This is a genomic window from Agrobacterium sp. InxBP2 (genome assembly GCF_026191755.1).
GTDB lineage: Bacteria > Pseudomonadota > Alphaproteobacteria > Rhizobiales > Rhizobiaceae > Agrobacterium > Agrobacterium pusense.
This window is the reverse complement of sequence record NZ_JAINDY010000033.1, coordinates 55970-169499: the sequence shown is the minus strand read 5'-3', so window position 1 is coordinate 169499 and position 113530 is coordinate 55970. Positions and strand designations below refer to the sequence as shown.

General features: G+C 59.9%; 111 protein-coding genes and 1 tRNA gene (2 of these 112 cut by a window edge). 65 read left to right on the top strand and 47 right to left on the bottom strand.

Features of this window, described 5'->3' with window-relative positions:
- From K7A42_RS18725 to rplI, 5 genes are all read left to right on the top strand, one after another.
- A protein-coding gene (locus K7A42_RS18725) for an aldo/keto reductase (RefSeq protein ID WP_282455694.1) crosses the window boundary here: on the top strand, positions 1–327 show its 3' portion. It extends 717 nt beyond the left edge of the window; only the last 327 of its 1044 coding nucleotides appear in the window; its start codon lies beyond the left edge, outside the window; the stop codon is at positions 325–327.
- Between the two features lie 288 nt (positions 328–615).
- The gene (rpsF, locus tag K7A42_RS18720; protein ID WP_004441041.1) at positions 616–1047 is read left to right on the top strand and encodes a 30S ribosomal protein S6; all 432 of its coding nucleotides are present in this window, start codon (positions 616–618) and stop codon (positions 1045–1047) included.
- 13 nt (positions 1048–1060) lie between these two features.
- Complete coding sequence (gene rpsR, locus K7A42_RS18715) at positions 1061–1309, top strand: 30S ribosomal protein S18 (RefSeq protein WP_003502063.1); 249 nt, start codon at positions 1061–1063, stop codon at positions 1307–1309.
- Positions 1310–1454: 145 nt separating this feature from the next.
- Positions 1455–2429 (top strand): membrane protein, encoded by a 975-nt coding sequence (locus tag K7A42_RS18710; protein ID WP_037088951.1) that lies wholly within the window; start codon positions 1455–1457, stop codon positions 2427–2429.
- Between the two features lie 14 nt (positions 2430–2443).
- Complete coding sequence (gene rplI, locus K7A42_RS18705) at positions 2444–3019, top strand: 50S ribosomal protein L9 (protein ID WP_004441037.1); 576 nt, start codon at positions 2444–2446, stop codon at positions 3017–3019.
- Positions 3020–3129: 110 nt separating this feature from the next.
- Here rplI and K7A42_RS18700 read toward each other — a convergent pair whose 3' ends face one another.
- From K7A42_RS18700 to K7A42_RS18690, 3 genes are read right to left on the bottom strand one after another with little or no spacing between them, the layout of a single operon-like run.
- Positions 3130–4197, bottom strand: coding sequence for an HlyD family secretion protein (locus K7A42_RS18700; RefSeq protein WP_034496251.1), 1068 nt, complete (start codon positions 4195–4197; stop codon positions 3130–3132).
- A 19-nt stretch (positions 4198–4216) separates the two neighbouring features.
- Positions 4217–5959 carry an MFS transporter gene (locus K7A42_RS18695; protein ID WP_282455693.1) on the bottom strand — a complete coding sequence of 581 codons (1743 nt, stop codon included), beginning with the start codon at positions 5957–5959 and terminating at the stop codon, positions 4217–4219.
- Positions 5956–6411 (bottom strand): MarR family winged helix-turn-helix transcriptional regulator, encoded by a 456-nt coding sequence (locus K7A42_RS18690; RefSeq protein WP_004441032.1) that lies wholly within the window; start codon positions 6409–6411, stop codon positions 5956–5958. The genes K7A42_RS18695 and K7A42_RS18690 overlap by 4 nt, the downstream gene beginning before the upstream one ends.
- Before the next feature lie 309 nt (positions 6412–6720).
- Here K7A42_RS18690 and K7A42_RS18685 point away from each other — a divergent pair, with 309 nt between their 5' ends.
- Entirely contained in the window at positions 6721–8217 is a 1497-nt protein-coding gene (locus tag K7A42_RS18685) for a replicative DNA helicase (protein WP_004441029.1), read from the top strand.
- 99 nt (positions 8218–8316) lie between these two features.
- On the opposite strand, the gene K7A42_RS18680 is transcribed toward K7A42_RS18685, so the two are convergent.
- The 3 genes from K7A42_RS18680 to K7A42_RS18670 form a co-directional block, all read right to left on the bottom strand.
- Positions 8317–8619: an AzlD family protein gene (locus K7A42_RS18680; RefSeq protein ID WP_077987773.1), complete on the bottom strand. Its 303-nt coding sequence runs from the start codon at positions 8617–8619 to the stop codon at positions 8317–8319.
- Positions 8616–9320 (bottom strand): AzlC family ABC transporter permease, encoded by a 705-nt coding sequence (locus tag K7A42_RS18675; protein WP_282455692.1) that lies wholly within the window; start codon positions 9318–9320, stop codon positions 8616–8618. Before K7A42_RS18675 ends, K7A42_RS18680 begins: the two co-directional genes overlap by 4 nt.
- 90 nt (positions 9321–9410) lie before the next feature.
- The gene (locus K7A42_RS18670) at positions 9411–10268 is read right to left on the bottom strand and encodes an AraC family transcriptional regulator (RefSeq protein ID WP_162699464.1); all 858 of its coding nucleotides are present in this window, start codon (positions 10266–10268) and stop codon (positions 9411–9413) included.
- 86 nt (positions 10269–10354) lie between these two features.
- Between K7A42_RS18670 and alr the strand changes: the two genes are divergently transcribed.
- The 13 genes from alr (at position 10355) to rarD (ending at position 22025) form a co-directional block, all read left to right on the top strand.
- Entirely contained in the window at positions 10355–11530 is a 1176-nt protein-coding gene (alr, locus tag K7A42_RS18665) for an alanine racemase (RefSeq protein ID WP_112766977.1), read from the top strand.
- A 65-nt stretch (positions 11531–11595) separates the two neighbouring features.
- Entirely contained in the window at positions 11596–11865 is a 270-nt protein-coding gene (locus K7A42_RS18660; RefSeq protein ID WP_006700150.1) for a type II toxin-antitoxin system ParD family antitoxin, read from the top strand.
- Positions 11858–12172 (top strand): type II toxin-antitoxin system RelE/ParE family toxin, encoded by a 315-nt coding sequence (locus K7A42_RS18655; RefSeq protein WP_309761534.1) that lies wholly within the window; start codon positions 11858–11860, stop codon positions 12170–12172. Before K7A42_RS18660 ends, K7A42_RS18655 begins: the two co-directional genes overlap by 8 nt.
- Before the next feature lie 5 nt (positions 12173–12177).
- A complete protein-coding gene (gene radA / locus K7A42_RS18650) occupies positions 12178–13584 on the top strand; it encodes a DNA repair protein RadA (RefSeq protein ID WP_004441018.1) in 1407 nt (468 codons plus the stop codon).
- 89 nt (positions 13585–13673) lie between these two features.
- Complete coding sequence (locus K7A42_RS18645) at positions 13674–14261, top strand: CvpA family protein (protein ID WP_004441017.1); 588 nt, start codon at positions 13674–13676, stop codon at positions 14259–14261.
- A 138-nt stretch (positions 14262–14399) separates the two neighbouring features.
- Positions 14400–15908: an amidophosphoribosyltransferase gene (gene purF, locus K7A42_RS18640; RefSeq protein ID WP_282455691.1), complete on the top strand. Its 1509-nt coding sequence runs from the start codon at positions 14400–14402 to the stop codon at positions 15906–15908.
- Positions 15909–16053: 145 nt separating this feature from the next.
- Positions 16054–16794, top strand: coding sequence for an SDR family NAD(P)-dependent oxidoreductase (locus tag K7A42_RS18635; protein ID WP_006700145.1), 741 nt, complete (start codon positions 16054–16056; stop codon positions 16792–16794).
- A 211-nt stretch (positions 16795–17005) separates the two neighbouring features.
- Entirely contained in the window at positions 17006–18391 is a 1386-nt protein-coding gene (cysS, locus tag K7A42_RS18630; RefSeq protein WP_282455690.1) for a cysteine--tRNA ligase, read from the top strand.
- A gap of 317 nt (positions 18392–18708) precedes the next feature.
- Entirely contained in the window at positions 18709–19017 is a 309-nt protein-coding gene (locus tag K7A42_RS18625) for an endonuclease domain-containing protein (RefSeq protein ID WP_282455857.1), read from the top strand.
- A complete protein-coding gene (locus K7A42_RS18620) occupies positions 19014–19490 on the top strand; it encodes a GFA family protein (protein WP_282455689.1) in 477 nt (158 codons plus the stop codon). Before K7A42_RS18625 ends, K7A42_RS18620 begins: the two co-directional genes overlap by 4 nt.
- Positions 19487–19945 carry a GFA family protein gene (locus tag K7A42_RS18615; protein ID WP_004441005.1) on the top strand — a complete coding sequence of 153 codons (459 nt, stop codon included), beginning with the start codon at positions 19487–19489 and terminating at the stop codon, positions 19943–19945. The genes K7A42_RS18620 and K7A42_RS18615 overlap by 4 nt, the downstream gene beginning before the upstream one ends.
- A gap of 3 nt (positions 19946–19948) precedes the next feature.
- Positions 19949–20905 carry a prolyl aminopeptidase gene (gene pip, locus K7A42_RS18610; RefSeq protein ID WP_034495822.1) on the top strand — a complete coding sequence of 319 codons (957 nt, stop codon included), beginning with the start codon at positions 19949–19951 and terminating at the stop codon, positions 20903–20905.
- A gap of 211 nt (positions 20906–21116) precedes the next feature.
- Positions 21117–22025: an EamA family transporter RarD gene (gene rarD / locus K7A42_RS18605; protein WP_034495824.1), complete on the top strand. Its 909-nt coding sequence runs from the start codon at positions 21117–21119 to the stop codon at positions 22023–22025.
- Positions 22026–22077: 52 nt separating this feature from the next.
- Here rarD and K7A42_RS18600 read toward each other — a convergent pair whose 3' ends face one another.
- Positions 22078–23838 carry a peptidoglycan D,D-transpeptidase FtsI family protein gene (locus K7A42_RS18600; RefSeq protein WP_282455688.1) on the bottom strand — a complete coding sequence of 587 codons (1761 nt, stop codon included), beginning with the start codon at positions 23836–23838 and terminating at the stop codon, positions 22078–22080.
- Between the two features lie 187 nt (positions 23839–24025).
- A complete protein-coding gene (locus K7A42_RS18595; RefSeq protein WP_282455687.1) occupies positions 24026–24646 on the bottom strand; it encodes a TIGR00730 family Rossman fold protein in 621 nt (206 codons plus the stop codon).
- 156 nt (positions 24647–24802) lie between these two features.
- On the opposite strand from K7A42_RS18595, the gene K7A42_RS18590 reads away from it, so the two are divergent.
- The 6 genes from K7A42_RS18590 (at position 24803) to K7A42_RS18565 (ending at position 32534) form a co-directional block, all read left to right on the top strand.
- Positions 24803–26800: a LysM peptidoglycan-binding domain-containing protein gene (locus tag K7A42_RS18590; protein WP_282455686.1), complete on the top strand. Its 1998-nt coding sequence runs from the start codon at positions 24803–24805 to the stop codon at positions 26798–26800.
- Positions 26801–26910: 110 nt separating this feature from the next.
- The gene (locus K7A42_RS18585; RefSeq protein ID WP_037088933.1) at positions 26911–28797 is read left to right on the top strand and encodes an ABCB family ABC transporter ATP-binding protein/permease; all 1887 of its coding nucleotides are present in this window, start codon (positions 26911–26913) and stop codon (positions 28795–28797) included.
- Positions 28798–28898: 101 nt separating this feature from the next.
- Complete coding sequence (locus K7A42_RS18580; protein ID WP_153775372.1) at positions 28899–29660, top strand: phosphatidylserine decarboxylase; 762 nt, start codon at positions 28899–28901, stop codon at positions 29658–29660.
- Between the two features lie 24 nt (positions 29661–29684).
- The gene (gene pssA, locus K7A42_RS18575) at positions 29685–30554 is read left to right on the top strand and encodes a CDP-diacylglycerol--serine O-phosphatidyltransferase (RefSeq protein ID WP_004440987.1); all 870 of its coding nucleotides are present in this window, start codon (positions 29685–29687) and stop codon (positions 30552–30554) included.
- A 169-nt stretch (positions 30555–30723) separates the two neighbouring features.
- Positions 30724–30855 carry a hypothetical protein gene (locus K7A42_RS18570; RefSeq protein WP_004440985.1) on the top strand — a complete coding sequence of 44 codons (132 nt, stop codon included), beginning with the start codon at positions 30724–30726 and terminating at the stop codon, positions 30853–30855.
- A 386-nt stretch (positions 30856–31241) separates the two neighbouring features.
- The gene (locus K7A42_RS18565; protein WP_034496256.1) at positions 31242–32534 is read left to right on the top strand and encodes a response regulator; all 1293 of its coding nucleotides are present in this window, start codon (positions 31242–31244) and stop codon (positions 32532–32534) included.
- 218 nt (positions 32535–32752) lie between these two features.
- Here K7A42_RS18565 and K7A42_RS18560 read toward each other — a convergent pair whose 3' ends face one another.
- Positions 32753–33514 (bottom strand): SOS response-associated peptidase, encoded by a 762-nt coding sequence (locus K7A42_RS18560; RefSeq protein ID WP_045534179.1) that lies wholly within the window; start codon positions 33512–33514, stop codon positions 32753–32755.
- A gap of 10 nt (positions 33515–33524) precedes the next feature.
- Entirely contained in the window at positions 33525–33848 is a 324-nt protein-coding gene (locus K7A42_RS18555) for a YnfA family protein (RefSeq protein ID WP_006699408.1), read from the bottom strand.
- A gap of 108 nt (positions 33849–33956) precedes the next feature.
- On the opposite strand from K7A42_RS18555, the gene K7A42_RS18550 reads away from it, so the two are divergent.
- The 9 genes from K7A42_RS18550 (at position 33957) to K7A42_RS18510 (ending at position 39886) form a co-directional block, all read left to right on the top strand.
- Positions 33957–34373, top strand: coding sequence for an NUDIX hydrolase (locus K7A42_RS18550; protein ID WP_282455685.1), 417 nt, complete (start codon positions 33957–33959; stop codon positions 34371–34373).
- An 82-nt stretch (positions 34374–34455) separates the two neighbouring features.
- Positions 34456–34890 carry a TIGR02301 family protein gene (locus K7A42_RS18545; RefSeq protein ID WP_037088929.1) on the top strand — a complete coding sequence of 145 codons (435 nt, stop codon included), beginning with the start codon at positions 34456–34458 and terminating at the stop codon, positions 34888–34890.
- A gap of 105 nt (positions 34891–34995) precedes the next feature.
- Positions 34996–35253, top strand: a complete 258-nt coding sequence (locus tag K7A42_RS18540) for a hypothetical protein (RefSeq protein ID WP_003501987.1) — start codon at positions 34996–34998, stop codon at positions 35251–35253.
- A 14-nt stretch (positions 35254–35267) separates the two neighbouring features.
- Entirely contained in the window at positions 35268–36035 is a 768-nt protein-coding gene (locus K7A42_RS18535; RefSeq protein ID WP_004440964.1) for a hypothetical protein, read from the top strand.
- 119 nt (positions 36036–36154) lie between these two features.
- A complete protein-coding gene (locus tag K7A42_RS18530) occupies positions 36155–37003 on the top strand; it encodes a YgfZ/GcvT domain-containing protein (protein ID WP_282455684.1) in 849 nt (282 codons plus the stop codon).
- Between the two features lie 2 nt (positions 37004–37005).
- Positions 37006–37629, top strand: a complete 624-nt coding sequence (locus K7A42_RS18525; protein ID WP_006699404.1) for a YfbR-like 5'-deoxynucleotidase — start codon at positions 37006–37008, stop codon at positions 37627–37629.
- Positions 37626–38144: a tyrosine phosphatase family protein gene (locus tag K7A42_RS18520; protein WP_004440958.1), complete on the top strand. Its 519-nt coding sequence runs from the start codon at positions 37626–37628 to the stop codon at positions 38142–38144. The genes K7A42_RS18525 and K7A42_RS18520 overlap by 4 nt, the downstream gene beginning before the upstream one ends.
- Before the next feature lie 76 nt (positions 38145–38220).
- Positions 38221–39042, top strand: coding sequence for a mechanosensitive ion channel family protein (locus tag K7A42_RS18515; RefSeq protein ID WP_004440955.1), 822 nt, complete (start codon positions 38221–38223; stop codon positions 39040–39042).
- Positions 39043–39199: 157 nt separating this feature from the next.
- Positions 39200–39886, top strand: coding sequence for a ZinT family metal-binding protein (locus tag K7A42_RS18510; protein ID WP_004440952.1), 687 nt, complete (start codon positions 39200–39202; stop codon positions 39884–39886).
- Positions 39887–40070: 184 nt separating this feature from the next.
- Here the strand turns inward: K7A42_RS18510 and K7A42_RS18505 are convergent, their stop codons facing one another.
- The 3 genes from K7A42_RS18505 to K7A42_RS18495 all read right to left on the bottom strand — a co-directional run bounded on the left by K7A42_RS18505 (position 40071) and on the right by K7A42_RS18495 (position 42966).
- Positions 40071–40889, bottom strand: a complete 819-nt coding sequence (locus tag K7A42_RS18505; protein ID WP_004440949.1) for an ABC transporter permease — start codon at positions 40887–40889, stop codon at positions 40071–40073.
- Positions 40886–41674 (bottom strand): ABC transporter ATP-binding protein, encoded by a 789-nt coding sequence (locus K7A42_RS18500; RefSeq protein ID WP_244405087.1) that lies wholly within the window; start codon positions 41672–41674, stop codon positions 40886–40888. The genes K7A42_RS18505 and K7A42_RS18500 overlap by 4 nt, the downstream gene beginning before the upstream one ends.
- A gap of 248 nt (positions 41675–41922) precedes the next feature.
- On the bottom strand, positions 41923–42966 hold the full coding sequence (locus K7A42_RS18495) for an ABC transporter substrate-binding protein (protein WP_035210154.1): 1044 nt from the start codon (positions 42964–42966) through the stop codon (positions 41923–41925).
- Between the two features lie 288 nt (positions 42967–43254).
- Here K7A42_RS18495 and K7A42_RS18490 point away from each other — a divergent pair, with 288 nt between their 5' ends.
- The 4 genes from K7A42_RS18490 to K7A42_RS18475 all read left to right on the top strand — a co-directional run bounded on the left by K7A42_RS18490 (position 43255) and on the right by K7A42_RS18475 (position 49371).
- Positions 43255–44814 carry a VOC family protein gene (locus tag K7A42_RS18490; protein ID WP_282455683.1) on the top strand — a complete coding sequence of 520 codons (1560 nt, stop codon included), beginning with the start codon at positions 43255–43257 and terminating at the stop codon, positions 44812–44814.
- Between the two features lie 268 nt (positions 44815–45082).
- The gene (locus K7A42_RS18485) at positions 45083–47878 is read left to right on the top strand and encodes a DUF2339 domain-containing protein (protein ID WP_282455682.1); all 2796 of its coding nucleotides are present in this window, start codon (positions 45083–45085) and stop codon (positions 47876–47878) included.
- Entirely contained in the window at positions 47875–48519 is a 645-nt protein-coding gene (locus K7A42_RS18480; RefSeq protein ID WP_006699400.1) for an HD domain-containing protein, read from the top strand. Before K7A42_RS18485 ends, K7A42_RS18480 begins: the two co-directional genes overlap by 4 nt.
- A gap of 9 nt (positions 48520–48528) precedes the next feature.
- The gene (locus K7A42_RS18475) at positions 48529–49371 is read left to right on the top strand and encodes an MOSC domain-containing protein (RefSeq protein WP_004440933.1); all 843 of its coding nucleotides are present in this window, start codon (positions 48529–48531) and stop codon (positions 49369–49371) included.
- A gap of 275 nt (positions 49372–49646) precedes the next feature.
- Here K7A42_RS18475 and K7A42_RS18470 read toward each other — a convergent pair whose 3' ends face one another.
- Positions 49647–50381, bottom strand: coding sequence for a class I SAM-dependent methyltransferase (locus K7A42_RS18470; protein ID WP_282455681.1), 735 nt, complete (start codon positions 50379–50381; stop codon positions 49647–49649).
- A 166-nt stretch (positions 50382–50547) separates the two neighbouring features.
- On the opposite strand from K7A42_RS18470, the gene K7A42_RS18465 reads away from it, so the two are divergent.
- Positions 50548–51765 carry an MFS transporter gene (locus tag K7A42_RS18465; RefSeq protein ID WP_004440927.1) on the top strand — a complete coding sequence of 406 codons (1218 nt, stop codon included), beginning with the start codon at positions 50548–50550 and terminating at the stop codon, positions 51763–51765.
- Positions 51766–51778: 13 nt separating this feature from the next.
- On the opposite strand, the gene recO is transcribed toward K7A42_RS18465, so the two are convergent.
- From recO to rpoZ, 11 genes are all read right to left on the bottom strand, one after another.
- On the bottom strand, positions 51779–52543 hold the full coding sequence (recO, locus tag K7A42_RS18460) for a DNA repair protein RecO (RefSeq protein WP_004440925.1): 765 nt from the start codon (positions 52541–52543) through the stop codon (positions 51779–51781).
- 56 nt (positions 52544–52599) lie between these two features.
- Positions 52600–52977, bottom strand: coding sequence for a response regulator (locus K7A42_RS18455; protein ID WP_004440922.1), 378 nt, complete (start codon positions 52975–52977; stop codon positions 52600–52602).
- Between the two features lie 130 nt (positions 52978–53107).
- Positions 53108–53860: a Crp/Fnr family transcriptional regulator gene (locus tag K7A42_RS18450; protein WP_004440919.1), complete on the bottom strand. Its 753-nt coding sequence runs from the start codon at positions 53858–53860 to the stop codon at positions 53108–53110.
- A gap of 146 nt (positions 53861–54006) precedes the next feature.
- Positions 54007–54957: a GTPase Era gene (gene era, locus K7A42_RS18445; RefSeq protein WP_022555902.1), complete on the bottom strand. Its 951-nt coding sequence runs from the start codon at positions 54955–54957 to the stop codon at positions 54007–54009.
- Positions 54958–55039: 82 nt separating this feature from the next.
- Complete coding sequence (rnc, locus tag K7A42_RS18440; RefSeq protein ID WP_045534157.1) at positions 55040–55753, bottom strand: ribonuclease III; 714 nt, start codon at positions 55751–55753, stop codon at positions 55040–55042.
- Positions 55750–56496 carry a signal peptidase I gene (gene lepB, locus K7A42_RS18435; RefSeq protein ID WP_003509951.1) on the bottom strand — a complete coding sequence of 249 codons (747 nt, stop codon included), beginning with the start codon at positions 56494–56496 and terminating at the stop codon, positions 55750–55752. Before lepB ends, rnc begins: the two co-directional genes overlap by 4 nt.
- 207 nt (positions 56497–56703) lie before the next feature.
- Positions 56704–57108 (bottom strand): holo-ACP synthase, encoded by a 405-nt coding sequence (acpS, locus tag K7A42_RS18430; RefSeq protein WP_004440912.1) that lies wholly within the window; start codon positions 57106–57108, stop codon positions 56704–56706.
- The gene (locus K7A42_RS18425; protein WP_006699396.1) at positions 57105–57683 is read right to left on the bottom strand and encodes a DUF2062 domain-containing protein; all 579 of its coding nucleotides are present in this window, start codon (positions 57681–57683) and stop codon (positions 57105–57107) included. Before K7A42_RS18425 ends, acpS begins: the two co-directional genes overlap by 4 nt.
- A 249-nt stretch (positions 57684–57932) precedes the next feature.
- A complete protein-coding gene (locus K7A42_RS18420) occupies positions 57933–58079 on the bottom strand; it encodes a DUF3563 domain-containing protein (RefSeq protein WP_282455680.1) in 147 nt (48 codons plus the stop codon).
- A gap of 197 nt (positions 58080–58276) precedes the next feature.
- Positions 58277–60511 (bottom strand): RelA/SpoT family protein, encoded by a 2235-nt coding sequence (locus K7A42_RS18415; RefSeq protein WP_004440906.1) that lies wholly within the window; start codon positions 60509–60511, stop codon positions 58277–58279.
- Between the two features lie 132 nt (positions 60512–60643).
- On the bottom strand, positions 60644–61033 hold the full coding sequence (rpoZ, locus tag K7A42_RS18410) for a DNA-directed RNA polymerase subunit omega (protein WP_003521126.1): 390 nt from the start codon (positions 61031–61033) through the stop codon (positions 60644–60646).
- Between the two features lie 392 nt (positions 61034–61425).
- Here rpoZ and K7A42_RS18405 point away from each other — a divergent pair, with 392 nt between their 5' ends.
- A complete protein-coding gene (locus tag K7A42_RS18405; protein WP_004440903.1) occupies positions 61426–61995 on the top strand; it encodes an NYN domain-containing protein in 570 nt (189 codons plus the stop codon).
- 216 nt (positions 61996–62211) lie between these two features.
- Positions 62212–63711, top strand: coding sequence for a globin-coupled sensor protein (locus K7A42_RS18400; protein ID WP_282455679.1), 1500 nt, complete (start codon positions 62212–62214; stop codon positions 63709–63711).
- Between the two features lie 168 nt (positions 63712–63879).
- Here the strand turns inward: K7A42_RS18400 and smpB are convergent, their stop codons facing one another.
- Positions 63880–64362 carry an SsrA-binding protein SmpB gene (gene smpB / locus K7A42_RS18395; RefSeq protein WP_004440898.1) on the bottom strand — a complete coding sequence of 161 codons (483 nt, stop codon included), beginning with the start codon at positions 64360–64362 and terminating at the stop codon, positions 63880–63882.
- Between the two features lie 161 nt (positions 64363–64523).
- Positions 64524–65408, bottom strand: a complete 885-nt coding sequence (gene dapA / locus K7A42_RS18390) for a 4-hydroxy-tetrahydrodipicolinate synthase (protein ID WP_004440897.1) — start codon at positions 65406–65408, stop codon at positions 64524–64526.
- A 363-nt stretch (positions 65409–65771) separates the two neighbouring features.
- Here dapA and K7A42_RS18385 point away from each other — a divergent pair, with 363 nt between their 5' ends.
- A complete protein-coding gene (locus tag K7A42_RS18385; RefSeq protein ID WP_282455678.1) occupies positions 65772–67844 on the top strand; it encodes a lytic transglycosylase domain-containing protein in 2073 nt (690 codons plus the stop codon).
- Positions 67845–68166: 322 nt separating this feature from the next.
- Here the strand turns inward: K7A42_RS18385 and K7A42_RS18380 are convergent, their stop codons facing one another.
- The 4 genes from K7A42_RS18380 to K7A42_RS18365 form a co-directional block, all read right to left on the bottom strand.
- Entirely contained in the window at positions 68167–69231 is a 1065-nt protein-coding gene (locus K7A42_RS18380; protein WP_034495848.1) for a porin, read from the bottom strand.
- A gap of 556 nt (positions 69232–69787) precedes the next feature.
- Positions 69788–70849, bottom strand: a complete 1062-nt coding sequence (locus K7A42_RS18375) for a porin (protein WP_173614541.1) — start codon at positions 70847–70849, stop codon at positions 69788–69790.
- The gene (locus K7A42_RS18370; RefSeq protein WP_034495850.1) at positions 70846–71031 is read right to left on the bottom strand and encodes a hypothetical protein; all 186 of its coding nucleotides are present in this window, start codon (positions 71029–71031) and stop codon (positions 70846–70848) included. The genes K7A42_RS18375 and K7A42_RS18370 overlap by 4 nt, the downstream gene beginning before the upstream one ends.
- A 1248-nt stretch (positions 71032–72279) precedes the next feature.
- A tRNA-Ser gene (locus K7A42_RS18365) sits at positions 72280–72370 on the bottom strand.
- A 163-nt stretch (positions 72371–72533) separates the two neighbouring features.
- Between K7A42_RS18365 and K7A42_RS18360 the strand changes: the two genes are divergently transcribed.
- Positions 72534–72875 (top strand): hypothetical protein, encoded by a 342-nt coding sequence (locus tag K7A42_RS18360; RefSeq protein WP_004440887.1) that lies wholly within the window; start codon positions 72534–72536, stop codon positions 72873–72875.
- A 90-nt stretch (positions 72876–72965) separates the two neighbouring features.
- Complete coding sequence (locus K7A42_RS18355; protein ID WP_004440886.1) at positions 72966–73142, top strand: hypothetical protein; 177 nt, start codon at positions 72966–72968, stop codon at positions 73140–73142.
- On the opposite strand, the gene K7A42_RS18350 is transcribed toward K7A42_RS18355, so the two are convergent.
- Positions 73143–73943, bottom strand: coding sequence for an aldolase/citrate lyase family protein (locus K7A42_RS18350; protein ID WP_244405094.1), 801 nt, complete (start codon positions 73941–73943; stop codon positions 73143–73145). It abuts the gene before it with no gap.
- Positions 73944–73950: 7 nt separating this feature from the next.
- The gene (locus K7A42_RS18345; RefSeq protein WP_282455677.1) at positions 73951–75168 is read right to left on the bottom strand and encodes an NAD(P)/FAD-dependent oxidoreductase; all 1218 of its coding nucleotides are present in this window, start codon (positions 75166–75168) and stop codon (positions 73951–73953) included.
- Positions 75169–75491: 323 nt separating this feature from the next.
- Here K7A42_RS18345 and K7A42_RS18340 point away from each other — a divergent pair, with 323 nt between their 5' ends.
- Together K7A42_RS18340 and K7A42_RS18335 are read left to right on the top strand one after the other, a co-directional pair.
- Entirely contained in the window at positions 75492–75839 is a 348-nt protein-coding gene (locus K7A42_RS18340; protein ID WP_004440878.1) for a hypothetical protein, read from the top strand.
- A gap of 160 nt (positions 75840–75999) precedes the next feature.
- On the top strand, positions 76000–77112 hold the full coding sequence (locus K7A42_RS18335; protein WP_107340941.1) for a pyridoxal phosphate-dependent aminotransferase: 1113 nt from the start codon (positions 76000–76002) through the stop codon (positions 77110–77112).
- A gap of 308 nt (positions 77113–77420) precedes the next feature.
- Here K7A42_RS18335 and K7A42_RS18330 read toward each other — a convergent pair whose 3' ends face one another.
- The gene (locus tag K7A42_RS18330; RefSeq protein WP_004440874.1) at positions 77421–77684 is read right to left on the bottom strand and encodes a sel1 repeat family protein; all 264 of its coding nucleotides are present in this window, start codon (positions 77682–77684) and stop codon (positions 77421–77423) included.
- Positions 77685–78285: 601 nt separating this feature from the next.
- Between K7A42_RS18330 and K7A42_RS18325 the strand changes: the two genes are divergently transcribed.
- The 7 genes from K7A42_RS18325 to K7A42_RS18295 all read left to right on the top strand — a co-directional run bounded on the left by K7A42_RS18325 (position 78286) and on the right by K7A42_RS18295 (position 82179).
- On the top strand, positions 78286–78624 hold the full coding sequence (locus K7A42_RS18325; RefSeq protein ID WP_004440872.1) for a DUF2147 domain-containing protein: 339 nt from the start codon (positions 78286–78288) through the stop codon (positions 78622–78624).
- A gap of 159 nt (positions 78625–78783) precedes the next feature.
- Positions 78784–79380, top strand: coding sequence for a hypothetical protein (locus K7A42_RS18320; RefSeq protein WP_282455856.1), 597 nt, complete (start codon positions 78784–78786; stop codon positions 79378–79380).
- 141 nt (positions 79381–79521) lie between these two features.
- Entirely contained in the window at positions 79522–79704 is a 183-nt protein-coding gene (locus K7A42_RS18315) for a hypothetical protein (RefSeq protein WP_035210174.1), read from the top strand.
- 10 nt (positions 79705–79714) lie between these two features.
- Positions 79715–79888: a hypothetical protein gene (locus K7A42_RS18310; protein ID WP_004440867.1), complete on the top strand. Its 174-nt coding sequence runs from the start codon at positions 79715–79717 to the stop codon at positions 79886–79888.
- A 103-nt stretch (positions 79889–79991) separates the two neighbouring features.
- On the top strand, positions 79992–81497 hold the full coding sequence (gene amn / locus K7A42_RS18305; protein WP_004440865.1) for an AMP nucleosidase: 1506 nt from the start codon (positions 79992–79994) through the stop codon (positions 81495–81497).
- Positions 81498–81562: 65 nt separating this feature from the next.
- The gene (locus K7A42_RS18300) at positions 81563–81793 is read left to right on the top strand and encodes a type II toxin-antitoxin system VapB family antitoxin (protein WP_004440864.1); all 231 of its coding nucleotides are present in this window, start codon (positions 81563–81565) and stop codon (positions 81791–81793) included.
- On the top strand, positions 81790–82179 hold the full coding sequence (locus tag K7A42_RS18295) for a PIN domain nuclease (RefSeq protein WP_004440862.1): 390 nt from the start codon (positions 81790–81792) through the stop codon (positions 82177–82179). Before K7A42_RS18300 ends, K7A42_RS18295 begins: the two co-directional genes overlap by 4 nt.
- A gap of 3 nt (positions 82180–82182) precedes the next feature.
- Here K7A42_RS18295 and K7A42_RS18290 read toward each other — a convergent pair whose 3' ends face one another.
- From K7A42_RS18290 to K7A42_RS18280, 3 genes are all read right to left on the bottom strand, one after another.
- Complete coding sequence (locus K7A42_RS18290; RefSeq protein WP_004440860.1) at positions 82183–82653, bottom strand: OsmC family protein; 471 nt, start codon at positions 82651–82653, stop codon at positions 82183–82185.
- Positions 82654–82714: 61 nt separating this feature from the next.
- Positions 82715–84088: an aspartate aminotransferase family protein gene (locus K7A42_RS18285; RefSeq protein ID WP_282455676.1), complete on the bottom strand. Its 1374-nt coding sequence runs from the start codon at positions 84086–84088 to the stop codon at positions 82715–82717.
- 186 nt (positions 84089–84274) lie between these two features.
- Positions 84275–85183 (bottom strand): diacylglycerol/lipid kinase family protein, encoded by a 909-nt coding sequence (locus K7A42_RS18280; protein WP_006699378.1) that lies wholly within the window; start codon positions 85181–85183, stop codon positions 84275–84277.
- Positions 85184–85421: 238 nt separating this feature from the next.
- Between K7A42_RS18280 and K7A42_RS18275 the strand changes: the two genes are divergently transcribed.
- Positions 85422–86666 carry an MFS transporter gene (locus K7A42_RS18275; protein ID WP_004440856.1) on the top strand — a complete coding sequence of 415 codons (1245 nt, stop codon included), beginning with the start codon at positions 85422–85424 and terminating at the stop codon, positions 86664–86666.
- A 247-nt stretch (positions 86667–86913) separates the two neighbouring features.
- Positions 86914–88287 (top strand): magnesium transporter, encoded by a 1374-nt coding sequence (gene mgtE, locus K7A42_RS18270; protein ID WP_004440855.1) that lies wholly within the window; start codon positions 86914–86916, stop codon positions 88285–88287.
- A gap of 227 nt (positions 88288–88514) precedes the next feature.
- On the opposite strand, the gene K7A42_RS18265 is transcribed toward mgtE, so the two are convergent.
- Together K7A42_RS18265 and K7A42_RS18260 are read right to left on the bottom strand one after the other, a co-directional pair.
- A complete protein-coding gene (locus K7A42_RS18265; RefSeq protein WP_022555883.1) occupies positions 88515–89351 on the bottom strand; it encodes an undecaprenyl-diphosphate phosphatase in 837 nt (278 codons plus the stop codon).
- 121 nt (positions 89352–89472) lie between these two features.
- Complete coding sequence (locus tag K7A42_RS18260; RefSeq protein WP_004440851.1) at positions 89473–89862, bottom strand: winged helix-turn-helix transcriptional regulator; 390 nt, start codon at positions 89860–89862, stop codon at positions 89473–89475.
- Between the two features lie 103 nt (positions 89863–89965).
- On the opposite strand from K7A42_RS18260, the gene K7A42_RS18255 reads away from it, so the two are divergent.
- Positions 89966–90982 (top strand): zinc-binding alcohol dehydrogenase family protein, encoded by a 1017-nt coding sequence (locus tag K7A42_RS18255; protein WP_282455675.1) that lies wholly within the window; start codon positions 89966–89968, stop codon positions 90980–90982.
- 83 nt (positions 90983–91065) lie between these two features.
- Here K7A42_RS18255 and K7A42_RS18250 read toward each other — a convergent pair whose 3' ends face one another.
- Positions 91066–91806 (bottom strand): pentapeptide repeat-containing protein, encoded by a 741-nt coding sequence (locus K7A42_RS18250; RefSeq protein WP_004440847.1) that lies wholly within the window; start codon positions 91804–91806, stop codon positions 91066–91068.
- A 350-nt stretch (positions 91807–92156) separates the two neighbouring features.
- Positions 92157–93821 carry an electron transfer flavoprotein-ubiquinone oxidoreductase gene (locus tag K7A42_RS18245; RefSeq protein WP_077986878.1) on the bottom strand — a complete coding sequence of 555 codons (1665 nt, stop codon included), beginning with the start codon at positions 93819–93821 and terminating at the stop codon, positions 92157–92159.
- 453 nt (positions 93822–94274) lie between these two features.
- On the opposite strand from K7A42_RS18245, the gene K7A42_RS18240 reads away from it, so the two are divergent.
- Complete coding sequence (locus K7A42_RS18240; RefSeq protein ID WP_004440843.1) at positions 94275–94400, top strand: hypothetical protein; 126 nt, start codon at positions 94275–94277, stop codon at positions 94398–94400.
- 76 nt (positions 94401–94476) lie between these two features.
- Here K7A42_RS18240 and K7A42_RS18235 read toward each other — a convergent pair whose 3' ends face one another.
- Entirely contained in the window at positions 94477–95397 is a 921-nt protein-coding gene (locus tag K7A42_RS18235) for a cation diffusion facilitator family transporter (RefSeq protein WP_004440840.1), read from the bottom strand.
- Between the two features lie 180 nt (positions 95398–95577).
- Between K7A42_RS18235 and K7A42_RS18230 the strand changes: the two genes are divergently transcribed.
- Positions 95578–96366 carry an SDR family oxidoreductase gene (locus K7A42_RS18230; protein ID WP_004440837.1) on the top strand — a complete coding sequence of 263 codons (789 nt, stop codon included), beginning with the start codon at positions 95578–95580 and terminating at the stop codon, positions 96364–96366.
- A gap of 13 nt (positions 96367–96379) precedes the next feature.
- Here the strand turns inward: K7A42_RS18230 and K7A42_RS18225 are convergent, their stop codons facing one another.
- Positions 96380–97357 (bottom strand): GGDEF domain-containing protein, encoded by a 978-nt coding sequence (locus K7A42_RS18225; protein WP_282455674.1) that lies wholly within the window; start codon positions 97355–97357, stop codon positions 96380–96382.
- A gap of 414 nt (positions 97358–97771) precedes the next feature.
- On the opposite strand from K7A42_RS18225, the gene K7A42_RS18220 reads away from it, so the two are divergent.
- The 3 genes from K7A42_RS18220 (at position 97772) to K7A42_RS18210 (ending at position 100357) form a co-directional block, all read left to right on the top strand.
- Positions 97772–99070 (top strand): Hsp70 family protein, encoded by a 1299-nt coding sequence (locus K7A42_RS18220; RefSeq protein ID WP_004440833.1) that lies wholly within the window; start codon positions 97772–97774, stop codon positions 99068–99070.
- Positions 99071–99113: 43 nt separating this feature from the next.
- Complete coding sequence (locus K7A42_RS18215) at positions 99114–100013, top strand: uracil-DNA glycosylase (RefSeq protein ID WP_006699367.1); 900 nt, start codon at positions 99114–99116, stop codon at positions 100011–100013.
- 152 nt (positions 100014–100165) lie between these two features.
- The gene (locus K7A42_RS18210) at positions 100166–100357 is read left to right on the top strand and encodes a hypothetical protein (RefSeq protein ID WP_004440829.1); all 192 of its coding nucleotides are present in this window, start codon (positions 100166–100168) and stop codon (positions 100355–100357) included.
- 253 nt (positions 100358–100610) lie between these two features.
- Here K7A42_RS18210 and K7A42_RS18205 read toward each other — a convergent pair whose 3' ends face one another.
- A complete protein-coding gene (locus tag K7A42_RS18205; protein ID WP_004440828.1) occupies positions 100611–101546 on the bottom strand; it encodes a DMT family transporter in 936 nt (311 codons plus the stop codon).
- A 438-nt stretch (positions 101547–101984) separates the two neighbouring features.
- Here K7A42_RS18205 and pepN point away from each other — a divergent pair, with 438 nt between their 5' ends.
- The 3 genes from pepN to K7A42_RS18190 all read left to right on the top strand — a co-directional run bounded on the left by pepN (position 101985) and on the right by K7A42_RS18190 (position 107660).
- Positions 101985–104633: an aminopeptidase N gene (gene pepN / locus K7A42_RS18200; RefSeq protein WP_004440825.1), complete on the top strand. Its 2649-nt coding sequence runs from the start codon at positions 101985–101987 to the stop codon at positions 104631–104633.
- A 134-nt stretch (positions 104634–104767) separates the two neighbouring features.
- Positions 104768–105088 carry a carboxymuconolactone decarboxylase family protein gene (locus tag K7A42_RS18195; protein ID WP_004440823.1) on the top strand — a complete coding sequence of 107 codons (321 nt, stop codon included), beginning with the start codon at positions 104768–104770 and terminating at the stop codon, positions 105086–105088.
- A 235-nt stretch (positions 105089–105323) separates the two neighbouring features.
- Positions 105324–107660: a PAS domain-containing sensor histidine kinase gene (locus K7A42_RS18190; RefSeq protein ID WP_282455673.1), complete on the top strand. Its 2337-nt coding sequence runs from the start codon at positions 105324–105326 to the stop codon at positions 107658–107660.
- Between the two features lie 193 nt (positions 107661–107853).
- On the opposite strand, the gene K7A42_RS18185 is transcribed toward K7A42_RS18190, so the two are convergent.
- Positions 107854–110823, bottom strand: a complete 2970-nt coding sequence (locus tag K7A42_RS18185) for a bifunctional [glutamine synthetase] adenylyltransferase/[glutamine synthetase]-adenylyl-L-tyrosine phosphorylase (RefSeq protein ID WP_282455672.1) — start codon at positions 110821–110823, stop codon at positions 107854–107856.
- 317 nt (positions 110824–111140) lie between these two features.
- Between K7A42_RS18185 and K7A42_RS18180 the strand changes: the two genes are divergently transcribed.
- Entirely contained in the window at positions 111141–112004 is an 864-nt protein-coding gene (locus K7A42_RS18180; protein WP_322784287.1) for a MipA/OmpV family protein, read from the top strand.
- Positions 112005–112064: 60 nt separating this feature from the next.
- Here K7A42_RS18180 and K7A42_RS18175 read toward each other — a convergent pair whose 3' ends face one another.
- Positions 112065–113474, bottom strand: coding sequence for a sensor histidine kinase (locus tag K7A42_RS18175; RefSeq protein ID WP_037091522.1), 1410 nt, complete (start codon positions 113472–113474; stop codon positions 112065–112067).
- A 9-nt stretch (positions 113475–113483) separates the two neighbouring features.
- Positions 113484–113530, bottom strand: partial view of a response regulator transcription factor gene (locus tag K7A42_RS18170; protein ID WP_004440811.1) — the end only. 712 nt of this gene lie beyond the right edge of the window; 47 of the gene's 759 nt are visible here — the last part of the coding sequence; its start codon lies beyond the right edge, outside the window; it ends in the stop codon at positions 113484–113486.

Here is a 113530-nt window from a genome sequence, read left to right as displayed (position 1 = left end):
GCAGGGCTGCTGACCGGCAAATACCAGAACGGCGCCCGTCCCGCCGGTTCACGCGGAACCATCAACAAGGATCTCGGTGGCCGCCTGCAGCCGCTTCAGGAAGCTCCGGTCAAGGCCTATCTGGAGCTTGCCGCCGCGCATGGTATCGACCCCGCAAAACTCGCCATTGCCTTCTGCCTGACGCGCCCCTTCATGGCCTCCGTCATCATCGGCGCCACCACGATAGAGCAGCTGAAGGTTGATATTGCGGCAGCGGATGCCACTCTTTCCGAGGACGTGCTGAAGGGCATCGCAGCCATTCACCGGCAATATCCAATGCCGATCTGATGATCGAACGGCGCGCTTTTTCGCCTCTGCCCTTGCATTCCGGGCAAAAATCCGTATAAGCGCGCTGTTCACAACACCCGGTCCAATTGGCTGGTGGCTGAACGGAGGGCTGGTTCCGGTGACGGAACAGCAGGAACCATAAGGTTTTTCCGGCCTCCCGTGTCTCCGCTCTCGACCGTCTCGAACAACGCTTTTCTTGCTTTAAGGCTCACGCCTTTTCAGGAGCAGTCGTTGAGGCTTAGCGCCGTTGCCGGGTGAAGGACGAAACGCAAGAAAGGCAAAGCTTAAATGGCTCTTTACGAACACATCTTCCTTGCCCGGCAGGATATTTCTGCCCAGCAGGTCGACGCACTTGTCGAGCAGTACAAGGGCGTTATCGAATCGTTCGGCGGCAAAGTCGGACGCATCGAGAACTGGGGTCTGAAGTCCCTCACCTACCGCATCAAGAAGAACCGCAAGGCTCACTACGCTCTCATGGACATCGACGCTCCGGCGGCCGCCATCCATGAAGTCGAGCGCCAGATGCGCATCAACGAAGACGTTCTTCGCTACATGACCATCGCCGTCGAAGCCCACGAAGAAGGCCCGTCCGCGATGATGCAGAAGCGCGACCGTGACGACCGTCCGCGCCGCGATGGCGACCGTCCGGACCGTGGCCCGCGTGAAGATCGTGGTCCCCGCGAAGACCGTCCGCGCCGTCCGCGCGAAGACCGTGCATAAGGAGAATTGACCAATGGCTGACGCATCCTCTTCCCAGGCACGCCGCCCGTTCCACCGCCGTCGCAAGACGTGCCCCTTCTCCGGCGCCAACGCTCCGAAGATCGACTACAAGGACGTACGTCTCCTGCAGCGCTACATTTCCGAGCGCGGCAAGATCGTTCCTTCCCGCATCACGGCCGTTTCCCAGAAGAAGCAGCGCGAACTCGCCCAGGCGATCAAGCGCGCCCGTTTCCTCGGCCTGCTGCCCTACGTTGTAGCGTAATGAATTGAAGCGGGGCTGCGTTTAGCGCGGCCTCGCTTTTCCAGATCCTTCCGCGTTGGGCGCGGATCGATACTCTAAATCCCATGTTGGGGATGAGGCTCTCACGAGCGATCCTCTAACTGCTTAGTTTCAGCAGGACAGCGAAGTGCAAAAGTTGAACCAGACAGTGCTGATCTCCGGCGTTCTCGCCGGCATATGCGCCGCGTTTTTAACGCTTGGCGCAACGGCACAGTCGTCCTTTTCCTTCCTGCTCTATGCCGGTTCCGCCATGCCGATCCTGATCGCAGGCATGGGCTGGGGTAATCGCGCCGCCATCGTCGCCATCATCACCACCGCCATCATCGGTGCGCTGGTCATGTCGCCGCTGTTTGCGCTGACCATCGCGATCTTCACGCTGATCCCGGCGGGCTGGCTTTCGCATCTCGCCAATCTGGCGCGCCCGGCTTCCGAAATCGGCGGCCCGGATGATCTGCTTGCCTGGTATCCGCTCTCCGGTATCGTGCTGCACCTGTGCATTCTGGTTTCGGTCGCCGTCGTCATTCTTGGCTGGATGATCGGTTACGGTCCTGATCTGGTCGCGCGCATGGTCGATATCATGATGACCTCGGTGCAGAACCGCGAACCGCTGTTCGAGCCCAATGCCGAAGCGCTCGCCCAGACGAAATCGCTGCTGGTGCTGATGCTTCCCATTGTTCAGGGTGGTCTCTGGGTCATCCTTCTGTTTGGGGCCTATTATTTCGCGACCCGGCTGGTCGGCTCTTTCGGCAAGGGCCTGCGCCCGCGTGAGGACATTCCCTCGGCACTGCGCATGCATCGCAACGCGATCTTCATTTTCCTGGCCGGCATTCTCGCCATGTTCCTTGGCGGCGTGGCGGCCATGATCGGCGCGGTCATCTGCGGCACATTTGGCGCGGGCTTCCTGATGGCGGGTTATGCCTCGCTGCACAAGCGCGCCCGCGGCAAGGACTGGCGCCTGCCGGTCCTCATTCTCGCATATCTCTCGGCGGTCTTTGTCTTTCCGCTGTTCATCATTCTCGTGTTCGGCCTCAGCGACGTGCGCAGCACGATCTCCCTGACGCCGGCGCGGAAAACCGACACTACGAACGAAACCAAACCATAGAAAGGATCAAGAAGATGGACGTTATTCTTCTCGAACGCATCAACAAGCTCGGCCAGATGGGCGAAACCGTCAAGGTTCGCGACGGCTATGCCCGTAACTTCCTGCTGCCGCAGGGCAAGGCGCTGCGCGCCAACGCCGCCAACAAGACCCGTTTCGAAACCGAGCGCGCAACGCTCGAAGCTCGTAACCTCGAGCGCAAGTCGGAAGCCCAGAAGGTTGCCGAAGCACTCGAAGGCAAGTCCTTCATCGTTGTCCGTTCGGCTGGCGAAACCGGTCAGCTGTACGGTTCTGTTGCCGCCCGCGACGTCGTTGAAATCCTGGCTGCCGAAGGCTTCAACATCGGCCGCAACCAGGTGGAGCTGAACACGCCGATCAAGACCATCGGCCTGCACAACGTTACCCTGCACCTGCATGCCGAAGTCGAGCTGCAGGTCGAGCTGAACGTTGCCCGTTCGGCTGAAGAAGCAGAGCGTCAGGCCAAGGGCGAAAGCCTCACCTCCGCTGACGCCATCTACGGCGTTGACGAAGACGCGCTGCGTCCGGAAGACTTCTTCGATCCGGAAGCTGACCGCGACGGCGACGACGAGTAAGATCTGGCCTAACGGTCAAAGGAAAACCCCGGATGGCGACATCCGGGGTTTTTTGTTTGCGTGGTCTGAGTTTGCGGAGCGATACCCCCCTCTGCAAACTCAACGCCAGACTACCTCGCCGCCGTCTCCGCCCCATCGGGCGCCTTGCTCTTGTCCACATGCACCACCACAGACATTCCCGGCGAAAGTTCTGCCGCCAGCGGCTGATCCGCGTCGATGGTGATACGCACACCGAGACGCTGGGCGATTTTCACGAAATTGCCGGTCGCATTGTCGGGCTTGATGACGGCGAATTCCGAACCCGTGGCGGGCGAAAAACGCTCCACATGGCCGGTCAGCTTCCGGCGATGCAGCGCGTCCACCGAGATCGTCACCGGTTGGCCGACCTGCATGCCCGCAAGCTGAGTTTCCTTGAAATTGGCGATAACCCAGACATCATGCGGCACAACGGCCATCAGCTGCGTGCCGGCGGTGACATATTGGCCAGTGCGCACGCCGATTTCGCCGAGCCTGCCATCCACGGGCGCACGGATTTCGGTATTGGCGAGGTCGATCCGGGCAAGCTCGACGGCCGCTTCGGCATTTGCGACCGCAGCCTGCAGCGAACTGCGGTTAACGATGATGGTCTGCAGATCCTGCCGTGAAACCTCAAGGGCGGCTTTCGCCTGCGAGAGCGATGCCCGCGCCTTTTCCAGTGCGGCATGGGCTTCTTCCTGAAGGCTGGAAGTTCCCACACCGCTTTTTATGAGATTATCCTGCCGGTCGGATGCCAGTTGGGCCTGTTTCAGCGAGGCTTCGGCGCTGTCGACCGCGGCCTGGCTGGAAAGAATATGGGCATTGGCTGCATTTTCCTGCTGGCGGGAATTATCGAGAGCCGCCTTTTGCGTATCGAGCGTTGCTTCCGCCTGCGCCTGTTTCTGGCGATAGATACGGTCATCAATCTTCGCCAGCAAAGCACCCTGCTTCACCTCCTGATAATCCTTCACCGGCACATCCACGACATATCCGCTGACCTGCGGGCTCATGGTCGTGACGTAACCGCGCACGAAGGCGTTGTCGGTCATTTCCACGGTGGAGAGAAAGGGCGGCAGCCGCCAAGCGTAAAGCACGAGCGCAACACCGGCGAAACCGCCGAGCAGCACGAGAATGGAAACGGGAGTAAAAAACTTCTTCAACATTTTGGCACTCTTGGAAGGTTCAAGACTGGGGGGCCGGTGCGGCATCGATGTCCTCCCGGAAAAGGAAGGGGCGGATGCGCAACCATGCGAGGTGGATCAAAAGCGCGGCCAGCGCCAGCGCGGAAACGACGGAGATGAGCAGGAACGTGTCATTATAGGCAAGCACATAGGCTTCCCGGCTGACTTGCTGGCCAAGCAGCGACAATCCCTCCGCCTTCAGCAATGCCGGATCGGTGATGACATGGCTGTAAGCACCGGAAAGCTGGGAGACACGCTGGGCAACGAGAGGGTTGGTGAGCAGGATGTTCTCCACCAGCACATTGGAGTGGAATTTCTCCCGCAGCGTTACGAAACTGCCGAGCAGGCCCGTCATCAGCATGGAACCGGTGATCTGCGTAAACAGGAAGATGGTGATGAAGTTCACCAGATAAGGCGCACCCCGTGCCAGTGCTGCGCCGAAACCCTTCGCCATGACAGGCGGCAGGAACATGGCCGCACCGAAGGCGATCATCATCTGGCTGAGATACATCTGTTCGGGGCGGGTGAGGTTCGTCGACTGGCTGTCCATAAATGAACCAGCCGCGATCAGTGTCAGCGCAATGACATGCGCGGTTTCGACATATTTCGTCAACATCAGCCATGCGCAGGCCGCCCCGCCAAGAATGGTGGCAAGCAGCACGAGGGCATAAAGCATGGTGGTCTGGTCGTTGAGCAAGCCAAGCTGCTGATAGAAGCTGACCGCGGTGGAGGATTGTTCCGACGAGACCGCCCGGTAGACAAGCAGGACGGCAATAGCGTGCAGGTTGGTTTTGGAGAAAATCCAGCGCAGGTCGAGCAACGGGTTCTTACGCGGCAATTCGATGAAAGCCATCAGTGTCAGAAGCGCGATGGATGTCGCCAGCAGCGCGCCAAGCCACCAGGTTTCGAACCACCAGTAGAACCGGCCGAGCGTCAGCATGACTGCAAGGCAACCGAGACCGCCCGCAAACAAGAGATAGCTGAGGATATCCATACGCTCGATCACCTTCGTACGCGGTGGCGGTGTGACCTTGAGGACGTAAATCATGGCGAAGGAAATCAGCGCAAAACCGACCTCCATCGAATAAAGGGCATTCCAGCCATCGATCGCCAGCAGCGAGGGTGACACCATGCGCGCAAGCGGCGCCGACAACAGCGTACCTGTCAGTGCGATGCTGAATCCCAGCGAGAATTTTCGCGCGGGCGGAAAGGCCTCAAGAATATAGAGAAAGCCGAGCGATGAAATCGGCGCGGCGGCCATGCCGCTGACGAAGCGGATGACGATGGCCGAATGCAGGTCCGTCACGAAGAGGTTGAGGCAGGAAGCAACCACGAACGCGATGATCGAAAGTTCGGCGAAGGGCCGCAGGCCATATTGCGCGCGCACCTTGAACAAGGCGATGGAAAAGGTGGCATAGGGTGCCATATAGGCAGCGGATAACCAGGCGACCTCGGCCACCGTCGCCGAAAACTCGCCCTGCAGCTGGTAGATATTGGCCATGACGAGGTTCATGCCGAGGCCCTGCGTAATGAAAAACGACAGGCCTGCAAAAATGAAACACAGCCGAAGCCACAATGGCCGCTCCATCGGCTGAGGTGCAGCTGCGGCAGACGGGGCCTGCGTGCCGCTGCCGGCGCCGGCGTCCGGTGATTGAGCCGGGCCCGTCGTCTCTGTGGGGACATTGGCGGGCCTGTCCTTTTCGGCGGCGTCCGACGCTGCTGTTAGCGGTAAAGAGGTGCTCACGATTGCGCCCTCCCCGCTGCAAGATTTTGCAGATTGGCCGAAAGCCGCCGCATGACATCCAGCGCCATTGCCAGCTCCTGCGAGGAGATATCGGCGGCGATTTCCGAACGCAGCGACTTTGCCATTTCCTGCACCGTCTGCGAGGTTTCTTCGCCCTCCGCCGTCATGTGAATACGTTTGGCACGCCGGTCGTTCTCATCGGATCGGCGTTCGATGAGGTTCTGCTTCTCCATGCCATCAAGCACCCGCACCAGTGTCGGTGTCTCAATTTCCATTTCCTCCGCGAGCTCCGTCTGCGTCAACGGTCCGCGCCGCGAGAGCGCGAAAAGTGCACGCGCACGCGCCAGCGTCAGCCCGCTTTCCCCTACCCGCGCATCGAAAAACGCGCGCAGTTTGCGGGTGAAAGCGGAAACTTCATCGAGAAGCTGTTCCTTGTCGGTCTCGCGGGACATGTCAGCAAGCCTTATAATTAGTACACTACTTATTTTCTGCCTATTTATTCGTAAGGCTGACGATTTTCAAGTTTCTTTCGTGCCGGGTCTGCCATGCGGTAAACTCATGGCGGCGAATCACGTTGCCGGGAAATTTCCCGCTTTGTCCCCATCCCGCCTGTGGATTGCTGGGGACAACTGAAGATGTGATCCGACTTCGCTCAGCGGACGTCGGCCTGCCATGGAGTGTTGCAACAATATCATTGACTGCAATGGCACAGAAAGCCAAACCCGAGGTGTAAGAACAGGCAAAGGGAGATCGCGCAAACCATGAACGACGCTGTGAGAAAGATCACCCCCGCGCAACCGGCGGAACCGCATTACCGCGAAGCGCCGAACAATATCGAGGCCGAACAGGCGCTGCTCGGCGCCATCCTCGTCAATAACGACGCCTATTACCGCGTATCGGACTTCTTGAAGCCCGTGCACCTCTACGAACCGCTGCACCGCAAGATTTTCGAGGTGGCAGGCGATATCATCCGCATGGGCAAGACCGCCAATCCGGTGACGATCAAGACCTTCCTGCCGGCCGACGACAAGATCGGCGACCTGACGGTGGCGCAGTATCTCGCGCGTCTGGCGGCAGAAGCCGTGTCGATTATCAACGCCGAAGATTACGGCCGGGCGATCTATGATCTGGCGCTGCGCCGAGCGCTGATCCAGATCGGCGAGGATGTCGTCAACATCGCCTATGACGCGCCGCTCGACATGCCGCCGCAGGCACAGATCGAAGACACCGAACGGCGCCTGTTCGAACTGGCGGAAACCGGCCGTTACGACGGCGGCTTCCAGTCGTTCAACGACGCGGTGGCGCTGGCGATCGACATGGCGGGCGCGGCCTTCGAGCGCGACGGTAACCTCTCCGGCATCTCCACCGGCATCCACTCGCTTGACGCCCGCATGGGTGGCTTGCAGCGTTCCGACCTTATCGTGCTTGCCGGTCGTCCGGGTATGGGCAAGACCTCGCTTGCGACCAACATCGCCTACAATATCGCCGCTTCCTATGAGCAGGAAGTGCAGCCGGACGGCTCGTTCAAGGCGAAAAATGGCGGCGTTGTCGGTTTCTACTCGCTCGAAATGTCCTCCGAACAGCTGGCAACGCGTATCATTTCAGAGCAGACCGAAGTTTCCTCGTCGAAAATCCGTCGCGGTGACATCACCGAGGCCGATTTCGAAAAACTCGTCGCCTGCTCACAGATGATGCAGAAGGTGCCGCTTTACATCGACCAGACCGGTGGTATCTCGATTGCCCAGCTTTCCGCGCGCGCCCGCCGCCTGAAGCGCCAGCGCGGTCTCGATGTTCTGGTGGTCGACTACGTTCAGCTGATGACCGGCTCCGGCAAGAGCGGCGAAAACCGCGTGCAGGAAATCACCCAGATCACCACGGGCCTGAAGGCGTTGGGCAAGGAACTCAATGTTCCGATCATCGCGCTGTCACAGCTCTCCCGTGCGGTGGAAAGCCGCGAAGACAAGCGCCCGCAGCTTTCCGACCTGCGTGAATCAGGTTCCATCGAGCAGGACGCCGACGTGGTGCTGTTCGTGTTCCGCGAGGAATATTACGTCAAGAACATGGAGCCGCGCGATCCTGCCGATCCGAAATATGCCGAGTGGGAAGCGCTGTTCGACAAGGTAAAAGGCACGGCTGACGTCATCATCGCCAAGCAGCGTCACGGACCGACCGGCACCGTGAAGCTTGCCTTCCAGTCCGAATTCACCCGCTTTACGGACCTGGCCGATCCAAGCTTCAGCCAATACGAAGAACATTGAGGCGGCAATAATTGCCGAGAGGGTATGTTTACCGTCTCGGCTATTTCCCACGTTCCGGAAACAAGGCTCGAGTCCTTTCAAGACGTTTGTGGCTTTTTCTTACAATCCGATTCCACGCAGCAGCGCCACGGCAGCAACACCGAGCGTTGCGGCCGGCAGAAGGCTGAGGCGCAGCGCTGCAACCGCAGTGATTGCGCAGGCGATGGTTTCCGCCGGCCCGCTGGCGAGCGCCGTCGGCGTCACCACGGCCATCAGGACGGCGGGCGGCACCACGCCAAGCGCCTTTTTCAGGCGCGGTGTCAGCGTAAAATGAGTGACCAGCAACAGGCCGCCGAGGCGTGTTGCGACGGTTGCCGCCATCATGGCAAGGATTGTCAGCAGCGTATTCGGGTCGAGCGTCATGCCGGCTGCTCCGCCTGTTCCTCGTGGCCGAAGGCGGCGACGGCGAGACCCGCCAGCGCGCCGGCGGCGATATACCAGGCGCCGGGAACCAGCGCGTGGGTGAGACAGGCGGCGGCGGCGCTTGCCAGAAGCACGAAACCGGTTTCCCTGCCCTTCCAGAACCCCATGAGCAGCACGATGAAGACGGCGGGAAAGGCGAAATCCAGACCGATGACCGACATATCCCCCACCACTGAGCCGAGCAGCGCGCCGGCAAGGGTTGCGAGGTTCCAGACGAGATAGATCGAGAGCGCAGCGCCGGTGAAAAAGGCCGCCGTCAGCCTGTTTGCAATGACACGAAACTCCGACAACGCCCAGGATTCATCCGTCAGCACCAGCATGGCCGCATATTTCCGCCAGCCCCGGAAATCGTCCAGCTTGCCGGCGATGGAAGCGCTCATCAGCACGTGGCGCAGATTGACGAGCAGCGCCGCAAAGCCGAGCGCGCTCCAGCTAGCCGGATGGGTCCATAAGTCCATCGCCACGAATTGCGAGCCGCCGGCGAAGACCAGCAGCGACATCAGCGAGGCTTCGAGAGGCGACAGGCCCTTGCCGATGGCGACCGCGCCAAACACGACGCCGATCGGCACCATGGCCACGAGCAATGGCGCGGCGGCCCGTAATCCCGCGACGAATTCCGTCCTTTTGTCCCATATTGACATCGCTTTCTCCCTTTCAGGAGAGCGATTACGCGTAAGACATCCACCGGTCTTGTACGAAAGTGACGTCACACAGGAATGCGTGTGCCGGCATCACCCCATGCGAAACTGGCCCGGGGTAATGCCGGTGCGCGCCTTGAAATGCCGGGTGAAATGCGCCTGGTCCGCAAAACCGCACATCGCCGCCACCTCGGCCGGCATCTCGCCGGCGCGCAGAAGCCGACGCGCCCTGCGGATGCGCACGTCGGTCAGATAGGCGTGCGGGGTGATGTGGAACTCTTTCCTGAAAGCACGGATAAGATGCGCGCGGCTGAGACCGGCAATGGAAGCCAGTTCCTCAAGGCCGATATCGGTCTCGTAATTGTCGGAAAGATAGTCGCGGGCGGTGTAAACCGCCGTTTTCTCGCGCTTTTCGACCGGCAGGATAATGGCGCTGCCATGCCTGCCGAAAAGGGCGGCGAGAACCGAGAACATGCCCTCATCCGCCTCGAGGGCACCGGATTTCTCCTCCAGACGCCGGTGCGCCATCTGAAAGGCGGCCGCCATCTGCGGATCGCGCGGCAGAAACTTCGGGAATGACGGCGTACCGTGGAAGGCCCTGCCCGTCACATCCTCGATGATATCGCGCAGCAGTGCCGTGTCAGGATAGATCATCCGGTAACGGTAACCGCCGCCGCCTGGTGCACCATCGTGAATCTCGTCGGGATTGATGAGATAGAGATGCCCCGGCCCCGTCTGTTCGGTGGTGCCCTGAATGGTGGAAATCTGCGAGCCGCTTTCGATGGCGCCTATCGAAAACGTGTCATGGGCGTGAGGCGAATATTCATGGGTGAGAAACGTAGCACTCAGGCATTCCATGCCGCCAAAACGTCCGTCCCGCCAGAAACGCGTGGTTTCCGTCGTGGCGACGGGCATGAAATCGAGGGCCTGTTCCTGCGAAACATTGTGCATGAGCGAAGTTTAGAGCATTCGATCCTTACCGTCTTGAACAAAAGTGCTAGGGTCTGGTCGGTTCCAAAATCAACCGGACGCATGGCATGACAGACGACTTCGAGGATACATTCGCTGAAACCGAAACCGACGCTTTCGAACAAGCGCCACTGCGGCTGACCGTCGATCTCGGTGCGCTGGCCGATAATTGGCGGGACATGAGGAGACGCTCCGGCAAGGCGCGGACAGCGGCCGTCGTGAAGGCCGATGCCTATGGCCTCGGCATCGAGGATTGCGGCGCAGCGCTCTACCATGCCGGCGCGCGCGACTTCTTCGTGGCAACGGTTGCCGAGGGTGAGACCCTGCGTTCCTATGCACCTGAAGCACGCATCTTCGTCCTGTCAGGCATCTGGCAGGGCCAGGAACGGCAGGTCTTCGACAATGATCTGGTGCCGGTTCTTGCCTCCGAGGAGCAACTCTCCTTCTGGATGGCGACGGTGGCCGAGCGTGGCGATCACCCCTGCGCACTGCATGTGGACACCGGCTTCAACCGTCTCGGACTGCCGCTCGACGATGCGCTGTTTCTGGCCGACGACGTGACCCGGCCGGCAAGTTTTGACCCGGTTCTGGTGCTGTCCCATCTCGCCTGTGCCGACACGCCCTCCTCGCCGATGAACAGGGCTCAGCTCGAATCATTCCGGATGGTTAGCACTGCTTTCGAAGGTATCGAATCAAGCCTCTCGGCTTCCGCCGGTATCTTTCTCGGCCCGGATTATCATTTCGACCTTACCCGTCCCGGCATAGCGCTCTATGGCGGAGAGGCGGTCAACGACGTTGCAAATCCCATGCGGCCGGTCGCCAAAGCCGAAGCGCGCATCATCCAGATCCGCGATGCGGGCGAAGGCCAGACCGTCAGTTATGGCGGCACCTTTCTGCTGAAACGCGCAAGCCGCCTCGCCATCGCGACTGTCGGTTACGCGGACGGATACCAGCGTTCGCTGTCCGGTTCCGGCATTCCGCTGCGCGAAATGGGTCATGGCGGCGCATACGGTGTCGTCAACGGCCACAAGGTGCCGGTTGCTGGCCGCGTCACAATGGACCTCACCATCTTCGACGTGACGGATGTTCCGGCCAATGCCATTCGAACCGGAGACTATGTCGAGCTTTTCGGTCCCAATGTGCCCGTAGACGAGAGTGCACGGGCGGCAGGAACGATCGGCTATGAGATGTTGACAGGACTTGGTCTGCGATATGAGCGGCAATATCTGATGGCGGATGACTGAGACGCGCCTTTAGCGCTTGGAAAGCTCACGCGACCTGTGTTAAAAGAGAACAAAAGGAGATCGAAATGCCCGAAATCCATTTGAGCGAGCAGGACGAGAAATTCATCGAGGAGCAGGTGGCGGCTGGCGTCTATAGCGATGCGGATGCAGTGATTTCTGCTGGACTTCGCTTGCTGGGCAGCGATGAGGGAAAGAAAGCGGCACTCAAGCTGCTGCTGCAGGAAGGAATTGATGATGCTGACGCCGGCCGTGTTCACAGCTATCGGTCGCGAGATGCTTTCCTGAGCGACATCAAGAACCTGTCCGCGCAACAAAAAACGGGGACCGATCATTAATATCCGGACCGTTATCTGGACCGCGCGGGCAAGGCAGGACGTCGCTGAAGATCACGCCTATATCGCAGTGGAAAATCCGGCCGCGGCCGACCGTCTCGCGCTTGAAATTTTTGACAAGGTCGAATCGCTAGCGGCGCTCGGCCTGTCCGGCGTCTCACGAAGCAGCTATGGAGCAGGGCTTCGCAGCATTGCCTATCGGGGCCGCGTGATTTTCTTCCGCATCAACGAGAATGAGCTTACGGTCCTGCGCGTCCTCCACGGCCACCAAGACATCTCCGCAGAACATTTCAAACAAGAAGAAAACTGACATAGATGGCCAAAGCCAAGACTCAATTCGTGTGCCAGAACTGCGGCACGGTTCATACCCGATGGGCGGGAAAATGCGAAGGCTGCGGCGAGTGGAATACCATCGTCGAGGAAGACCCGATGGGCGGCATCGGATCCGGTCCGGGCAAGGCTCCCAAGAAGGGCCGGCCAGTCACACTCACCTCGCTTTCCGGTGAAATCGAAGAAGCCCCCCGCATCCCGACCGGCATCAGCGAACTTGATCGGGCGACCGGCGGCGGTTTCGTGCGCGGTTCCGCCGTTCTGATCGGTGGGGATCCCGGTATCGGCAAATCGACGCTTCTCATGCAGGCGGCTGCCGCCCTTTCGCGGCGCGGCCATCGCATCATCTATGTCTCCGGCGAAGAGGCGGTGGCGCAGGTGCGTCTGCGTGCGCAACGTCTGGGGGCTGCGGAAACCGATGTGCTTCTGGCGGCGGAAACCAATGTCGAGGATATTCTGGCGACGATTTCCGAAGGCAAGCGGCCCGATCTCGTCATCATCGATTCCATCCAGACATTGTGGAGCGATACCGCCGATTCCGCCCCCGGCACGGTGACACAGGTGCGCACCGGCGTGCAGGCGATGATCCGTTTCGCCAAGCAGACGGGCGCGACCATGGTGCTTGTCGGCCATGTCACCAAGGAAGGCCAGATCGCCGGCCCGCGCGTGGTGGAGCACATGGTCGATGCCGTCCTTTATTTCGAAGGTGACCGCGGCCACCATTACCGCATTCTTCGAACCGTCAAGAACCGCTTCGGGCCGACCGATGAAATCGGCGTGTTCGAAATGTCGGATCGCGGCCTCAGGGAAGTGTCCAATCCATCCGAACTGTTTCTGGGAGAACGCAACGAAAAATCACCGGGCGCTGCGGTTTTTGCCGGCATCGAGGGGACACGCCCCGTGCTCGTTGAAGTGCAGGCGCTGGTCGCGCCAACCTCGCTCGGCACACCGCGCCGCGCGGTAGTCGGCTGGGATTCGTCGCGACTCGCCATGATCCTCGCGGTACTGGAGGCCCATTGCGGCGTGAAGCTCGGTCAGCACGATGTCTATCTCAACGTCGCCGGCGGCTACCGGATTTCCGAGCCGGCCGCCGATATGGCTATTGCTTCCGCGCTGGTTTCCTCGCTTGCCGGTCTTGCCCTGCCCGCCGATTGCGTCTATTTCGGCGAAATCAGCCTGTCGGGCGCGGTGCGCCCGGTCTCGCATACGGGCCAGCGATTGAAAGAAGCTGAAAAACTCGGCTTTTCCGCCGCACTTCTGCCTTCTGCTTCGGCTGAATTGCCGAAAGGCGGCAAGGGGCGCTGGACGGAAATCGAAAGCCTTCCGGACCTCGTGGCCCGCATCGCCGGCTCCGGCAACCGGTTCAAACAGGTTGAGGACGACGAATATTGATCCTTTCGCCAAAGGAAACAGTGGTGTAAGAGGATCGCAAAATTGGCAAGGCAGCGCCTGACAGGGCGTCGCACCTCCGGAGTTGGTATATGCCCATTACAATTTTCGACGGCATCGTCATCGCCGTTGTTCTTTTCTCCGCCATTCTCGCGATGGTCCGCGGTTTTTCCCGCGAAATCCTGTCGATTGCGAGCTGGGCCGGTTCGGTCGCCGCCGCCTATTATCTTTATCCGGTCCTGCTGCCGTATGCGCGCAACTATACGGATGACGACAAGATCGCCATTGCCGGTTCGGCGGGCGTCGTTTTCCTCGTCTCGCTGATCGTGATTTCCTTCATCACCTCGCGTATTGCCGATTTCATCATCGACAGCCGCATCGGCGCACTGGACCGTACGCTGGGCTTCCTGTTCGGCGCGGCGCGCGGCATTCTGCTTCTAGTGGTTGCGGTCGCCTTCTGGAACTGGCTGGTGGATGTGAAGACGCAGCCGGAATGGGTGACGCAGGCGAAGTCCAAGCCCTTCCTCGACGGGCTGGTGGGCAAGCTGGAGGCGGTTCTGCCTGACGATATCGAGCCGCAGATCCGCGCTCGCATCCTTGGAAAACCGCAGGAACAGACGACCACGCAGGCGCCTGCCGAAGATGTGCCGGCAACAAATCCGCCGGCAACGAATAATTGACACAGTGTCGCGTCTTGCAATGCATGCAAGGCGCGCTATTTGTGCTAAATATCAAGCACGACACAGACGGACCGACCGGGAGAGATACTCGCCGGCGAGGTCTTTCTTTTTTCTCGGTAGAGAGCAAGGGCAAGCCGGATGATTGAGCCGCTTTCGCATTCCACATTCCATGGGACCACTTTCAAGGAAGAGATCGACGGCGATACGCTGCATGAAGAATGCGGCGTTTTCGGCATTCTCGGCCATGCCGACGCCTCGGCGCTGACCGCGCTCGGCCTGCATGCCCTGCAGCATCGCGGCCAGGAAGCGGCCGGCATCGTCTCCTTCGATGGCAAGCGCTTTCATCAGGAACGCCATATGGGCCTCGTCGGCGATCACTATACCGATCCCGCAACGCTTGCCCGCCTGCCCGGCTCCATCGCCATCGGCCACACCCGTTATTCCACCACGGGCGAAGTGGCGATGCGCAACGTACAGCCGCTGTTTGCCGAACTGGAAGAAGGCGGTATTTCGATTGCCCATAACGGCAACTTCACCAACGGCCTGACGCTGCGCCGCCAGATCATTGCGACGGGCGCCATCTGTCAGTCGACCTCGGATACCGAAGTCGTGCTGCACCTCATCGCCCGCTCCCGTCATTCCTCCACCGCCGACCGTTTCATCGATGCCATCAGGCAGATGGAAGGCGGTTACTCGATGCTGGCGATGACCCGCACCAAGCTGATTGCCGCGCGTGACCCGATCGGTATCCGCCCGCTGGTTATGGGCGAGCTGGACGGCAAGCCGATCTTCTGCTCGGAGACCTGTGCTCTCGATATCATCGGCGCGAAATTCGTGCGCGACGTTGAAAACGGCGAAGTCATCATCTGCGAGATCCAGCCTGACGGTTCGATCACCATCGATGCGCGCAAGCCGTCGAAGCCGCAGCCCGAGCGTCTCTGCCTGTTCGAATATGTCTATTTCGCCCGTCCCGATTCCGTCGTTGGCGGCCGCAACGTCTACACGACGCGCAAGAACATGGGCATGAACCTTGCCAAGGAAGCACCGCTCGAAGCCGATGTGGTGGTGCCCGTTCCCGATGGCGGCACGCCCGCAGCGCTCGGTTTTGCGCAGGAAAGCGGCATTCCCTTCGAATACGGTATCATCCGTAACCATTATGTCGGCCGCACCTTCATCGAGCCGACCCAGCAGATCCGCGCCTTCGGCGTCAAGCTCAAGCATTCCGCCAACCGGGCGATGATCGAAGGCAAGCGCGTGGTGCTGGTGGATGATTCCATCGTGCGCGGCACGACCTCGGTCAAGATCGTGCAGATGATCCGCGAGGCCGGCGCCAAGGAAGTGCATATCCGCGTTGCCAGCCCGATGATCTTCCATCCGGATTTCTATGGCATCGACACGCCTGATGCCGACAAGCTGCTGGCGAACCAGTATGCGGATGTCGAGGCGATGGCGCAATATATCGGCGCCGATTCGCTGGCGTTCCTGTCGATCGACGGGCTTTATCGCGCTGTGGGCGGTGAGAACCGCAATCCGGCGCGGCCGCAGTTCACCGACCACTATTTCACCGGCGATTATCCGACCCGCCTCCTCGACAAGAACGGCGAGGCGATGGGCAGCAAGATTTCCATGCTGGCCAGCAACGGCTGATAATCCCGACAGAACAAGCGGCCACCGATCTCCGGTGGCCGCTTTTTTCTTGCCTTTTATCAGCCCGCGAGCTGCGGCAATTTAATTGCTTGCAGCAGGCGGCTGCGGCTTCGTACAAGGAAGCGCAATCATTTCGGGGGAGACCATGACTATCGATCTCAAGGGCCGCATCGCTCTCGTCACCGGCGCGTCGCGCGGCATCGGCTATTTCACCGCGCTGGAACTCGCCAGGGCCGGCGCGCATGTCATCGCCTGCGCCCGCACGGTGGGCGGCCTTGAGGAACTGGACGACGCCATCAAGGCCGTCGGCGGCACCGCGACGCTGGTTCCCTTCGATCTCTCCGACATGAAAGCCATCGATGCGCTGGGCGCCAATATCTACGAGCGCTGGGGCAAGCTGGATATTCTGGTCGCCAATGCCGGTGTCCTCGGCGTCATCTCGCCGGTCGGCCATATCGAGGCAAAGGTTTTCGAAAGGGTCATGACCATCAACGTCACCGCCACCTGGCGGCTGATCCGCTCGGTCGAGCCGCTGCTTCTCAAATCTGACGCCGGTCGGGCATTGATCCTGTCCTCGGGTGCCGCTCATAGCTGTCGTCCCTTCTGGGGCGTCTACTCCACCTCCAAGGCAGCTGTGGAAGCACTTGCCCGCACCTGGGCGGCGGAGACGCAGAAGAGCGCGCTTCGCGTCAACAGCATCAATCCCGGCGCCACGCGCACGGCAATGCGCGCGCAGGCCATGCCCGGCGAAGATCCCGCCACCGTGCCGCATCCGTCAGAGGTAGCCGCAGCCATCCTGCCGCTTGCTTCGCCCGATCTCAAAGAGACCGGCAAGCTCTTCCTGGTCCGGGAAAACCGGTTCGTGGATTACCGTCCGCCGGAGTGATGCCGGTCGGCGGGTCAGCCGACGTCACGAGAGAAACGCTTGACCGCGCATGACCGCCGCGCCATAACGCAAGTCATGAAAACGACGATCTGCACCTGCTGCTGAAATAATTTTGCTGGTTCGCCACCGGCCGGCTCGTTTTCGTCTCCCGCAAGGTCTTACAGACAAACGGCCCGGTCAGGACAACTGACTGCCTCTAGGGAATTGCCGCATGTCCTTGCGCCTGAAACTTCACAACACGCTGACCCGCGAAAAGGCGGAATTTGCGCCCATCGATCCTGAAAACGTGCGCATGTATGTCTGCGGCCCTACGGTCTATGATTTCGCCCATATCGGCAACGCGCGACCCGTCATCGTGTTCGATGTTCTCTTCCGGCTGCTGCGCCATGTCTATGGCGAAAATCACGTCACCTATGCCCGCAACATCACTGACGTTGATGACAAGATCAATGCGCGGGCGCTGCGGGACTATCCGCATCTGCCGCTCAACGATGCTATTCACGCCGTGACGGAAAAGACGGCTGACCAGTTCCATGCGGACGTCGCGGCGCTGGGCTGCCTTAAGCCAAGTGTCGAACCGCGCGCGACCGACAATATCGCACAGATGATCGACATCATCGAGAAACTGATCGCACGCGGCCACGCCTATGCGGCCGGTGGCGAGGTCTTGTTCGACACTCGCTCCATGGCGGATTACGGGCAGCTTTCGAAGCGTCCGCTGGACGAGCAGCAGGCGGGCGCGCGCGTGGCGGTGGATGCCCACAAGAAGAACCCCGGCGATTTCGTGCTGTGGAAGCTTTCCTCCCACAACGAGCCCGGCTGGGAAAGCCCTTGGGGCCGCGGCCGTCCCGGCTGGCATATCGAATGCTCCGCTATGTCCGGCCGCTACCTCGGTGACGTTTTCGACATTCACGGCGGCGGGCTCGACCTCATCTTCCCACATCACGAGAACGAAATCGCCCAGTCCCGTTGCGCGCACGGCACGCATGTCATGGCGAACGTGTGGATGCATAACGGCTTTGTGCAGGTGGAAGGCCGCAAGATGTCGAAGTCCGAGGGCAACTTCGTGACGATCTATGAATTGCTGCACACGGAGAAATTCGGCGGCCGGAAATGGCCGGGCGAGGTTCTGCGTCTTGCGATGCTGATGACGCATTATAGAGAGCCGATCGATTTTTCGGTAAAGCGTCTGGAAGAGGCCGAACGCCTGCTCGCCAAATGGCCGGCGGCGGAAGCCTCCGATGCCGCGCCGGATGAAACCGTGCTCGAGGCGCTTGCCGACGATCTCAACACCGTTGCGGCCGTGCAGGCGCTGCACGCATCGGCACACGCGGCCAATGTGGACCCATCCAAGCTGCCGGCCTTCGCGGCGAGTGCTGCCCTCTTGGGCGTGCTGCCGAAGAAAACTGAAATGGACGAGGCCATCGTTTCGGCCGTCAACGCTCTGGTGGAATTGCGTCTGGAAATGCTGAAGGCGAAGAATTTTGCAGAGGCTGATCGGTTGCGCGATGAGCTTTCGGAGAAGGGCATTCAGTTGAAGGATGGCAAGGACAAGGAGACCGGGGAGCGGACGACGACCTGGGAGTTAAAGCGGTAATTTGCTGGTGAGGCTGCGGCTTTACCCCCCTCTGCCCTGCCGGGCATCTCCCCCTCAAGGGGGGAGATCAGCAGGGGTCACTAAGCGCACCAAATACGCAAACGTTGAGATAGGCAGCGCCTAGCGGCGAGTCGATCTCCCCCCTTGAGGGGGAGATGCCCGGCAGGGCAGAGGGGGGTAAAGCCCCACGACACACCCTTGCTTTCCCACACGCCGTGCTCCAATCTCGCGGCACCCCATCAAGCTGCGAGCGCATCATGCCCCATGCTAAGGTCGCACCCCAAAACCGGCAGCATGCCCGCGAAATGCGTAAGGTCATGACCGACGCTGAACTAAAGTTCTGGAACGCCGTCCGTGCTCATCGCCTTGCCGGTCTCTCTTTCAGACGCCAACTACCAGTTGCCGGATATATCGTTGATTTCGCCTGCCCGTCGCATAAGATCATTGTCGAACTGGATGGGTTTCAGCACGCGGAAGACTCTGCGGCAGAGTACGACAAGAGAAGAACACGAACACTCGAGGAACTCGGCTGGACTATCCTCCGCTTCTGGAACCATGACGTCCTCACAGACTTAGATAATGTCTGTCTCCACATTATCAGAACGATCCGGGAGGACCGAAGATGACGACATATACCGGCGGATGCCAATGCGGCGCGGTCCGTTTTCGCGCCACTGGCGACCTGAAAGACAGTTCCATCTGCCATTGCCGCATGTGCCAGAAGGCTTTCGGGGCTTATTACGCGCCACTGGTTTCAGTTCGCAATGTGGAGTTCAAATGGACGCGCGGCGAGCCGAAACGCTTCCAGTCCTCCAGCGTCGTGAAGCGCGGCTTTTGCCCCGAATGCGGCACGCCGCTAACCTATGAGGCTCCGGATGGCATTGCGGTGGCGGCCGGCGCCTTCGACGATCCCGCCGCGCTGCCGCCAACCATCCAGTGGGGCGTGGAACGGAAGATCGGTTTTGTCGACAACCTTCACACCCTGCCCGCCGTTGCGACCGAGGACGACCTGACGCAGGTGGACTACCTTGCCAATCTCGTTTCCTATCAGCACCCCGACCACGACACCGAAAACTGGCCACCGGAGAACAGACAATGAGCGAAACGGGTTTTTCCGGCGGCTGCCAGTGCGGCGCCGTACGGTTCCATGCGGGCAAGCTCGGCAGGGCCTCCATCTGCCACTGCCGCATGTGCCAGAAACATTTCGGCAATTTCTTTGGCGCACTTGTGACTGCCGATCAGGCACATCTGACCTGGACACGCGGCCAGCCTGCCCTCTTCCGCTCGTCGCAGAAAATCCATCGCGGTTTCTGCAACAAGTGCGGCACACCGCTGACCTATCATTATCCCGGCGGCGTGGAGATCGCGATCGGCGCTTTCGACCATCCCGAGAAGATAGAGCCGCAGGTGCAGGTGAACATCCACAAGCGTATGCCGTGGATCGAGCAGCTGTTCGCCAAACCGGCAGTCGAACAGGGCGTCGATGAGGCCGAGATCACCTCCTACCAACATCCGGATCATGACACGGCCGAATGGCCGCCTGAGGAACGATAAAACATGACTGAAGAACTGCGCGGCTTTTATCCAGAGATCGAACCCTTCGAGACCGGCATGCTCGACGTGGGTGACGGCCACACGATCTATTGGGAGCGGGTGGGCACACGCGGCGCTAAGCCGGCGGTCTTCCTGCACGGGGGCCCGGGCGGCGGGGTAAACCCCACCCATCGCCGGGTATTCGATCCCGATCTTTACGATGTCATCCTGTTCGATCAGCGCGGCTGCGGTCGCTCCACGCCACACGCGGAACTCAAAGCCAACACCACATGGCATCTGGTTGCCGATATTGAACGGCTGCGTGAACTCTGCGGCTTCGAGAAATGGCTGGTGTTCGGCGGCTCCTGGGGTTCGACGCTGGCGCTCGCCTATGCCGAAACCCATCCGGACCGCGTCAGCGAACTGGTCCTGCGCGGTATCTACACTGTCACCCGGCCGGAACTCGACTGGTACTACCAGTTCGGCGTCTCTGAAATCTATCCGGATCAATGGGAAAAATTCATCGCACCCATTCCCGAATCCGAACGCGGCGAGATGATGCAGGCCTATAATCGCTATCTCACAGGCACTGACGAAACGAAGAAGCTGGAATGCGCGAAAGCATGGAGCCAATGGGAGGGCGCGACCATTGCACTCGTCACCGATCCCGACCGCGTCGAGGATTTCGGTGAAGACAAATACGCGATTGCCTTCGCCCGCATCGAAAACCACTTCTTCGTTAATGGCGGCTGGCTTGAGGAAGGACAATTGCTGCGCGATGCCGGCAAGCTCAGGAATATTCCCGGTGTCATCGTGCATGGACGTTACGACATGCCCTGCCCGCTGAAATATGCCTGGCAGCTCGCCAAGGCCTGGCCGGACGCGGATTTCCACATTATCGAGGCTGCGGGACATGCGATGAGCGAGCCCGGCATTCTCGATCAACTGATCCGCGCTAACGACCGTTTTGCCGGGAAATAGTATTTATTTCAGCACGTTGGCGGCAGGATAAGATGATGATTCACGCAGGGGTTTCCTGCGGGGATCATCTACCCGGCGCTGATCAGCACGTTTGAAAGGCAAAGCGCCTGTTATTCATGCAGTTTTTCTCATGAACCCTTCACGGAAATGAATTGGCCGCCATTGTGCCGATCCGTTATAAAACGCCATCCGAACAATTGGCGGTACTCCCATGGCACTCGACAAAACGCTTCCAGCCCAAGAGGGCGGCGACAGCGCGCGCGGTTTTGCTTTCGCGCTTTCCGCATATCTTTTGTGGGGTTTCCTGCCCTTCTACATGAAGGCGGTTGCACATATTTCACCGATCGAGGTCATCGTGCATCGCGTCGTCTGGTCGGTGCCGATCGCAGCGGTGGTGCTGATCGTGCTCGGGCGTACGGCTGAAATCCGTACGGCGCTGAGAAGTCCGAAGATGCTTGCGATGGCGAGTCTTACGGCTGCGCTCATCAGCATCAACTGGGGCGTCTACATCTGGTCGATCGGCGCGGGCCGCGCACTTGATGCCGCGCTCGGCTATTTCATCAATCCGCTGTTCAGCATCTTCCTCGGTGCCGTACTGCTGAAGGAGAAACTCTATCCGGCGCAGATCGCCGCCATCAGCCTCGTGGCGGTTGCGGTGGCCATCCTCACCTGGCATGCGGGCAGCCTGCCATGGGTTTCCATAGCGCTCACCGTTTCCTGGGGCTTTTACGCCTTTTTCCGCAAAACCCTGCCCATAGGCGCGACGCAGGGCTTCCTGCTGGAAGTCATGCTGCTGTCTATTCCCGCCGTGCTGGTCATGATCTGGCTTGCGTTCAGCGGACAGGCGCATTTCATGGGCGGCAATTCCGCCGATACCTGGCTTCTGGCGGCAAGCGGTCTCATCACCGCCGTTCCCCTCATTCTCTATGGCAATGGTGCGAAACTGCTGAAGCTCTCCACCATCGGCATCATGCAATATATCGCGCCGACGATGATCTTCCTGATAGCCATTTTCGTCTTCAAGGAGCCGTTCGACATGGTGCGTCTGGCGGCTTTCGCAATGATCTGGGTGGCGCTTGCGATCTACACCGGCTCAAGCCTGCTGCGGCTCAAGCGATGACCAAATCCTTTCTCACTCCTGCTCCCTGAAACGGGAGTGAGGTAACCAGGCGTCAGTAATCCACCAGCAATTGCGGGTTTTCCTCATAGCCGAAGCGCGGCTTGACACCGAGGAGGCCCGCCGTCTGGGCTATGATCTCGCGCGTCATGGGGGCCGCTGTCGAGGCTGCCGTGCGGCCGCCGTTCACGCCGGTCCTTGGCGCATCGATCATGGTCAGCACGACATATTTCGGCTTGTGCATGGGAAAACCGGCCACGAAGGCGTTGAAATTGATGTCCTTGACGTAACGGCCATTGATCACCTTGTCTGCCGTCCCCGTCTTGCCGCCGACATGAAACCCCTCCACCTGTGCGCCACGGCCGGAACCCTTGATGCCGTTCCAGTTGAACAGGTAACGCATGTCGGCGCTCGTCCTGTCGTTGATGACGCTGCGCGCGAGCGATGCCGCAGCCTCTTTCGAACGCGGCAGGAAGGTCGGAGAGATCAGGCTTCCGCCATTGATAAGGGCTGCAGCGGCCACCGCCGTCTGCAACGGAGTGGTGGCAACGCCATGGCCGAAGGAGATGGTGACGGAATTGATCTTCTTCCAGTTTCTCGGCTGGGTCGGCGTGGCAACGCCGGGCATTTCCGTGTCCATTCTGGTCAGCAGACCAAGCTTCGTCAGGAATTGTTGATGGCCCTCGACACCGACCCTGTCAGCCACCGCCGCCGTGCCGATATTCGATGAAAATTGAAACACTTCCGGAATGGAGAGCGGCCGGTTTCTTCCCTTGAAATCCCTGATGGTGAAGCCGCCCATGCGGATCGGCCGCGACGCATCCACCACCGAATTGAGCGTAATCGCCCCGGCATCCAGACCCATGGCGAGCGTGAAGCTCTTGAATGTGGAGCCCATCTCGAAGGTGGCGTTGCTCATCCTGTTGAACCAGCCTTTTTCATACTCCTTGTCGACGCTGCCATCGGCGAGGGTGCGGGAAGGTTCGTTCGGATCGTAATCCGGGACGGAAGCCATGGCCAGCACTTCGCCCGTCTCCACATCCAGGATCACCGAACCGGCGGCTTCGGCCTGATAGGCACTTTTCGCCTTCACGACCACGTCGCGAACGATGTTCTGTACCCTGAGATCGATGGACAGCCGCACCGGTTCCAGTGGCGTGCCGCTGGCAAGACCCACAGCGCGCAGATCGGCCAGCCCCTGCTGGTCCAGGTAACGCTCCATGCCGGCGAGACCCTGATTGTCGACATTGACGTGGCCGATAATATGCGAAGCGGTTGGGCCGCCCGGATAAAACCGCCGTTTTTCCGGACGGAAACCGATACCCGGTATGCCGAGATTGAGAATATCCGCCTGCTGCCGCGGTGTCAGCTGGCGTCGCAACCACTGGAAGCCTGTATCCGAACGCAATCTACGATGCGTCTCGCGCCAGTCCAGATTGGGAATGACGGTCGCGAGTTTTTCCACCACCTCGTCCGGATCGACGATCCTGCGCGGATCCGCATAAAGCGATACCATGTTGAGATCGGTCGCCAGAAGCGTGCCGTTGCGGTCGACGATGTCAGGCCGTGAGGCGATGGCGTTGACGCCGGAATTGATCCATGCGGTGGAAACGGGTTCGGCGAGCCCATATTGAACGAGGCGCGCAGCGGCAACGCCATAGATCGCAATGAAGACGGCGATCACGATCGCAAGCCGCGTCTTTGCCTCCGCCCGGCGGCGGGCGACCGAACCGAACACGACCTCCCTGCCCCGCAGCGGGTTTCTCTTGATAATGAAATGCGTCCGGCTCTTCAGCCGCATCACGAAAGCAATCATTGCCGATGACACCCACCCGAGGCGGCGGAGCAAAATTCCGCGATAACCAACGCCTGGGAAACGGTGACACAGGATCAGTCGCCGGGCCACGAAAAGGACGGGCGGAAGGATGCCGCCGTTAAATCTATATTAATATACATTTAAAATTGTAACGAGCCGCCCGAGCGGCCGTTAACAATCGCCGGGCCTACAGGCGCGAAATCACCGAAGGGTCGCCTTCAGGGTTCTGCTGCGCCAGCGCGCGGTCGATGATGGCGGGCACGATGTCCTTCACATCGTCAATGATGAGCGGGTTGAGAAGATGCGCACGGTGGATGAAGCCCTGGTCGCGCATATGTTGCACGAGTTCCAGCATCGGGTTCCAGAAACCGTTGATATTGGCGAAGACCATTGGCTTCGCGTGACGGCCGAGCTGCGCCCAGGTCATGATCTCCACGATCTCTTCCAGCGTGCCGACACCGCCCGGCAGGGTGACGAAAGCATCCGAGCGCTCGAACATCATGTGTTTGCGCTCGTGCATGTCCTTTGTGATGACAAGCTCGTTCAATTGTCCGAGAGAATGGCGTGTTGCCTCCATGTCGACCAGAAATTCCGGTATGATGCCCGTCACTTCGCCGCCATTGGAAAGAACGCCGCTGGCAACTGCGCCCATGATGCCCTTGGTGCCGCCACCATAAACCAGGCGAATGCCGTTTTCGGCAATGGATTTCCCAAGCGCACGGCCTGCTTCCATGTGGGCGGGATCACGTCCGGGCTGGGAGCCGCAATAAACGCAGATGGATCGAATCGCTGTATTTTTGTCCGTCATGAAGGGAAGGAACTATGTGCGATGCGACACGTCAAGAAAATTTGGGAAATCCCTTGCAAATATGGCCTTTTGGCCACTCACCGCTTGTCTGGCGCAAGGTAAGACGCTAGCAATCTCAACTCGTGTGAAAAGCTTGAATTATCCGGAGCATCCAGGATGAAAAACAATAAAGCCGGTTTGCTGGCGCTGATCGTGTTGGGGATTGCATCCCTGCTCATGATCTTTTTCGTCCTGCCGCGGATTTCAAACGACGGCAAACCGATCGGCGACGCCATCAACGAGGCGGGCAACGCCGTGAAGAACAGCGTGGAAATGGGCGCCGACAAGGCGGGCGACATCCTGTCCGATGCGGCAGAAGAAACCGCCAATATCGCCGACAAGGTCGGCCGTCTGGCGGCTTCCGCCACACAGTCGATCAAGGATCTGACCACGCTTTTTGCCGACAGCAAGGTTCCCTCCGACGCCGATTTCGCAGCGGCGCGCAAGAAGGTCGAGACCTCGCTCAAGGAACTGACGAATATCGAAATTCCCGAGTCGCTGGATGAAACGACGTCGCGGCTCATCACCACGGCCCGCACCGCCGCCGAGCGCACCACGGCCTTCCTGCGCGGCCTGCCTGACAATGCGGCGGCAGCGGCGGCGCAGGTGCGTCGTCTCGCGGGCGTCTTCGCCGGCACCGACGATGGCGCGCCCGAAGCGGCGAAGCCGGCGGCGGCGCCAGCCGATGCCACGCAGACCTCTTCCGGCGCGCCGACTTTCGACGTCCTGCGCGTCGAGCCTGATGGTTCGGCGGTTGTTGCCGGCAAGGCGCAGCCGGGTGCGAAACTTGAAATCCTGAGCAACGGCAAGGTCGTCGCCCAGACAACGATCGACGGATCCGGCGATTTCGCAGCCGTTTTCGACAATCCCCTGCCGCCCGGCGACCATGAACTGGTGCTGCGTTCGACCGATACCGCCGGCAAGGCGACGCAGTCTGAGGAAGTGGCGACGGTTTCCGTTCCGGAAGGCAAGGCCGGCGAGCTTCTGGCCATGGTTTCAAAACCCGGCAAGGCAAGCCGGGTCCTCGCCATGCCGGAGGCGGCCCCTCCGGCGCTTCAGCCGCAACCGCCATCACAACAGCCTGCGGCAACGGCTGCGACCAACGCCAATGCTGCCTCCGTACCGCTTGCCGGCGCGGCCGCTGCCGCCGCTCCGTTGACGTCGAGCGTCCAGGTCACTGCCGTCGAGTTCGAGGGATCGAAGATTTTTGTCGCGGGTTCCGCGCCCGCCGGTTCGACGGTTCGCGCGCTGGTCGATGACAGGGAAATCGGCAAGGCCACGACAGAAGCCTCCGGGCATTTTGTCATCGAAGGTGACGTCGATCTCGCCGTTGGCAGCCACATCATCACCGTCGAGGAGCTGAATGCCGACGGCACCGCGAAAGTGCGCGTGCGCGTTCCGTTCGAAAGGCCGCAGACCGACCAGGCAACCGTCGCGATGCAGACGCCGTCTGCTTCTTCGTCAGCGGCCACGAATGCAGCGCCGGTCGAAAACCAGAGCACGGCGAGCGACCGCGCCGCTTTCGAAAAGCTGCGCACCGATGTCGCCAAGGCCTTCGGCATCCTCTCCAATCTCTACAGGGACCAGCCGACACCGGCACTCGATCAGGCAATAGCCGGCCGCTCTGCCGTGGTGATTGCGCTGAAATCGCTTTCGGAGTTCCGCACCGCGGCAGCCACCGAGCCGGACTTCACAGCCTTCGCCGGCGACATCGCCGCCAAGGCGCGCCAGCTGCTGACATCGGTCGAAGCCTGGCCGAATGACGTGGCGGCAATCGGCAAGGGGCTGGCTTCGCTGGCCAGCAGGCTTGCCGAACTCCACATCACCGCGCCGCCCGCTCCCACGCCACAGGCGCCAGCCGGTCCGCAGACCTTCGAGCAGGCGCCGCTGGCCGAAAGCCAGAACAGCGTCATCATCCGCCGTGGCGACACGCTGTGGCAGATTTCGCGCCGCGTCTATGGTCAGGGCGTCCGTTATACCACGATCTATCTCGCCAATGAGGACCAGATCAAAAACCCTGACCTGATCGAGCCCGGCCAGATTTTCGGCGTGCCGAAAGAGGCCCTGCCGAATGCGGAAGAACTTCACCGCAAGCGGCTGAAAGGTGGCTCTTGAGCAACTGAACCGTTGCGGTAAATCCGCAACGATCCTATCTGTGACGCGCGCGGCGGCTTGACCAAAGCCGCCGTCATGCTGTCGGCTTCCGGCAGTGACCGGAGAGTATGATGGCCACGAAGAAAAAAACCATTTCTGCGGATTCCAGCAATCCCACCCAGACGCTGATCAATCTCTGGCCCTATATGTGGCCGGAGGGGCGGTGGGATCTGAAGATGCGGGTGGTCTGGGCCACCGTATACCTTGTTGTCGCCAAGCTGGTCCTCATCTCCGTCCCCTATTTCTTCAAATGGGCGACGGACGCGCTGAATGGCAAGCTCGATATGGCGGGGCTGGTCCCGGCCTTCCTGCTGGGCGCGGTCGCCCTTGTCATCGCCTATAATCTGACGCGGCTGATACAGGTCGGGCTTAACCAGCTGCGCGATTCGCTTTTTGCCAGCGTCGGTCAGCACGCGGTCCGCCAGCTGGCCTACAGAACATTCGTACACATGCACCGGCTTTCGCTGCGCTTCCATCTGGAGCGCAAGACCGGCGGGCTCTCGCGGGTTATCGAGCGTGGCACCAAGGGCATCGAAACCATTGTCCGCTTCACCATCCTCAACACCGCACCGACCTTCATCGAATTCCTGCTGACGGCAATCATCTTCTGGGCGTCCTACGGCTTTTCCTACGTTCTCGTCACGGTCATCACCGTCTGGGCCTATATCTGGTTCACTGTCCGGGCCAGCAACTGGCGAATCTCCATCCGCCGCGCGATGAACGACAGCGACACCGATGCCAATACCAAGGCAATCGACTCGCTGCTGAATTTCGAGACCGTCAAATATTTCGGCAATGAAGAGATGGAGGCGCAGCGCTTCGATGTCGCAATGGCGCGTTACGAAAAATCGGCGATCTCGATCTGGACCTCGCTCGGCTGGCTGAACTTCGGCCAGGGTGTGATTTTCGGCCTTGGCTCCACCGTCATGATGGTGATGTCGGCGCTTGCCGTGCAGCGCGGCGAACAGACGATCGGTGATTTCGTCTTCATCAATGCACTTTTGCTGCAGCTTTCCGTGCCGCTCAATTTCATCGGTTTCGTCTATCGCGAAATCCGCCAGGGCCTCGCCGATATCGAGCAGATGTTCGAGCTTCTGGAAGTGGAAGCCGAGGTTACCGACAGGCCGGGTGCGACGCCGCTCGCCGCCGGTCCCGGCGCGATCTCGTTCCGCGACGTGCATTTTGCCTATGATGCCGAGAGACCGATCCTGAAGGGCATTTCCTTCGACGTGCCGGCGGGCAAGACAGTCGCCATTGTCGGGCCTTCGGGTGCAGGAAAATCAACGATCTCGCGGCTGCTCTACCGTTTCTACGATATCCAGGAAGGGGCGATCACGATTGACGGACAGGATGTCCGCGACGTGACGCAAAAGAGCCTCCGTTCCGTCATCGGCATGGTTCCGCAGGATACGGTGCTGTTCAACGATACACTGGCCTACAATATCCGTTACGGCCGCCCTTCGGCGAATGACGAAGACATCACGGCGGCAGCGGATGCAGCCCAGATCAGCGCCTTCATCGGAAAGCTTCCGGATGGCTACGCCACCATGGTCGGGGAGCGCGGGCTGAAGCTCTCCGGTGGCGAAAAGCAGCGTGTGGCGATTGCCCGGACGATCCTCAAGGCACCGCCGATCCTGATCCTCGACGAGGCGACCTCGGCGCTCGATACGCATACGGAGCAGGAAATCCAGAGCGCGCTTGATATCGTTTCGAAAAACCGCACCACACTGGTCATCGCCCACCGGCTCTCGACGGTGATCGGCGCAGATGAAATCATCGTGCTGAAGGAAGGGCTGATCGCGGAGCGCGGCACGCATACATCCCTGATGGCCCAGAACGGTCTTTACGCCTCGATGTGGAGCCGCCAGCGCGAAGCTATCCGGGCCGAAGAGATGCTGCGCCATGTTCGCGAAACCGACGATCTCGGTGTCGTGGACCGCGGCGAACCAGCGCATTGAGGCGCATAAACGCCTGATAACGGCCCCCGCATGGCAAGGGGACCATTGCCGGGCGGTCCGTTTGGCTGTAACCAGCTAGGCAAAATTTGTCGCACGTCCGTATGGATCATGTCGTATCACGACCACATATAGACGCGACAGACAAAACCGGAGCAAGGAACCATATGAATCTGTTCGACACCATTCGCAACACCATCGTACCGATCCACAAGGAAGGTTATGTCTTCGTAGCCGCTTTCTTCGTGGCATCGCTGGTGCTCGGCTGGATCGCCGAACCGCTGTTCTGGGTCGGCCTGGTGCTGACGGCCTGGTGCGCCTATTTCTTCCGCGATCCCGAGCGCGTGACGCCGCAGGATGACGACCTGATCATCAGCCCCGCCGATGGCAGGGTTTCCGCCGTACAGACCGTCATCCCGCCGCTGGAACTGGAGCTGGGCAAGGAGCCGATGGTGCGTATCTCGGTGTTCATGAACGTCTTCAACTGCCACGTGAACCGTTCGCCGGTCCGCGGCCGCATCGTCAATGTTGCCTACCGTCCCGGCCTGTTTCTCAATGCCGAGGTGGACAAGGCTTCCGAGGACAATGAGCGCAACGGCCTCGTCATCGAAACGTCGCATGGCAAGGTCGGCGTGGTGCAGATCGCCGGCATGGTCGCTCGGCGCATCGTCTGCTGGGTCAAGCCAAACGAGCCCGTCGATGCCGGCGAGCGTTTCGGCCTTATCCGCTTCGGCTCGCGCCTTGACATCTTCCTCCCGGAAGGCTTCCAGCCGCGTGTATCCGTGGGTCAGACGGCAATCGCCGGCGAGACCGTGCTGGCAGAGTTCGGTTCCGCCAAGGGTCCGCTCCTCAGCCGCCGCGGCTGATGACGATCAGGAAAGACATGCGCCATGGAAACGCCGATCGCCGAACCGCCGCAGAACGGAAAACATGAGGGCAGAAAGGATAGCGGCCGCGGGCCGCGCCTGAGAGAAATTCCCTTTCGCCTGCTTGTTCCCAATCTCATCACCGTTCTGGCCATCTGCGCCGGCCTCAGCGGCGTGCGGCTGGCCATCGAAGGGCGTTTCGAACTCGCCGTTGGTATGGTGCTGCTCGCGGCCTTCCTCGACGGCATAGACGGGCGCATCGCCCGCATGATGAAAGCGACGTCCAAATTCGGCGAACAGATGGATAGTCTGGCCGATATCGTCAATTTCGGTGTCGCGCCCGCGCTGGTGGTCTATGCCTATCTTCTCGATCAGGCACGGTCGATCGGCTGGATCGCCGCCCTCATCTATGTCATCGCCGCGGGTCTGCGCCTGGCGCGCTTCAACGTGATGATCGAACGGCCGGTCAAGGCGCCATGGCAGAACGAGTTTTTTGTCGGCGTTCCTGCACCGATGGGTGCCATGCTGGTGCTGCTGCCGGTCTATCTCGGCTTCCTCGGCGTCGAGCCGGACAAGCCATTCGCTTATGTCGCTGCCGCCTATACCGTGCTGATCGGTTATCTCCTTATCAGCCGCCTCCCGGTCTGGTCGGGAAAATCAGGCACAAGCCGTATCCGCCGCGATCTCGTGCTGCCGATGATCCTCGTCGTCGTTCTCTATGTGGCCATGCTGATGAGCTTCACCTGGGAGGTGCTGGTTCTCACCGTTGCCGCCTATCTCGTCTTCATTCCCATCAGCGCGCGGCTCTGGCACCGCCGCTACGGTACGCTGACGATCGAAGAGGACGCGCATGACGACGGAAATGGCGGCAATGGCCTCGATCGCAGCATTTAAAACCGCAGGTATCATTTTTCTTGCTTCACCTATCTGCGCCGTGGCGCAAAATGTCGCACCCTGAACGGCCGGCTTTGCGTTTTCCGCCTCGAATCCGTCAAGATTAGCCGCGAAAGAAGGGGCTCACACGCATCGCAACGGCGTTTGGCGTGAATTGTGGAGAGAGAAAATGACGAACGAGACGAAGGCACAGCCGCAGGCAAAGCCGGACCTCAAAAGCCACTACCGCCCGCTCGGACTGAAGGCCGTCGCGGCCGCAGCGCTGATGTTGAAGCGCAAGCCCGCAGCCAAAACCGCTTGAAAATAAACGATTTTTCTTAAATCGGACAGGTCGGCGCCTGATAGGTCAGCTGACCGAAGACGGTCAATCCGGGATAACCGAGCACAACACGGCGCTATGAATGGCGCCGTTTTCTTTTGCTACCGTCATGCGCCATTCCGGCCAGGACCATGGAGCCGATCCGTTATAGTGTAACGTGACTGCAACAAAACCATGCTAAAGTATTCGACTTCCACGAGACGACTGTACGGACAGTCTCGCATCAATTACTGAGAAATTACAAATTTTCTACTTTAGAGATTCATTCCTCTGCGGTTACCAAGATTTTCAATACCGTGACGTGCGGTGGCGAAAGAATGAAGTTTCGTGGAGACATCATGAAGACGGCCATGGGGGGCTTGGGCGGCATGCAGGATAAAATCCTTCTGATTGAAGATTCCGTTGCTCTGTCCATGCTGCTGAAGACGCGCCTTTCGGAAGAAACGCAGGCCGAGGTGATCCATTGCGACAGCATGGCCGCGGCCGATACCCTGCTGCGCGCCCATGATTTCACGCTGGCGCTGACGGGTCTCAATCTTCCCGACGCTCCGAAGGGTGAAATTCTGGCGCTGCTCTCCGAACGCAAAGTGCCCGCCATCGTCTTCACCGCCACAGTGGATGAGGAGGCGCGCAAGCGTTATGCCGAGAAGAAGATCATCGACTATATCGTCAAGGACGGTCACCGCACCGTCGACGCGGTGGTCAAAACCGTCGACAGGATTTTGACCAACAGGCAGTTTTCCGTTCTGGTGGTCGATGATGCGCGGACCGCGCGCTCCGGCCTCGTGGAAATTCTGGAACGGCAGAACTTCAAGGTCAGCGAGGCGCATTCGGGCAATCGCGCGCTGGAAATCCTGGCGCAGGACCCGTCCATCCAGCTCGTCATCACCGATTATCACATGCCCGATATGGACGGTTACGAACTTACGCGCCGCATTCGCGACAGCCGCTCCTCGGAGGATCTGCGCGTGATCGGCATATCATCCTCCACGGACCGGCTGCTTTCTGCAAGCTTCCTGAAAGCGGGCGCGTCGGATTTCGTCTATCGCCCCTTCGTTCCGGAAGAGTTGCAGTGCCGTATCGACAACAACATCGAAACGCTGAAACAGCTCAAGCGCCTGCGCGAGCTGGCCGAGCGCGATCATCTGACAGGCTTGCCAAACCGACGCTCCTTTTTCGAGCGCACCCGTGCGCTCATGGACGTTATCAATGACAATGACGAAAATGGCGCCGTCGCCATCCTCGACATCGATCACTTCAAGAAGATCAACGACACGCTGGGGCACGATGCGGGCGACCGGGCTCTAAAAAAGCTGGCGGAGCTGCTGCATGACAAGTGCGACGCGCACCGCCATATCCCCGCCCGTCTGGGCGGCGAGGAATTCGCGGTCTTCCTGCGTGGCCTGGATGCCCACGCCGCCTATGCGTTCTGCGAAGAATTACGCGCCCATGTGGAAAAAAGCGGCCGACAATTGAGCGGCAGCAGCCTCGCACTGACGATTTCGCTCGGCGTCGTAGAGATCGAGAAGGGCGAGCCCTTCGACAACCAGTTGAATGCCGCCGATCAGCTGCTCTATCTCGCCAAGGCGAACGGCCGCAACCGCGTCTATTCCGATATCATGATCCAGGAAGGTTTGCAGAAGATCGGGCGGAACGGCTGAGTTTCTCCGGAACTGAGGCATGGGGAGCGAGCGGATGGGGCTTGTTTCTTCTCCCCGCCGGGGAAAAGCCCGCGGCAGCGGGATGAGGGGGCAAGCCCACCGTATATCTCTGCCGTAGCCCCCCCTCGACCCTTCGGGCCACCTTTTCCCCCTCGGGGAGAAGAATTGGCGGCAATGTCAGAGCTTAGATAACCAGCCTCACACGCTGCGCAAAGACGTCAAAACAGCGACATCTGCCCCTCGTCCTTCGCCGGTTTGATCTTGGCCAGCGGCACGCTTTCCGGCACTGGCTCGATGAGATCGGCGCCGACATTGGCGACCTTGTTGACCTTGTCCGAGACGGGAATCATCTCAAAGAAATCATCCTGAACCGGCCGCATCAGATCGGCGACCTCGCGTGGTTCCTGGGTCTTGCAGTCGAGCCAACGGCTGAAATCCTCAGGGGCGATGACAACGGGCATGCGGTCGTGAATGCGCCCGATGGCGGCATTGGCGGCCGTGGTGAGGATAACGCCGGTATCGACTTCCGAACCATCGGCCGAAGACCATGTCTCCATGAGACCGGCGAAGGCGACGATGCCGCCTTTCTTCGGGCGAATGAAATAGGGCTGGGGTTTGCCGCCCTCTTCCTTCGGCGGACGTCGCCATTCATAAAAGCCGGTCGCAGGCACGAGCACACGGCGATGGCGCATGGCGGCGCGGAAGGAGGCCTTGCCGATTGCCGTTTCCGAACGCGCGTTGATGAGCAGCGGAAAATCCTTCGGGTCCTTGACCCATCCGGGCAGGAAACCCCACCGAACCAGCACTGCCCGGCGATTGGGCAGGTTGCTGCCGCGCTCCTGCCGTTCACCCTCCATGACAATCAGTATCGGCTGCGTGGGCGCGATATTGAAGCGGGCGGGGAAATCCTCTAGCCCGATCAGGTCAAGATAATCGGCAATCTCTTCCGGCGTCGCTTTCAGGACGAAACGTCCGCACATATGTTTCTCCTCAACCCCGCGGCCCGAACAGGATGATGGTGGCCCCTGCGAGACAGACGGCGCCGCCGGCGATATCCCATTTGTCCGGCGCGTGGCCCTCGACGCCCCAGAGCCACAAAAGCGAAGCGGCGATATAGATGCCGCCATAAGCGGCGTACGCCCTGCCTGCGGCCTCCGCTGGCACCAGCGTCAGGAGCCAGGCAAAGGCGGCCAGCGACAACATGCCCGGCAACAATATCCAAGCCGTTCTGCCAAGTTTCAGCCAGGCCCAGAAGGAAAAACAGCCGGCAATTTCGGCAAGAGCCGCCAACGCATAGATAAGATAGATCTTCATTCCACCGTCTTCTGCCTGCACAATCGAACCGATTCTGGACTATAACATCGGCGCAGAAACCGGAATCGATTTTTCCAGACCGTCCGACCGAGACACGCGAAACCTTACATGACCGTTCGTATCAAGCCCCGCCTCGCCTCCTCCGCCATCGTCAGAAATGGCGACCGGCTTTTGCTCGTGCGCCGCATCAATCCGCCCTCGAAGGACATGTTCGCCTTTCCCGGCGGACGGGCCGAGGAAGGCGAAACGCCGGCCGAGACGGCGCTACGTGAACTGCACGAGGAAACCGGCATTGTCGCACGCCGTCCGCAACTTTTCGCGACCTACGATCTTCCCTCGCACGATGCAAATGGGACCCTGACGAGCCATTTTTTGCTCTCCGTCTTCACCGTGGAAACGGATGCCGATCCGCTTGTGACCGTCGGTGATGACGCAGCGGACGCAGGCTGGTACACGCTTGCGGAAATCCGCCGACTGCCGGCCCCAGAAAGCGTGGTGGAATGCGCCGAGCGGCTGCTAGCATGATTGCCAGCAGGGCAGAATCGCGATTATCTAGACCCATCCGCCCGCCGGATGTTCACGAGTATGTGTGGGGCAGAATAAAATTTTGATACGACCAACCATTTTCCTGTCTCTTTTCCTGACCATGCTGCCGACCGGGCAAAACGGCGCCGTTTACGCGCAGCCTTCCAAGGCAGCATCCGAGGCACGTCCTGCGGAAACGGCACCTCCCAAACCCGCGCCCTATGACGACAAGCTGGCACGGCTGTCGGAAATATTGGGTGCGGTGCAATATCTGAGAACGCTGTGCCCTTCTTCCGGACCGGAGGACTGGCGCAAATCGATGGGCGACCTTCTGGCTGCGGACACGGCCAACGAACCCGAACGACGTCAGCGCATGACGGCTGCATTCAACCGTGGATACCGCTCCTTTGCGGCCATCCACACCAGTTGCACACGCGCCGCCATCATGGCAGAAGAGAACTACCGTAACGAAGGGGCAACACTCGCTCAGGAAATCGCGTCCAGGTTCGGAAATTAGAGGATTATTAACCTCTTTTCGCCGCAGCCCGTGCCGTTTTGATAAAAGGCTGCTAGTGTTGTTAACAGGGTGGTAAGGACTTGCCCGCCCTGTCGAGGATGAAAAATGCAGACAAGCCGTAACGAAATCGACGATATGATCGTGCATGAAAAGATGCAGGTCGCTCTGGAACACCAGAACGAGGCATGGGCTGACGGCATGGCCGACGGCATCGAGCCGGAGATCATCGCCGATGCTGCAATCGCTCTGGCCATGCGCGAAACCATCCGGATCCACGGCGAGGCTGGCGCGGAAGCAATGCTGGAATCGCTGCGTCAGCGCATGCTTCAAGGCGAATTTTCTCCGCAGCGGGTGATACAGTAAAGCCGGGGTCTATCATGTCTTGCCTGAGCAAGGGGCTTTTGCGCTCTTCCGCCCTGCTATCCATCGTGCTCGCTCTGACCGCCGGGTCGATTGGCCTGCCGGGCCAAGCCTTTGCGCTTTCCGAGCTGAAGCCGGCCCAGAACAACGAAGGCGAGCCACAGGCTCAGAAGGGCGAACAGCCTGAGCAGACCGCGCCCGCCGAGCCGGACGAAATCGAGGGCGATTCGGAAGGCATTCCCCTGCCCGACCCTCTGGTCGACCGATCTGCCGCCCAGACGAACCAGCAATCGTCCAAGCCGGACAATACCCCCGAAATGTCGGTGGTCATCGAACACGATATTTCCAAGGCACCGGAAGCCGTACGCAAGCTGCGCCAACAGATCATCGACGCGGCAGCGACGGGCGATATTGAAAAGTTGCGGCCATTCATCGCTGCCGGCCAGAAAGAATTCCGCATCGACGGCAATGACGGCGAAGACCCGATCGCAGCACTGAAAAGCTATTCAGGAGATACCGACGGGCTGGAAGTGCTGGCGATCATCATCGACCTCCTGTCGACCGGTTACGCCCATATTGATGCCGGCACGCCGGACGAAGCCTATGTTTTCCCCTATTTCGCCGGAAAGCCGCTCAATACGCTGACACCGCCGGAAAAAGTGGAACTGCTGCGCATCATCACCGCCGGCGACCTAGCGGACATGCAGGAATACGGCAATTACAGCTTCTATCGCATCGGCATCTCGCCTGATGGCAAGTGGAAGTTCTTCACCGCCGGCGATTGATCCTATCCCGGCGCTTGCCGTTCTTTTGCAAAAATCCTAACTGTGCGGAATGAGCGTCCGGCACCGGTACATGTGCTGTTGCCCAGACGCATAGTCTCGACGAACCGAACGGTGACGCCATGCCTTCCGCTTTTCTTGCCGACCGCCGCCTGATCCGGGTTTCCGGCACCGGCGCCGAGGAGTTTCTGAACAATCTCATTACTACCGATGTGGAGCATCTGCCTGAAGGGGAAGCCCGCGCCTGCGCCCTTCTGACCCCTCAGGGCAAGATCCTGTTCGATTTCCTCATCGCGCGCGACGGAACGGACTATCTCATCGAGATCACCGCTTCCGAACAGGAAGCGCTGTTGCGCCGCCTGACGATGTACAAGCTGCGCGCTCCCGTCGATCTGAAAGCGGAAGCCGCCGAAGGTGTGAGCGTTTTCTGGGGGGAACAGGCACCTCAGCCGGCGTTAAGGGACGGGCGTTTCGCCAAGGCGGGTCTCGATCTATTCCGCGTTCCGGGCGCAACTGCCGCTGGCGACGCAGCCGTCTATGATGTGCTGCGTGTCGAATACGGCATTGCCGAAGCTGGCCGCGACTATGCGCTGCAGGATGCCTTTCCGCATGACGTGCTGATGGATGTGAACGACGGGGTGTCATTCAAGAAGGGCTGCTTTGTCGGCCAGGAAGTTGTATCGCGCATGAAACATCGCGGCACGGCAAGGCGGCGTGTTGTCCTTGTTTCAGCGCAGGACGCCCTCCCCGGCAGCGGCGTGGACATTACCGCACAGGGCAAATCCGTCGGTACGCTCGGCACCGTCTGCGGCAACAAGGCACTCGCCATCGCGCGCATCGACCGCATTGCCGCGGCGCTCGCGTCCGGCACGCCGCTTCTCGCGGAAACTGTTCCCGTCGCCGTTGCCCTGCCCGCCTGGAGCGGTCTTTCCTTCCCGGCGGCCGATCCGGCGGCACAGGCGGAGGAATAGAGGTGGCCTCCGTCAAAGGCCCGCGCGCCTGGCAGCGCATGCTGTCCGGACGGCGGCTCGATCTGCTCGACCCTTCGCCGCTCGACGTGGAAATCGCCGATATTGCCCATGGGCTTGCCCGCGTTGCCCGCTGGAACGGCCAGACGCGTGGCGACCACGCCTTTTCAGTCGCTCAGCACTGCCTCATCGTCGAGACGATCTTCTGCCGCATGTGCACGGCCGCGACCCCCGATGAAATGCAGATGGCGCTTCTGCACGATGCGCCGGAATATGTGATCGGCGACATGATCTCTCCGTTCAAATCCGTGGTCGGCGGCGGTTACAAGACGGTAGAAAAGCGGCTTGAGGCCGCCGTGCATCTGCGCTTCGGCCTGCCGCCGCATGCATCGCGCGAGTTGAAGGACCGCATCAAGAAGGCCGACACGGTCGCCGCCTTTTTCGAGGCGACGGAGCTTGCCGGTTTTTCCACGGCCGAGGCGCAAAAATTTTTCGGCCTGCCACGCGGTATTACCCGCGACATGTTCGACATCACGCCGCTTCCCTCCACGGAAGCGCAAAAGCTGTTCATCCAGCGTTTTGAGGCCATCGAGGCCATGCGCGGGACGAACCCCGGGGGTGCCAAATGACGGCCATCGTGGTTTCACCGCTCGGACGGATCGCGGAAATGGCCGTGAAGCACAAGGCCCGGGAAATGGTGACATTGATCGCCAGGGAGCAGACATTTCACCGCCCCGCGGTTATTGCCGCCGAACGGCATCTGACGCTTGCGATGAACGACATCTCCTTCAAGGGCACCGGCAATCTTATCGCCCCTGACGATGCGCATGTGCTGAAGCTCATCGAGTTCGCGCATGAATGGGATCAGACGGCCCCGTTGCTTATCCATTGCTGGATGGGCGTTTCGCGCTCGCCTGCGGCTGCCGTCATCGCCGCGCTCAGTCTTTACCCTGATCAGGATGAGACTGAACTTGCGCTGCGTCTGCGTGCCGCCTCGCCCTATGCCACTCCGAATGCCCGCATCATCGCCATCGGCGACCGGCTGCTCGGCCGGAAGGGTCGTCTGGAGGCGGCTATCAAGGCGATAGGCAGGGGCGCGGACACCGACGGCAATGTGCCTTTCGTGCTGCCACTTCGCAGTTGACAACCGGTTTTGGCGGAACCCCTTCGGAACGCAGTCGTTACCAACCCTGAACGCAAATAAAATCACGGGACGATTCATGGAACAACAGGCAACGGATATCATTGTCGCATCGCAAGCGGCCGTAAGACAGGCGAGCGCACTGGCGGTGCAATATTCCTTTTCGGTGATCGGTGCACTTCTGCTGTTAATCGTCGGCTGGCTGGCCGCTGCCTTTCTTCAACGCTGGGCCTTTCAGGGCCTGTCGCGCATTCGCGGCTTCGATGCGACGCTTGCCGGATTCTTCGCGGGCGCCATTCGTTATGTCGTCCTCATTCTCGTCATCGTGATGGTGCTGGGCCAGTTCGGGGTGCAGACGGCCTCAATTCTCGCGGCCCTCGGCGCCGCCGGTCTTGCCATTGGCCTCGCACTTCAGGGAACGCTGCAGAACATTGCCGCCGGCATCATGCTGCTGGTGCTGCGTCCCTTCCGGGTCGGGGAATATATCGAAACCAGCAGCGTCAGCGGGACGATCATCGAGATCGGACTGTTTGCGACCGAGCTGAAGACCAGCGACGGCCTTTACCGTCTGGCGCCCAACTCGACGCTCTGGAACGTGCCGATCACCAATTTCAGCCGCTTTCCTTCTCGCCGGCACGAATTGAGCCTGACGGTGAAAAACGATGAGAATCTCGCCGCTGCGCAGGACATGCTGATGAATGTCGTACGCTCGGAAAGCCGGGTGCTGCTTGACCCAGCCCCTGTCACCTTTGTCGATTCGGTGAGCGCCGACAGCGCCACCGTCAAGTTGCGTTACTGGGTGCGTAGCGACAGCTATTTCGCGACGACCCGCGATGTGACGAAAGCGATGAAACTCGCGTTCGACGAGCGTAAGGCGGAAGTGAGCGCACAGCCGGCCTGAGACGTCACCCCCATTTTTCTGCAAGCGCGATGGCTGCAAGAGCCGTCGCGCTTTTTCGTTGCCTCGCCCTGTAGCGCACTTGCATCCGGCTGATGCGATCTCTATAGCTTTATACGTAATGTTATTACGTAACTTGTCTTAGGAGAGAGCCGAAACAATGCAGAAGACAATCACCCGCCTCACCGGCGCTGTCGCACTTGGTTCCATGCTGTTGGCGGCGACCACGGCAATGGCTGCCGGTGGCGACAAATCCGCAGCCCACAGCCATGAGCACGGGCACGATCACGGCCATCAGATGACCGAAGCTGAAAAGCAGATCTACAAGGGTTATTTCGAGGATGCCCAGGTGAAACCACGCACACTTTCCGATTGGGAAGGCGACTGGCAATCCGTTTATCCCTACCTGCTGAACGGCTCGCTCGATCCCGTCATGGCGGAAAAGGCGGCTCATGGCGACAAGACGGCCGCCGAATACCGCGCCTATTACGAGGTCGGCTACAAGACCGACGTGAACCGTATCGTCATCAAGAGCGACAGCGTGGCGTTTTATAAAGATGGCAAACCCGCTGAAGGCACCTATGTCAGCGACGGCCACGAAATCCTGACCTACAAGAAGGGCAATCGTGGGGTCCGCTACATCTTCAAGAAAACCGGCGGCGATGAGGCCGCACCGCAATTCATCCAGTTCAGCGATCACTCCATCGCCCCGGTCAAGGCCGGCCATTACCATCTCTATTGGGGCAACGACCGCAAGGCATTGCTGGACGAAGTGACCAATTGGCCAACCTATTATCCGTTCCTGATGGACGGCGCCGATATCGTCAAAGAAATGGCGGCGCATTGAGCTATAGCAGGCTCGCGGCTTTCCGGAGCGTGAGGAATGCCGGCAAGCACGTCTTTCGCCTTCTCCCCGCCGGGGAGAAGGTCGCGGCAGCGGGTTGAGGGGGCGAGCTCTCCGCATATCTGTGCCGTCGCCCCCCTGATCTGGCCCTTCGGGCCACCGTCTCCCCGGCGGGGAAAAGAAAGACTCACTGCCCCATGGTGGAGCGATGCGCCCAGCCCGTCATGCGCTTTTCGAGCCAGGCCATGATGGCATACATGGCGATGCCTTCCACCGCGAGCATCAGCAGGCCGGCAAAGACCAGCGGCACATTGAACTGGCTCTGCGCCGAACTCATCATGTTGCCGAGGCCATAATTGGAGGCGACGGTTTCCGATACGACCGAGCCGACAAAGGCGAGCGTGATGGCGATTTTGAGCGAGCCGAAGAAATAGGGCATGGACCGCGGAATACCGACCTTCAACATGATGTCCATCTTCTTGGCACCGAGTGCCCGCAGCACGTCTTCGGTTTCCGGCTCAATGGTGGCAAGCCCGGTCGCCACATTAACGACGATCGGGAAGAAGGAGATCAAAAAGGCGGTCAGAACGGCGGGAACCGTGCCGATGCCGAACCAGATGACGAGGATGGGCACCAGCGCCACCTTGGGGATGGCGTTGAAACCGATCATCAGCGGATAAAGCCCGGCATAGATGGTTTTCGACCAGCCAATGAACAGGCCAATAGCAAGACCGGCGACCACGGCAAGGGCAAAGCCCAGTGTCGTCGTATAAAGTGTCTGCAGCGAGTTTTTCCAGATCGGCGACCAATATTGCATGATGGCCTGGCCCACCCTTACCGGGGATGGCAGGATCGTGGGCGGCATTTTCAGCGCATGGACGAGCAGTTCCCACACCACGAAGAGCGCCAGCGTATAAAGCCAGGGAGCGGCTTTCACCCAGTTGACGCGGGCAATCAGCGGCTTCGGCGGTTCGGCCGCCACGGTGCTTTCCACGATCGCGCTCATGCCGCCACCCTCGCCTGCGCGATTTCGCCATGCAGTTCCTGCACCATGTCGTTAAAACCCTTGTCATACATGATGTCGAGCTGGCGCGGGCGTGCAAATGGCACGCGGTGTTCGGCGAGCACCCGGCCCGGCCTCGCACTCATCACGAAAATCTTGTCGGCCAGAAATGCCGCCTCGCGCAGATCGTGGGTCACCAGGATGATCGTGACGCGCTGCGCGGCGTGCAGGTCGCGTATGACGCACCACAATTCCTCGCGGGTGAAGGCATCGAGCGCACCGAAAGGTTCGTCCAGCATCAGCAGTTCCGGTTCGTGAATCAGCGCACGGCAAAGATTGGCGCGCTGCTGCATGCCGCCGGAAAGCTGCCACGGATACTTCGAACCAAAACCTTTGAGGCCGACGATTTCCAGAAGGCGCTCGGCTTTCGCGACATATTCCGCCTTGTGGGCGCGCAGACGTCGGCGATGTTTTTCGACGATCTCCAGCGGCAGCAGGATATTTTCGAGCGTCGTGCGCCAGGGCAGCATTGTCGGGTTCTGAAACGCCATGCCGACTATGGAAACCGGCTCCGTGACCTGCCGTCCGGCGACGATGACATTGCCCTTCTGCGGAATATGCAGCCCCGTCACCAGTTTCATCAGGGTCGACTTACCGCAGCCAGACGGGCCGACCACGGCCGCGAATTCACCCTTGTCGACCGTCAGGTTCAAGCCGGAGACGGCCAGCGTGCCGGCCGACCCGCCGTAGCGCATGTCGACATTATCTATTTCCACGAGATGTGACATCGCGATCCCCATTTTCAGGCTGGAACGGGCGCTTATGGCCTTCGTTACTCCCGCCGCAATTCCTTAGGCTGCCGGCCATACCCGGCGTTGCCGCTTGTTTCTTCTTCCCGAGGGGGGGGAAGGTGGCCCGAAGGGTCGGATGAGGGGGAAACGTCGGCGGTGGACCGAGAGCTTGCCTCCTCATCCCGCTACCGCGGACTTCTCCCCGGCGGGGAGAAGAAACCTGCGGCACCCACTCATTTTACCCATCAGGGAAGCATGCGTTCTGCCTTGGCCGGCAGGTAGGTCGCGTCGAACACCTGCTCCGCCTTGACGTTGCCCTTCAGGCCCATGGACACCTTGAGCGTCTCCAGCGAGGCGGCAAGCCGGGTCGGCTCGACGCCGCCCATGCCGTTTTCCACCACATAGGGCGTCTTGATGTTCATGCTGTTGGCCATGTTCAGGCGTTCAAGCTCAATGGCGCTGTCGAGTGTCTCGTTGCGCTTGAGAACAGCAGCCACGCCTTCTTCGGGGTTCTTGACGGAATCAGCAAAACCCTTCGCCAGCGCTTTCAGGAAACCTTTCACCGCTTCAGGGTTTTTCTCAGCGAAATCAGTGTTTACCAGCACTGCATTGCCATAGAGATTCAAGCCGTGCTCGGCCATCAGAATGGTCGAGATATCATCGTCACCGATGCCCTGCTTCTTGAGATTGAGGATCACCGAAAAGGCAAAACCAAAAACGGCATCGACATCACCCTTGGCGAGCATCGGCTCACGCACCGGAAAACCGATCGATTCGATCTTGATCTTGCTGTCATCGAGACCGGCGACCTGCTTGAAAGCCGGCCATTGCGCAAAAGCGCCATCCGGCGGCGGCGCGCCGAGCTTCTTGCCTTCCAGCGATTTCGGATCGCCGGTGACGCCAAGCGACTTGCGGCCAACAACGGCGAAAGTGGGCCGCTCATAAACCATATAGACGGCCTTGACCTTCTGGCTTGGATCCTCATCGAGGAATTTCATCACCGAGTTGATGTCGCCGAAACCCATCTGGTAGGCGCCGGTCGCGACACGCGGAATGGCTTCGACCGAGCCGTTGCCGCTGTCGATGGTGACGTCGAGGCCCTCGGCCTTGAAGTACCCCTTGTCGAGTGCCAGCAGGAAACCGGCGGCCGGACCTTCGAACTTCCAGTCGAGCGTGAATTTCACCGGCGTTTCTGCCCGCGCCTCCCCCGCTGGCAGCGAAAAGCCGGCGGACACACCGATGGCGGTAATGGCCAGAGCTCTGGTCAACAACCTGCGCGTTAAAATCATCTGTTCCCCCTGATGGTTTTGTTGGATTGGTTGCATAAGACCCAATTCCGACCTCCAAGGCAAGACAAAATTGCATACAAAATAGCCGTTATTTTGTATGCTTATTTTATATGCACAATTACTCGCGAGCCAGGCAAAAAGCCGGCATTCTGCACATCGCGCATGCAACGAAGCGAGAGAAGCATCGTTCACGCAGAGAACACAGCGTTCTCATTTGCCGGGGTTGCGGATCAGGGGCAGCGTGAGACAAATAGGCCACGAACAGCAGGCGGCTACAGCGGGGGCAAGATGAATTCTGCACTGGGCATACACCACATCACGATGATCACCCGAAAGGTGCAGGCGAATGTGGATTTTTACGCCGGCTTTCTGGGCTTGCGGCTGGCCAAACGCACGGCGGGCTTCGAAGACGCCATGCAGCTTCATCTGCTCTATGGCGATGACATCGCCTCGCCCGGTTCCCTGCTGACTTTTCTGGTGTGGGAGGACGGTGGCCAAGGCCGCGTGGGTTACGGCCAGACGCTGGAAATTTCCGTGGCGATCGATCCTGCCGCCATCGGCTTCTGGCTGACGCGGGCGCTGAGATTCGGCATCCGGGCGGAAGGTCCCTCGGACGAATTCGGCGAGCCCGTCATTCGGCTGAAAGACCCTGACGGCCTGATCGTCAAGCTGGTCGGCACTCAGGCCTTTGACGACGCCACGCCGCACGTGACGAAAGACATTTCCGAAGAGGACGCCATTCGCCGCATCTACGGTGCAACCGTGCTGAGCGAAGTGCCGGAAGAAACCGTGGCTTTTCTCGAAAAACACTTCGGATATAGGCAGGTAAGCCAGACGGGCGCAATTCGCCGGCTCGTTTCCGATAGCGGCGACATTATCGATGTGCGCGACGCCACAGGCTTCTGGTCCAGCGCGCCGGGCACCGGCACGGTCGATCACATAGCCTTCCGCGCGAAGGACATGGATGAGTTGAACTCGGTTCTAACCGGGCTGAAATCACTGAATTCCAGCACCACCAACGCCCATGACCGTAAATATTTCCATTCGCTCTACGTCCGCGAACCGGGCGGGGTTTTGATCGAAATGGCGACCGACGGGCCGGGTATGACGGTGGACGAACCGCTGGAATCGCTCGGCGAAAAACTGTTCATCCCGCCGCTCTTCATGAAGGATGAGGCGGATGTGCGTGTCGCCCTGCCGCAATTTGCGATGCCTGGCGAAGAGCGCATCGTCTATCGCGACCTGCCCTTCGTACACCGTTTCTACACGCCCGAAGAGCCTGATGGCAGCACCATGATTCTGCTGCACGGTTCCGGCGGAAGTGAAACAAGCCTGATGCCGCTGGCGCACCGGGCAGCACCGGGCGCAACGCTTCTCGGCGTCCGCGGCCGCAGTACGGAAGAAGGGATTGCCCGGTGGTTCCGGCGTTATCCCGATTTCAGTTTCGACCAAAAGGATATCGTCTCGGAAGCGGAAGCCTTCGCCGCATTCGTGGAAGGGGCAATCCGCTCCTATGGGCTCGATCGTTCGAAACTGCGGTTTATCGGCCATTCCAATGGGGCGAACTTCTATGCGGCCTTTGCCGCGCTTTATCCGGAGCTTGCCGGGGACGCCCTGCTGTACCGCCCGATGCCTGTTCTCGAAACATGGCCGGAGAGTGATCTTTCCGGCCGCAGCTTCCTGCTTGTTGCGGGAGAACGCGACAAATACCGCGACGGGGCGAGCGTGCTGCATGACAGGCTTGCGGCAAACGGCGCAAGGGTTGAGGTGGAAACGCTGGAGGACGGGCACGAACTCGGACTCACGGATATCGAAGTGGCGCGGCGCTGGCTGGCGGATGTTCCCTGATTTTCGGGGGATGCGCATAAGCCGAGCGGATGCCGCCCATTTCTTCTCGCCCAGGGAAGAAAGTGGTCTGAAGGGTCGGTTGAGGGGGGTAAGCTCTCGGTTTATTTCTACCCTCGCCCCCTCATCCCACTGCCGCAGACTTCTCCCCTCGGGGAGAAGACGCGGATGCGAGCGCTCGCTCCCCCCGTTACCCACAACCTCATCAACCGGGCCTTGCATAAATTCACCAAAAGGGCTTTAAAAACAGCTTCATAATTGGAGAGTCCGTTTGGAAATCCCGCTGTTTATCCTCGCCCTTGTCGCGGCCTTCATCTACACGCTGGTCGCAAGCATCCGCAATTCAAGCCGCATCAAGTCGCTCGAACGGGAGGTTCACAGCCTCAAGCGGCTGATGGCGGCGGGCGTGGCCGCTCCTGCTGCGGCACTGGCGGAAAACACGGAAACCGCCGAAAAGACCGATTTCGCAGCAGAGACGGAAGGCCAGACGGCGCCGGAACCAGCGGGCATCCGGGATGAAGACGCCTTCGAGCGTTCAGAAGCCAGCACCGCTGCGGCGGATCAAGACGTGGCGCGCGAAGACGCTCCCGCTGCGCCACTAGCCGATGCCGTATCCGTGGCGGCTTCTGATACCGCGTCTGCCCCGGCAGCGAAAGAAAGCTTCGAAAGCCTGCTCGGCGCGCGCTGGGCGGTTTGGGCGGGCGGGCTGGCGCTGGCGCTCGGCGGCATTTTCCTCGTCAAATATTCGATCGAATCAGGCCTGCTCAGCCCGGCGGTCAGGCTGTCGCTCGCCGCGATTTTCGGCGTCTTTCTCGGGCTTGCCGGTGAAGCGATACGCCGCAAGGCGGTGCCAGGCATCGCCACCACCTACTCCAACGCCATGATACCGGGTGTGCTCACCGCGGCCGGCGCATTGACGCTGTTCGGTGTGGTTTATGCGGCTTATGGCATCTACGACTATATCGGCCCCGGCACCGCCTTTATCCTGCTCGGCCTCGTCGCCTTCGCCACCATCGGCCTGTCATTGTTGCACGGACAGGCGCTCGCCGGTCTCGGACTTCTCGGTTCGATGCTGACGCCGGCGCTGATTTCCACCGAAACGCCGAACATCTGGGCGCTCTTCGTCTTTCTCACCGTCTCTTGGCTCGCAACCGCGGCAGCGGCGCGTCGGCAGGGCTGGACGGTGGTCCCGTCGCTTGCCAATGCCGGACTTGGCCTATGGGCTCTCGGATATATCGGCTTTTCGGATGCAATCAGTGCCGAACCGCCGACTCTTGCCCTGCTCATTATGCTCGCTGGCACGATCTTCCTTTGGCCCGGAAAACAGTACGACACCACGCCTCCGGACGCTGCCGAAACGGCAGCTCCCGAGCGGCGCGCGATTCGCATCATGCGGCTTTTGCTGCGCCCGTCGCTCGCCCTCAACCTGACGGTATCGATGGCGGTGATCCTGCCGGCCATCGGCTTCCTCTTTGCCGAAGGCAGCGTCGATACTCACCCGGCGCTCATCGTTTCAGCGCTTATTGCAGCTCTTGCAGCACTCGGCGCTGCCCGTCACTATGCCGTCTGGCCGGCGATCATCGCCGCGCTCGGCGCGCAGTCTGCGGTGTCGCTCATGTCGCGGCGTGGCATCGATTTTATTGGTCTCGTGAATGATACCGGCGTGACGCTTCCGCCCGTGGGCACAGGCTACGCTGCGGAAATTGCCATGGCGCTCGGCCTTGGGGCTATCTTCGTGCTGTGCGCCTTTTCCTTCCTGAAACGCAAGGGCGCAGAAGATGCGGATTTCGCCCAGCTCTGGGCTGGCATTGCCGCCCTGTTCCCTGTCTGGCTCGCGACGGCGAGCTTCGTCGAATATGGCAATCTCGGCCGCGACTGGCTGCACGCGGCCTATGGTCTCGGCCTTGGCTTCGTGCTGCTTGCCGGCGCTGAATGGCTGCACCGGCGCAACAGTGAGGCCTATCGCAAGCCGCTGAACATTTTTGTGCTCGGCTCCTTCGCCGCCTTCGCGCTCTGCCTGCACACGCTGACGGAAGGGCTCGCGACGACAGTGCTGCTGTCCGTCATCGGCTTCCTTTACGTGCTGGCGAGCCGCTACCGCAACTGGGATATACTGCCCTGGGTCATGGCTGTCGCAAGTGTTGCCGTTCTTGGCCGGATCGCCTGGGAGCCGACAATCGTCGGGCCGCAAAATCTCGGCACGACGCCGGTCTTCAACGCGCTGCTGCCGGGCTATGGCATCCCTGCCTTGCTGGCCATCATCTCCGCGTGGCTGTTGCGCGACTGGCCGGGCATGCGGATCAAGAACTTCCTGCAGGCCATCGCCAGCGTCATGGGACTTCTGGCCGTGGCCATCCTCGTTCGCCACGCAATGAATGGCGGTACGCTCGACAGCAATGTGCCGACGCTCGGCGAGCAGTCGATCTACACGCTGCTGACCATCGGCTTCTCCGGTGTCCTGATGACGCTGGATTTGAAAAGCCCCAGCCCCGTCTTCCGTTACGGCTCGATGATCGCCGGCGTCATCGCCGTCATCAACGTGCTGACGATGCATTTCTTCACGCTCAACCCCTATTTCACCGGCGAGAATACCGGCCGCATCCCGGTCCTCAACCTGCTGCTGATCGGTTACCTTTTGCCGGCATTCGCTTATGGCGGCCTCGCCTATTATGCGCGCGGAAAACGTCCGCCGCCCTATGTCAGCATGCTGGCGGTGGCGGGAGCAGCGCTCGGTTTTGCCTGGGCCACGCTTTCGGTGCGCCGTTTCTGGCAGGGCGAGAACATTGCTGACTGGAAGGGCTTTATGCAGGGCGAGACCTACAGCTATTCGGTGGTCTGGCTGCTGATCGGCGTCCTGCTGCTCGTGCTTGGCTCGCGCTTTAATGCCCGCAGCCTGCGTCTGGCATCGGCCGCCTTCGTGCTGATCTCGGTTGCCAAAGCCTTCCTGATCGACATGAGCAACCTCGAAGGCGTGCTCCGGGCGCTGTCCTTCATCGGGCTCGGCGCGGTGCTCATCGGCATCGGCCTGTTCTACCAGAAAATCCTCACCCGGAAGCCGCAGGCATGATCGCGGCGGAGGCTTTCGCGCCCCATGCGGCGCTTGCGCAGGATTTGATCCCGCACGCCGCCGATGCGGGCGACGGCTCGCATGATCTGGCCCATATTCACCGCGTCTTCCGCAATGCCATGCGCATCCATGCGGGTGAAGGCGGCGATGGCACCGTGCTGGCGGCCAGCGTGCTGCTGCATGATTGTGTGGCCGTGGAGAAAAACTCGCCCTTGCGGGCACAGGCATCACGGCTGGCGGCAGAAAAGGCTTCAGGCATTCTGGCCGGCCTCGGCTGGAAGAAGCAGGATATCGACGCCGTCACGCATGCGATCATCACCCACAGCTTTTCCGCCAATATCGAGCCGCAGACACTGGAAGCGAAAATCCTTCAGGATGCCGACAGGCTGGACGCCATCGGCATGGTGGGCGCGGCGCGCTGCTTTTATATTGCCGGACGCATGGGATCGGCACTTTACGATCCGGTCGACCCCTTGGCGAAGGAACGGCCGCTTGATGACCGCGCTTTTGCCATCGACCATTTCGAGACCAAGCTGTTCAAGCTGGCAGATGGTTTTCGCACAGAAACCGGCAGGCAGATGGCCAGAGCCCGCCATGAGCGGCTGAAACAGGTGCTGGACCTGTTTCTCGATGAAATATGAGGAAGCATGATGCGTGTGACAGAGCTTAATATCTACCCGCTGAAAAGCGCGCGCGGCATTTCCCTCCCGGACAGCGCCGTGTCGGCCGAGGGTCTGCCGGGTGACCGTCGCGCCATGCTTGTGGACCCGTCGGGCCACTTCATCACCCAGCGTGAATTGCCTGCCATTGCCACGGTTCTGGCGCGGCACGAGGACGGGGGCATGTTGCTTTCGCGCGACCAGCATGGCGAGATCGTCGCAAGGCCATCCGGCGAGCGCATGGATGTGGCGGTATGGAAATCGATCGTCAGCGCCAATATGGCCGACGCTGTGACCAATGACACGCTCTCGGCATGGCTCGGACGCGAAGTGAAGCTCGCCTTTTTCGATAACGCTTCCAAACGCATCGCGAGCCTCGAGTGGACAGGCAATGAAACGCCCGTCACCTTTGCGGATGGCTACCAGATCCTTGTCACCACCACCGCCTCGCTTGCCGCGCTGAACGACAACATGCGCGAAAATGGCGAAGACGACGTTGGCATGGAGCGGTTCCGGCCCAATATCGTGCTTGAGACGGACGAACCATGGGCGGAAGACGGGTGGGCGGCCATCGAGATCGGCGGCATTCGCTTCGATCTCGTCAAACCCTGCGCCCGCTGTATCATGACCACGCAGGACCAGACGACCGGCTCCCGCGATGTGCCCTCTCCCATGAAGGCCATGGGCCGCATCCGCATGTCCGCAGACCGGCGCGTGCCCGGCCCGCTGTTCGGCTGGAACGTGACGCCGCGCGGTGAAGGCAGGCTGTCTGTCGGCGACGTCGCAAAGGTGATCGAGGAAAGGCCCGAAGGCTGGGCGATCAAGAGGCGCTAAGTCAGTCCGGTTCAAACGGAATCCTCTGGGCATCAGGCAGCGCTTTAACCTGTCGTCAAACCCTCGCTCCCCTCATCCTGTGCTTGTCACAGGAATCCAGCCGATGCGCGTCTGCGCGGCGAAACAATCCCTCAGCCCAAAGAGTTGGGCTGGCTGGATCTCTGTGACAAGCACAGAGATGAGGAGGGACGGAGCACTATGAACAAGGCAAGCTTCGAGCCTGACGCCCCGATCTCAATCTTTGTGCACCCCGACGATACAACGCAAGGGTCATGTCACGACTTCTTCACACCGACGATCAAAAAGATCGGGCGGCGGTCTTCATGCTTCAGCTCCGGGCGCTCGGCCATCAAAGCCGGATCCGGACGTGGTTCCGCCAGACGCGTCAGGGTGAAACCAGCGGACAGGAGGCCGTTGACGATAGCTGACACGGTGCGGTGATATTTTACCACATCGTCTGCCATCCAGTTGGAGTGGCGCACGCCCTCGTTCTGGTAGTTGTCGAGTGGCCAGTGCAGGATTTCGCCATCCCCGCCGTAAAACCAGTCCTGTTTTTCCAGCGCCGTAAAAACGGGATGCTCGATGGAAAAAATGAAATCGCCGCCCGACTTCAGCACGGCGAAAATCCTTGCGAATGCCACGTCGAGATCGCGGACGTAATGCAGGGCAAGGGAACTCAGCACCACATCGAAACTCTGCCGCGGAAAATCGATGTCTTCGATAGCGGCGCGGCGATATTCGATGCCGGGGCCACCATTGATCTCTGCGGCGCGGCGCAACATGTTCTCCGAGAGATCGACGCCGACGACATGCCGTGCGCCCTGCTCCGCGGCAAAGCGGCAATGCCAGCCGAAACCGCAACCGAGGTCGAGAAAGGACTTGTCTTTCAGCGGGGGCAGCATGGAGCGCAATTCGTGCCACTCACCGGCCTGACGCAGACCTTCCACGGAACGCGGCATGGCGCTGTAGCGCTCGAAAAACCCGGGATCGTCGTAGATATTCTGTTTCATCGTCGCCTCTTAGGCCGCATTCCATCAATCGCATGAATAATGGCCGTCAAGAAAAGTCGCTAGTGGGGCCGGCTGACAAAAGATAATATTCATCCCATCATTGTGGAATCCGCGGCATGCTTTGCGCTTCTTTCAGAGGCGGGCGCTGCGAGGGGGGGGAATATTCATGTCGCAAGCCACTCGCCAGAGCATGCCCTGGCTGATTATCGCAGCCGGGTCGCTGATTGCGGTCATGACGTTCGGCCCCCGATCCGCCATGGGCTTTTTCCAGTTGCCGATGCTGGCCGATACCGGCTGGGATCGTTCAACCTTCGGTCTTGCCATGGCGCTGCAGAACCTCTTCTGGGGTCTCGGCCAACCCTTCTTCGGTGCCATCGCCGATAAGTTCGGTACGGGCCGCGTGCTCGTGCTCTCGGGCTTTCTTTATGCGACGGGCCTCATCTGCATGTCCTTCGGCACATCGCCCTTCTGGCTGCATTTCGGCGGCGGCGTTCTCGTGGGGCTTGGCATTGCCGCAGGGTCCTTCAGCGTCATCCTTTCCGCCTTCGCCCGCCATGTCACGCCGCAGCAGCGTTCATTCGCCTTTGGTATCGGCACGGCGGCGGGTTCGGCAGGCATGTTCCTGTTTGCACCTATCAGCCAGGGGCTGATTTCCACCTATGGCTGGTCGGACAGTCTGGTCTGGCTCGCCGCCATGATGATGCTGGTGCCGCTGCTTGCCTTTTTCATGCGCGGAAACTCGTCCTCCGGCACCCAGTCGCAGGCGCAGTTCCAGCAGACCGCGGGCGAAGCGCTGAAGGAAGCGCTTGGCCACAAGAGCTATCTGCTGCTGACGACGGGCTTCTTCGTCTGTGGTTTCCAGGTGGCCTTCATCACCGCGCATTTCCCGGCCTATCTCGGCGATATCGGTATCGAACCACGATACGCGGTGATTGCCATGGCGCTCATCGGCTTCTTCAACATCATCGGATCGCTGGCCGCCGGCGTCATCGCACAGCGTTATTCCAAGCCCTATTTCCTGGCCTATATCTATATTGCCCGTTCCGTGGTCGTGACTGCCTTTCTGCTTTTGCCGCAATCGCCGCTTTCAGTCATTCTCTTTGCTTCCGTCATGGGCATCCTCTGGCTCTCCACCGTGCCGCCCACAAATGCGCTGGTGGCCATCATGTTCGGCACGCGCCATCTCGGCATGCTCGGCGGCGTCGTGTTCCTCACCCACCAGATTGGCTCGTTCCTTGGCGTCTGGCTGGGCGGCTTTCTTTATGACAGGTTCGGTTCTTACGACCTCGTCTGGTGGCTTGGCGTCGGCATGGGGATTTTTGCGGCCGTCGTGCACTGGCCAATTGAAGAACGCCCCGCCCCACGGCCGGCCTTCGCCCAATAGCGATGGCCCGGAACTAACCGGCCCTGTCCAGTGCGGGCGGCGATCCCCTGCGCTCCAAAGCCTTCAGCGCCGCCTGCACGAAACCGTCGCGGGCGGCGTTTTCATTGAGCCCGCGCGGATCGTAGACATGGCGGTTGAGAAAATGGGCAGTCAGGCGAAAAGCTGCCGCAAGGCTCTCGGGATCAGCGGCTTTCGACTGGCCTTCGCCGAGAAAAGCCGGAAGCGACAGCATCCGGTCCGCATAAGGCGCTCCCGCCGTGCGGCAAACCGCCCTTCCCGTTTTCGGCGAGACATAGATGAGATCGTTGCGCAGCCCCGTCGCCGCACATTCGGTAAGATCAAGCCCGAAACCGAGATCATTCAGCACCGCCAACTCGAAGCGCACGAAAAGTTCGCCTGCATCGGCCGGTTCGTGGAGATTATCGAGAATGATATCGAGCGCCTGATAAAGATGCGGGTGCGGATCGCGCTCCGGCAAAAGCCTCAGCAGCGCGCCCATGGCCTGGACGCCGTATACGGCGGTGGCCGTTTCCATCAATTGCGCCGCGCGCAGTTGCAGGGGCTCGATGCGGTATTCTCCGAGATGATCGTCAAGGCGCGCGCGCCAGACGACGTCTACCCGGTTTCCCGCCTGCAGCACCGGCTGCATGCTGCGGGAGCGCCCGGAGCGCACCATGCCGAGATGGCGGCCGCGTGTGCGGGTCATCACCTCGGCGATGACACTCGTCTCGCCATGACGCTTTACGCCGAGAATGATCGCCTCATCCTGCCACTGCATGAAACCTGTCCGAATTTCGATTCAAGCCCGATCATAACCGATCCGGCGGCGAAACGTTATTCTTTTACGGTAACACGCGCCGCATCGACGAGGCGGAGGACGAAATCGGTGATTTCGTTTTCTCCGAAAGGCTTGCCGAGCAAGGGCGCATGCAGGAGATCTTCGGGGAATCCGGTCGTGTCGCCGTAACCGCTGACAAAACCGAAAGGAATGGACGCAGACCGCAAGTGGCGTGCAAAATCATAGCTTTTACCGTCAGAAAGGCTGACATCGAGAAGCACGCAATCGGCGCCATCCTCTTCGAGAGCCTTCCTCGCCTGCGCAAGCGTCGTGGCGATGATAACGGTCTCCACACCCATCGACTGGAGAACCGCCTCAACATCGAGCGCCACCAGATATTCATCCTCAACGATGATAACCCGTTGTGGCACCATATTTTTCTTCCTAACAAAGAGAGCCGTCAGGCTCGAAGCCGTCGTCTTCGAAACGATTCTCCAGTGAGATATCATGGGAGCAGTCGCAAATTGCGGCTCGCCCGTCATTTAAAAAAGACATGTCGGAAGATCAGATAAACGGTCTCTGCCGCTTGCCGTCGCTTTCCCAGCCCGCAACTTGCGCCAGTCCGGCGTCATCCAGCACCAGACAGCCCTTGTCCGTCCAGCGGATAAGCCCGCGATCGACGAGCTTTCTCAGCGTCTTGTTGGTGTGGACGATGGAGAGGCCGAGCGTATCGGCCACGTGCTGCTGGGTGACAGGGATCGTCGCCTCCCCCTGCAGCAGCGCGACCGCTTTCGCCCTGCTGTAAAGGAAAGCGATAAGGTAGGCCGCGCGCTCAAGCGCCGTGCGACGGCCGATGCTGAGCAGATGACTGTCGAGCATGCGCTCTTCGCTCGCCGCAATCCATGTCAGATCATAGGCAAGCGTCGGGTGGTCGGTAAAGAGATTGTTGAGGCGCGATCGCTCGAAGACGCATAGCGTGACCGGCGACAAGGCCTCAACCGAGTGCTGCATCTCCCCCATCACCGTGCCCTGCAGGCCGACGAGGTCGCCCGGCATCACGTAATTCAGGATCTGCCGCCGGCCGTCCTCCAAAGTCTTGTAGCGAAATGCCCAGCCCGCAAGAACCGTGTAGAGGTGAGCGCTGTGTGAGCCTTCCATCAGAATGACGGAGCCGCTCTCCACCGCCAATTCCCCCGTCTTGAAACGGGACACGAAATCCAGTTCCGAAGAAGAAAAGTCCCTGAAATGCGGTAGATCGCGCAGCGGGCATTGCTGGCAGGGGGTGGTGGAAATCCCGTTCGGTTTTTTGGGTGACATGATTATCCATCATGAAAAAAGGTTGCGCCCAATTGTCTTTGGAACAACCCGTTCCAAGGATATTCGGTTCCCTGCCGGGAACAAAGACATCGCGCTCCTCCCACCGCGTTTCTGTATCCTCACAGAAACGCGGGAATGACGCGCTTTCAGCCTCGCGGGAATTCCAGCCCCATTTCGCGGAAACGCTCCGGGTCGTCGCCCCAGTTCTCGCGCACCTTGACGAACAGGAAGAGATGCACCGGCTGTTCGAGGATTTCCGAGAGTTCCTTGCGCGAGGCGGTGGAGATCGCCTTGATGGCATCGCCGTTCTTGCCGAGCGCAATCTTTTTCTGGCTGTCGCGCTCGACATAGATCACCTGCTCGATGCGCACTGAGCCATCCTTGCGCTCTTCCCACTTTTCCGTCTCGACATGCGAGGCATAGGGCAGTTCCTGGTGCAGGCGCAGGAACAGCTTTTCGCGGGTGATTTCGGCGGCAAGCTGGCGCATGGGCAGGTCGGAGATCTGGTCTTCCGGATAATACCATGGGCCTTCCGGCAATTCGGCGGCCAGATAGTTCATCAGGTCTTCACAACCGGAGCCATTGGTCGCCGAGATCATGAAGGTGCGGTCGAAGGCGACCGTCTCATTGGCGGCGGCGGCGAGCTTCAGGAGGTCTTCGCGCTTTACCTGGTCGATCTTGTTGAGGCAGAGGATTTTCTTCTGGGGGACGTCCTTCAGGCCTTCGAGAATCGCCTCAGCGTCGCCCTTCAGGCCGCGCTCGCTGTCGATCAAAAGAAGAATGAGATCGGCGTCCTTCGCGCCGCCCCAGGCGGAGGTGACCATGGCGCGGTCCAGCCGACGGCGCGGCTTGAAGATACCGGGCGTGTCCATGAACACGATCTGCGCGTTGTCGTGAATGGCGATGCCGCGCATGACCGCACGCGTCGTCTGCACCTTGTGGCTGACGATGGAAACCTTGGCGCCCACCAGCCGGTTTACCAGCGTCGACTTACCGGCATTCGTAGGGCCAATGAGGGCAACGAAGCCGGAGCGGGTCGGAAGGGCATTGTCTTCGCCTGTCGAGGCGGGGTTTTCGTGATCGGTCATGATATCCATTCAAGGTCAGAGGTATTCAACATGCGGCCAGAGGGCTCGCCATGCGCTTGATAGTCAGCCGCCATCGCCGGTCAGCTCAGTTTCAGGTAGAGCTTTTCTGCCAGACGCCTTCGCGTTCCAGCAATCTGGTTGCCGCCACCTGCTCGGCCGCGCGCTTGGAACGCTCGACGCCGGTTTCCGGCTTTACGCCGGGAATTTCAACAGTCACCGTAAAGCGGGGATCGTGATCCGGTCCGGAGCGATCGTCAACCCGGTAAGATGGGGTGACCGCAAACTTTGCGTGCGCCCATTCCTGCAGTTCCGTTTTCGCGTCACGCCGTCCGGCATCCACGCTCGTGGCACGGCCCTGCCAATATTTCAGAATGAATTTGCGCGACGCATCGAGGCCGCCATCCAGATAGATGGTGGCAATCAGGCTTTCGACGACATCGGCGCGCACGTTCAGCATCGCCTTGCCGGTGAGTTTCTTGACGTCGGATCCGGTGCGGATGAAATTGTGCAGGCCCATCTCGTCAGCGATCGACGCGCAGGATTCGGCGCTGACCAGTTGGTTCAAACGCACCGAAAGCTCACCTTCGGACGCATTGCGGAAGATGGAGAACAGAAGCTCTGCAACGCAGAGACCCAGAACGCGGTCGCCCAGAAACTCCAGACGCTCGTAATTGCCCGCCGCGGCGGAGCGGGCGCTGGCATGGGTCAAGGCCCGGTCGAGCCGGGCCTTTTCCTTGAACTCATATCCGATCAACGCTTCCAGACGGGCAATCTCGTCCGCGGAAAGCGGCTTGGTCTTGCTCATCCCACAACCTTGAACAGGCGGTCCCAACGCATGTTGGCCGGCCATTCCCAAATGCGGCTGAACGGCGTGTCGTTGCCCAAAGAGAAGAAGATGACGCTGGCGCGGCCAATCAGGTTTTCTTCCGGCACGAAACCGACATCGAAGCGGCTATCCAGCGAATTGTCTCTGTTGTCGCCCATCATGAAATAATGGCCTTCGGGGACCACGAATTCGCGGGTGTTGTCGCCGCGCGAGTCGGGCGACTGATCGAGCGTGTCGTAGGTAACGCCATTGTCAAGCGTTTCGCGGAAAACGGGGACGTTGGCGCCCGGATCGGCGCGATAATCCGACGTGAAGGTGCCGTCGGGCTGCTTGGGTACCGGCTGGCCGTTGATGAACAGCACGCCGTTCGTGACCTGAATTCGGTCGCCCGGCAAGCCGACCAGACGCTTGATGTAATCCACTTCAGGATTGGGCGGCAGGCGGAAGACCACGACATCGCCGCGCTTCGGCTTGCTGAACTCCAGAATGCGGCCCGAAAACAGGTTCGGCGAGAAAGGCAGCGAATATTTAGAATAGCCGTAGGAGAATTTGTTGACGAAAAGATAGTCGCCGACCAGCAGCGTCGGCATCATCGAGCCCGACGGGATGGTGAAGGGCTGAAACAGTACGGTGCGGATGACCATCGCCAGCAGCAGCGCCTGAATGATGACCTTGACGTTCTCCCAAAGGGCGTTCTGCTTCTTTTCCGCTTTTTCCGACACTTAAAGACCTGCCTGATTGTTTCCCGGCTTCTTCTATCCAAGAAGCTGACGGGCCGTTGCTTATCGCGCCTGCGGCGGGTGATGCTGTTTCACGCGGCCCGCAACGCTTTCATATTTCTGCGACTTCTCTAGAACCTTTCCAGCCCGAAGGGAAGCGCTTCTGTGACAGCGGTGCAAATAGAGCGCGCCCAACGGCGCCCCCAGGCCTCAATCGATCACGGGAAGCGCCTCGATGATCACAAATGCCTGAGCGTAAGGGTGGTCATCCGTGATCGTCAGGTGAATATTGGCGCGATGGCCTGCGGGCAGCATGGCCGCCAGTCGCTCCCCTGCCCCGTTTGTCAGCACCATGGTGGGCTTGCCGCCCGGAAGGTTGACGACGCCCATGTCCTTCCAGAAAACGCCGTTCGCAAGGCCGGTGCCAAGCGCCTTGGAACAGGCCTCCTTGGCGGCGAAACGCTTGGCATAGGACGCGGCGCGGTTCTTGCGGCCATCGGATTTGGCGCGCTCGATATCGGTGAAACACCGATGGGTGAAACGCTCGCCGAAGCGCTCGATCGATTTTTCAACGCGCCGGATGTCTATCAGGTCGCTTCCCAATCCAATGATCATTTCAACATCTCCAGAGAAGCATTCTTGTTGGCGGCGCGATGCGCGAGATTTTCCATCTTGCGGCGCTGAAAACCGTTGATGAGCCCATAAACGGCGATATAGGCGATGACCGCGCTGATGATGGCAGGCGGAACCGCACCAATGGTCATGGGTTCCAGCACCGGCGTCCATATCTGCCGGAATTCAAGATGGCTAAACAGCGCCACGAAATCCACATGCGCAGCACTTTCCGACGTCTTTCGCCCGAGAATGACATGTCCCAGCTCCCAGGTGGAGGCCCAGATGAAAGGAAATGTCAGCGGATTGGCGAAAGTCGTACCGAGTGCCGCCGCCACGAGGTTGACGCGCATGAGGAAACCGAGCGCCATGGCAATGATGATGTGAACACCGAGAAACGGCATCCACGCCACACCCACACCGATGGCGACACCGGCGGCAATGGAATGGGGAGAGGCGGAAAGCCTGAGCAGGCGCAACTTCATATAGCGCAACGAACGGGAAAAACCCGTTCGCGGCCAGAAGAGGTCGCGAATCTTCTCTGAAAAACCAAGGGGTTCACGGCGGCGAAACGGCATGGGGGCAGTCTATTTCATCACCCCGGCCGAGCCAAGAGCGTGGTAGGCAACAAAGAACTTTTGCCCGGTTATCCCACGCTGATCATTGCAGATGCAGCACACCCGATCAGTCACACTGGACAGCGGCATGGAGGAGACGCGCTGAGGCGCGTATCTCCTGGGCTTGCGGTGCACAGGAAAACACAGGCCATTACCGCCGCGCTTTCCGTGTCCATACGCATGGCGATTGGCTGCCATGCGCTCAGCGCATTACCGGCGGAACAGGCCGCGGTCGATTTCGCGCTGACGGAACTCGAGGTCGACATTCGATACCGAGCCGCTGAGATATTCGAATTCGCGTTCCTGGGTGGTCTTGCCACGAACGGCGCGGGCGATCTTGCGAAGCGGAATAAACATGATTTTCGGTCCTTTCGGTTTGGAACTGGCGTTTCCCATCGGTGTTCATCCACCGGCACGCCGCGTTTCTTTCTCTTCAATTTCTGAGAGGAAAATAGTCGCAAACCGCATTAACCACCAGAGACAGGAAAAGGCCGCTGCCATGCGCAGAACGCATAACAGCGGCCTTCCGCTATCTCAAAGGCATCAAAAATGCCTCAATCAAAGGCACGCGTGACCGTGGAGACGCAATCCAGATCCTTGAGCTGCGACAGGAGCTGGTTCAGCTGCCTGAGATCCCAGACTTCCACGTCCAGCGCCAACTCGGAAAAGTCAGTACCGATGCGGACCATGTTCAGCCCGCGAATATTGACGTCGAGCGTTGCGATCGACTGCGCGACCGAGGCAAGCGTGCCCGGCTCGTTCAACGCATTGATCATCACCCGCGCCATGAAGCGCGACTTGTTCGCTTCGTCCAGATCCCACCGCACATCGATCCAGCGTTCCGGCTCGTCGTCGAAGCGCTGAAGCGCCGGCGCCTGGATTGGATAGATGGTGATGCCCTTGCCCTTTTCCATGATGCCGACGATGCGGTCCCCCGGAACGGCGCCGGCCGGCCCGAAATGCACATCGACATTGCCGGAAAGGCCACGAATGGGCAGCGGGTCAGGCCCGTCGAGCATTTCGGCCGCACCGTCATCCTCCAGCGCCGAACGGGACTTGCCCGGTATCTTGAAGACCATGCCCGAGGCGCTGCGCATGTTGAACCAGCCGTCGTCACCGGTCATCTTCACCGTCACGCGCTCGTCCTGATAATCCGGGAATACCGCGCGCAGCACATCGAGCGAGGAAACCTCGCCACGGCCGACAGCCGCGATGGCGTCCTCGACATCCTTCTGCGCCAGCCGATGCAGGACCGGCTTCAGCGCCTCCTTGGAGAAGGCCTTGCCGGCGCGTTCGAAGGTGCGCTCGAGAATGCGATAACCAAGGCCGGAATATTGTTTGCGGATGGCCATACGGGTGGCGCGGCGGATGGCCGAGCGGGCCTTGCCCGTCACCACTACCTCTTCCCATGCGGCGGGCGGCACCTGCACGCCGGAGCGGATGATCTCCACCTCGTCGCCATTGTTCAGCCGGGTGACGAGCGGCATGATCCGGCCGTTGATCTTGGCGCCAACGGTGGTGTCGCCGATATTGGTGTGCACCGCATAGGCAAAATCGATGGGAGTCGCGCCGCGCGGCAGGGCAATGAGCTTGCCCTTGGGCGTGAAGCAGAACACCTGATCCTGAAAGAGTTCCAGCTTGGTATGCTCAAGGAATTCTTCCGGGCTGTCGCCTTCCGCCAGCGATTCGATGGTGTGGCGCAGCCAGGAATAGGCGTTGCTTTCCGGCGAAAGCAGATCGCCCTCCCCGTTTTCGCCATCCTTGTAGAGCGCGTGGGCGGCAATACCGAATTCGGCGATCTCATGCATGCGCTTGGTGCGGATCTGCAGCTCGATACGCTGGCGCGACGGGCCAACGATGGTGGTGTGGATGGAGCGATAGTCGTTCTGCTTCGGCGTGGAGATGTAATCCTTGAAGCGGCCCGGCACCACACGCCAGCGTGTGTGCACGATGCCGAGCGCCCGATAGCAGGAGGGAATGTCGTCGACCAGAATGCGGAAACCGTAGACGTCAGACAGCTGCTCGAAAGAGAGCGACTTCGACTGCATCTTGCGAAACACCGAATAAGGCTTTTTCTGCCGACCCTTGACGCCCGCGCCGATGAGGCCGTTCGCCACGAGCAATTCACGCAGCTCGTCCTCGATCTTCTTGATGAGGCCTTCATTGCGCGTTTCCAGTTCCTGCAGACGGTTTGTCACCGTCTCATAGGCTTCCGGATTGAGATAACGGAAGGACAGGTCCTCCAGCTCGTCGCGCATGTCCTGCATGCCCATGCGGCCGGCGAGCGGCGCATAGATTTCCATTGTTTCCTCGGAAATACGGCTGCGCTTGTCGGCCGGCATGTATTCCATGGTACGCATGTTGTGCAGGCGATCGGCGAGCTTCACCAGGAGAACGCGCACGTCATCGGAAATGGCGAGCAGCAGCTTGCGCAGGTTCTCCGCCTGTTTCGCCTTGCGGGTTACGAGATCAAGCTTCTTGAGCTTGGTAAGCCCTTCCACCAGCCGGCCGATGTCTTCGCCGAATAATTCGTCGATTTCAGCGCGAGTTGCGGTGGTGTCCTCGATCGTATCGTGCAGCAACGCCACCGCGATGGTCGATTCGTCGAGATGCATTTCAGTGAGGATTGCGGCAACTTCCAGCGGATGGGAGATGTAGGGGTCGCCATTGGCCCGCTTCTGCTGGCCGTGTTTCTGCATCGCGTAAACATAGGCCTTGTTCAGCAGGGCCTCATTCGCATCCGGTTTATATTTTTGAACCCGCTCAACGAGTTCGTATTGCCGCATCATGCGATATTCCACAAAAAGAAAGCGCGCCAACCTTGGGGTCGGCGCACAATGCTGCATCAATAAGGATCAGATTATGACGGCAACTATTGACAGACGGTAACCGCCGCCTGCCAAAGGCGTCATAAAACCGGATCAATAATCGTCATTTTTTTCCGGCGGCACAAGGCCTTCGATACCGGCCAGCAGTTCTTCTTCCGACATCTGGTCGAAGGTGACGGTCTCCGGCTGGTCGTCTTCTTCGCTGTCGGCAGCGGCGGCGGCAAGCGTGACCGGATCGGGCTCGGGCTCGTCCACTTCCACGTGCTTCTGCAGCGAATGGATAAGGTCTTCCTTCAGATCATCGGGAGACAGCGTCTCGTCGGCGATTTCACGCAGCGCAACGACGGGGTTCTTGTCATTATCGCGGTCAACCGTGATGGAAGAGCCCTGAGAAATCTGGCGCGCACGGTGGCTGGCGAGAAGCACCAGCTCGAAACGGTTGTCTACTTTATCAATGCAATCTTCAACTGTGACGCGGGCCATTGCCTGTCCTTTGCGGGTCGTAATGTCGTGGATCAGAGCGCCGTGCGGTCTTCAGGATGCACAAGGGTTGCTCTAACCTATTGAATCTGCGCTTCGTGCCTTGCGGAAAACACCTGGAATTTCTCGCGACGAAGCTTTCCAGCTTCCGATACAGCCATTGGCCGCGGAATTCAAGTTTTTCCTGTCTTTGGCGTCTTTTGGCACCTTATCCTCGATGTTTGGCGCCTGATGAACAAAATGTCTAGAAGAATTGTCTTGGAATAAGGGGGAAGGTAGCTTACTTAAACGCAACGGCGGTACGCAAAGCGCGTTGATACGACATGATATTTAGCGCTATCGACCGGATATAAAAGCCAGATAATGGCCTTTCCAAAAAAAAGGAATGGGATGGAATGTTCGATCCACGGGAGAAAATTGCGCTCTTCATAGATGGAGCCAATCTTTATGCAGCATCGAAAAGCCTGGGATTCGATATCGACTACCGCAAGCTTCTGAAGGCGTTTCAAAAGCGCGGCTATCTGCTGCGCGCCTATTATTACACGGCCCTGATCGAAGATCAGGAATATTCATCGATCCGCCCGCTGATCGACTGGCTAGACTATAACGGTTACAAGGTCGTGACGAAGCCGGCGAAGGAATTTACCGACGCGCTCGGCCGCCGCAAGATCAAGGGTAACATGGATATCGAACTGGCGGTCGACGCCATGGAGCAGTCCGAAACGGTCGATCACCTGGTGCTGTTTTCCGGCGACGGCGATTTCACCACGCTGGTCGACGCGCTGCAGCGCAAGGGCCGCAAGGTTTCCGTGGTTTCCACCATGGCCACCCAGCCCGCGATGATCGCCGACGACCTGCGCCGCCAGGCCGATCACTTCATCGACCTCATGACGCTGAAAGCCGAAATCGGACGCGACCCGAATGAGCGCCCTGCCCGGCACGCGGAAGGCCCCGAGACGGTCTGATCCCGATTTCGCAATCACCGATATTTCAAAAACGCGTCCGTCTCAAAGACTGGCGCGTTTTTGTTTACCCCCCTATCGGCAGGGAAAAATTCCCCCTGAAATTAACAACCGTCAAATCCGGCCGGGGAAAATTATATCTTGGTTAATTTTAGACGTGTCTAAATCAAGTAACGGCACCAACGACATGATTTGGGTGCCAAAGCAGGATGACTAGACATGCATGGCCAAGAAAAAACCGACCGACAGCTCGAAGAAAGACTGAATTTTCTGGGGCTCGGCCACGAGCAGCGACAGAATCTCTCAGACATGAAGGGCGTCATCACCGGCTCTCTCGATGCGTCGCTGGACCGCTTCTATGCGAAAGTGCGCTCGGTGCCGGAGACGGCGAAGTTCTTTGCCAATGACGCACATGTGCAGCACGCCAAGGGCATGCAACTCAAACACTGGACGAGGATCGCCTCCGGTACATTCAACGCGGACTATACAGATGCCGTGACCGCGATCGGCCGCACCCATGCCAGACTGGGGCTGGAGCCGCGATGGTACATTGGCGGTTATGCGCTGATGCTTGACGGCATCGTCAAGGCCCTGATCGAGTCGGAGTTGAAGGGCCTATTCATGGAGAAGAAGGCCAGGAAGGTGAAGGACGCCTTGTCCGCTACCATCAAGGCCGCCCTTCTGGACATGGACTATTCGATTTCCGTCTATCTCGACGTGCTCGCCGCCGAGCGGCATAAGGTAGAGGCCGAACAGGCGCAGATGAAGAAGGAGCAGGACCATATTCTCACGCTCCTCAACAGTGCCCTCGACCGGCTGGCCAACGGCGACCTCACCTCCAGCATCAACGAAAAGACCGCGCCGCAATTCGAAGGGCTGATCGCCAATTTCAACACCGCTGTCGGCAATCTCGCCGGTGCCTTCGCCCAGATCGTGGAGGAAGCGAACAAGATTTCCGGCAATACGCGCGAGCTCACCTCCGCCACCGATGACATGGCCCGCCGGACGGAGCAGCAGGCGGCCGCGCTTGAGGAAACCGCCGCAGCCGTTGAGGAAATCACCACCATTTCCAGATTGTCGGCGCAACGTTCCGAAGAGGCCAAGGCCATCGTCGAAAGTTCGGCCATCGAAGCAGCACGCTCTCGCAATGTGGTGACGGATGCGGTGAAAGCGATGGGCGCCATCGAGGACTCGTCGCAGAAGATCACCCAGATTATTTCCGTCATCGATGAGATTTCGTTCCAGACCAATCTATTGGCGTTGAACGCCGGCGTGGAAGCCGCGCGCGCCGGCGAGGCTGGCAAGGGTTTCGCCGTCGTCGCCCAGGAAGTGCGTGAACTGGCGCAACGCTCCGCCACCGCCGCAAAGGAAATCAAGACACTGATCGCCAAGTCTTCCGAGGATGTGATGCAGGGCGTTTCGCTGGTGAACAAAACGGGTGAATCCCTGAATACGATCGGCAGCAAGGTCGATCACATCAAGGATCACATCACCTCGCTCACCAAGGCGGCGCAGGAACAATCCGTCGGCATTCAGGAAATCAGTGCGGCGATCAACAGCATGGACAATCTGACGCAGCAGAATGCGGCGATGGTGGAAGAGACCAATGCAGCCACGCACAATCTGAGCGATGTCAGCGCCAACCTGGCGGCGCTTGTCAGCCGGTTCAGCGTTTCGACGACGAAGACGCATGTGGAGCGGACGTACCGGGCGGCGTGACGGGCGCAGCGGGCAGTAACACACTCCCGTCATCCCGGCCTTGAGCCGGGATCCAGCCAGCCCAAGTCCTTGGGCTGAAAGGGCTCTTCTCACAGCGCAGACGCGCTGCGACTGGATGCCGGATCAAGTCCGGCATGACGGAGGAGCATGCTGCGAAAGGCGGCGAACTTAGGCCGCCCCACCCTTCAACAACCGCGACTTCTGCCGGTTCCAGTCGCGTTCCTTCTCCGTCTCGCGCTTGTCGTGCAGCTTCTTGCCCTTGGCGAGCGCCAGTTCCAGCTTCGCACGGCCCCTGTCGTTGAAGTAGATCTTGAGCGGCACCAGCGTCATGCCTTCGCGGTTGATGCCGGCGCGCAGGCGGTTGATCTCGCGCTTGCTCAGGAGCAGCTTGCGGCGGCGGCGCGGCTCATGGTTGAAACGGTTGGCCTGCAGATATTCCGGCAGGTGGGAATTAATGAGCCAGATTTCATCGCCCTCGTCCGACGCGTAGGATTCGGCAATGTTCGCCTTGCCTTCGCGCAGCGACTTGACCTCGGTGCCGGTCAGCACCAGTCCTGCCTCATAGGTGTCGACGATTTCGTAGTTGAAACGGGCCTTGCGGTTTTCCGCAACGATCTTGTTCACCACGCGCTGGCTGCCTTTGGGGGCCATGATATTTCAATCCCTTGTTTTTCTTATTGCGCCTTCGGCCTGCCGCCGAGAGCGGTTTTCGAACCTCTATTTAGTATCGTCGCCACGAAAAGAAAAGGCGCGCGGGACGGCTTCTGCTGCGAAGCGGTCCATTGCGCGCCTTCCGGCTTTTCAGACCTGTCTCAGTTCATCAGGCCGGCATGCTTCAGCGCCGCATCGATGGCTGCTTCGGTTGCCGGTTCCAGCGTGCTCATCAAGGGCGAACGCACACGGCGGTTGCCGCCGCGCGTCTTCGACAGCGCATATTTTGTGCCGCAGACGCCTGGCTCCATGAAGATGGCCTTATGCAGCGGCATCAGGCGATCCTGGTACTCCAGCGCCTTGGCATAATCGCCGGCAAGCATCGCCGCCTGGAATTCCGAACAGAGGCGCGGCGCCACGTTGGCCGTCACGGAAATGCAGCCGACACCGCCATGGGCGTTGAAGCCGAGAGCGGTACCGTCTTCACCCGAGAGCTGGACGAAATCCTTGCCGCAGGAAATGCGCTGTTCGGAAACGCGGTCGATCTTGCCCGTCGCGTCCTTGACGCCAACGATGTTCTTATGGGCCTTGACCAGGGCGCCCATGGTTTCCGGCAACATATCCACCACCGAGCGCGGCGGAATATTGTAGATGACGATGGGCAGCTTCACCGCTTCCGCGACGGCGGAGAAATGGGCGAACAGGCCCTTCTGGGTCGGCTTGTTGTAATAGGGGGTAACCACCAGCAACGCATCCGCACCCGCTTCCTGCGCATGCAGGGCCAGCTCGATCGCTTCATCGGTATTGTTGGAGCCTGCACCCGCAATGACCGGAACCCGTTTCGCCGCAACCTCGATGCACAGTTCAACGACACGTTTGTGCTCGTCGTGGGAAAGCGTCGGGGATTCCCCCGTCGTGCCCACCGGCACAAGTCCGTTACTGCCTTCGGCGATCTGCCATTCCACATGGGCGGCGAAAGCCTTTTCGTCCACGGCGCCATTGTCCGTGAACGGGGTAATGAGGGCGGGAATTGATCCCTTGAACATGCAAAGCTCCTGGCGCCGAGCCGGTTCATGCTTCGGCCGCATTCGATGGTTAAAACCGGCACACATTAGTGCCAGCCCTTGGCGCCGACAAGCGCAAAGGCAGCGTATTTTGTCCGAAATTGTCGGAAGTGTGACAGTGTTCGGGCCGTGATCTGCAAGCATTAAATGCACGTACCGAAAAGCGACATTGCTCGCGGGCCGGTGAATAAAAGTTGATTGAATTGCAGGGGCGCGCTTAACATTTCATTAAGCCTGAAATCCCAAGATTTCCGGGCGGGAGATCAGACCTTTTTTCGGCAATCCCGCTGCAATGTAGCGATATTAGAAGAAAGTCGGCAACTCCGTTACACGATGAAGAACGGCATGAAAAAAACAGTCTGGGGATTGATGGCGGCGGGCCTCGCCGCAACCGTGTGGAACGCGCTGGCCGGGCCGCTGCCCGAGGGCGCCGCGCCGCTTCCCTATGTGAAGCCGGATGCGCCCGCTGTTCCCGCTTTCATGCCCGCTTCGCCAGAGGTTACCGGCGCCATTCCCCGCCTTAACCGGCCCGATGATGCGAGCCAGCTGAAGGCAGGCCTCGACGCGCTTTCGGGGCGCGATGCGGCGCGGGCCATCGCGCTGCGCAACGCCATGCCGACCGGCAGTCTGGACCGTCACATCCTCACATGGGCAATCGCCGTTTCGGGCCAGAAGGATGTGCCTTCAGCCGAAATCGCCGCAGCACAGCGGGAACTCGCCGGCTGGCCGGGCGCCGCGACTTTGCGGGCCAATTCCGAAAAAGCGCTTTATCGCGAAGACCCGCCGGCACAGCAGGTGCTTGCTGCATTCGGCGGCAGCAAGCCGGAAACGGCGGAGGGCACCGTGGTTCTCGCCAAGGCGCTTGCCGCCTCCGGCAAGGTCGTGGATTCGCAGCGCCTCATTCGCCAGCTGTGGGTGAGCGAAGGCATGGACAAGGATATGGAAGACCGCGTGCTGGCCGCCTTCCCTGCCTATCTGACGGCCGCGGACCACAAGGCGCGCATGGATTATCTGATGTATCGCAGCCGCATCAGCCAGGCGAAACGTTTCGGCGAACTCGGCAAGGCGCAATCCCTTTACAGTGCCTGGGCGGCTGTGCTGCAGCGATCCGCCAATGCCGACGCCCTGCTCGGCAAGGTGGATGCCGGCTGGCGCGATGATCCCGCATTCCTTTTCGCGCGCGTGGAGAACCTGCGCAACCGGCAGAAATATCCGGAGGCGGCGGCTCTTCTGCGGCAGGCGCCGAAGGATACTGCCAAGCTGGTCAATCCCGGCGAATGGTGGAACGAGCGGCGAATCATCGCGCGCGGTCTCGCCGATCTCGGCGATTTTGCCGAAGCCTATCGTATCGTCGCCAATCATAATGCCACATCAGCGGTGGATGTCGCCGATGCCGAGTTTCATGCCGGCTGGTATGCTCTGCGGGCGATGCGCGACCCGGCCACGGCTTCGCGTCATTTCAACGCCCTGCTCCAGACATCAAACCGGCCACTTTCGGCCTCCCGCGCCTATTACTGGCTCGGAAGGGCGGCCGAAGCCGGAGGACCCGGCGATGCACGCGACTTCTTTGCAAAGGCGGCAGCCCATCCCGGTACGTTTTACGGCCAGCTTGCCGCTGCACGGATCGGCACGAAGACGCTGAACGTGACCTATCCCAGCCCGAACAATGGCGACCGAGAACGCTTTGCCGGCCGCGAAGCCGTGCGCGCCATAGATCGCCTGGAGGCGGCAGGTTATGGCTGGCGCGCCGACAGCCTTTACAGGTCGCTGGCCGAACAGCTCGACAGTCCCGGCGAGCTTGCCATTCTGGCGGCGCGGGCTGAGGGCAACGGTAATCATCAGGTCTCGCTGCAGATCGGCAAGACGGCCTTCAGCCGCGGTATCGATGCGGCGGCCCTTGCCTATCCGCTCGGCGTCATTCCCGCCAGCGCCAATATTGCCGGCTCCGGAAAGGCGCTTGCCTATGCGATCGCCCGGCAGGAAAGCGCCTTCAACCCCACCGCCGTCTCCGCCGCCAATGCCCGCGGCCTGCTGCAACTGCTGCCGGGAACCGCCAAGGGCGTGGCCGGCCGCCACGGCCTGCCCTACACGCAGGCGATGCTGACCAGCGATGCGGGCTATAACGCCACACTCGGCGCCCATTATCTCGGCGAGCAGATCGACAGCTTCGGTGGCTCCTACATCCTCACCTTCATCGCCTATAATGCCGGCCCGAAACGTGTCCCCGAATGGATCGCCCGTTATGGCGACCCGCGCGGCAAGCCTATCGATGAGGTGGTCGACTGGATCGAGCGCATCCCCTTCCCCGAAACACGCAACTACGTGCAGCGGGTGATGGAGAATTATCAGGTCTACAAGACGAGGCTCGGGCAACAGGCCGATATCGTTGATGATCTGCGCCATGGGCGCTCCGGGTAAAGGCGGTTTCCTCAGCCGACGAGCGGCGCATTCAAGCACCTGCCGGCGAGCGCTTCTGACCACTGTGAAGCCTAAGGTTCCTTGCGTCATGCTCGGGCCCGTTCCGAGCATCTGCAGCGTTCAGATTTCATGCGACGTGATTGGATCACTGGGGCAAGCCCATGGATGACACCGACGGCTTGGACAGATGAGCGACAGGTGGGCTGGTCGATGCTTCAAAGCACACGCGATGCCCGACGACTTACAGTCCCATCCGGTCTTCAAAAAGAAAAACCCCGGCATTTTCTGCCGGGGTTTCCATCACTGACAATGTCAGATCAGATTAGAACGAACGCTGAAGGCGAACGAAACCGGTCCACTGATCACCAGCGCCGCTGTCAACACCTTCGGTGCCGTCAACGTCTTGGTAGTTAACAGCAACCTTCGTAGCAAGGCCCTGCGTGATCTGGTAGTCAAGCGTTACACCAGCGCGCCAAGCGTCGCGATCGCCAACGAAGTCGTTGTCAGCGCCGATATCAACCGTACCGAAGTACTGTGCACCGGGGGTGATGGTCAACTTGTCGGTTGCCTTGATGGCGTATTCAGCAGCAACGGTCCACTCAGACTCTTCGTAGTAAGAGTTTGCACCGGAAGCCCATGCGCCGGAAAGGCCGAAAGTACCCGGACCGATGTCAGCCGTGACGATTGCACGGATCGCACCATTTTCCTGGTCGGTGTCATAGGAACCAAGCAGGTTTGCGCTAACCGCACCGAACTTGGCGCCGATGATACCGCTGATACCAACGTTGTTCGGGCCTTCGATGAAGCCACCCTTAGCAACGCCGAGGTTCGAAACGCTGTCAAGTGCAGTTTCCAATTCCTCAACCGAGATACCTGCATAGAAGGAGCCGGCATCGTAGGTGTAACGCAGAGCGTTCGAACGAGTCGTGTTCGAAGAGAGGATGTCGGTTTCGCCGGAGAGATCGTCATCCCACCAGGTGTACATGTAACCGACCTTCAGGCCGCCGAGTTCGATGAAAGCCTGGTCAACATTGACGCCACGGTTGGTGTCGTTATCAGCCTGACCGCGGAAACCGATGAAGCCGCGCAGAGCGCCGAGTTCAGTGTCGGTGCGGGTGTCGATTTCAAACTGAGCGCGAGTGAAGGAATCCCAGTCAGACGTACCGGACTGGTTGCGACCGAAGTCCGTCTGGAAACGGATGTAACCGCCGAACTTCAGGCAGGTTTCGGTGCCGGGGATGTAGAAGAAGCCGGTGCCGAAAGCGTCGCAAACGCGAACATATTCCAGGGGCTCGGGCTCAGCAGCGACGATAGCGTCGGCAGCATGAGCGCCGGATACTGCTGCGAGGGCCGCAGCGGAGCCGATGAGAAGGCTCTTGATGTTCATGGTTGACCTCCAGTCAAACTTAATCTTCTAAGCAGCGGGTGGGAAGCACTTCTGAAATGCGTGCCGCTTATGAGGATGATTAGAGCCAAAACCGGCCGGACAGGCAATCGTAATCATGACAGAAGGAAGACAGTAAGGTGTCCTTAGTTTCTCATTGTTGCGAAATAGCTACAATTCTAATCGACGGGGAGCTGTTTGTTAAAAATGAGTTAATAAACTATGCTTTTCAGTCACTTAACGAAGAGTCCGGCCAAACCGACAACATGAAGCGACGCATTTCTCCAAAATTCTGACACAACAAGGTCATGAGAAATTGTCCAAAGGCGCGGGCGCGAGCGAGGATCAGCACCCTCTCTCATTGGAGAATCGGCTGAGAAGTGAATTTGAATTCCCTGCTAGCGAATCAATGCAAGTCACAACGGGCGCTTTAGCAAAGCGCCGAAGCCTTGCCTCGCGCGATTCCTGCCTTTGCCTCATAGCCGGCTAAAGCGCCTACCCAAAAGAGAAACCCCAGCATTTCTGCCGGGGTTTCCATCACTGACAATGTCAGATCAGATTAGAACGAACGCTGAAGGCGAACGAAACCAACCCAGCTGTCGCCGCCGCCGTTTACACCTTCGGTGCCGTCGACGTCCTGGTAGTTAACCGAAACGAGCGTGGAGAGGCCCTGGGTGATCTTGTAGCCAACAGCTACACCAGCGCGCCATGCATCGCGATCGCCAACGAAGTCGTTGTCAGCGCCGATATCGATCTTGCTGAAGTACTGAACGCCGGGGGTGATGGTCAGCTTGTCGGTTGCCTTGATTGCGTATTCAGCAGCAACAGTCCACTCAGACTCTTCGTAGTACGCGTTAGCGCCCGAAGCCCATACGCCGGAGATACCGAACGTACCCGGACCGATGTCAGCCGTGACGATTGCACGGATCGCACCGTTTTCCTGGTCGGTGTCGTAGCCGCCGAGCAGGTTAGCGTTTACGCCGCCGAACTTGGCGCCGATGATACCGCTGATACCAACGTTGTTCGGGCCTTCGATCGAGCCGCCCTTTACAACGCCGAGCGTCGAGATTGCGTCGAGCGGAGCTTCGAGTTCTTCAACTGCAACGCCAACATAGAAGGAGCCAGCATCGTAGGTGTAACGGATAGCGTTCAGACGGGTGTCGTTCGAGGACAGCTGGTCAACTTCACCAGACAGACCGTCGTCCCACCAGTTGTAGTAGTAACCGACCTTCAGGCCGCCGAGTTCGATGAACGCCTGGTCGACAACAACGCCACGGTTGGTGTCGTTGTCAGCCTGACCGCGGAAACCGATGTAGCCACGCAGAGCGCCGAGCTCGGTGTCGGTGCGGGTGTCGATGTTGAACTGAGCGCGGGTGAAGGAATCCCAGTCAGACGTACCGGACAGATTACGGCCGAAGTCGGTCTGGAAACGGATGTAACCGTCGAACTTCAGGCAGGTTTCGGTGCCGGGGATGTAGAAGAAGCCGGTGCCGAAAGCGTCGCAAACGCGAACGTATTCCAGGGGCTCAGGCTCAGCAGCGACGATAGCGTCGGCAGCGTGAGCGCCGGATACTGCTGCGAGAGCCGCAGCGGAGCCGATCAGAAGGCTCTTGATGTTCATGGTTGACCTCCAGTCAAAGTTTTTAAGTGGGTCTGGGTTTTTTCGCTGAAGGACAGCATTCCCTGCCCCATTCCCGTGTTCTTAGAAGCCAAACGATCCACCGCCTCGCTTCTGGTGGTGAAAATACAAAAGGTTTCGTCGCTTGCAATCGCCAACATTCGATAAATAGCATTTACGTACATGCTTCATTTCGGTTTGTTGCGGAAACAACACACAGCCCTGCGCGGGCCTGCATAAACTTTACGATACGTTAAGATTTCCGTTGAGAATCCGTTGGTTAGGGCAACCGGTAGGGTGTTTCTCATCTAATGGCGTTTTTAGAGAACCCTTGCCAAGCAGGCAAAGCCGCATGGATTTTTTTGCTCTATTCCGCGTCCTTCCGCCTCCGGCATCGTATGGGAGCGAAACAACAATGGAGAAAGAGATGATGAGGCAAGCGATTCTCGTGCAATGATTCGTCAGAACACGGCGTACAAATTCGCACGCGACAGTCTAAGCAGCCGTAGAGTGGGCGACGCGGCTCCAGTGTTTTATCTCTGGACGTTGAATATGCGACAAAGTGCCCAACAGGCTGCCGTGCTCCGCGATATCTGTCAGACAGACACGTATTCTCGCGGCATCCAGCCGGCCAGGAATCACACTTTATCGGCCAATCCTAATCACGATTTTTGGATATGTATCAGTAAAAGCTCGCCACATGGTGTGGGGCAACTGGTGGGACCCGACGGCGCACACACGATGATTCCTGCGCGCCCGAGCCGATAGAACCGACTGAAATGTACCCATCGCTTTAAGCCGTGATCACCCACGGCCGCTCCTCTAAACGCAGAGAGCCCTCTCTTGCACCGCGGTGCCCTCAGAGCTAACGCCTGTGATGACGTTTTTAGTCAGGGTAAATCGCGCGACCATTTGGCAAGATAACCGGTGCCTTTCCCGTGTCCCGGCGACTTCCCGTCCCTGGCTCCATACGTGGCTGTCCCCGATCCCGCCAATCGCTTTGACTCCGGTTGCGGTCGCGCCAGTCCCTGCGATCGCGTTGGTCGCGCCATTCCCTGCGGTCACCCCAGTGACGGCGGTCGTAGTTCCGGTAGTAGCGGTCGCGGTCATACGATCGATAATACACACCAGTCGTATTATAATATCCTCCAGAACGGTAACCCGGCTCGTCGACACATCCGGCCAGAACTCCCAGAGACACTAGACAGATTGCTGCGTTTAATAGCTTCATGATTTTAGCTCCCGATAGCGGACTCAAACGCACATAGGAGTCCTTAGTTCCCAAACCGCTAAATTCCCGCGTTCGGGCTTAACCGGGCCTGAACAGGTCCGCAGCAATTACGCCTATGCAATTTAAAGAGAATCGAGGCAACAACTTGCGATTCGCACGCTAGGGATTATCGATCGTTGTCGGTGGGTTCTAAAGGAATGAATGGCGGAGAGGATGGGATTCGAACCCACGATACGCTTTTGACGTATACTCCCTTAGCAGGGGAGCGCCTTCGACCACTCGGCCACCTCTCCGGTGCGGCCTGATTATTGCGTAAGAAAAATGATTGCAAGGCTTTTTCGCCAAGAAGCCAAAAAACCTGTTGGCCAAATAAACCGCGGGTCAAACTTTACGCCCGGTTGCGGAACTTCTTCAGGGCCCGCACGTTTTCGCCTCGGTAACAAGAGAGGTGTTCTAATGGCTCAGACCAAACTGAATGTTGTCGAAGACACAATCGAAAACCAGATTGCAGAACTGCGTTCGCAGATCGCATCCCTGTCCAAATCCGTTTCCGCCCGTGCGGAAGGTGTTGGCGAGGATGCATCGGAATTTCTGGATGAGGCGCGCGGCCGCGTTCGCAAGGCGGCGCATAATGTCCGGGCGCAGGGCCAGAATGTCGTGGAAGCCGTGAAGGAAAATCCAGGCACCGCCACTTCCTTGCTGACGATCGTCGGCGCACTCGGTTTTGCGATCGGTTATGCGGTGGGCACGAGCACGCAGCAGAGTTCGTCGAACAGCAGCCTTTATCGCTGGCGCTGATGACGAATGGGCATTAAATCAAGGCAAGGCGGGTTTGCCCGCCTTGCCTTTATGCATTGGTGAAAAAAGCAGGAATGAAAGGGGGCGAATATGCGGTTCAGCGACGATCTTGAGGCGGCATTGTCTGATTTTGCAAGGGATCACGGCATAGACAGGGACGAGGCAATCCAGCGCATCGTCCGCTCCGCCCTCATCAATGGCGGTTATCTCGCCTCCGGCGAGGAAGGTATTCCGCCGGAGAAGCTGAACGCCAGTAACGACGATTGATCAATATCCTGATCCGGACGGCGTCACTGCCGGCCCACCCTTGTAGCGGGCGGAAAGCGCACGCAGCGTATTGGCGAATTCCGTGACATCGGCTCCCACGGCGACGAACGACGCGCCGAGTTCAAGATAACGGCGATTATAGGTTTCATTGAAGGTGAGGATGCCGGCGGCCTTGCCAGCCGCGACGATTTTCACGATCGCCGCTTCGATAACCGCCTGCACCGCCGCTTCGTCAATCCTTCCCAGATAACCCATGTCCGCGGCGAGATCCGCCGGGCCGATGAAGACGCCATCCACGCCGTCCACCGCAAGAATATTGTCGAGATCTTCGATTGCCGCGCGGGTTTCCGCCTGCACCAGCAGGCAGACGCTGGCAGAGGCGCTGTCGGCATAATCCGTTATCGTATTAAAAGCGGAAGCGCGGGCGACGGCCGCTCCCATGCCGCGAATGCCGCGCGGCGGGTAATGCATGGCGCTGACGAGAGCTTCCGCCTGTGCCGCTGAATCGACCATGGGCACAAGAAGCGTGCGGGCGCCAGCATCCAGAAGCTGCTTGATCATCCAGCTCTCGCCGACAGGCACACGCACCACCGGCTCGGCGGCAGAGGTGGCAAGCGCGCGCAGCTGGTCGATGATGCTGCGCAGGTCGTTCGGCCCGTGCTCACCGTCGATCACCAGCCAGTCGAAGCCAGCCGTTCCGGCGATTTCCGCCGCAATGGCCTCGCCCATGTCGAGCCACAGGCCAATCTGCGGCTTGCCGGCATGAATGGCGGTTTTGAAACGGTTTTCGGCAGCGGGCATGATATCCTCAGGAGAGCAGTAATTTCAGATCGGCGGACGGATCCGCCAGGATAGTGCGGTCGGGTTGGGCGGCTGTATCGAGCAATTTCTTACCCGCAACATAGGCCTTGGCGTCATTGACGGCATCGACAGCCACGAAGCGGCCATCACGGAAATACCAGATGGACCAGCTGCCTTCCCTTGCGCCGGGCCTCAAAATCGTCTCGTCGTAACCGAGATTGAAGCCGGCGATCTGCAGCTTCACATCGTACTGATCCGACCAAAACCAGGGTTTCGCGTCGTATACCGCTTCCATGCCGGCCAGTACGGCGGCGGCCGCCTCAGCCTGATCGACCGCGTTCTGGACCGATTCGATCCTCACCTGCTGGCCGCGCCAGGGCAGAAGCGCGCAATCGCCCACCGCGTGAATGGCGGGGTCGGATGTGCGGGTATATTCGTCAACCACGATGCCGTTACCAACATCGAGACCCGATTCGCGGGCAAGCCGGTCGTTCGGTGTCACGCCGATGCCGACGATGACGAAATCCACGTCGATCGTCGAACCGTCTGAAAGTTCGGCCGCAGCAACCCGCCCGTCCATGCCGACGAGGCGCACGAGGCCGGTTTTTTCGCGGATGGAAACGCCCTGGGCCTGATGAATGCCGCGCATGATATCCGCAGTTTCCTTCGCCGCCACGCGCTGGAGAATACGGTCGGCCATTTCGATCAGCGTCACCTCGAGGCCAAGCTTGCGGGCAACGGCGGCAGCTTCAAGGCCAATATAACCGCCGCCAATGACCAGCAGCCTGCGGCCCGGCTTCATCTCCTCCGTCAAGCGGTCGGCGTCGCGCCTGTCACGGACGGTAAGCACGCCGTCGAGATCGCCACCGATGCTGGCGGGCAGCAGCCGGGGCGCGGCCCCGGTCGCAAGAACCAGCCGGTCATAAGAAAGCGTACTGCCATCCTGCATGCGCACGGTCTTGCCGGCGCGGTCTATCTCCTCCACCCAGGTGGAAAGCCGGATATCGACATTGTGTTCGGCATACCATTCTTCCGGGCGGAACATCAGCCGGTCAAAACTCATCTCGCCGAGGAGGTATTTTTTGGAGAGCGGCGGCCGCTGATAGGGGTAGGCATCTTCCGAGCCTATGATGGTGATGGCACGCTCGTCCTTCAGCGCCCGGAGCTTCGACGCCAGCGCAAAAGCGGCCTGCCCCGCCCCGACGATTACCAGCCTTCCAGTCACTTTCCACTCCCAGGACAATCACAGCCGGCCGATGACGCCCGAGGCTGCGAAGCGATATTGCGCGATCAGGCGTAACGCCAAGTACGGCCGGCGTCAACCGCACGAGGCTCCAGCCCTGTGCAAGCGTGCCCGATTATCAAAACGGGCGCCCGCCTTCTGCAACCAGTCGAGATAATGTGCGTTTTAAACAGGCGAAACACGGGTTGCGTACACAAAGCTGGCCCATGTCGATACGGACTAGAGACAATTGCGGATATTTCCTTCACGCCCTGGCAAGGAAGCCGCGTTAAAATCAGACGGAAGAGGCAATCCGGGAGGTTGTCATGGCTCTACATATGGATATCGGTCAAAACGTCCCGCAGGACGAGATGTATGAGAAATTTCAGATCGACCGGCCCGGCAAGATCACCTTTATAGGGCACCACCTGAGCGCCAAGGACACCATGCGCTGCCTGGTGCGCACCATTTCGCTCTACGGCGCGGAGCTGGATGTCAGTGCCGATCTGGAAATGCCGGTCAACTTCTATCTGGAAATTCTCGGTATCCGCGACGAAATCGGCTGCACGCTGATCCGCCGGGAAGAGGAAAAAGTGACGATCGGCTTCAACATGCTGATCGATGCCGAATTTCTGCACCATGTCCGCCGGCTGAGCTTCGAGACCAGCGTCTGAGCGGCAACCGCGCGTCAGCCCGCCGATCTTTGCGTTGTTCCGTGGCGAACCAAAAATCTGTTGCCAAACACTCATGGAACCCCCGGGCGCGGCTTGCGTCCGGTTTTTTTGTACCTATTGTGAGCCGGGTTTTCAAACACAGGTCCCGGAACTTCTGTCAATGTCCGCTTTTTCACGCCTCACGCCGCTTGCCGCTTCGCTTCCCTCCACCGTTCCCTTCGTCGGCCCGGAGGCCATAGAAAGGAACCGCGGCTTGAAGGTGGAGGCGCGAATCGGTGCAAACGAAAGCGGCTTCGGCCCCGCCCCATCAGTGCTTCTGGCGATGCGCGATGCGGCGGCTGAAACCTGGATGTATAGCGATCCGGAAAATTTCGAGCTGAAGGAAGCGCTTGCCATCCACCACGGGGTTTCGCGCGGCAACATCGCCATAGGCGGCGGAGTGGACGGATTGCTCGGTGAAATCGCCAGGCTGATCGTGGAACCAGGCACGCCTGTTGTCACCTCTTTGGGAGGCTACCCCACCTTCAATTATCACGTGAACGGTTTTGGCGGAAAACTGGTGACCACGCCCTATGTAGACGACCACGAAAACCTCGACGGGCTTCTCGACCTCGTTCACAGGGAAAACGCGCCGCTCGTCTATTTCGCCAATCCGGACAATCCCATGGGAAGCTGGTGGGATGCGAGCGAGGTGGTGGCATTTGCCCGCGCGTTGCCGGAGACCTGCCTGCTCATTCTGGACGAGGCCTATTGCGAAACCGCGCCCGCGAGCGCGGTGCCTGCTATCGACGCGCTGATCGGCCAGCCCAATATCCTGCGCATGCGCACCTTCTCCAAAGCTTACGGGCTCGCCGGCGCCCGCGTGGGTTACGCCATCGGTACACTTGGCAATGTCGAAGCCTTCGACAAGATCCGCAACCATTTCGGCATGGCGCGTATTTCTATCGCCGGCGCTTTGGCAGCGCTCAAGGACCAGGCCTATCTGCACGAGGTGGTTGGCAAGATTTCCGAGGCACGGGCTCGTATTTCCGCTGTCGCCCGCAATAACGGCCTTTCACCGCTGCCCTCCGCTACCAATTTCGTTACCATCGATTGCCACCGCGACGGCGCCTATGCGCGCGCCATCGTTGACGGGCTGATGGACCATGGGGTTTTCATCCGCATGCCGGGCGTGGCCCCGCTTAACCGTTGCATCCGCGTGAGCGTTGGGCCGGGTGACAAGCTCGATCTGTTCGAGCAGGCCTTGCCGAAGGTTCTCAAGGCAGTCGGGTAAGCTCCCAACCCACCCTCATTCCTGTGTTCGTCACAGGAATGAGGGTTGGAAAGTGCCGCACGTTACACGCATCGAATCAACATCCTCCCGCAAGCCCCTGCGCGAGAATCATTTTCCGGCGAAGACACATTGCAGAACATAAGAAAACCGCGCCGGCCTTGTTCCTGCCGGTCGCGGTTCGATGTGTCAGCGCAAAAGCTTCGTTTCGGAGCCCTCGCCGCGTTCCCCTTCGGGTTTTACTTTCGTTTGGGCCGGTCGTCGGGACTGGAGGGAACCGGACCGGCAATCTTATGGATCGCCGAGATCGATCAGTGCATCGTCATCCAGTCGCGGGCAGCGCGAAGGGCTTCGGCCAGTTCCGCTTTCGTCATGTTGCGGGCGAGATCCGCACGGAGAGAAGCCGCTCTTTCCGATCCGCGGATCGCGGCTATGTTAAGCCATTTGTGGGCCGCGATCAGGTCCACCTTGCAGCCCCGGCCGGTCGCATAGACCAGGCCGAGATTGCAAAGGGTGTCGGCGCGGGTTTCGCCACCGGCAGCCATTTCGATATCACTGATGTCAAAGCGTGCCATTGTTTTAATCCCTGTCGTTCTGCCTGTTTTCATCGTGCGCCTTCTTGCCGAGGCGTCTTCCGGACTGCCGTCTTTTGCGGCTTTTTTGTCCTTCCGTCCGGCAGGTTTTCCCTGCGCTTTTGATGAATTCACTATGCCACGAGGCTTTCAACGCTCGCTTAAAAGGCATGATTAATGTGCCGCAAACAAACTGCAAACGATTGGTAAAATTGGGTTTTTGTTAAATATCATTGCCCGCGGAAATTAAGGACTTTCCGGCGAATTTTACGAAAGCTTTACAATTGGATTTAAACCCTTCCTTCACCACGATAAGAACCGCGATTTTCGAAACTGCTCTCCTTCGCCCTTCCCGCACACGCCAACGCTGCACCGGCACCGCAAATTTCTGTTTCCTTTTACGTGAACGTCAAATACTATCCACCGTGCCTGTCACGAGGATAAAACGGGCACGGAAGAGCGCGGTGGGAGGAGCAATCGTTGCACCGCACGGCGGCCGCCGGCCAGAAATGGTGGAGGCATGCTGAAGGGAGTTTGATCTGCGCATCGCATCTTTGGCCGTTCCGGCCTGGGAAAAGCCTGCGCGAATTTCGGGAGGAATTTCATGAAGCTTATGATGACGATTGCAGCTGCCCTGTTGATGAGCGGCAATATTGCCTTTGCCGCCGAGGCGATCGAAGGCAACTGGAAGACGGCCAGCGGCGAAACCGCCGTGATCGGCCCCTGCGGCGGTGCTTTCTGCGTGACGCTGAAGACCGGCAAGCATGCCGGAAAACAGATCGGCAAGCTTTCGGGAAAGGGAAACAGCTACTCGGGTGAGATCACCGATCCCGCCAATGACAAGACCTATAGCGGCTCCGGCACCGTTTCGGGGAATTCGCTGAGCATGAAGGGTTGCGTGCTGAAGGTTCTGTGCAAATCGCAGACCTGGACACGGCTGTAATACAGGGAACGGCAGGCGGGCTTTTGTCCCCCAGCCTGCCGTCTCGCGACGCAGAGCGCGGTGGCTGCCAGGAATCGCGCGCAGGCTGCGAACAGACGTCGCATGGAAACCATATATCCGTTTATTATCGCTGCATCCGATGCCAATGAGAGCAACGATATGCGCCCCACCCTTTCGACAATTCTGATCGCGGGCACCTCGCATGTCGGCAAAAGCACGCTGGCCGGCCTGCTCAGCGAAAGGCTGCGCTGCGAGGCGATATCGACCGACAGTCTCGCCCGCCATCCGGGGAGGCCATGGGCGGGTATTCCGGTGCCGGTTGAGGAATATTACACACAGCTGTCGGCGGATACGATCCACTGGTTTCTCAAGGTCCATCACCAGAACATCTGGCCGCTGATCCGCGCGATGATTGACAGAAGATCCGGCACAGGGACTACGACGATCTTCGAGGGCGCCGCCCTGCGACCGGAGTTCATATCGCCTCTCCTCGACAGCACGGTGGCGGGCGTATTTCTTCATGCCGACAATGATTTTCTTCTCGAAAGAATGCGCTTTGAAGCACGCTACCAAGATGCAACGGCGAAGAGGCAGCGGATCATGGACGCCTTCATCGAACGCTCGCTACGTGAGAACACCGAGATGCTGGCATCCGCGCAGGAACACCGGGTGCCGATTGTCGACGTGACCCAAGGTGAAGAATTGGAGAAACTGCTAACCGATCTTGCACCAGGCGCGGACATCCCCTTGTCCTGAAGCTGGGCATGCGCACCACTGCGGCATCAATCCGCCATGTCACCGCCCGTTAACATCCCTGAACACCATATGAACCGGGGCCTCAGGGTGCGTTCAGTCCGACTATGGCAAAACTCTGTCCATCAACTCCGATAAAGGGGAATGGACATGACAAAGCTGATCAGCCGACTGGCAATCTTCGCGTTTCTCATGGCGATCTTCGCCATGTCCTTCGCCTCGCTCGTCGTTAATCCGAACCGCAGTTTCCAGCGCGTGAATGCCGGTGCGGCAATCGCATGCCAGCACGGCCCGGCGCCCGCCGCCAATTGCCCCGTCGTATTGTGAGGACCGGCCAATGACCACCAGTTTTTCCAACGGCCTGTTCTCCGCACTGCGGCTGATGCTGATGGCCTCGATCTTTCTCGGCCCGGTGGCCGGACTTGCGGTTTACAAGGCCGATCCCCGCCCCGCCTCCAAAGGCGCCGGCTTCGTGCTGCTGATGAGCCTGCAGCGCGGTGCGCTCGGCTGAGTTTCTGCCGCGCCAGCATTGTCCGGCTGCATTTTCGCGTTTCTTTTCAGTTTCTTCGTATTTCTGTCGCTTGCCTGTCGAAATTGGCCTCTTATAATGGGCCATGACAATAGCAAAACCAACGATTCCGCCCCTCACCTTCATCAGTCCAGAGCCTTTCGCGCCGCAGACATTCACGGACCCGAAAGAAGCTGTTGCGGCTTTGAGCGCGCTCTACGAACGCAACACGGCGTTCCTGATCAATTCCTTCACAGACCTTGCCAAGGGCGCGCCGATTGCCGGGCGTTACCGCGCCTGCTACCCGCAGGTCAGCCTCGAGACCGCCACTTTCGGCCATGTCGATTCCCGCCTTTCCTATGGCCACGTAACCGCGCCCGGCGTCTATACGACAACGATCACACGGCCTGAGCTTTTCCGCCACTATCTCAAGGAACAGCTGGGGCTTCTTATGAAGAACCACGGCGTTCCGGTCACGGTGTCGGAATCGGCTACGCCCATTCCGCTGCATTTCGCTTTCGGTGAAGGCGCGTATGTCGAGGCAGCGGCGGCTTCGTCGCTGTCAGACGTGCCGCTGCGTGATCTCTTCGATACGCCCGATCTCAACAATACCGACGATCTCATCGCCAATGGCGAATATGATCAGGTGCCGGGCGAGCCGGCGCCGCTTGCGCCCTTTACGGCGCAGCGCATCGATTATTCGCTGGCGCGCCTCAGCCATTATACGGCGACGAGCGCCAGCCATTTCCAGAACTTCGTGCTGTTCACCAACTACCAGTTCTATATCGACGAATTCGCTGCCTGGGCGAGGCAGATGATGAAGAATGGCGGCGAGGGTTACACGGCCTTTGTGGAGCCGGGCAACATCATCACCCATGCGGGTTCCGACAAGCCCGAGACGGACGCGGTGCTGGCCCGACTGCCGCAGATGCCGGCCTATCACCTGAAGAAAAAAGGTCATGCCGGCATTACGCTCGTCAATATCGGCGTCGGCCCCTCCAACGCCAAGACGATCACCGATCACATCGCCGTGCTGCGCCCGCATGCCTGGCTGATGGTCGGCCACTGCGCCGGGCTGCGCAACAGCCAGCGGCTGGGCGACTACGTTCTGGCCCACGCCTATGTGCGCGAGGACCACGTGCTTGACGACGACCTGCCGGTCTGGGTGCCTATCCCGGCGCTTGCCGAAGTGCAGCTGGCGCTGGAAGGTGCAGTCGCCGAAGTCACGGGTTACGAGGGCTTCGAACTGAAGCGCATCATGCGCACCGGCACCGTCGCTACCATCGACAACCGCAACTGGGAGCTCCGTGATCAGGCCGGTCCCGTCAAGCGCCTGTCGCAGTCCCGCGCCATCGCGCTTGACATGGAATCCGCTACCATAGCGGCCAACGGCTTCCGCTTCCGCGTGCCCTACGGCACTCTGCTGTGCGTTTCCGACAAGCCACTGCATGGCGAATTGAAGCTGCCAGGCATGGCGACGGAATTTTACCGCACCCAGGTCGCCCAGCATCTGCAGATCGGCATCCGCGCCGTGCAGAAGCTTGCCGCCATGCCGACGGAAACGCTGCACTCGCGCAAGCTCAGAAGCTTCTACGAGACGGCGTTCCAGTAAAAAGAGATATCGCAGAAGCATGCCTTGGTGTATGATTTTGAAAATCGATACACCAAGGATTATCCATGCGTACGAATATTGATCTTGATGACGCCTTGATCGCCGAAGCGATGGAAATTACCGGCCTTTCGACAAAAAAGGCGACGGTGGAGAAGGCGTTGCGCGATCTTGTAGAGAATCTCGGACGACGCAAAGCGTTGGAAGAACTGAGAGGCATCGGCTGGAGTGGCAATCTGGACGATGTGCGCCGTAGCTGGAGCGTGGACGACATCGAAGCGCAAGACGCCGCGGAATGATAGTCGTCGATACTTCTGTCTGGATTGACTGGTTTCAGAATAAATCCACGCGCCAAGGTAGGATGCTAAATGATATCGGCGATCTGACCGACGTCATCATCGGCGACATTATTCTCCTCGAAATCCTGCAGGGCGAACGCAACGACGATCGGGCGGCGGCGATACATGACCGGTTAAAGCGCTTCGGTTTTGTCTCGATGCTCACGCCAGAACTTGCCGTGAAATCCGCCGCTAACTATCGGAAACTTCGAAGCGTTGGGAAAACCGTGCGTAAAACTCCCGACCTCATCATCGGCACCTACTGTATTGAGCACGGCCATAAGCTGCTGCAAAACGACCGAGACTTTCAGCCGATGGCCGATCATCTCGGTCTGCAACTGGCATGAGTCTCAAACCACCTTCACGGTCCCCTCCACCCGCACCGGAAAATTCACCGACCGCGCGATGAAGCACTTGTCGTGCGCGTCATGGTGCAGCGCATCCGCCCGGGCGGGATCGCCCTTCGAGATGGTGATGACCGGTTTCAGCACCACTTCGCTGAACTGCCCGGCGCCATCCTTTTCCATGACGAGCGTGCCTTCGGCATCGTCGACATAGTCTTCGACGATGATGCCGTTGACCGAGCAGAAATGCAGGTACCAGAGCTTGTGGCAGGCCGAGAGCGAAGCGACCAGCAGGTCTTCAGGATTCCAGCGGGCGGGATCGCCACGGAAGGCCGGATCGGACGAGCCGGCTATATCAGCCTTTCCCTCGGTGGAAATTGTGTAGTCGCGTTCGTAGTCGCGATAGCCCGACGTGCCCTTGCCACGATTACCCGTCCACGTCACCTTCACGGCGTAATGGTGTTCCTGTCCTGCCATTTCAGTCCTCCCTTGGCATCTCTTTTCGCATTCTTTAACGGAAAACCGGTGTCCACTTTCCCTAGAAATGCTCGCGCGTATCACGCAGGTGGTCGAGCCCCTTGCGCAACGTCTCTATGATCTCATCCACTTCCGAACGGCTGATGGTCAGCGCCGGCGAAGCCAGCATTCGGTCGCCCGTTGCGCGCATGACGAGGCCGTTTGCAAGGCAATGATTGCGCACCGTTATACCAACATCGTCCGGCTTGCCGAAGCGTCTGCGGGTCGCCTTGTCCGCCGTGATCTGCAGTCCACCCATCAAGCCGACATTGACGGCTTCGCCCACCAGTTCGTGGTCCTCAAGGCTTTTCCAGCCCTCGGAAAAATAAGGGCCGATATCGTCGCGCACCCGCTCCACCAGACCCTCCGCTTCGATGATGCGAAGGTTTTCCAGCGCGGCGGCGGCGCAGACGGGATGTCCGGAATAGGTGAAGCCGTGGTTGAAATCACCGACCTCGGACAACATCACTTCCGCCACCCGATCCGACACGACCACGCCGCCAATCGGCAGATAACCCGAGGACAGGCCCTTGGCGATGGGGGCAAAGTCCGGCTCCACGCCGAAATACTGGTAGCCGAACCAGGAGCCCAGGCGACCGAAACCGCAGATCACCTCATCGGAGACGAGCAGAATATTGCGCGCCTTGCAGATACGGGCGATTTCCGGCCAGTAGGTCTCCGGCGGTACAATGACGCCACCGGCTCCCTGAATCGGTTCGGCCACGAAAGCAGCAACGTTTTCCTCGCCCAATTCGTCGATTTTCTCATTGAGTTCGCGAGCCACCTTCAGGCCGAATTCGGCCGGAGAAAGATCGCCACCCTCGGCATACCAATAGGGCTGGCCAATATGGGCGACGCCATCGATGGGCAGGCTGCCCTGCTCGTGCATCCACGTCATGCCACCCAGCGAGGCCCCGGCCACCGTCGAGCCGTGGTAGCCGTTGCGGCGGGCGATAACTTTCGTCTTCGCGGGATGGCCGAGGGCCTTCCAGTAGACCCGCGCCATGCGGAACCAGGTATCGGTGGCTTCCGAGCCGGAATTGGTGAAGAACACGTGGTTCATGCCAGGCCCGGCGTGCGAAGCGATCTTCTGCGCCAGCAGCGTCGCGGGCGGCGTGGTGGTGCCGAAAAACGCGTTGTAGTAGGGGAGCTCGTTCATCTGACGCCGTACCACATCGGCGATCTCGCGGCGTCCGTAACCGATATTCACACACCAGAGGCCGGCGAAGGCGTCGAGATATTTCCTGCCGGTGCTGTCGTAGATGAACACCCCTTCCGCGCGCTCGATGATGCGGGTGCCGGCGGCGTTGAGCTTGCCCATGTCTGAAAAGGGATGGAGATGATGGGCGGCATCGATGGCAGCAAGGTTGGAGAGGGGGTTGGAGATTTCATTCATGACAGATCGCACTCCCATAGAAGCGACAGCGCGCACGCCATCGCACCCGCCGACCATGGCCGGGCGGCTTCGATTTGGCAAGACTGGAGGTTTTCAGGGGCTAGGGAGGACACGGCATCGCCGCTTGTTTTTCTCCCCGCCGGCAGAAGAACAGGCGGCGATGGCCTAATTCACGGTCGGTTTGCGCTAAGCGAAGAACGCCCGCCCCACCAGCACCTTCAACTCTCCGGCGTGCACTTCCAGTGCCACGTCGCGTTCCATCGGCAGCAGCTCGCCATCGATGACGCAGCGGACATCATGGCGTTTCTTGGGAAAATGCAGCTCCACATCCGTCACGGTCATGGCTGTCACGGCGGCATTCTGCTTGAACTTGCCGCGCAGAATATCCAGGGCGAGTCTGGCGACACCGGACGGGCGTAACGGATCGGTGAGATAAAAACCCAGATGGCCGCCGGAGACGTTATCCGCCACCAGCAGCGAATTCTGACCGAATTCATTGTTGGACACGGAAATGGCCGATACCTTTCGATGCTGCGTCCGGCCATCAACGGTGTATTCCACCTCGAAGACAGGCGGGTTGAGGATGACGCTGATGGCGGCGCGGATGCTCGCCTTGATCTTACCGAGACGGGAGGCAAAGGCGAGATTGTTTCGATAGCGCACCATGCGCGAATGCAGGCCCGCGGAAAACTGGTGGACAAAGAGGCGGCCATTGGCGCTGGCGATGTCGACACTGGCAATCTCGCCATTCGCCAGCGTTTCCAGCGCCTGACGAATGTCGAGCGGCAGCTTCAGCGAGCGGGCGAAGAGGTTCATGGTGCCGGCCGGCACGATGCCGAGCGCGATGCCCTGTTTCCAGGCAATGCCGGCAGCCGCCGAAATGGTGCCATCTCCGCCGCCGGCAATGATGCCTTCAATGCCCGGCTCCTCGGCGGCGCGTGCCATTTCCTCTACGACGTCCTTTCCGGAGACAAGACGGCAATCGATCACGTGTCCGGCGCGGGTGAAGACCTCGCGGGCATGATCACAATAGGCTTCCATGTCGGTGGTGCGAAATGTGCCGCCGTCACGATTGAAAATTGCAATGAGCTTCATGTTTCCAACCCGGTCCCGTAACATTCGCAGCCGCGCGTAAATGCCTGGCCTTATATAGAGTTCCGAACACCATCGCGTGAAGATCGTCTTTTGCCGAGAATCGCTCTACCGCAACGCATCATTTCATGTTAGAGGTCACTTAAGGTCATTTTCATGACCGCGCATCTCCAGTCAGGGCAGACCGCTCCCATACGGTCTTGCCCTTTTTTCTGTGGGCCCTTCCCGCTTTCAGGTCACGATGAGCCACTCGAACATCTCCGAAGCCCGCCCTGGCGGGGAGAATGAAACCGTTTACACGGCTGCGCCTGCCGTGGTCCTCTCCCCACTTGCCATTGCGCTTATAGAGCTGGCGCTGGCTGCCGGCGGTTTTGGCATCGGTACCGGCGAATTCGCCATCATGGGCCTTTTGCCCGACGTCGCCTCGACCTATGGCGTCACGGTGCCGGAAGCGGGTTATGTCATCACCGCCTATGCGCTGGGCGTCGTCATTGGCGCGCCGATCATCGCGGTTCTCGCCGCGCGCATCACGCGCCGGACATTGCTTCTCAGTCTGATGGGACTTTTTGCGGCTGGAAACATCCTGAGCGCCGTCGCGCCGGATTTTGTGAGCTTCACCATTCTCCGCTTCATCACCGGCCTGCCACATGGGGCCTATTTTGGCGTTGCGGCGCTCGTGGCGGCCTCGATGGCGCCAATCCACAAGCGCGCCCGCGCCGTTGGCCGCGTCATGCTCGGCCTCACCATCGCCACCCTGCTCGGCACTCCGCTCGCCACCTTCTTCGGCCAGCTACTGTCCTGGCGCGCGGCTTTCATGCTTGTCGGCGGCATCGCACTTCTGACGGTGGCCCTGCTTTGGCTGTTCCAGCCGCGTGACAGGGTGGAAGAAGGCGCCAGCGTATGGCGCGAACTCGGCGCCTTCCGCCGCATACAGGTATGGCTGACGCTCGCCATTGCCGCCGTCGGCTTTGGAGGCATGTTCTCGGTCTTCAGCTATATCGCGAAGACCACGACTGACGTGGCGATGATGCCGGTTTCTACGGTCTCCATGGTGCTGGCGCTGTTCGGCATCGGCATGAATGTCGGTAATGTCGTCGGCTCAAGGCTCGCCGATATCTCGCTCAACGGCACGATTGGCGGCATGCTGGCCTTCAATGTGCTTGTCATGGCTGTCTTCGGCATGACGGCGCAGGATCCCTTCATGCTCTGCCTTTGCGTCTTCCTGATCGGCTGCGGTTTTGCCGCCTGCCCGGCCGTACAGACGCGGCTGATGGATGTGGCGCAGGATGCGCAGACGCTGGCTGCCGCCTCGAACCATTCCGCCTTCAACATCGCCAATGCGCTTGGCGCCTGGCTCGGCGGCCTCGTCATCGCCATGGGCTTCGGTTACGCCTCGACGGGTTATGTGGGCGCCGTTCTTTCCCTTCTCGGGCTTGGCGTTTTTCTCGTTTCCGTCACCGTAGAGCGGCGTCAAAAGGCGGCTTGACCCGGCCCTTTCGAAGCTTACGGAAAATTCACAATCGGGCGCTTGACTCTTTCCGGTTTCAGGCGCAACACGGCCTTACGCGCATGCCTTGGGCACGGCGCGGATTTCAACGGAGCATCATTAGATGTCTAGCGACAGTAGCAGTCGATTGCCTTTGCCGAGACCGGCGAACGTGAACTGATCCGACCGCTGTCGGCTCACCACCGCGTTCGCCGTGATCGGCGAATCGACGGAAAGGTGAGCAATCATGAACTTCCACAACCTCTCCCAGAGGGCCAGCAAGGCCGCACGCCTTCTTCGTAGCGGAAATGCCGGCTCCACCACCATTGCCGAACGCGTCGAGCACCTCAACACGCTGGATGTCGGCGCCGCCGCAGCCGCCCTTCTCGCCATGCCGCAGGCAAAGGCCGTCGCCATTCTCGACCGGCCGGAACTGCATGGTGCCGCCGCGATCATAGCCGATATTCCGGTCGAACAGGCCGCGCGCCTCGTCAACCTGATGTCGGACGACCGCGTGGCCGACGTCATGGCGGAAATGGCCGAAGAGCCGCGCGCCAAGCTGTTTGCCCGGCTGGACCGCACCACGGCGCTCTCCATCAAGCACCTGATGGGTTACCCGCCGCGCACGGCCGGCTCGATCATGACCACGGAATTCGTTAGCGTGCCGGACAATTGGACGGTGGAACAGACCCTTTCGCACATCCGCGTCGTCGAGCGGTCGCGTGAAACGGTCTATGCCATCTATGTGCTGGCCGAGGACGGGACGCTAACCACCGTCGTGACGCTGCGCCGCCTTTTGACCGGCGAAGCGGGCGCCTCCATTCTTTCGGTCGCATCCAAGGAAGGCATTGTCTGTGCGAGCCCCCTGATGTCACAGGAGGATGTCGCCCGGCTGATCCGCAAGCACGACCTTCTGGCGCTGCCCGTCGTGGATGACCGCTCGCATATCCTCGGCATCGTCACCGTTGACGACGTGATCGACACCATGATCGCCGATACCACGGAAGACGCCCACAAGTTCGGTGGTATGGAGGCGCTGGGCAAGCCCTACATGACGATCGGCTTTCCGGACATGATCCGCAAGCGCGCCGGCTGGCTCGCAGCACTGTTCCTCGGCGAAATGCTGACGGCCAGCGCCATGCAGCATTTCGAAGGCGAGCTGGAAAAGGCCGTGGTGCTGACGCTGTTCATACCGCTCATCATGTCTTCGGGCGGCAACTCCGGTTCGCAGGCCACTTCGCTCATCATCCGGGCGCTGGCGCTGGGCGAACTGAAGCTTTCCGACTGGTGGCGGGTGCTGCTTCGGGAAATCCCGACGGGCCTGACGCTCGGCTGCATTCTGGGCGCCATCGGCTTCCTGCGGCTCACGGTCTGGCAGCAGGCTGGCTTCTACGACTACGGTGAGCACTGGCTGCTCGTTGGTGCCACGGTTTTTGCGGCCCTCGTCGGTATCGTCACTTTCGGTTCGCTCGCCGGCTCCATGCTGCCCTTCGTGCTGCAGCGTCTGCGGCTTGATCCCGCCAGCGCTTCGGCCCCCTTCGTCGCCACGCTGGTGGATGTCAGCGGGCTCGTCATCTACTTCTCGGTGGCGCTGGTGATCTTGAGCGGCACGTTGCTCTGAAAGACGAAAGGCCCGTTCGAAAGAGCGGGCCTTCTACATTTCGCGGCACGTCATAATCTCTCCTCCGTCATGCCGGACTTGATCCGGCATCCAGCCACGGCGCGTCTGCGCCGTGAGAAGAGTCTTTTGCGATCAATGACTCGATCGCGCTGGACCCCGGATCTAGTCCGGGGTGACGGCGTGCGGATGATGCAACTCTGCCCAAAGCATGGTTCCTGGAAAGCCCCTCACCCACCCGCGTTGATCACGCCCGTTCCCAGCAGCCCCAAAAGAATGACGCCGATGACCACGCGGTACCAGACGAAGGGCATGTAGCTTTTGGTCGAAACCAGCTTCAGGAAAACGACGATAACGGCGTAACCGACGATGAAGGCGATCAGGGTCGCGAGGCCTGTCGGGCCCCAGCCCACCGGATTGTCTTCGCCGATGCTTTTGAACAGCTGGTAGAAACCGGAGCCGAAGACGGCGGGTACGGCGAGCAGGAAGGAATAACGGGCCGCCGCCTCGCGGGTATAACCCAGAAGAAGGCCGGCGCTGATGGTGCCGCCGGAACGCGAAACGCCGGGAATAAGCGCCATGGCCTGCGCGAAACCGAAGAGGATACCATCACGCCAGATCAGTTGGTTGAGCTTGTAGCGCTTTTTCCCGATCCTGTCGGCGACGCCAAGAACGATACCGAACACGATCAGCATCACGGCAGTAATGTAGAGGTTTCGGAGCGAATGCTCGATGGCGTCCTTGAAGAGAAGGCCGAGCAGCACGATGGGCACGGAGCCGACGATGATCAGCCAGCCGAGACGTGCATCGGCCTTGTCATAGGGGCCGAGACGAAGGTTTTGCCGGAGCCAGGCGGCGGCGATCCGCATAATGTCGGACCAGAAATAGACTAGCACGGCCATTTCCGTGCCGATCTGGGTAATGGCGGTGAAGGCAGCGCCGGGGTCGGCGCCGGAGGGCAGGAACTCCCCGGCGATCCTCAGATGCGCGCTCGACGAAATTGGGAGAAACTCCGTAAGTCCTTGCAAAAGACCGAGAAATCCGGCCTCCATCCAACCCATGCTCATGTGCTTTGATGTCCCTGCTGCGAATCGAGATCGCAGCATTATGCATCAATCGGGGCAAATCCGTGTTGCATCGCACCATGAAAAATGATGTCCCGGCACGCGCTCTTACCCGTGATTTCTTTCAGGCCGCCTTCTCCGCCACCTGCGGAAGCTGCGTGTATTTCGCGCCGTTTTTGCAGACGACGTGCGCATCGCCCCAGCTTTTCAGCGCCGAAATCACCGGCCGCATCGTCTCGCCAAGCGGTGTCAACGCATAATCCACGCGCGGCGGCACGACGGGGAAAACGGTCCGCGAAATCAAACCCGCCTCCTCCAGTTCCCGCAGCTGCTTGGTCAGCATGCGCTGGGTGACACTTGGAATATGGCGGCGCAGTTCGTTGAAGCGCAGGGTCCCCTCATTGATGAGGTGATAGAGGATCACGCCTTTCCATTTGCCATCAAGAAAACTCAGGGCCGATTCCACCGGGCAGCCGGGAAAGTTGCCGGTGAGCTTGGCGCGTGGTCGCGACATCACAGTATCCTTTTTGTATGTATCATCACAAAATGTGCATTCTTGCGATCGTTGTTCATATGTATCAAGTAAGAGGCACGCAAACAAGCAAAGGAGACTTTTCATGCGCGCCATCGGTTACAGGACGAGCCAGCCCATCACTGCCGAGGATGCCCTCATCGACATCGATCTGCCCCAGCCGGAAGCGAAGGGACACGACATTCTGGTGGAGGTGAAAGCCGTTTCGGTAAATCCCGTCGATACCAAGGTGCGTCGGAACCAGTCGCCGGAAAACGGCGAGGCCCGTGTGCTCGGCTTCGATGCAGCGGGTGTGGTGAAGGCCGTTGGCGACAAGGTTTCGCTGTTCAAACCGGGTGATGAGGTGTTTTACGCCGGCGTCATCAACCGTCCCGGCTCCAACAGCCAATTCCATCTGGTCGACGAGCGCATCGTCGGTGCCAAGCCGAAGTCCCTGAATTTCGAGGAAGCCGCCGCGCTACCGCTGACCGCCATCACCGCGTATGAGACCCTATTCGACCGGTTGCGGGTGAATGAGCCGGTTCCGGGTGCAGCCAGCGCCGTTCTCGTCATCGGCGGCGCGGGCGGCGTCGGTTCCATCGCCGTTCAGCTTCTGCGGGCGCTGACCGACCTGACCGTGATCGCGACTGCCTCGCGGCCGGAAACGATCGAATGGGTAAAGGAACTCGGCGCGCATCACGTCGTGGATCACAGCAAGCCCATCGCGCCGCAGGTGGAGGCGCTTGGCCTCGGTGCGCCGGGCTTCGTCTTCTCCACCACCCATAGCGACATCCACGCGGCCGACAGCGTGGCGACCATCGCACCGCAGGGCCGTTTCGCCCTGATCGACGATCCGGCTGGCGGTTTCGACATCATGGCGTTCAAGCGCAAATGCATATCCATCCATTGGGAAATGATGTTCGCCCGCGCCGTTTTCCAGACGCCTGACATGATCGAGCAGCACAAGCTGCTCAACCACGTGGCCGAGCTTGTCGATGCCGGCAAGATCAAGACGACGCTGACCGAGGTTTTCGGCACCATCAATGCCGCAAATCTTATCAAGGCGCATGCACTGATCGAGAGCAACAAGGCCAAGGGCAAGATCGTGCTTTCGGGCTTCTGATCGCCGATGAAGCGTTCGCATGGCGAACGCTTCCCTTCCGCTTACGGAGAGGTTCGGGCCGCGCAAAACCGCGCGGCCTTTTATCACTCGTCGTCGGGATCTTCCGGGCACGGCCAGGAGGCGGGCGCCGTCAGGCCATTCGGCAGTTTGGTCTTGGCGTCGCCGCAGGCGATGTCGATCTGTTTCTGGTCAAGGCCGGTGGCCGTGGAAAGATCGACCCCCTCAATCCGAGTCAGCAGCAGGAAGGCGCTGGTGAAATCGACCGGGCCACCCAGCTTCGCGCCACCGAACCGGGCCCGCGACAGGTTGGTGAGCGAGAATTTCGAGCCGTTCAGCGTTGCGCCCTCGAAATCGGCGCGGCCGAGTTCAGCCTTGGTGAAATCCGTGCCGTCCAGCTTGGTGTTTTCGAATTTGGTTCGCTGCATTTCGGCATTCACGAATTTCGCGTTGGTGGCATCGGCGGCGGAAAAATCGCTTCGATAGGCTTCCACCTTCGTCAGATTGGCGCCCTGAAGGTTCGCCTCGCCAAGGGCAGCGCGGATGAGCTTGGCCTTCTCAAGGTTAGCGCCCTTCAGCGACGAACCGCGCAGATCCGTATAAGTGAAATCCGTACCGTAGAGCATCGCCGAGTCAAGATTGCTGCCGCCCAGCATCAGGAGGCGCTTGTTGCATTCGCGCCAGTCTATGCCGGCCATGGCATCGGAACGACAGCTCGCGGCAGCCACCGGATTGCCAGTGAAAGAAAAGGCAGCCATCGCAAGCGCCGCGACGCTGCCAGCCAAGCCTGTCTTCCGCACGATATTCAGCCTTTGAAAGCCGGACATTCCTTCACTCCCTGCCGTCTGGCGACGGCACCTAGGACCATATGCACGTTCAAGGCGTTATCGCATTCACTGCCCGCGATCCACAGGCCACATGATGCTACAACGCCCCAACATCCTATATGTAAGAAATCGAAGAGCAATCCACAAATACTGACGGGAAAGAGGGCAATGGCGCTGCTCTGGTGCCGTGGCAGACACAATGAACCAGGCGGACCGACGAGCTGCATGACCGCGACGAGCTTTCGCCGACGGAAACGGCGCTCCGCAGAGTATCCGTCCACCTATCGTAAAATCACCGTTGCAGATGCTCGGGACAAGCCCGAGCATCATGAGGCAAGATCGCTTCACCGTCACATGTTGGCGTAAACCGGCCCCTCGCCGCCCTGCGGCGGCACCCAGTTGATGTTCTGGTTCGGATCCTTGATGTCGCAGGTCTTGCAGTGCACGCAGTTCTGGGCGTTGATGACGTAGACTTCCTGGCCGTCCTTCTCCACCCACTCATAAACGCCGGCTGGACAATAACGGGTGGAGGGACCGGCAAAGACGTCGTGTTCGGAGCGCTTCTGCAGCTCCATGTCCTTCACCTGAAGATGGACCGGCTGGTCCTCTTCATGGTTGGTGGACGACAGGAAGACGGAGGACAGGCGGTCGAAGGTCAGAACGCCATCCGGCTTCGGATAGGCGATCGGCTTGTGTTTGGAGGCGGGCTCCAGGCTCTGCGCATCCGTCTTGCCGTGCTTCAGCGTGCCGAAGAAAGAGAAACCGAACAGCTGGTTCGTCCACATGTCGAGACCGCCGAGGCCGACGCCGATGAGCGTGCCGAACTTCGACCAGAGCGGCTTGACGTTGCGGACCCGCTTCAGGTCCTTGCCGATATCGCCTTCACGCCATTCGGCCTCGATCTCGGTAACCTCGTCATGGGCGCGGCCGGCGGAAATCGCCGCGGCGATCTTTTCCGCCGCGAGCATGCCCGAGAGAACCGCATTATGGCTTCCCTTGATGCGTGGCACGTTGACGAAACCGGCGGAACAGCCGATCAGCGCGCCGCCCGGGAAGGTGAGCTTCGGCACTGACTGGTAACCACCTTCCGTGATGGCGCGCGCGCCATAGGAAATGCGCTTGCCGCCCTCGAACGTGTCGCGGATCGCCGGATGCGTCTTGAACCGCTGGAATTCCTCGAAGGGATAGAGATAGGGGTTCTTGTAATTGAGATGCACCACGAAACCGACGGCAACGAGGTTATCTTCCAGATGATACAGGAAAGAGCCACCGCCGGTCTTGAAACCCAGCGGCCAGCCGAAGGAGTGCTGCACGAGGCCCTGCTTGTGCTTCTCCGGCTTGACCTGCCAGAGCTCCTTGATGCCGATGCCGAATTTCTGCGGCTCGCGATCTTTGGACAGGTCGAATCTGGAAATCAGCTGCTTGGCGAGCGATCCGCGCACGCCCTCGCCGATCAACACGTATTTGCCGTGCAGTTCCATGCCGCGGGTGAAGTTCGGGCCCGGCTCGCCATTCTTCTCGATGCCCATATCGCCGGTGGCAACGCCGATGACAGCGCCTTCGTCGTTATAAAGCACTTCCGTGGCGGCAAAGCCCGGATAGATCTCGACGCCGAGCCCTTCCGCCTTTTCCGCCAGCCAGCGACAGACGAGGCCAAGCGAGACGATGTAATTGCCATGATTGTTCATCAATGGCGGCATCATGGCGTTCGGCAGGCGGATGGAGCCCGCCGGCCCCAGGAACAGGAACTGGTCGTCCTTGACCTCGGTCTTGAAGGGATGCCCCTCCTCTTCGCGCCATCCCGGCAGCAGCCTGTCGATGCCGATGGGGTCGACCACGGCGCCGGAGAGGATATGGGCACCGACTTCCGCGCCCTTTTCCAGCACGACGACCGAGAGCTCCGGCTCCACCTGCTTCAGCCGGATTGCGGCGGCAAGACCGGCCGGACCCGCACCGACGATCACAACGTCGAATTCCATCGCTTCGCGTTCGGGCAGTTCCATCGCTTCCGTCATTTCCATCCTCTCAGATCGCCGGTCCCATCCGGCTGTTGTTATCGTCTTTTCCACACCTGCGACGCACCGCCTGCGCCGGACAAAAAGTCCATCCGCGACACCGTATCCATCAGCATCCGTCTTTGCAAAGCGGCACGCCTTTGTCGAGCTTCTATAGCGGCAAAACATGTCGCACGCCAGTCAATTGTCAGACAACCTGATGATTGTTTATTACTTTTACGTTCACGTAATAATGAGGATATGATCGACGGGGGAATGCGTCAAGGGTTGCGGGCATTGGGCAGGCATAGCCAGCCTATAATCAGGCGGCCAAAAGCGATTGATGGGCGGGCCGATCGCATGACAAGGGAGATCGCGACCGCATCTGCGTCAATATGGCCGGTGTCGGACGCAGCGGTTTTGAGCTAATATTCCCAAGAAATATATCGTCACGTCATAGCTGGAATATCTGAAATGTGGGACTTCTTCCCTATCGTCTTCTTGCCGTTCAAAATTCTCGTATTGGGAACGGGCATGTTCTTCGCCATCAAATGGCATCATGATCAGGCGAAGAAGGAAAACGAAACCAAGGGACCGTGAGCGCCGCCAGTTTTAAAGGCGCGGGCCACTTGGCCCACTCCCGGGGACGAAGCAGACCTTGCTTTCCACACCCCGCTCAAACAGCCCATTCTTCATCCGTCGTGAACACGATCGTCAGCCAACGGTCACTCCCCTCGCCGCCTATCGCTTCGCCGATCTCGTCGCGGATCGCATCCCATTCCTCAAGGCGCCGCGGTGGCCAGTTTCTGGGAACGATAAAGAAGAGTTCGATCTGGCGGCCGCGGCCAACCCGGGCCACATAGGAGTAATGCGAGGAAAAGCCGAACTTCGCCACGACCTCCCCCGCCACCCTGTCGACATGCTGTTTGAACTCCAGCGGGGTGACAAGAAGTATGTCGGCCAGCGCCTGTTTCACATTGCCGAGCGGCATGGGAATGATGACGAGGCAGACCAGCGCCAGCACGGCCGGGTCGACATAGGGCGACAGCCATGCCTGCGACGTTCCCGTCAGCCCGTAACCGATGGCGAAAGCGATGAACAGCGCCACGCTCAGCAGCGCGCTCATCAGCCAGCTTTTGGCGTCCAGCGCCACGAAGGCGGATTTCAGCCGTTGGTTCTGCCGTTTGACAAACCATGCCATGGCGAGCGAGACGGCGAAGCTGACGAAGGTGACGATGATGGCGTAATCGAACTCGATCGACCGGCCGCCATCCATCAGGCTGTCGATGGCATTGATGAGCGCGTAAATCGCCGCCCCCATCAGAAGCGTGCCGTTGAGGCCGAGCACCATTGGCTCCAGATGCCAGAAGCCCATGGTGAAGCGCTCCACCAGCCGGCCGCCCGGCCTGGGTGCCGCGGCGGCGGCGATCAGCCGCGCCACGAGCAATGCGAGCACCGTCATGAAAGCATCCGTCAGGGCGTAGACACCGTCGAAGACGACCGCGAAGGAGCCGGAAAACAGGCCCGCCCCGATGCCGAACAACGCCAGCAGAACCGTGACGGCAATCGAGAATTTCAGCAAAGATTGTTCTGTCATGACACTTGTTCGACCTTCAAAACCGGGCCCGCCTTCACAGGGGGATTTTGCTTTTCCTCGAATCGAGAAAACGCCTAACTCTTTGTTTCGGCGCATTTCCAGACGGAAAACCGGGGTCCACTTTTCCTGGAAATGCTCTATAAACACCACATGCAGCACTCACAAGACAGGACAAAACCCATGGATTTCGGCATTTCCGGCAAACGCGCCCTCGTTCTCGCCTCTTCACGCGGCCTCGGGCTTGGCATTGCGACGGCGCTGGCAAAGGAGGGTGCAAATGTCCTTCTCGTCGGCAGGAGCGGTGAAAAGCTGGAAGCGAACTGCAAGGCCATCAACGCCCTTGGCAAAGGCAAGGCCGACTGGGTTTGGGGTGATCTTGCCGACGACAATTTTGTCGAGGCCATGGTTCAGGCCGTCAGGGAAAAGCTCGGCGGCATCGACATTCTCGTCAACAATACCGGCGGCCCGACGCCGGGCCTCGCTCAGGAGATGACGGCGGAGAAGCTGGATACATTCTTCCAGTCGATGGTGCTGCGGGTCATCACGCTGACCAATGCGCTTCTACCCGGCATGAAGGAGCAGGGTTTCGGCCGCATCCTCACCGTCGCCTCGTCAGGCGTATTCGAGCCGATTGCCAATCTCGCCCTTTCCAACACGTTGCGCGGCGCGCTTGTGGGCTGGAGCAAGACGCTGTCCTCCGAAGTGGCCGGTTTCGGCATTACCTCAAACCTGCTTCTGCCCGGCCGCATCCACACCGACCGCATCGATGAGCTCGATGGCGCCAATGCAAAGCGTCTCGGCAAGAGCATCGAGGAAATCCGCGAGGCCTCGGTCAAGAGCATTCCCGCAGGCCGCCTCGGCACGGTGGAGGAGTTCGCTGCCGCCGGCGCTTTCCTCTGCTCGGTGCCCGCAAGCTACATCACCGGCACGATGCTCAGGGTGGATGGCGGCGCGGCAAAGTCGAACTGACGACTGGGTGCTGTCACGACGCCGTTCCGTAAACCACGTAGCGGTTCCGCCCGGTATTCTTGGCTTCATAAAGCGCGGTATCGGCGTGGCGCAAAACGTCACTGGTACTCTCCCCGGGATTGGCAAAGGCGATCCCGGCGGAGCAGCTGTAGCGAAACTCGGGCATGTCGCGCAGAGGGGCTGCATCGGCCAGTGACGACAGGAGCTGGCGCATCAGGCTTTCGGCGCCGTGCATGCGCGAGCCACTGAGCACCAGCAAAAACTCTTCCCCGCCAATCCTGCCGAGAAGGTCGTCACGCCCGGCAGCGGCGGACAGTCGTCCTGCGAAATCCTTCAGCACGAGATCGCCGTAGGCATGGCCGAAGCGATCGTTGACGCTCTTGAAGTGGTCGATATCCATGATGATGACGGCGAGCGCCTGCGCCTTGTTGGGCCCAAGCAGGTGGTTGAGCGCATCCATGGCGTAACGCCTGTTTCCGAGCCCGGTCAGCTCGTCGCTCAGGGCGGATTTCAGCGCCCTGTCCCGCTCCTGGCGCAGATCGCGCAATTCGATGCCAAGTTCGGAAACATCGGTGACGACGCATAGCATCCAGCCGCCCGGCAGCGTGGTCTCGGTCGTCAGCATCCAGCGCCCGTCATTGAGACTGGTCTCAATGGTCCGGAACGGCAGCTTGCCGCGCCTCGTCTTGGCCGAGCGCAGCCAGAGTTCGAAATCCGATGTCTCGATGGCCGTACCGGTCGCGTTGCGAAAACCACTGCGCATCAGTTCCACCCAGCTCGGGAAATCGCGCTGTCCGATACCGAGCGCGGCGCGGAAGGCGCTGTTGGCGAACCGCAACTCATCGCTGCCATCAAACAAAGCGTATCCCTGCTGCGATGCTTCCAGGAGGGCCATGAGCTGCCGGAAGAAAACGCCCATATCGCCGTGAACGACACCGGTATCGTCCGGCGCTGCATCCTCCACTGCATGCTGGCTGATTTTGTGGGGCATATAATTTCCAAAACTAAAAACGACCGAAAACCAAATACAGCATGTCCATATGGACATTCCGAAATTTAATAAATATTTACGCGAGACAGCAAAATGGATACATCTTCAATCCGGTTACTTCGACAAAGCTGACTTTAACAGAATTCCCTTAAAGCCGTCGCCTAGAACTACACTGTTCTTTCTTAAAGGAATTGTAATCCCGTTTACCATGCGTTGCCAGGATTGCCGCAACTTTGCGACTGGCGCGCGGGCACGGGCGTTCGACCGAAAAAAGACCCACGGCGCTTGCCATTCCGCCCGCCCTGTGCAATCAACCGCCCTCCTCTGACATCGGGGTGCCAAGAGCATCCCTTATTTTCACGCCGGGCCATCCAAGGCCGGGCGGGTTCTTCTATCGACACAAGGAATATGGCGATGACGCAAAAGCGGGCTCTCGGCCTCGATTTCGGCACGACAAATACGGTCATGGCTCTTTCCGACAATGGCGGCGCAAGCCATTCCATGCGCTTTACCAGCAGCGCCGGCACGGATGACAGCATGCGCACGGCCCTCTCCTTCATGAAGGACGCCGGCCTCGGCGCGGCCGCCCTGCATGTGGAGGCGGGCCACGCCGCTATCCGCCAGTTCATCGACAATGCCGGCGACTGCCGTTTCCTGCAATCGATCAAGACGTTTGCGGCGTCACCGCTGTTTCAGGGCACGTTGATCTTCGCCAAGCGGCAGAGCTTCGAGGATTTGATGGAAGTGTTCCTGCGCAAGCTGAAGACCTATGCCGGGACGGAATGGCCCGATGATGTATCGACTGTCATTGCCGGCCGGCCGGTGCGTTTTGCCGGCAGCAATCCGGACGAGACGCTGGCGCTTGCCCGATACAACGAGGCGCTGAGCCGGGCCGGTTTCCCCGAAATCCACTATGTCTATGAGCCGGTGGCGGCCGCTTATTATTTCGCGCAAAGCCTGAAGAAGGACGCCAACGTGCTGGTGGCGGATTTCGGCGGCGGCACCACCGACTATTCGCTCATCCGTTTCGAAACCCATGCCGGCAAGCTTTCCGCCACCCCCATCGGCCATTCCGGCGTCGGTGTTGCGGGCGATCATTTCGACTTCCGCATGATCGACAATCTGGTGTCGCCGGAGATCGGCAAGGGCAGCAAGTTCAAGAGTTTCGACAAGGTGCTGGATGTGCCCTCCGGCTATTACGTGAATTTCGGCCGCTGGAACCAGCTGTCGATCTTCAAGACCTCGAAGGAATTCACCGATCTGAAGTCGCTGGTGCGCTCGGCGCTGGAGCCGGAAAAGCTGGAAATGTTCATCGACCTCGTTGAGCATGATGAGGGCTACCCGCTCTATCAGGCTATTTCCGCCACCAAGATGGCGCTCTCCTCGGCGGAAGAAGCGGAGTTCAACTTTGCGCCGCTCGGCAAGGCCGGACGCAAGATGGTGAAGCGCAGCGATTTCAACAGCTGGATCGCCGAGGACCTTGCCAAGATAGAAGAAGCGCTCGACGAGGTTCTGGAAAAGACGCAGGTTTCGCCAGATGCGATCGACAAGGTGTTCCTGACCGGCGGAACCTCCTTCGTGCCGGCGGTGCGGGAGCTTTTCACCCGCCGTTTCGACGCCGACCGCATCGAAAGCGGCGGCGAGCTGCTTTCGATTGCCCATGGCCTGGCCATGATCGGCGAAAGCGGCGATATTCAGCGCTGGACAGTGTGATTTGCGGGTTCCCCGGGCGGGGAACATGGGGTAATTTCCGCCCATGATCGCCGCTCAAGACCTCTCCCCGGCCGAACTCGCCGCCCTCCTGCATTTCCATGCGGATGCGGGCGTCGACTGGTTGCTGGAAGAGGCGCCCGTAGACCGTTTCGCCGAATTTGCCGCCGCCCGCCCTGCCCGGTCCGCGCCTGTTCAGGCGGCGGCGACATCTGCACGGCAGACTGAAAGGCCCGCGGATCGCGGCGCCGATGTGCCGCAGCGGCAGGGAGCAACGCGCAGTGCTCCCGCGCGCGGAGCGCCGGCAAGTCCAGCCGTTCAGCAGAATGTCGCCATGCCGGATGAGCAGGCGGTGGCAGCGGCGCGTTTTGCCGCAGAAAGCGCGAGATCGCTTGCCGAACTGAAAACCGCGCTCGAGGGTTTTTCGGGGTGCAACCTCAAGAACAGCGCCCGCAATACGATCTTCACCGAAGGTGACGCTTCCTCGGGCATCATGGTCATCGGCCCCATGCCGGATGCGGATGACGATCGCGAGGGCCTGCCCTTTGCCGGCAAGACCGGCCTGCTGCTTGACCGGATGCTGGCGGCCATCGGCCTTGAGCGCAGCACCATCATGCTCGGCAATGTGGTGCCGTGGCGGCCACCGGGCAACCGCCCGCCGACCCAAGCCGAAATGGATATCTGCCGCCCCTTCATTGAGCGCCAGATCGCCCTTGCGGAGCCAAAACACCTGTTGCTTCTGGGCAACTTTACCGCACGTTTCTTCTTTGGCGGCACCGGCACGATCCATACATTGCGCGGACAGTGGCGTGATGTCGCAGCCGGACACCTTGTTTTGCCGGCGCTCGCCAGCCTGCACCCCCAGGAACTATTGAACGCGCCGGCCAGTAAGTCCTTGGCATGGCAGGATTTATTGATGTTTCGGGCAAAGATCGCCGAAGGCTGATTGCCTCATTCCTGCTCAATGTAAATGAATTATGAAAATAGCCATGCGCATTACGCATAACAGCGGCGCATTTGGTCAACTTGCCGAATCCATGCTGCGCTGCGATATACGGCCATGTCTTGGGAGGAATTTCGGTTAAAGGAACCAAGGCAATGACCACTCGCTTCCGTCCGGTGCATTCCGGCTTTGAATCGCTCCGCCTGGCGGGCCTCGGCCCTCGCTCCAGTCAGGGCTACCATCGTTTCGGCGCAGCCGCTAACGAACAGTTGACCGCACGCGCTGCCATGCAGCAGGTCCGCGTGACGCGTCCCTCGGCAGTCTTCGCGGATTTCCGCGAGCGCTGAGAAACACTCAGGCCGGCTTACACTGGCTTACAGATATGATTGCGCGCTGGCGTCTTTCCTCGGGAAGGCGCCTTTTGCTTTTGTGGGTGTACGATCATAAGTCTCCGTCATGCCGGACCTGATCCGGCATCCAGCCAGCCCAAGTCCTTGGGCTGAAAGAACTCCTTCGCCGCGCGGACGCGCGTCGGCTGGATCCCGGCTCAAGGCCGGGATGACGGAAGCGGTTGCCCTGAAACACCGGCAATAGCGCTCCTCACCCCTGCGGCGTCGAGGCCTTGCGCGCCGCGCGTCGCGCCAATCCCAGCTGATGTTCACGGAAAATGATGAAGATGCCGGCCAGGATCACGATCGCCGTGCCGATGAGCATCGTCAGCGTGGGTATGTCTCCGAAAAGGACGTAGGAAACCACGATACCGAAGACGATGGAACTGTATTCGAAGGGCGCGATGACCGAGACCTCGGCGTGCCGGTAACTCTCCGTCAGGAAGATTTGCGCGACGCCGCCGCAGATGCCGCTGGTTATCAGAAGCAGGGTCTGCGTCACTGTCAGCACGCTCCAGCCGAAGGGAACGCTGATGAGCGACAGCAGGGTGGCGGTGAGCGAAAAATAAAGCACGATGGTTGGCGTCTTTTCCGTTTCCACCAGTTGCCGCACCTGGATCATCGCCAGCCCGCCAAGGGCGGCACCACACAGCACGGCAATGGCGCCCAGCCCCTCACCCGCGGCAAACCCGCCTTCCCTGAGAAGCGTCATCTTCGGCCAGAGAATGACCAGCACGCCGATCATGCCCACAAAGACTGCACTCCAGCGATAAATGCGCACCTTCTCATGCAGGATAAAGGCGGCAAAAACCACCGCGAGAAGTGGCGAGGCATAACCGATGGCGATGAATTCCGGCAGCGGCAGCATGGTCAGCCCGTAAAAGCCGCAGGCCATTGAGAGGATTCCAAGAAAACCGCGCTTGAAATGGCCGAGAAGATTGTTGGTGTGCAGCGCACTTGCGAGCGCATGCAGCCAGGCGAGGTAAACGACGATCGGAATGATGGCGAAAGCCGAACGAAAGAAGGTGATCTGGCCGGCCGGCACATCCCCCGCGGCCTTTATACAGGTCTGCATGACAAGAAAAAAGCCAACCGAAATCAGCTTCATGCTGATCCCGCGGAAGGGATTCATCGGTTCGGCGTTCATTAGCAGTTACTCATATCGGCTGCGCAGACACGCCATCGGGAGGTTTCATGCGGGGGAGACGACGCGGGGGAATTGGATTTGCGCAAGGCTAGAGCATTCCTCCGGCGCTTTACAACAAAAATTGTGATTTATCCCTGAATTCGGTTGATGGCGTGGAGAAATCGAAGCCTCGCAAGGCAGGCGCGAAGGCAAAAAGTGGCACGCGCTAAAATTTGAAGAAAATAAAATATAATTTCAGCAATCGTTCAACATTTGCTGCGATGGTCCGTTGGTCCGGCAGCGGGGAGGATCGTCTGCATGGCCGGCAAAGCCTTCCATGGCGGGACAGAATGTCCTCCGACGCGCACATGATCGTGACGAATATTCTACCCATTTTACATCCGGGCCTTATGACGACATGATGCCGGGAAGACCACGCAAAGTTATTCAGGGACAGTCATGCGAACAGACACGGGCCAGATCGTTCACCTGGCGGATTACCGCCCCACCGATTTCGTTCTGGAGCGGGTGGATCTCACCTTCGAACTCGACCCTAAAAATACCAAGGTCGAAGCCCGTCTGATCTTCCACCGGCGCGAAAGCGCCGACCGGCATGCACCGCTGGTTCTTGATGGCGACGAGCTGAAGCTTTCCAGCCTGCTGCTCGACCAGGTGGAGCTGCCCGCCGCTCAATATGAGGCCACACCGGACAGCCTGACCATCCGCGACCTTCCCGCTGAATCTCCCTTCGAGATCTGCGTCACCAATTACATCAACCCGCAGGTCAATACGCAGCTGATGGGGCTTTACCGCACCAATGGCGTTTATTGCACCCAATGCGAAGCGGAAGGTTTCCGCCGCATCACCTATTTCCCCGACCGTCCGGATGTTCTGGCGCCTTATACGGTGACGATCATCGCGGCAAAGGAAGGTAATCCGCTGCTGCTCTCGAACGGCAATTTCCTGGGCGGCGGCAATTACGACGAAGGCCGTCACTTCGCGGCCTGGTTCGATCCGCATCCGAAACCGAGCTACCTGTTCGCTCTCGTTGCCGGCGATCTCGGCGTGGTGGAAGATACTTTCACGACCATGTCCGGACGGGAAGTGGCACTGAAGATTTATGTCGAGCACGGCAAGGAGCCGCGCGCTGCCTATGCCATGGATGCGCTGAAGCGTTCGATGAAATGGGACGAAGAGCGCTTCGGCCGCGAATACGACCTCGACATCTTCATGATCGTCGCCGTGTCGGATTTCAACATGGGCGCGATGGAGAACAAGGGTCTCAACGTCTTCAACGACAAATTCGTGCTGGCCGACCCGGAAACCGCCTCGGATGCGGACTATGCCAATATCGAGCGCATCATTGCGCATGAATATTTCCACAACTGGACAGGCAATCGTATCACCTGCCGTGACTGGTTCCAGCTGTGCCTGAAAGAAGGCCTGACGGTCTATCGCGATCAGGAATTTTCCTCCGACATGCGCTCGCGGCCGGTGAAGCGCATTGCCGATGTGCGCCACCTGAAATCGGAGCAGTTCCCGGAGGATTCCGGTCCGCTGGCGCATCCGCCGCGCCCGGATACCTATCGCGAAATCAACAACTTCTACACGACGACCGTGTATGAAAAAGGTGCCGAAGTCACCCGCATGATCGCCACGATCCTCGGCGCTGAAGACTTCAAAAAGGGCATGGACCTCTATTTTGAACGTCATGACGGCGAAGCTGCAACGGTTGAGGATTTCGTCAGGAGCTTTGCCGATGCCAGCGGCCGCGATCTCTCGCAGTTTTCGCTATGGTACACCGAGGCCGGCACGCCGCTAGTCTCCGTTTCGTCCGCTTACGATGCCGGCAAGGCCACTTTCAGCTTGACGCTGGAACAGACGACCGCGCCGACCCCCGGCCAGCCGGTGAAGCAGCCACGCCACATTCCGCTTTCGCTGGCGCTGATCCTCGATAATGGTCAGATCGCCGAACCACAGGCCGTCGAAGGCGGCGAGTATCGCGACGGCGTACTTCATTTGACCCAGCGCAACCAGACCTTCTCCTTCTCTGGCATTTCCTCGCGGCCGGTGCTGTCGATCAACCGCAGCTTCTCCGCGCCGATCAACCTGCATTTCGAGCAGAATGCTGCCGACCTGGTGCAGATTGCCCGGCATGAGACGGATATGTTCGCGCGTTTCCAGGCGCTGACCGATCTCGCCCTGCCCGTGCTGATCGCCGCCACCAAGGCGGTGCAGAAAGGCGAAGACGTCCGCACCGATGCCGACCTGATCGCGACGCTCATCGAAATCATCGGCGACGACGCGCTTGAACCAGCATTCCGGGCGCAGGCACTCGCCCTGCCCAGCGAGACCGATATCGCCCGCGAACTCGGCGGAAACACGGATCCCGATGCCATCCACAAGGCGCGCAACGCCACGATCACGGCGATTGCGACAGCCGGCCAGGACACACTGCGGCGGCTTGCCGACGATGCTGCCAATGGCGAGGCCTACAGCCCCGATGCCGGAAGCGCCGGGCGGCGTTCACTGCGCAACGGTGCGCTGACCTTCCTCGCCTTTGCCGAGGGAACGCCGGAGCGGGCGGCGAAGGCCTATGCCGGCGCCACCAACATGACCGATCTCGCCCATGCACTCAGCGTGCTGACGCAGCGCTTCCCCGACAGTGCGGAAACGAAGGAAGCGCTTGCCGCTTTCGAAAAACGCTTCGCCGACAATGCACTGGTGCTCGACAAGTGGTTTTCGCTGCAGGCCGCCATTCCCGGCGAAGGCGCTCTTGATCGTATCAAGGCACTGATGAAATCGAAACATTTCATCGCCACCAATCCGAACCGGGTGCGTTCGCTCGTCGGCACGCTCGCCTTTTCCAATCCTACCGGCTTTCATCGTGCCGATGGCGCCGCCTATCGGTTCCTCGCAGAGCAGATCATCGCCATCGACAAACGCAATCCGCAGCTTGCCGCCCGCATTCTCACGTCCATGCGCTCCTGGCGCTCACTTGAGGCAAGCCGCGCCGACCATGCGAAAGCAGCGCTTTCCACCATTGCCGAGGCGAAAGGCCTCTCGACGGATGTAAGCGATATCGTCGGGCGTATCCTGAAGGGCTGACTTTCCGCCGAAGCTCCGACATTCTGACCCATTCCGCGACGCCGTCTTGATTTCCATCAAGGCGGCGTCGTGCATCATGCAGCATCCTTCGTGCGAAGGGCCGCGGTTGGCCCGGGATCAGACAGGAACCTCAGATGACGGATATGTCCAGAACAAGCGCTTCGTTTCAGCGTTTCATCAGCGATGCTCCAGACCATAAGGCGGCGTGGTTTCAGGCCGTGCAGGCTCTCGGGGCCGCGTCCACGCTCGACGTGAAGACACAGAGCCTGATCTACATCGGCATTCTTGCCGCCCTCCGCCTGGAAAGCGGCATCGGTTTTCATGTGATGGAAGCCAAGTCCCACGGTGCGAGCCGCGACGATATCATCAGCGCGGTGCTCACCGGTCTTCCTGCCGCCGGAAATGGCGTGATCAGCGCGCTTGGCCCTGCTCTCGATGCCTTCGACGGAGCCTGAACGTTACACGCGGCATTCTCAAGCAGCCGGAATTGAAGCGCCGGCTCACTGTTTTTCTTCATGAATCCCGCTTTTGCCGAAGCGGAAGCAGACTGTCCCGAAAAAATACGGAGTCGGTTCAAGGGGTTAAAATTCTTTTAACTTTTGCCTCTGGACAGGGCGAATCGCATTTGATTCATTAGAGATATTCGAGCGGCGGCGCTTCGAATCACGGGGACATCTAAAAGGCGGGACAATGACGAACGTGCGGCGGGCGACTGCGGGCGATGAGCGGCCGTATGCCAAATTTTCTGATCTAGCGGCCTGGGGCGAAAAGCTTTCCAGTGACCTGATGGGTTTGATGAGCGGCGCGGAACGGCCCATGCCGCAGGTCGAGACCCTGCTGAAGCGCCTCATTCCCATTCTCATCCTCGCATTTCTGGTGGTCGTGGCGGCCTCGCGCATGCTGGGCATCGTCGCCGAATACAGCCGCATGGAAGAAGCCGCCCGCCACTCCACGGCTTTGACGGCGCTGACCGCCAAGGCGGCCCTGCTGAACGACGGCACTGTTTTCACCTCGCAGGACCGCACCCGCGCCGAGGCAAGCCTTGTCGCCGCGTTGCCGCAGGGAAGTCTTGCCGATGGCACCATGGTGCTGCTGTCGGGCAGCAACGGTCGTATTTTTGCCGGTTCCGGCAAGGAGGCAATGCTTTACATTGGCACCTCCCTGCCTGCCCTGCTGCCGGAAATCGCCATCGTGCAGCGTTTCCCCGGCGCTCCCGGAACCATCGAGACCAATATAGACGGCCAGCAGCATTACGCGACGATGATCCCCTTCGGAAACGATGGTGCCATGGTCATCGCGGCGCGGTCCCTGCAGCCGATCCGCTCGTTCTGGCGCAGCGAAATCGCCATGAATGTCACGCTGTTCGCGGGCATTTCCTCCATCCTGCTCGTGGTGCTCTATGCCTATTACATGCAGGTGAAGCGCGCCCGCGATGCCGACGACATCTTCGCCGAATCCAACCTGCGGGTGGACACGGCGCTCTCGCGCGGCCGTTGCGGCCTGTGGGATTTCGACCTTTCCACCCGGCGCATGTTCTGGTCCGGTTCGCTTTACGAGATTCTCGGTATGCCGCCCAGGGCGACACCGCTCTCCTTCTCCGATGCGGCGCGAATGATGCATTCCGAAGACGGCAATCTCTATGAGCTCGCCCGGGCTGTCGGCTGCGGCAACCTGCGCCAGATCGACCAGATCTTCCGCATGCGCCACACCAAGGGCCATTATGTCTGGTTGCGCGCCCGCGCCCAGGTCATCCGCACCAATAATGGGCCGCGTGTCATCGGCATTGCAATGGATGTCACCGAACAGCACCGCCTTGCGCAGCGCTATGCCGAGGCCGACCAGCGCCTCGCCGACGCCATCGAATCCACGTCCGAAGCTTTCGTGCTGTGGGACAAGAACGACCGTCTCGTCATGTGCAACACCCATTACCAGAAGGCCTATGGCCTGCCGGACAGCGTGCTGGTGGCAGGCACGGAGAAATCCACGGTTTATGCCGCAGCAGCCCGGCCGGTCGTCGAACGTCGCGTTGCCGATCCCGATCAGTCCGGCCTGTCCCGCACCACGGAGGTGCAGCTTGCCGACGATCGCTGGCTGCAGATCAACGAACGCCGCACCCGCGATGGCGGCCTCGTCTCAGTCGGCACCGACATCACGCTTCTGAAGCGCCACCAGGAACGGCTGCGCGATTCCGAGCGGCGACTGATGGCCACCATCGGCGATCTCTCCGCCTCGCAGCACAAGCTGGAGCGCCAGAAGACCGAGCTTTCTGACGCCAACGCCAACTACCTTGCCGAAAAAGAGCGCGCCCAGGCCGCCAACCGGGCGAAATCGGAATTCCTTGCCAATATGAGCCATGAGCTGCGCACGCCGCTCAACGCCATCCTCGGCTTCTCCGAAATACTGCTAAACGAGATGTTCGGCCCCGTGGGTTCTCCCAAATATTCCGAATATGCGCGCGACATCCATGACAGTGGCAAACATCTGCTCAACGTCATCAACGATATTCTCGACATGTCGAAGATTGAGGCGGGCCATATGCGCATCAACCGCGAGACCATCGATCTCGCGCCGCTGATCGAAGAAACGCTGCGTCTGACCGCCATCCAGGCCGAACAGAAGAACATCACCGTGCAGCAGAAGGTCTGCGCCGGCCTCACCATGCAGGGCGACCGCCGCGCCATGAAGCAGATCATGCTCAACCTGCTCTCCAATGCCGTGAAATTCACCGGCGACGGCGGCAGCATTGCGCTGCGCACCCATGTGCATGAGGCTGCGATGATCCTCACCATCGCCGACACCGGTATCGGCATTCCGACACAGGCGCTGGAAAAGATCGGTCAGCCCTTTGAGCAGGTGCAGAGCCAATATGCCAAGAGCCAGGGCGGCTCCGGTCTCGGGCTTGCGATTTCCCGCTCGCTGGTGAAGCTGCATGGCGGAACGATGAAAATTCGTTCCTGTGAGGGGCGTGGCACGGTGGTGACGATTATTATTCCGCATGCGGCGGGGGTTTGTGGGACGGTGCATTGAAGCTTGGTGGGCGTGGTTCACCCCCCTCTGCCCTGCCGGGCATCTCCCCCACAGGTGGGGAGATAGATATGCGGCAAGGTTTTGCCCATCTCGACGTTAGAGAATGAAGTGGCGATAGCGCATCTTGCCGATCTCCCTCCTTGTGGGGGAGATGCCCGGCAGGGCAGAGGGGGGTAAGCCACACCCACCGACATCACCCCCCATTCTTCACCACCGCCACAAACGCCTTCCGCACCGCCTTCGCCAGCCGCTTCACCTCTCCCTCAAGCGTGGAAATATCAGGGCAATCACCTGCCCGGCACACGAGATCAGTGAGGCCCGCCGGCGCTTCCTTCGGATTGAACGCCCCATCGATACAAAGCCGAACGATCTGCGATATCTCGGTATAAAGCCCCATCGCCGCCATGCAGTCATCGAAGGCCTGCGGCTCCATGACCGGAGCGGCGAGCGCCTGAAGCGCTTCTGCCGTGTTGCGCCCCGGTTCGTGCGCGGCAAGCCCCTTCACCGGACCGACCAGCGCCAGATATTGCGCGATGAATTCGAGGTCGATCAGGCCGCCATTGATGAGCTTGAAGTCCCAATTATTTTCCGGCGGTTTTTCCTGCTCGATGAGGCTGCGCATTTCCAGCACATCGGCCGAGACCTTGGCCACATCCCGCTTTTGCGACAGGACGGAAGCAATGATGCGGCGCGCATCTTCCATTAGCGAGGCATCGCCGCAGATCAGGCGGGCGCGCGACAGCGCCATGTGCTCCCAGGTCCAGGCCTCCTCACGCTGGTATTTTTCGAAGGCGGAAATGCGGGTCGCCACCGGCCCCTTGTTGCCGGAGGGGCGAAGCCGCATGTCGACCTCGTAAAGCACGCCTTCTGCCGTCGGGGCCGACAGGGCGGCAATCAACCGCTGGGTGACGCGGGTGAAATAACGCACCACATCGAGCGGTTTTGCGCCGGTCGATTCATGGGCGGCATCATCATAATCGTAAAGCAGGATGAGATCGACATCCGATCCGGCCGTCAGCTCGAAGGAGCCGAGCTTGCCCATTCCCATCACGGCGACACGGCCGCCGGGATAGGGCCCATGTGCCGCCTCCATCTCCGCCAGCACCGCATTCAACGCCGCCTCGACCACCAGATCGGCAAGATGGGTGAAAGCACGGGCGGCGACTTCGCCACGGATCGCGCCGGTCAGAAGCCTGACGCCGATGAGGAAGCGCTGCTCGGCGGCAAAGATACGCAGCCGGTCGAGAATATCCTCGTAATGGCGGGCATTGGAGAGGAAACTGCCCATGCGGTGAGCGAGATAGTCGCGTGTCGGGATGTCGCTCATCAAAGCCGGGTCCAGCATGCCGTCAAAGACATGCGGGCGGGCGGCGATGATTTCGGCCAGACGCGGCGCGGAGGACATGATCGTTACCAGCAGGTCGAGCAGCGCCGGGTTGCTGCCGAGCAGCGAGAAAAGCTGGATGCCTGCCGGCAGGCCGGAGAGGAAATTGTCAAAGCGCAGCAGCGCCTCGTCGGCCCGCTTGCTCTCACCAAAGGCGCGCAGCAGGTCCGGCGTCAATTCCGTCAGCCGCTCGCGGGCCTCGACCGACTGCGTCGCCCGGTAACGGCCATTGTGCCAGGTGCGGATGACGCGGGAGATATCCTCCGGCCGCTCGAAACCGAGGGCGGAGAGCGTCTTTAACGTATCGGGATCGTCCTTCTGACCGGTGAACACCAGATTGCCGGCCTCGCCTGACAGTTTCACTTCCTGTTCGAACAGCGCCGAATAACGCCGCTCCACCAGCCGCAGCACCTCTTCCAGCTTTTCCGAGAAGGCCTTGGTATCCTCGAAACCCAGCATGAAGGCGATGCGCTTCAGTTCGGCTTCGGTATCGGGCAGCACATGGGTCTGCTCATCGCGCACCATCTGGATGCGATGTTCCACCTCGCGAAGGAACCAATAGGCATCCGTCAGGCTGTCACGGGTCTCGGCGTCGATCCATTTCGCCTCGGTCAGCGCCGCCAGCGCCTCCTGCGTTGCGCGCACCCGCAGCGCCGGCATTCGGCCGCCGGCGATCAGCTGCTGCGTCTGGGCGAAAAACTCGATCTCGCGGATGCCGCCGCGCCCGAGCTTGACATTGTGGCCCTTCACCGCAATCGCGCCGTGGCCCTTATGGGCGTGGATCTGCCGCTTGATGGAATGAATATCGGCAATCGCCGCATAATCGAGATATTTGCGGAAGATGAAGGGCGTGAGCTCGCGCAGGAAATTCTCACCCGCCTTGATATCACCCGCCACCGGCCGTGCCTTGATATAGGCAGCGCGCTCCCAGTTCTGGCCCCTGCCCTCGTAATAAAGCAGGGCCGCTTCCACGGGGATAGCGAGCGGTGTGGAGCCCGGGTCTGGCCGCAGCCGCAGATCGGTGCGGAAGACATAACCATCGGCCGTGCGCTCCTGCATGATGCGCACCAGACGGCGCATCATGCGTCCGAAATTCTCCGTCGCGTCGTAGGGGTCGTCCATGATCCCGGCGGAGGGTTCGAAAAACACCACGGCGTCGATATCGGAGGAATAGTTGAGTTCGCGGGCACCGAGCTTACCCATGCCGAGCACGATGAGGCCCGATCCTTCGCTGGGGGCGGCAACATCCTTCAGTTTCAGCTTGCCACTCTCATGGGCCGACAGCAGAAGGTGATCTATGGCGGCGGAGAGTGCTGCATCCGCCATGTCGCTCAGCCAGCGGGTCGTGTCACGCGCAGTGAAGATTCGGGCGAGATCGGCAAGTGCCGCGACGAAGGAGAGCCGCCGTTTGGCGATCCGGAGCCTCGACATTACCTCGTTTTCGCTCGGTATGCCGCCGTCCTCTCCCGGTTTCCAGCAATCGCGCGCCTGACGCACGAGATCGGCGAGCAGTGGTTCCAGAGGTTTTGAAATGGCCAGTGACACCAGCCCCTCATCGGCCGCCGCCATGTCGCGCAGGTAGGGGGAGAGCGTGAAGGCCGCGGCAACGAAGTCTTTCAGGGCGCTTTCGTCGGCAAGCAGCGCGGCCACCGCCGGCTCGCTTCTGCCGATGTCTTTCAGAGTGGAGAGCACGGATTTCAGCTCGGTCTGCGTATAGGGGCGGATCACGCCCGCCAGCACGTCGTTCAGCCGCCTTTCGGCGCTTTCCGGTTTCGTCAATGTTTCTCTCCCTCTCCCGAGCCCGATTGTCCGTCGGCCATACCGGATTTTCAGGACGGGCCGCTCTCCCACGGTAGCCATCCTGCCGTTGCATCACCGAAGCCTGCAGGCACATATCACCTGCGTTGTAACAAATGCGGCGCGCTTTGCGATCAGGAAAACCGCTTTTGCCGAATTTTCCGAAACCCTGCTGGCGCGACCACGGTTTCGGCGGCGCATCGCAACGCCGCGTAATGTCTCCGCAATTGTGCCCACGTAGCGTTCTCCTCAACGAAACCCGACTCCCCGGTTTTCAAACACGCGGTGCTGCAACGGATATGATCATGAAACAGATTTTTACAATGAAATGGCAAAAGAGCCTGTGCGCCATGGCGCTTTGCCTGACGGCGCTGCCTGTGGCACAAGCGGTCTACGCGCCGGTTTTCGCCGCCGATATCGGCAAATCGGACCGCATTGCCGATCCGCAGGCCGGTTTCGATAATTCCCGCTACAGCAGTTCCAGCGAGTGGAAAATCACGCTCGGTGTCGGCGCCGCCTATGCCCCGAAATATGAGGGGTCGGACAAGCTGGAGGCCGGCGCCGTGCCGCTGGTCTCCGTCGCCTATGGGGACATGTTGAGCATTGATTTCAGCGGCGTCACCGTCAACCTGCTGAACAGCAACGGCTTCCGGCTGGGAGTGAAAGGCGGCTGGGAGCCCGGGCGCAAGGAAAAGGACGACAGGAAAAACCTGCGCGGGATGGGCGATATCAAGGCAGGCGGCGTCATTGGCGGCGTTATCGCCTATGACGCTGAACCCTTCGAAATCTACGCCAAGGTCGACAAGACCATCAATGGCAGCGAGGGCCTGACAGCCTCGATCGGCGCCAGCGTTTCCCATAAGGTCGACCAGTTCATCCTCGGAGCGGACCTCTCCGCCACCTGGGCTGACGACAAGCACATGAAATCCTATTTCGGTGTGACCTCGGCGCAATCCGCCCGTTCGGGCCTGCGTCGCTTCGACGCCAAATCCGGCTTCAAGCGCGTCGACGCCAGCGCCTCCGTCACCTACCTGATGACCGAGAACTGGTCGATCACCGGCACCGGAGGCGTCGGTTTCCTGCTGGGCGATGCCAAGGACAGCCCGCTGTCCAAAAAAGATATCCAGCCGTTTGCGATGGTAGGCCTGGCCTACACATTCTAACGCGAGGATTGTCGTCTGGCGGGGCACAACTCCCCGCCGGAATACACTCGCCGGCTCTCTTCAGCGGCTATTGTCTGGAAAAACCATGGAGACTGTCAGCCCCGGGCAGGCGGTGTTGGAAGCGTCGGTGTCCGAAAGCTCCAGCGACCCGCCATGCAGTTCCATCACCGCTTCTACCAGCGACAGGCCAAGGCCCGTGCCGGGCTTGGAGCGGCTTTCATCCAGCCGCACGAAGCGTTTCAGCACCTCGCCGCGCTTGTCGGCAGGAATACCGGGACCATTATCGGCAACGGAAAGCAGGATTGCGCCAGGGGCCTTTGCCAGACGAACGACGAGTTTTTTGTCACCCTCGCCTTCGCAGGCATATTTCATGGCGTTGTCTATCAGGTTCGAAAGCGCCTGGCCGATCAATTCGCGGTTGCCCTTGACGATGAGGCCCTGTTCGATTTCGGTTTCCAGCGCGAGCCCCGCATCCTCGGCCACCGGCTCGTAGAGTTCGGCGCTGTCTTCGGCAATCGCCGAGACGTCCACTTCAGTCATTTCGGCGGCGATGGAACCGGCCTCGACACGGGAAATCATCAGCAGCGCATTGAAAGTGCGGATGAGCTGGTCGGACTCGGCGATAATGCCTTCAAGGGCTGCGCGGCGTTTCGTTTCGTCATCATCGTCCAGTGCCGCGGCGGCCTTGTTGCGCAAGCGCGTCAGCGGCGTCTTCAGGTCATGGGCGATATTGTCGGAAACCTGCCGCAGGCCTTCATTCAGCTTCTCGATGCGGCCCAGCATGGCGTTAAGCGAGCCGGACAGCCTGTCGAACTCATCGCCGGAGCGGCCCTGCGGCAGACGCTGCGAAAGGTCGCCGGCCATGATCTTCTTGGTTGCCGCCGACATGCGGTCGATGCGTTTCAGTGCATTGCGGCCGATGCCGAACCAGATCAGCAGGGCGCCGCCGCTCATGATGGCGAGCGCCACCATCAGGGCATTACGCACCAGGGCGCGGAATTTGGTCGGCTCGCCGAGGTCGCGGCCGATCAGGATGCGCAGCCCGTTGTCCAGAACGAAAACATTGGCCGTGGCAAGATGCTGCACGCTGTCGCCGCTCTCGGAATAACGCTCATAACGGAAGGGAAAGCCGGTCCAGCCTTCCTTGTCGAAAACACCGGGCTGCACGGAGGCGACGTTGCCGGCCAGAATTTCACCATTCGGGCCGGCAATGATGTAAAGGCTCGCTCCCGGCTGGCGGGCACGGCGCTCCATCATCCTCAGCAGCGGATTGATACCGCCGCGATTATAGATGCGCTGCACATCCGAGACTTCCTGCAGGACAGCGTCACGCGTCTGCTGGTTCAGCAGCCTTTCGGAAAGCGCAGTGACATAAAAAACAAGGAACGCCGCGCAGAGCGCAAACAGCAGGATATAGAGCGCCGAAAGGCGCACCGCTGTCGACCTGAACAATATTCTGAGGCGGGCCATTTTCGGCAATCAGCCCTCGTCCTTCATCATGTAGCCCGCGCCGCGAATGGTCTTCA

Excerpts from the sequence above, each read along its gene's own strand:
- K7A42_RS18500 (WP_244405087.1), bottom strand. The coding sequence starts at position 41,674 with ATGTCACATCTCGTGGAAATAGATAATGTCGACATGCGCTACGGCGGG.
- K7A42_RS18190 (WP_282455673.1), top strand. The coding sequence starts at position 105,324 with ATGACGAACGTGCGGCGGGCGACTGCGGGCGATGAGCGGCCGTATGCC.
- K7A42_RS18465 (WP_004440927.1), top strand. The coding sequence starts at position 50,548 with ATGTCGCAAGCCACTCGCCAGAGCATGCCCTGGCTGATTATCGCAGCC.
- K7A42_RS18230 (WP_004440837.1), top strand. The coding sequence starts at position 95,578 with ATGGATTTCGGCATTTCCGGCAAACGCGCCCTCGTTCTCGCCTCTTCA.
- K7A42_RS18600 (WP_282455688.1), bottom strand. The coding sequence starts at position 23,838 with ATGATTGCTTTCGTGATGCGGCTGAAGAGCCGGACGCATTTCATTATC.
- rplI (WP_004441037.1), top strand. The coding sequence starts at position 2,444 with ATGGACGTTATTCTTCTCGAACGCATCAACAAGCTCGGCCAGATGGGC.
- K7A42_RS18240 (WP_004440843.1), top strand. The coding sequence starts at position 94,275 with ATGTGGGACTTCTTCCCTATCGTCTTCTTGCCGTTCAAAATTCTCGTA.
- purF (WP_282455691.1), top strand. The coding sequence starts at position 14,400 with ATGATTGAGCCGCTTTCGCATTCCACATTCCATGGGACCACTTTCAAG.
- K7A42_RS18370 (WP_034495850.1), bottom strand. The coding sequence starts at position 71,031 with ATGTACGTAAATGCTATTTATCGAATGTTGGCGATTGCAAGCGACGAA.
- K7A42_RS18245 (WP_077986878.1), bottom strand. The coding sequence starts at position 93,821 with ATGACGGAAGCGATGGAACTGCCCGAACGCGAAGCGATGGAATTCGAC.
- K7A42_RS18680 (WP_077987773.1), bottom strand. The coding sequence starts at position 8,619 with ATGACGCTCGACCCGAATACGCTGCTGACAATCCTTGCCATGATGGCG.
- K7A42_RS18415 (WP_004440906.1), bottom strand. The coding sequence starts at position 60,511 with ATGATGCGGCAATACGAACTCGTTGAGCGGGTTCAAAAATATAAACCG.
- alr (WP_112766977.1), top strand. The coding sequence starts at position 10,355 with ATGACAGACGACTTCGAGGATACATTCGCTGAAACCGAAACCGACGCT.
- K7A42_RS18175 (WP_037091522.1), bottom strand. The coding sequence starts at position 113,474 with ATGGCCCGCCTCAGAATATTGTTCAGGTCGACAGCGGTGCGCCTTTCG.
- K7A42_RS18325 (WP_004440872.1), top strand. The coding sequence starts at position 78,286 with ATGAAGCTTATGATGACGATTGCAGCTGCCCTGTTGATGAGCGGCAAT.
- K7A42_RS18375 (WP_173614541.1), bottom strand. The coding sequence starts at position 70,849 with ATGAACATCAAGAGCCTTCTGATCGGCTCCGCTGCGGCTCTCGCAGCA.
- K7A42_RS18310 (WP_004440867.1), top strand. The coding sequence starts at position 79,715 with ATGACCACCAGTTTTTCCAACGGCCTGTTCTCCGCACTGCGGCTGATG.
- rpsR (WP_003502063.1), top strand. The coding sequence starts at position 1,061 with ATGGCTGACGCATCCTCTTCCCAGGCACGCCGCCCGTTCCACCGCCGT.
- K7A42_RS18225 (WP_282455674.1), bottom strand. The coding sequence starts at position 97,357 with ATGCCCCACAAAATCAGCCAGCATGCAGTGGAGGATGCAGCGCCGGAC.
- K7A42_RS18335 (WP_107340941.1), top strand. The coding sequence starts at position 76,000 with ATGTCCGCTTTTTCACGCCTCACGCCGCTTGCCGCTTCGCTTCCCTCC.
- smpB (WP_004440898.1), bottom strand. The coding sequence starts at position 64,362 with ATGGCCCCCAAAGGCAGCCAGCGCGTGGTGAACAAGATCGTTGCGGAA.
- K7A42_RS18215 (WP_006699367.1), top strand. The coding sequence starts at position 99,114 with ATGATCGCCGCTCAAGACCTCTCCCCGGCCGAACTCGCCGCCCTCCTG.
- K7A42_RS18450 (WP_004440919.1), bottom strand. The coding sequence starts at position 53,860 with ATGTCACCCAAAAAACCGAACGGGATTTCCACCACCCCCTGCCAGCAA.
- K7A42_RS18570 (WP_004440985.1), top strand. The coding sequence starts at position 30,724 with ATGACGAACGAGACGAAGGCACAGCCGCAGGCAAAGCCGGACCTCAAA.
- K7A42_RS18550 (WP_282455685.1), top strand. The coding sequence starts at position 33,957 with ATGACCGTTCGTATCAAGCCCCGCCTCGCCTCCTCCGCCATCGTCAGA.
- K7A42_RS18530 (WP_282455684.1), top strand. The coding sequence starts at position 36,155 with ATGCCTTCCGCTTTTCTTGCCGACCGCCGCCTGATCCGGGTTTCCGGC.
- K7A42_RS18295 (WP_004440862.1), top strand. The coding sequence starts at position 81,790 with ATGATAGTCGTCGATACTTCTGTCTGGATTGACTGGTTTCAGAATAAA.
- K7A42_RS18700 (WP_034496251.1), bottom strand. The coding sequence starts at position 4,197 with ATGTTGAAGAAGTTTTTTACTCCCGTTTCCATTCTCGTGCTGCTCGGC.
- K7A42_RS18685 (WP_004441029.1), top strand. The coding sequence starts at position 6,721 with ATGAACGACGCTGTGAGAAAGATCACCCCCGCGCAACCGGCGGAACCG.
- dapA (WP_004440897.1), bottom strand. The coding sequence starts at position 65,408 with ATGTTCAAGGGATCAATTCCCGCCCTCATTACCCCGTTCACGGACAAT.
- K7A42_RS18350 (WP_244405094.1), bottom strand. The coding sequence starts at position 73,943 with ATGCCCGCTGCCGAAAACCGTTTCAAAACCGCCATTCATGCCGGCAAG.
- K7A42_RS18645 (WP_004441017.1), top strand. The coding sequence starts at position 13,674 with ATGCCCATTACAATTTTCGACGGCATCGTCATCGCCGTTGTTCTTTTC.
- K7A42_RS18400 (WP_282455679.1), top strand. The coding sequence starts at position 62,212 with ATGCATGGCCAAGAAAAAACCGACCGACAGCTCGAAGAAAGACTGAAT.
- cysS (WP_282455690.1), top strand. The coding sequence starts at position 17,006 with ATGTCCTTGCGCCTGAAACTTCACAACACGCTGACCCGCGAAAAGGCG.
- K7A42_RS18565 (WP_034496256.1), top strand. The coding sequence starts at position 31,242 with ATGCAGGATAAAATCCTTCTGATTGAAGATTCCGTTGCTCTGTCCATG.
- K7A42_RS18290 (WP_004440860.1), bottom strand. The coding sequence starts at position 82,653 with ATGGCAGGACAGGAACACCATTACGCCGTGAAGGTGACGTGGACGGGT.
- K7A42_RS18490 (WP_282455683.1), top strand. The coding sequence starts at position 43,255 with ATGAATTCTGCACTGGGCATACACCACATCACGATGATCACCCGAAAG.
- K7A42_RS18340 (WP_004440878.1), top strand. The coding sequence starts at position 75,492 with ATGGCTCTACATATGGATATCGGTCAAAACGTCCCGCAGGACGAGATG.
- K7A42_RS18235 (WP_004440840.1), bottom strand. The coding sequence starts at position 95,397 with ATGACAGAACAATCTTTGCTGAAATTCTCGATTGCCGTCACGGTTCTG.
- K7A42_RS18275 (WP_004440856.1), top strand. The coding sequence starts at position 85,422 with ATGAGCCACTCGAACATCTCCGAAGCCCGCCCTGGCGGGGAGAATGAA.
- K7A42_RS18255 (WP_282455675.1), top strand. The coding sequence starts at position 89,966 with ATGCGCGCCATCGGTTACAGGACGAGCCAGCCCATCACTGCCGAGGAT.
- K7A42_RS18470 (WP_282455681.1), bottom strand. The coding sequence starts at position 50,381 with ATGAAACAGAATATCTACGACGATCCCGGGTTTTTCGAGCGCTACAGC.
- K7A42_RS18320 (WP_282455856.1), top strand. The coding sequence starts at position 78,784 with ATGCGCCCCACCCTTTCGACAATTCTGATCGCGGGCACCTCGCATGTC.
- K7A42_RS18670 (WP_162699464.1), bottom strand. The coding sequence starts at position 10,268 with ATGCACAATGTTTCGCAGGAACAGGCCCTCGATTTCATGCCCGTCGCC.
- K7A42_RS18315 (WP_035210174.1), top strand. The coding sequence starts at position 79,522 with ATGGACATGACAAAGCTGATCAGCCGACTGGCAATCTTCGCGTTTCTC.
- K7A42_RS18355 (WP_004440886.1), top strand. The coding sequence starts at position 72,966 with ATGCGGTTCAGCGACGATCTTGAGGCGGCATTGTCTGATTTTGCAAGG.
- K7A42_RS18205 (WP_004440828.1), bottom strand. The coding sequence starts at position 101,546 with ATGAACGCCGAACCGATGAATCCCTTCCGCGGGATCAGCATGAAGCTG.
- K7A42_RS18480 (WP_006699400.1), top strand. The coding sequence starts at position 47,875 with ATGATCGCGGCGGAGGCTTTCGCGCCCCATGCGGCGCTTGCGCAGGAT.
- mgtE (WP_004440855.1), top strand. The coding sequence starts at position 86,914 with ATGAACTTCCACAACCTCTCCCAGAGGGCCAGCAAGGCCGCACGCCTT.
- K7A42_RS18250 (WP_004440847.1), bottom strand. The coding sequence starts at position 91,806 with ATGTCCGGCTTTCAAAGGCTGAATATCGTGCGGAAGACAGGCTTGGCT.
- K7A42_RS18180 (WP_322784287.1), top strand. The coding sequence starts at position 111,141 with ATGATCATGAAACAGATTTTTACAATGAAATGGCAAAAGAGCCTGTGC.
- K7A42_RS18635 (WP_006700145.1), top strand. The coding sequence starts at position 16,054 with ATGACTATCGATCTCAAGGGCCGCATCGCTCTCGTCACCGGCGCGTCG.
- K7A42_RS18620 (WP_282455689.1), top strand. The coding sequence starts at position 19,014 with ATGACGACATATACCGGCGGATGCCAATGCGGCGCGGTCCGTTTTCGC.
- K7A42_RS18495 (WP_035210154.1), bottom strand. The coding sequence starts at position 42,966 with ATGATTTTAACGCGCAGGTTGTTGACCAGAGCTCTGGCCATTACCGCC.
- K7A42_RS18535 (WP_004440964.1), top strand. The coding sequence starts at position 35,268 with ATGTCTTGCCTGAGCAAGGGGCTTTTGCGCTCTTCCGCCCTGCTATCC.
- K7A42_RS18455 (WP_004440922.1), bottom strand. The coding sequence starts at position 52,977 with ATGGTGCCACAACGGGTTATCATCGTTGAGGATGAATATCTGGTGGCG.
- K7A42_RS18585 (WP_037088933.1), top strand. The coding sequence starts at position 26,911 with ATGGCCACGAAGAAAAAAACCATTTCTGCGGATTCCAGCAATCCCACC.
- K7A42_RS18210 (WP_004440829.1), top strand. The coding sequence starts at position 100,166 with ATGACCACTCGCTTCCGTCCGGTGCATTCCGGCTTTGAATCGCTCCGC.
- K7A42_RS18380 (WP_034495848.1), bottom strand. The coding sequence starts at position 69,231 with ATGAACATCAAGAGCCTTCTCATCGGCTCCGCTGCGGCCCTCGCAGCA.
- rpoZ (WP_003521126.1), bottom strand. The coding sequence starts at position 61,033 with ATGGCCCGCGTCACAGTTGAAGATTGCATTGATAAAGTAGACAACCGT.
- K7A42_RS18580 (WP_153775372.1), top strand. The coding sequence starts at position 28,899 with ATGGATCATGTCGTATCACGACCACATATAGACGCGACAGACAAAACC.
- K7A42_RS18425 (WP_006699396.1), bottom strand. The coding sequence starts at position 57,683 with ATGCCGTTTCGCCGCCGTGAACCCCTTGGTTTTTCAGAGAAGATTCGC.
- K7A42_RS18405 (WP_004440903.1), top strand. The coding sequence starts at position 61,426 with ATGTTCGATCCACGGGAGAAAATTGCGCTCTTCATAGATGGAGCCAAT.
- K7A42_RS18515 (WP_004440955.1), top strand. The coding sequence starts at position 38,221 with ATGGAACAACAGGCAACGGATATCATTGTCGCATCGCAAGCGGCCGTA.
- K7A42_RS18195 (WP_004440823.1), top strand. The coding sequence starts at position 104,768 with ATGACGGATATGTCCAGAACAAGCGCTTCGTTTCAGCGTTTCATCAGC.
- K7A42_RS18385 (WP_282455678.1), top strand. The coding sequence starts at position 65,772 with ATGAAAAAAACAGTCTGGGGATTGATGGCGGCGGGCCTCGCCGCAACC.
- K7A42_RS18590 (WP_282455686.1), top strand. The coding sequence starts at position 24,803 with ATGAAAAACAATAAAGCCGGTTTGCTGGCGCTGATCGTGTTGGGGATT.
- K7A42_RS18285 (WP_282455676.1), bottom strand. The coding sequence starts at position 84,088 with ATGAATGAAATCTCCAACCCCCTCTCCAACCTTGCTGCCATCGATGCC.
- K7A42_RS18520 (WP_004440958.1), top strand. The coding sequence starts at position 37,626 with ATGACGGCCATCGTGGTTTCACCGCTCGGACGGATCGCGGAAATGGCC.
- K7A42_RS18265 (WP_022555883.1), bottom strand. The coding sequence starts at position 89,351 with ATGAGCATGGGTTGGATGGAGGCCGGATTTCTCGGTCTTTTGCAAGGA.
- amn (WP_004440865.1), top strand. The coding sequence starts at position 79,992 with ATGACAATAGCAAAACCAACGATTCCGCCCCTCACCTTCATCAGTCCA.
- K7A42_RS18505 (WP_004440949.1), bottom strand. The coding sequence starts at position 40,889 with ATGAGCGCGATCGTGGAAAGCACCGTGGCGGCCGAACCGCCGAAGCCG.
- K7A42_RS18560 (WP_045534179.1), bottom strand. The coding sequence starts at position 33,514 with ATGTGCGGACGTTTCGTCCTGAAAGCGACGCCGGAAGAGATTGCCGAT.
- K7A42_RS18595 (WP_282455687.1), bottom strand. The coding sequence starts at position 24,646 with ATGACGGACAAAAATACAGCGATTCGATCCATCTGCGTTTATTGCGGC.
- K7A42_RS18360 (WP_004440887.1), top strand. The coding sequence starts at position 72,534 with ATGGCTCAGACCAAACTGAATGTTGTCGAAGACACAATCGAAAACCAG.
- pepN (WP_004440825.1), top strand. The coding sequence starts at position 101,985 with ATGCGAACAGACACGGGCCAGATCGTTCACCTGGCGGATTACCGCCCC.
- K7A42_RS18260 (WP_004440851.1), bottom strand. The coding sequence starts at position 89,862 with ATGTCGCGACCACGCGCCAAGCTCACCGGCAACTTTCCCGGCTGCCCG.
- recO (WP_004440925.1), bottom strand. The coding sequence starts at position 52,543 with ATGCAGTGGCAGGATGAGGCGATCATTCTCGGCGTAAAGCGTCATGGC.
- K7A42_RS18625 (WP_282455857.1), top strand. The coding sequence starts at position 18,709 with ATGACCGACGCTGAACTAAAGTTCTGGAACGCCGTCCGTGCTCATCGC.
- rarD (WP_034495824.1), top strand. The coding sequence starts at position 21,117 with ATGGCACTCGACAAAACGCTTCCAGCCCAAGAGGGCGGCGACAGCGCG.
- K7A42_RS18475 (WP_004440933.1), top strand. The coding sequence starts at position 48,529 with ATGCGTGTGACAGAGCTTAATATCTACCCGCTGAAAAGCGCGCGCGGC.
- K7A42_RS18690 (WP_004441032.1), bottom strand. The coding sequence starts at position 6,411 with ATGTCCCGCGAGACCGACAAGGAACAGCTTCTCGATGAAGTTTCCGCT.
- K7A42_RS18615 (WP_004441005.1), top strand. The coding sequence starts at position 19,487 with ATGAGCGAAACGGGTTTTTCCGGCGGCTGCCAGTGCGGCGCCGTACGG.
- era (WP_022555902.1), bottom strand. The coding sequence starts at position 54,957 with ATGGATATCATGACCGATCACGAAAACCCCGCCTCGACAGGCGAAGAC.
- rnc (WP_045534157.1), bottom strand. The coding sequence starts at position 55,753 with ATGAGCAAGACCAAGCCGCTTTCCGCGGACGAGATTGCCCGTCTGGAA.
- radA (WP_004441018.1), top strand. The coding sequence starts at position 12,178 with ATGGCCAAAGCCAAGACTCAATTCGTGTGCCAGAACTGCGGCACGGTT.
- K7A42_RS18675 (WP_282455692.1), bottom strand. The coding sequence starts at position 9,320 with ATGTCAATATGGGACAAAAGGACGGAATTCGTCGCGGGATTACGGGCC.
- rpsF (WP_004441041.1), top strand. The coding sequence starts at position 616 with ATGGCTCTTTACGAACACATCTTCCTTGCCCGGCAGGATATTTCTGCC.
- pssA (WP_004440987.1), top strand. The coding sequence starts at position 29,685 with ATGGAAACGCCGATCGCCGAACCGCCGCAGAACGGAAAACATGAGGGC.
- K7A42_RS18420 (WP_282455680.1), bottom strand. The coding sequence starts at position 58,079 with ATGTTTATTCCGCTTCGCAAGATCGCCCGCGCCGTTCGTGGCAAGACC.
- pip (WP_034495822.1), top strand. The coding sequence starts at position 19,949 with ATGACTGAAGAACTGCGCGGCTTTTATCCAGAGATCGAACCCTTCGAG.
- K7A42_RS18510 (WP_004440952.1), top strand. The coding sequence starts at position 39,200 with ATGCAGAAGACAATCACCCGCCTCACCGGCGCTGTCGCACTTGGTTCC.
- K7A42_RS18220 (WP_004440833.1), top strand. The coding sequence starts at position 97,772 with ATGACGCAAAAGCGGGCTCTCGGCCTCGATTTCGGCACGACAAATACG.
- K7A42_RS18300 (WP_004440864.1), top strand. The coding sequence starts at position 81,563 with ATGCGTACGAATATTGATCTTGATGACGCCTTGATCGCCGAAGCGATG.
- K7A42_RS18330 (WP_004440874.1), bottom strand. The coding sequence starts at position 77,684 with ATGGCACGCTTTGACATCAGTGATATCGAAATGGCTGCCGGTGGCGAA.
- K7A42_RS18660 (WP_006700150.1), top strand. The coding sequence starts at position 11,596 with ATGCCCGAAATCCATTTGAGCGAGCAGGACGAGAAATTCATCGAGGAG.
- K7A42_RS18555 (WP_006699408.1), bottom strand. The coding sequence starts at position 33,848 with ATGAAGATCTATCTTATCTATGCGTTGGCGGCTCTTGCCGAAATTGCC.
- K7A42_RS18540 (WP_003501987.1), top strand. The coding sequence starts at position 34,996 with ATGCAGACAAGCCGTAACGAAATCGACGATATGATCGTGCATGAAAAG.
- acpS (WP_004440912.1), bottom strand. The coding sequence starts at position 57,108 with ATGATCATTGGATTGGGAAGCGACCTGATAGACATCCGGCGCGTTGAA.
- K7A42_RS18280 (WP_006699378.1), bottom strand. The coding sequence starts at position 85,183 with ATGAAGCTCATTGCAATTTTCAATCGTGACGGCGGCACATTTCGCACC.